The following is a 109,890-nucleotide window of genomic DNA, read 5'->3' as shown; positions in this document are numbered from 1 at the left end:
CACAGGCAGAGGATCTTCAGCACTGCGAAGGCGGCGATCCATGGTTTGCGCGGCCCGGCGCGGTCGGCAATCGAGCCGAGCACCGGCGAAAGAATGGCGATCAGGATGCCGCCCGCCGCGATGCCGTAGCCCCAGGCCGCCTGTCCGGCAGCCGGGTCTGCGACCATGCGCGAGACGAAGTAGGGTCCGAAGACGAAGGTGGTGACCACGGTGAAGAACGGCTGCGCCGCCCAGTCGAACAGCATCCAGCCGATGATCCCGCGACGCGGCACCGGCCCTCTCGCCTCAGCATCCATGCATTTTCCCCCAAAGGCCGCCGCCTATCCCAAATCCGCCATCAGCCCGGAAGCCACCGTCAGGCGCGAGACGGTGAGCTCCCCTGCTTCCGTCAGCGCCTGCAGCTGCTCGCGGGTGCGCGCGACACGCTCGCCGCCGGCCTCAACCCACTTCGTAACAGGCTCCCTGTCCTTCGGATAGGCTACCAGCGCGGCGCGGGCCAGGCCTCTGCGGGCACTGTTCATGGTCTCGATCGCACGCGCCAGCGCCAGCCCATCATAATAGTCGGCTGGCTGGATCGCGCGGGCGGCCTCGTTGATGCGGCCGATTCGGAATTTCTCGGTGACGCAAAAGTACGCGCGCGCCGCGATCCTCAGTTCGGCGGTCGCCTGTTCGGCAAGCAGCGCGATGTCGGGAATGAGCTCCTCGATTGGCAGCCAGGCAAGCCGCGTCGCCAGCTCCTTCGGCGCGCCGGTCTCGGCGATTTCGCGCAACCGCTGTTCGACGAACTCGACAGTCTGCGCCGGCACCTTCGCGGCGAGGTGTGGCTGCAGCGTTTTCCGCGCGCTCCGAAGGGCGGCGATCCGCTCGGCAAGCGGTGCCGCGGCATCGCCATGGCGCAGCTGCCAGAGAGTTGCGGCATGGATCAAACGTCCCACCGCTTGGTAGAGCTCCAGTTGCGCAATCCCGTCGATGCGGTTGTCGAGTGCATCGATCTGCCGGAATAGAGCCGGAAGCTCAAAACCCTCGCTCACGACGACATAGGCCGCAACGACGTCGCTTGCGGTGCGGCCGCTCAGGTCCTGCAGCCGCGTGATGAAGGACGGCCCGCCGCGGTTGATGACGTCATTGGCCAGCACGGTCGCGATGATCTCTCGGCGCAGCGGATGCGCGCGGATTTCTTCGCCGAATTTCTTCGCCATCTTCTCCGGGAAGTAGGAAAAGAGGTCCGCCTCGAGATAGGGCTCGTCCGGCAATGGACCGGAAACGAGATCGTCGAACAGAGCGAGCTTGGCATAGGCAAGCAGCACGCCGAGCTCCGGCCGCGTCAGCCCCTCGCCTCTCGCCGCGCGGTCCGCCACTGCGCCGGTGGAGGGCAGCGACTCGACCGTGCGGTCTAGCAGCCCGCGTGCTTCCAGCGCCTGCATGAAGCGCTCGAGATGGGCAAGGTCGGCTGCGCCACGGGCCCTTGCAAGCGACAGCGCCAGCGTCTGCTCGTAATTGTTGGCGAGCACCAGCGCCGCCACCTCGTCGGTCATCTGCGAGAGCAGCTTGTTGCGGGCGGCGCGCGTCAGCGATCCCTTCCGCATCGCCGGTGCCAGCGCGATCTTGATGTTCACCTCAACGTCCGAGGAGTTGACCCCGGCCGAATTATCGATCGCATCCGAATTGCAGCGTCCTCCTGCAAGCGCATATTCGATGCGTCCGCGCTGGGTCATGCCGAGATTGGCGCCTTCGCCAACCACCTTCGCGCGCACCTCCGCGCCGGTGATGCGGATCGCGTCATTGGCGCGATCGCCGACGTCCGCATTCGTCTCACCCGCGCCCCGCACATAGGTGCCGATGCCGCCGAACCAGAGCAGGTCGACCGGCGCCTTGAGGATCGCGTTCATGATCTCGGTTGGCGTCGCGTCGGTTTTCGCGAGCCCGATGGCTTCGGCGGCCTGCTTGGTGAGGCTCACCGTTTTCAGCGCGCGCGAGACAATCATGCCGCCTTTCGACAGCTTCTTCCGGTCGAAATCCTGCCAGCTGAGCTGCGGGTTTTCGAACAGCCGCCGCCGCTCGGCATAGGTCGCCTCCGGATCGGGGTCCGGATCGATGAAGATGTCGCGGTGGTCGAAGGCCGCGACGAGCCGGATGCAGGACGACAAGAGCATGCCGTTGCCGAACACGTCACCCGACATGTCGCCGACGCCGGCGACGGTAAACGGCTCGGTCTGGATGTCGCGGTTCATCTCGCGGAAATGCCGCTTCACGGCCTCCCAAGCGCCGCGGGCGGTGATGCCCATCTTCTTGTGGTCGTAGCCCGCCGAGCCGCCCGAGGCGAAGGCATCGTCCAGCCAGAAGCCGTGCTCCTGGCTGATCCCGTTGGCGGTATCGGAGAAGGTCGCCGTGCCCTTGTCGGCCGCGACGACGAAATAGGCGTCGTCGCCGTCGTGACGCACCAGCTTCTTCGGCGGGACGACCTTGCCGTCCTCGATGTTGTCGGTGATCGAGATCAGCGTCGAGATGAAGTTGATGTAGGCGCTGCGCCCGACTTCGAACACCTCGGCGCGGCTGCCGCGTGCTGGCAGCCGGCGCGGATAGAAGCCGCCCTTGGCCCCCACCGGCACGATCACCGCGTTCTTGACCTGCTGTGCCTTAACGAGGCCCAGCACCTCGGTGCGGTAGTCCTGCGCGCGGTCCGACCAGCGCAGGCCGCCGCGCGCGACCGGGCCGAAGCGCAGGTGCACGCCCTCGACCTCCGGGCCGTAGACGAACACCTCGCGCCATGGGCGCGGCTCCGGAAGCCCGATGATGGCGCGCGAGTCGAACTTGATCGCGAGCGAGCGCGGCCCCGCCTCGCCCTCGAGGTAGTAGTTGGTGCGCAGCGACGCCTCGATCAGGTTCTGCAGCCTGCGGATGATCGTGTCGTCATCGATCTGCGGCACATCGTCGAGCGCATCCTTGATCGCCGCCTTGAGGTGCATCGCGACCACCTCACCGTCGCTGACGGCGGGATCGAACTTGGCCTCAAAGAGCTGGAACAGCCCGCGGGCGATTTCCGGATAGCGGTTGAGGACGCCGGCGATATAGCCCTGACTCTGCGGAATCCCCGCTTGCTGCAGGTAGCGGCCATAGACGCGCAGCAGCTGGATCTGCCGCGCGCGCAGCCGCGCCGTCTGCACCAGCTCGGCGAACTCGTCATTGTCGCTCTGGCCATCCCAGATCGACCGGAACACCTCTTCGAGAAGCTCGCCCTCGTCTGAAAGGTCGACCTCGCGGCCGCGCGCGCTTGCGAGCTCCATGTCGTGGATGAAGATGCGCCCGTCGCCTGCGATCTCGAAGGTGCGCTCGCTGATGACGCGGAACCCCATGTTCTCGAGAATCGGCACGCGCTTCGACAGTTCGACCGCCTCGCCAAAGTGATAGATCTTGAGCGAGGCCTCCTTCGCGCCCTGGCCGGTGTCGCGGTAGAAGTCGATGGCGATCGGCCCCTCGGCGCTGATCGTTGCCAGCACCTGCGCATCCTGCAGCGCCGTGTGCGGGGTGAAGGCGTTGCGGTAGCTCTCCGGCAGCCGGTTCGCCAGCTTGAGCAGCGCCGGGTCCGCGTCGCTCCCGGCAGCGTCGCGCAGCGCGTCGTCCCAGGTGCGCACGATCCGCCGCACCTCGGCCTCCAGATCCTTCGCGTCAACCTCCGGCGTCTTGCCGCCGGATCGACCGATGATGAAGTGGACGCGCACCAGCGAGCCTTCCGGGAACGCCGGATAGTAGGCCGAGACGCGGCCCTCGAACCTGTCCTTCAGCAGCTGCCCGATCTTTTCGCGGGCGTCGGAATCGTAGCGGTCGCGCGGCACGAACACGATCACCGAGACGAAGCGGTCGAACCGGTCGACGCGGAACAGGACGCGCACGCGCGGCCGCTCGCCGAGCGCGAGGATCGCGTGGGCGTGTGCCTGAAGAAGCGGGGTTTCGATCTGGAAAAGTTCATCGCGCGGAAAGGATTCCAGCACGCTGATGAGTGCCTTGCCGGAATGGTCGTGCGGGTCGAAGCCTGACGCATCCATCACCGCCTTCGCCTTGGAGCGAAGATAGGGAATCTGCATCACGGAACGCGTATAGGCGGTCGAGGTGAACAGGCCGACCATGCGCAGCTCTCCCGCGAGCCTGCCTTCGGCGTCGAACGTCTTCACGCCGATATAGTCGAGATAGATGCGGCGGTGGACGACCGACTTGGCGTTCGCCTTGGTGACGATCAGCGGGTCGGGTCCGTGCAGGAATGCGCGGATTTCGGGGGTGGTAGTCAGGCCTTCGTCCTCGCGCCGCAACACGCGCACGTTGGGGTCGGCAAGAATGCCGAGTCCCTCCTTGCCCGACGGCTCCAGCGCGCCGTCCCTGGTGCCACCGGCATAGATGAACTCGCGCATGCCGAGGAAGATGAAGTTGTCATCGCGCAGCCAGCGCAGGAAGGCGACGGCCTCATCAAGCGCGGGCTTCGCCAGCGGCAGGCCGGGCCGGCTGAAATTCTCGATCGCCTGGTAGAGGCGCGCCAGCATCGGCTTCCAGTCCGCCACTGAGCGCCGCACCTGCCAGAGGACGATTTCGAGGCGCTCGCGCAGCTTTTCCTTCACCGCCTCCGCCAGCTTCGGCACGTGGATGTGGATCAGGCTGACGCGGTGCCAGTCCTTGCCTGCTGCGTGGCTTTGCCCGTCATCGTGGATCTCGCAGATGCCGGTGCCGTCGTGGCGCACATCCATCACCGGATGCAGCACCAGCGTCGGCTCGCCGGTGTGTTCGGCGATCTCGCCCGACACCGAATCGAACAGGAACGGCATGTTGTCGTTGACGACGGTGATGACCGACAGCGGCTTGTCGTCGTGCACGAATTGCGGTCCGTCCTCGATGGAGATGATGCACTCGCCCGGCTCGTGCCGTTTCAGGGCCGCAAAAGCCTGTTCCGCCGCGCTCTTGAGCACGCTGGCATTATAGCTCGCCAGATCCTCCGGCGCCCCCCGCATGCGGAAGACTGCGACCAGCGCGTCCACGCCCCCCAGCCTGGAAGTATCCTTGCTCGACTTCGCGGATTTGGCGGTCATGCCAGCTTCCTTCGTCTGCACCGGGCTTGGGGCATGGTAGCAGACGAGGAGTGTTTGGCGAGGGGTGATCAGCGCGACGCGATCGCCGCGGCAGCCCCGCCCATGATGCTCGCGGAGACGCGGTTGGCGATCCGCATGGCGCGTGGGCTGCGGATGATGCGCCGTGCCTGCACGGCAGCTGCCACCCAGGCGAGGTCGACCGCCATCAGCACGAGCGCCATCGCGGCGGTGAGTTCCAGCCAGCCGACCATGGTGACCGAGGCAAGGTCGATGATGGTCGGCAGCAGCGCCATGTAGAACATCATGATCTTCGGATTGCCAAGAGTGACTGCCAGGCCGGCGGCGAACATCTTCCACGACGACTTGGCGCGCGGCAGGTCGCTTTCCTCGACCGAGACCGGTGCGGTCCACATCCGGTAAGCCAACAGGCAGAGATAAGCGACGCCCGCCCACTTGAGGACGAGGAAGGCGAAGTGGAAGGTTTGTGCGACGATGGCGAGGCCGAACACCGCCATCGACAGCCAGATGCCCTCGCCGATCCACATCGCGGCAAGGAACGGCATCACGTCGCGGCTGCCTTTGGAAACGACTCGGGCAACCAGTGCGGCAACGGACGGGCCGGGCGATCCGGCGGCGACGAACAGCGCGCCGGCGAAGATGACGAGCGATGTCAGGTCCATGAGGCGTATCCTCCAGGCTGCATCATCACCTCCGGCCGGCGCGTGTCAATGACCGCTGATCAGAGGTAGCGGCCGCCGCGCTGCAGGACCTCGATCTCATAGCCGTCCGGATCGGCGATGAAGAAGAAGCGCGCGATCACCTCGCCGCCCGGCGCGAAGTCAACCAGCTTGCGCGGGTTGATGCCGAGTTCGGTCAGGCGCGCATGCTCGGCAGCGACGTCCTCGACGGAGACAGCAAGGTGGCCGTAGCCGTTGCCGCGATCATACGGTTCCTCGCGGCCCTTGTTGATGGTCAGCTCCAGCTCGAAGTCGCTCTCCTTGTTGGAGAGGTAGACCAGCGTGAACGTCTCGAAGTCGAGGCGCTGGGCTACCTCGAGGCCGAAGGCCTTGTTGTAGAAGTCGATCGATCGCTGCTCGTCGAGAACGCGGATCATCGAGTGGATCATCTTGGCCATTTTCAAGCTCCTGGCATCTGGTGCGGAAACGAAAACGGCGACCATTCGGCCGCCGCATTCTGACTAAGCCGGGCCTTCCGGCCCGTGAGCGCTATCAGGCCGCGCTGGCCTTCTGCTTCTCGAACCGCTTGCGGTCGTTCGGGTCGAGATACATCTTGCGCAGGCGGATCGACTTCGGCGTGACCTCGACCAGCTCGTCATCCTGGATCCACGACAAAGCGCGCTCCAGCGTCATGCGGATCGGCGGGGTCAGCTTGACCGCCTCATCCTTGCCCGCGGCGCGGATGTTGGTCAGCTTCTTGCCCTTCAGCACGTTGACCTCGAGGTCGTTGTCGCGCGAGTGAATGCCGATGATCATGCCCTGGTAGACCTTGACGCCCGGATCGATGATCATCGGTCCGCGGTCCTCGAGGTTGAACAGCGCGTAGGCCACGGCCTCGCCCTGGTCGTTCGAGATCAGGACGCCGTTGGTGCGGCCCGGAAGCTCGCCCTTGTAGGGCTGGTAGGAGTGGAACAGGCGATTCATCACCGCCGTGCCGCGCGTGTCGGTGAGCAGCTCCGACTGGTAGCCGATCAGGCCGCGGGTCGGGGCGTGGAAGACAAGACGCTGGCGATCGCCGCCCGACGGGCGCAGCTCGATCATGTCCGCCTTGCGCTCGCTCATCTTCTGCACGACGACGCCGGCATGTTCCTCATCGACGTCGATGACGACTTCTTCGATCGGCTCCAGCGTCTGTCCGTTCTCGTCCTTTTGCATGACGACGCGCGGACGTGACACGGCAAGCTCGAACCCTTCGCGTCGCATCGTCTCGATCAGCACGGCGAGCTGCAGTTCGCCGCGGCCAGAGACGTAGAACGAGTCCTTGTCTTCCGACTCCTCGATCTTCAGAGCGACGTTGCCCTCGGCCTCCTTGAGCAGGCGGTCGCGGATGACGCGGCTCGTCACCTTGTCGCCCTCGGTGCCAGCCAGCGGCGAGTCGTTGACGAGGAAGGACATGGTCACGGTCGGCGGATCGATCGGCTGGGCCTGCAGCGGCTCGGTGACCGCCGGATCGCAGAAGGTATCGGCGACGGTGCCCTTGGAGAGGCCGGCGATCGCGACGATGTCGCCCGCCTGCGCGTCCTCGATCGGCTGGCGCTCGAGACCACGGAAGGCGAGGATCTTGGTGACGCGGCCGGTTTCCAGCAGCGAGCCGTCATGGTGGAGCACCTTCACCGCCTGGTTCGGCTTCAGCGAGCCGGACTCGATGCGGCCGGTGACGATGCGGCCGAGGAACGGGTTGGCCTCGAGGATGGTGCCGATCATGCGGAACGGACCTTCCTTCACGGTCGGCTCCGGCACGTGCTTCAGCACCAGGTCGAACAGCGGCGCGAGACCCTGGTCCTTCGGGCCTTCCGGCGATTCCGACATCCAGCCATCGCGGCCCGAGCCGTAAAGGATCGGGAAGTCGAGCTGCTCGTCGGTCGCGTCAAGCGCGGCGAACAGGTCGAACACCTCGTTGATGACCTCGACGTGGCGTGCGTCCGGACGGTCGATCTTGTTGATGGCGACGATCGGCTTGAGACCGACCTTGAGCGCCTTGCCGACCACGAACTTGGTCTGCGGCATCGGGCCCTCGGCGGCATCGACGAGCACGATCGCGCCGTCCACCATGTTCAGGATGCGCTCGACCTCACCGCCAAAGTCGGCGTGGCCCGGGGTATCGACGATGTTGATGCGCGTGTCCTTCCACTCGACCGAAGTTGCCTTGGCCAGAATGGTGATGCCGCGTTCCTTTTCGATGTCGCCTGAGTCCATTGCGCGCTCGGCGACGCGCTGGTTGTCGCGGACCGAGCCGGACTGTTTCAGGAGCGCATCGACAAGCGTGGTCTTTCCATGGTCGACATGCGCGATGATCGCGATGTTTCGAAGCTTCATATGTCCTCAGGAGGCTTGCGCGGCACAGGGGGCGCGCCGATTTCAATGCGCGGCTCTTATCGTTTTTTTAGGATTTGCGAAAGGGGGACATCAAAATGGGGAGATTGTCTCCCGGCGATGAACGGTCCGTAGTAGGCTGGGCATCTGCCGCAGATGCCGGGAAAGTCTAGAATAACAGCCACATCAACTGCGGACATGCGGGCTCAACTTTCCGTCACCGTTCCGCGACAGGAGGGTGAGATGCGGAAACTTCAGGCTCAAGGCGTTCATCACATCACGCTCGTCGGCGCGGACCGGCAGACCTCGATCGACTTTTGGGAAGGAGTGCTCGGCATGCCCTTCGTGTTCGAACAGCCCAATCTCGACAATCCGAACGAAAGCCACCTTTACTTCGATCCGGGTGACGGGCGCCTGATTACCATTTTCACCAATGAGGAGCGCAAGGGTGACCGCTCGCGCGGGCCAGCCCCGGTCGGGGCCGTCCACCACATCGCCTTCTCGGTGTCGCGGGTCACCTTCCTGCAGGCGGTCGAGCGCCTTGACGAGCGAAAGATCGCCCACAGCGGCGTGAAGGATCGCGGCTTCATGGACTCGATCTACTTCAAGGACCCGCTGGGCCTTTTGATCGAGCTTGCCTCCTACCGCTTCGAGCCGCCGCACGGCTTTACCCCCGCCGATGTTTTGATGGAGGCGCACCACATCCGCGTCGCCGCTGGCGACTACAACATCAATGAGAAGCATCTCGCCGATGCCATCGAGAACCTTGTCCGGCGCGGACGGCCCTCGCTGTCTGAAGATCGCCAGCCACGCGCCCCATATCGCCGGGGATGAATGGTTACCGCGGGCTAAGGTTAATTTTATTGAAACTTTTTTAACCGTTGCGCGTTAGGGGTTCCTTTAGAGGAGACGGAACCCCTGCACATGAACGCGCCCTGGTTGGTCAAGATCGCTGCAGCAGCCACGATCCCTGCCCTGATTGGCATGGGAGCGGCTTTTTCTGCGCCGTCTGCCCGGGACGCTGTCGCCGTGCCGCCGGCTGAGGAAGACACCGGTTCCCTTGATACCTTCAAGCCCGGCGACCATGGCATCGACTATGCGCTGGTGACCGGCCCGCGCGCCGACCGCAGCAAGGCTCCGGCCTGCGCCGATCCCGAGCGCAGGGGCGACCTGCGCCCCTGCCTCTGATTTTTCACTAGAGTTTGAAGGTTTGACGCGCGACCTCAGGCGAGGCCGCGCTTTTCCATCATGGCGTCCGGCGTCGGCATGCGGCCACGGAAGGCCGTGTAGAGCTCTTCCGGATCGCGCGAGCCGCCAGCCGCGTAGATGTAGGTCTTGAGCTTGCGCGCCGTCTCGGCATCGAACGGATTGCCCGTCTCTTCGAAGGCGGAGAATGCGTCGGCATCGAGCACTTCCGACCACATGTAGGAGTAGTATCCGGCTGAGTAACCGTCGCCCGAGAAGACGTGCAGGAAGTGCGGCGTCCGATGACGCATGACGATCTCTTCCGGCATCTCCAGCTTTTCCAGCACCTTTGCCTCGAAAGCTAGCGGATCGGCCGGAGCCTCGCCCTGGCGGTGATACTCCATGTCGACCAGCGCCGAGGAGGTGAACTCGACGGTGGCGAAGCCGGCATTGAAGGTCCGCGCCGTCAGCATCTTGTCGAGCAGCTCCTTCGGCATCGGCTCGCCGGTCTTGTAGTGGCGCGCGTGCTTCTCCAGCACCTCAGGCACCGTCAGCCAGTGCTCGTAAAGCTGCGACGGCAGTTCGACGAAGTCGCGCGACACCGAGGTGCCCGCAACCGAGGGCCACGTGACCTCGGTGAGCATGCCGTGCAGCGCGTGGCCGAACTCGTGGAACAGCGTACGCGCATCGTCCATCGACAGGAGCGCCGGCTGGCCCTTCGGCGGCTTCGCGAAGTTCATCACGTTGTAGATGATCGGTGACGCACCCTTGCCGAGCGAGTAGCCGCTTTCGAGCGAGCTCATCCACGCGCCGGAGCGCTTGGATGGGCGGTTGAAGTAGTCGGCAAGGAAGGTCGCTCGGTGCGAGCCGTCTGGGTTCTTCACCTGGAATACCCGCACTTCCTCGTGCCAGGTGGCAATGCCGGTCTTTTCCTCGAAGGTCACGCCGAACAGCCGTGTCGCCACGTCGAAGCAGGCATCGATGATGTGGTCGAGCTGCAGGTACGGCTTAAGCTCTGCCTCGTCGAACGCGTATTTCTGCGCGCGCAGCTTTTCCTGCCAGTAGCGCCAGTCGGCGGCGGTCAGCTTTTCATTGCTGCCGGCCTCGGCCGCAATCTTCTGGAGCTCGTCGCGGTCGGCCAGCGCCTTCGCGCGCGCCTTCTGCCAGACCGGCTCGAGCAGGTTCATCACCGCATCCGGCGTCTTCGCCATCGTGTCGTCAAGCTTGAATGCCGCAAAGCTCTCGTAGCCGAGGAGCTTTGCCTTCTCGGCGCGCAGCGACAGCGTCTCGCGGACGTTCTCGCGGTTGTCGTGTTCGCCGCCGTTCTCGCCGCGCTTGGTGAAGGCCTCGAAGGCCTTGGCGCGAAGGTCCGCACGATCGGAGAATGTCAGGAACGGCTCGATGATCGAGCGCGACAGCGTCACCGCATAGCGGCCTTCCTCACCACGCGAGGCGGCAGCCTCCGCCATCGCCGACACGAGGAAGTCCGGCAGGCCAGCGAGGTCATCGCCGCCGTCGAGGAACAGCGCCCAGCCGGCTTCGTCGGCGAGCACGTTCTGCCCGAACTGCGCGCCGAGCGAAGCAAGGCGCTCGTTGATCGCGGCAAGACGCTGCTTGTCCTCGGCATTGAGCTTGGCGCCCGCCCGGACGAAGCGCTTCCAGGTCTTTTCGAGCACGCGCCCGGTCTCGGCATCGAGACCGAGCGCGTCGCGCTGCGCATAGAGCTCGTCGATGCGCGCAAACAGCGCTTCGTTCATGTAGATCGCGGAGAAGTGGCGCGACATGCGCGGTGCAATCTCGCGCTCGAGCTTCTGGATCTCGGGATTAGTGTGCGCTCCAGCGCGCATCCAGAAGATCGCGGATACTTTGCCGAGCGCGTCGCCGGCGAGTTCCAGCGCGGCGAGCGTGTTGTCGATGGTCGGCTTGTCGGGGTTCGACGCGATGGCGGCGATCTCGGCTTCGTGCGCGGCAAGAGCTGCATCGAAGACGGGAGCAAACTGGTCGTCGGAAATCTTGTCGAAGGCAGGCAGGCCAAGCGGCCCCGTCCAGTTCGTCAGGGGATGGCTGGCTAGATCGGACATGAATGACTCCGGAGGATTGCAGGAAATGCAGAAGGCGGGTTGCACCTGATGTAGGCGCGGCCCGCCCGCCGTGCAACGCTCCAGACGTCGCGGTTATTTGTAGTCCGGCCGCTCGAAGTCGCCGGTGGCCGGGTTCATCGCCCAAAGCTCTCCGGTCGAAATATCGAACCAGGCGCCGTGCAGCGACAGCTTGCCCTTCCCTTCGAGGATCGAGACACACGGGAAGCTGCGCAGGTTCGCCAGCGAATAGCGGATCGAGATGCGCTCGAGCGCGGTCTGGCGCTCGCCGGGCGTCATCATCGTGTTGTTGGCAACGGCCTCGGCGGCAGGGGCAACGAGGCCCATCCACTTGCCGATGAAGTCACCGGGCGACAGCGGCGGCGCTGACGGGTCGAGTGCCGCCTTGATGCCGCCGCAGCGGCCGTGGCCGAGCACGACGATGTGCTTGACCTTGAGGCTCTGCACCGCGAATTCGAGCGCTGCCGACGTCGCATGGTGCTTGTCGTCCGGCTCATAGGGCGGGACAAGGTTGGCGACGTTGCGCACGACGAAGAGTTCGCCGGGGCCGCAGTCAAAAATGGTTTCGGGGGCCGCGCGCGAGTCGCAGCAGGCGATCACCATCGTCTCGGGTGTCTGGCCTTCTTTTGCGAGCTTGCGGTAACGGTCGCTTTCGGAAGCGTAGCGACCGCTCATGAAGTCGCGGTAGCCACGGAGGAGGTGGGGGGGAAGAGCGTCCATGGCTTGCGGATAAACCTAAAACGGCTATCGCGCAACAATTCCGCTCATGCCCATATGGCAATCGAATTACCGTAACGGTCGGTCGGCGGCGGGTTTGGAAAGGGCCTTGCAAGCCCGCCGCGGCGCCTTTCCGCGACCAAAAGCATCGCGCAGGCGTCGAGAAAATCATCGGCAGCCGAGCGGCGCGGCGGCGGCTGGTCAAGGAAGGCGCGAGGCAGCCCGCTTCTTGCCAGCAGCGCCCGGCGCTCCTCCATTCCGGCCGGATTGACCGCGCCCTTGATCTTCTTCGGCAGGCTCATCGCCTTCTCGCCGTTGAGGCGCCAGAAGGCGACTTCGGGATGAGACTCGATCAACCGTTCCCGTAATTGCGGTTCTGTAATGAGCAACTGGTCGATCTCGCGAATCTTGGAGAAGATGCCGCGTATCTGTCGGCAGGCTGTCGATCAGCGTCTCGAAGTCAGGATAGACCGTAGCGGACGGCGCGCCGCCGTCGTCGCGGAAGACGGCGACCCAGCCTCCCTTGCAGCCATCGACGCCGCAGGCAAGGCTCACGCAGACTTGCCTCCGCGCGGCTCGACCAGCCGCCGCGTCTGCACCATCGCCATCGGGTGGACGATGCTCTGTGCATCCGTCGCGAGCATCAGGTCTTCCGAGCCGCGCTTGACCGCCCGCGCGACCACCTCAAACACGGCGGCCGTTGCCGAACGCAGCGCCTTGTCGGGCGTGAGGCCTTCCATCAGCCGCGCAAGGAAGACCGCCGCAAACAGGTCGCCGGTGCCCTTCGGCGCGTTCTCAACAGCACGGTGCTCGGCAAGCACCGCCTCGCGCTTCGTCACCAGCAGGTTGCCGATCGAGCCCGCCATCATCGCATGCGCGGACGTGACCAGCATCGTCGCGGGGCCGAGCTCGCGCGCGGCGCGGATCGTCGAGGTGTTGTCGTCGAGGCTATGACCGATGATCCATTCGAGCTCGGAGCGGTTCGGCGTCGCAATGTCCGCGAGCGGCAGCAGCTCGTCGCGGATCGCCTCCGCGATCTCCTGCGATACGTAGAGCCCCTTCTCGTCGCCGCAGACCGGATCGCAGAGATAGATCGCGTCGGGGTTCTGCTCTTTTAGCGCCCGCACGAGCCCCGCGACCGCCTTCGCCTGTGCCGCGTCGCCAAAATAGCCGCTGATGATGGCGCCTGCCTCGCCGAGAAGCGGCGAATTGGCAAAATCCTCCATCAGGGAGGCAAACTGGCTCTCATCGGCGACGATGCGTGTGGAGCGGCCCTGATTGGGATGCCACGCGAGCGTGATCGTCGGCACCGCCCAGACGGGAAAACCGAGTTGTTCCAGCGCAAACACCACGGTGCGGTTGCCGACGGAGCCGCGCACGACGTGGCTGGAGATGACGATGATGGGCGGATGGAGCGTGGTTTGGTCGTTGTGCATCTGTCAGCCGGCAGTGAATGCGAAATCGAGGAGCCACCAGATCAGGTAGAGAAGCAGGGCCACGCCACCCCAGCGGCCGATGCGGGTTCCCCACAGCTCCACCCAGTCGGCCTGGTCGGCGTCCCTGCCGGCCATGTGGTCGCGGGCGCGCCCGAGCATGGTCGGCTCGCTTTCCAGTCCGACACGGTCGATGATCCGCCGTGCTTCATCCGTGGCCCTGTCGTCCCGGCTCATCTGATTTTTCCCAGCAAGAGCGCCAGCTTAGTCGCGCGTCTGCCCCCCACACAAGCGATGATTGCGCGCCATTTGCGTCTCGACGGAATGAAGCTAAGGTCAGGCGTCACAACCTGCCGGATTACGTGCCATGTCGCGCAACCTCATCTCCGCATTGTTCCTCGCACTTCTCATGCCGCTGCTCACCGCCTGCGGCTTCAACACCATCCCGACGGCTGAAGAGCGCGCCAAGGCCGCCTGGAGCGAGGTGCTCAACCAGTACCAGCGCCGCGCCGACCTGATTCCGAACCTCGTCGAGACGGTGAAGGGTTATGCTGCGCATGAGCGCGAGGTGCTGGAGTCGGTGGTCGAGGCCCGCGCCAAGGCCACGCAGGTTCAGGTCTCGCCCGAGATGCTGCAGGATCCGGCCGCCTTCCAGGCTTTCCAGGAAAGCCAGTCTCAGCTGACAAGCGCGCTGTCGCGCCTGCTCGCAGTTGTTGAGAATTATCCCGACCTCAAGGCGAACCAGAACTTCCTTGCCCTGCAGGCGCAGCTCGAGGGGACCGAAAACCGCATCGCGGTCGCCCGCCGCGACTACATCGAGGCGGTGCGCGTCTACAACACGACGCTGCGTACCTTCCCGTCGATCATCTGGGCCAAGCTCTGGTTCACCGATGCGGTGCCGTTCCAAAACTTCACCGTGTCGGAGGACAAGATGGAGGTGCCGCAAGTCAACTTCGGCACGAAGTAGTGGATTGCGGGCCGGTCGGGCGATGCGCGTCATGAGCCTTGCGGGCATTCTTCGCGCCCTGCTGATCGTCATCGCGATCGGCGCCGCGCTGCCTGCGCTTGCCCAGCAGCCGCAGCTTACCGGCCGCCTCGTCGACAGCGCCGGCATCATCGATGCCGCGACCGAAGCGGACCTCACCACAAAGCTCGCAGAGTTCGAGAAGAAGTCGTCCGATCAGATTGTCGTCGCCACGGTGCCGAACCTCGGCGGTGAGGCGATCGAGCCCTACGCCAACCGCTTGTTCCGCGCCTGGGGCCTCGGCCAGGCCGGCGAGAACAATGGCATCCTCATCCTCGTCGCGCTTGAAGACCGCAAGATGCGCATCGAGGTTGGCTATGGCCTTGAGGGCACGCTGACCGACCTGCACTCCAAGCTCATCATCGAGAACACGATGGTGCCGGCCTTCCGCGCCGGCGATTATTCCGGCGGCATCTCGCGCGCCGTCGACGACATCATCATGGTGCTCGAGGGCAACGGCGCCGAGCTTGAAGCGCGCGCCGAGCGCAACCGCCACAGCGACAGCGCGTTCGACATCGACACCTGGATCGTCATCATCTTCTTCACGATCTGGTTCTCGATCTTCTTCGGCTCGATCGGCATCAGCCTGCTGGCCCCGATCTTCGGCCGCAAGATCGGCCCGCGCCGCTATCGCTGGCTCGGAATGGACGTCGACCTCAACCCGAAGCCGCGCCGCCGGCGCTCGTCCTCCGGCTGGGTGATCCACACCGGCGGCAGCGACTGGGCGGGCGGAGGTGGTGGCTGGTCCGGCGGCGGCGGATTTTCGGGAGGAGGCGGATCGTCGGGTGGCGGCGGCGCCTCGGGGAGCTGGTAGCGATGCCGATACCATCACTCACGCCTAAAGAGCACGAGCGGCTGGCAAACTGCATCCGCCAGGCCGAGGCAACCACGCGCGGCGAGATCTACTGCGTCATCGCGCGCACCAGCGACAGTTACATCTTCCCCGCCGCCTTCATGCTAACGATCGGCATGCTGATCGCCAGCCTTGCCGTCGCCTTCTGGCTCGACCGCAGCTGGCACGAGGTTTCGCACGTCACCTTCGTGCTGGCGCAGATCGCGGCGATTGCCGCCGCGCTTCTCCTCGCGCGCTTCGTGCCTGCGCTGCGCATTCGCATGGTGCCGCGTCGCCTCGCCTACCGGCGCGCGCACGACAATGCGCTGAAGCAGTTCCTCGCTCACAACGTCCACACGACCAAGCTGCGCACCGGCATCCTGATCTTCGTCTCGCTCGCCGAGCGTTACGCGGCGGTGATCGCCGATTCGGGAATCAATGCCGTCGTGGAGCAGTCGGAGTGGAACGACATCGTCGCGAAGCTGACGGCAGCAGCCAGGGCCGGTCATCTCGTTGACGGACTGGCCGAAGCGATCGGCCGTTCCGGCGAGCTTCTGACCGCGCATTTTCCCGGCGGAACCAACAATCCCAACGAGTTGGAAGACCACGTCGTCGAGATCTGACGGCTGCTTGAGCCTCGCAAAGAAAATTTTCGCGGCGGCCCTTGGACGGCTTGCCGGGCGGAATCCGCGAGGTTAACCTTAACAAATCATGAATACGCTGACGATCGACATCAGGAAGGCTGAGCCGCGCGACGCGGAAGCAGTCGCTTGCGTGCATCACGAAGCCTGGCAGAACGCCTATGCGGGCATCATCCCGCATCGCGCCCTCAATTCCATGATCGGCCGCCGCGGCCGCGCCTGGTGGGAGAACGCGATTCGCCGCGCTGCCAGCGTCCTCGTTGTCGAGATGGGCGGCGACATCGTCGGCTATGCCACGATCGGCCGCAACCGCGCCCGCGAATTGCCGCAGGAAGGCGAGATCTACGAGCTCTACCTGCGCCCTGAATACCAAGGCATCGGCCTTGGCACCCGCCTGTTCAACGCCGCCCGCGAGCGTCTCGCCGCACATGGCCTGTCGGGTCTCGTCGTCTGGGCGCTCGAGGAGAACGACGGCGCGCTGCGCTTCTACGAGGGTGCCGGCGGCCGGGACGTTGCCGAGGGCGTCGAGGTGTTCGACACCAAGGCGCTGCGCAAGGTCGCCTTCGTCTGGAACTGACGCACGCGAAAGCGGTCGTCAGTCACCGATCGCCCTCTTCTCAAACAACAATTGAACTGATCCTGCCTCTCCTGCAGCACGTTGTTGCATTGCAATAGCGAGCCGGTCGGTATATCGGCACGGGCGAGTTGCGCTCACCCGCCTGAGCGCGTTTTCAAGCCTGTCAGGAAAAAGAAAATGCGTATCGAATCCATCTCCATTGGCAAGAATCCGCCAGAAGACGTCAACGTCATCATCGAGGTCCCGGTTGGCGGACAGCCGATCAAGTACGAGATGGACAAGGAATCCGGCACGCTCGTCGTCGACCGCTTCCTCTACACCCCGATGACCTACCCGGGTAATTACGGCTTCGTCCCGCACACCCTGTCGGACGACGGCGACCCGATCGACGTTCTGGTCTGCAACACCCGCCCGCTCATCCCGGGCTGCGTCATCAACGTCCGCCCGATCGGCGTGCTGGTGATGGAAGACGATGGCGGCCAGGACGAGAAGGTCATCGCCGTTCCGGTCCCGAAGCTCACCCGCCGCTATGAGAAGGTGTTCGAGCACACCGATCTGCCGGAGATCACCCTCAAGCAGATCGAGCACTTCTTCGAGCACTACAAGGACCTCGAGCCGGGGAAGTGGGTCAAGATCGGCGGCTGGCACGGTTCCGACTACGCCAAGAAGCTAATCGTCGAGGCGATCGAGCGCGCCAAGAAAGCCAAGTAAAGACCCGGTCCTTTGCTCCCGGGGCGTCAGCCCCGGTTGTCCGTCCAGCGAACGACATCCGGCAGCGGCACGCTGCCGGCATCGACCGACGGCTCATCACCACATCTGAAATGGCGCGCCCTGCCATCGGCAATGCGGCGCGCCTTTTCATTTGCATTGGGATTTCCGGTTGCGACGACATAGGCGACCGCGCAGCCTTCGCCGTCGCTGAGCTGCCCGACCTTTTCGACCACCAGCACCTCGATCTGCTTGCCGTTGTCGTCGACCGGATTGGCGACGAACCAGCGATGGATGGTGGCAAACGGGGTTTCGACGTCACCGTCGCGCTCGATGCGCCATTCGATCTTCGGGCCGGTCGAGTTGAAGACGCCAAAACTCTCCCACGCAATCGCGTCCTCGCCGATCGGCGGAAAGCCGTAGAACACGGATTCGCGCAGGTCGCTGTACTGCAGGATCACCGGATAGCCGCGATAGCCGGCGCAGATCATGCTGACCCAGTCGCCGCCATCATCGCCCGCCTGATCGTAGACGGTGCAGTTCTGCTCGATGTCGATGTCGGTGTATTCGCTGAAGATTTCTTCGGCGACAGCGTCGGGACCAAGCGCGAGCGCGAGCGCCAGCAATGCCGGAAGCCGCATGGTGTCCTCCCCGGGCAAACTCCGCCCCGGCATGGTAGCCGCCGCCTTGCCGCGTGAAAAGCCGGGGTCAGGCCGACAGGCCGCGCACGCTCTCCTCAAGCGATTCCGGATCGCCGCTGACCCGCACCGTCTTCAGCCGCGCCGTATCGCCCGAGACGATCTCGACGTCGCGCGCAGGAACGCCAAGCGTCGAGGCGATCAGCTTGACCAGCGCCTGGTTGGCCTTGCCCTTTTCCGGCACCGCCCGCACCCGCGCCTTGAGATGCGCACGTCCGTCGGACGCGGTCTCGACGCCTTCGACCGCATCGCGCGACGATTTTGGCGTCAGGCGGACGAAAAGCTCGAGCCCGCCCGAAACTCGCCTGTAGAAGGAAGACTGCTCGTTCACACCAACTGAAGCAGCTCGGTACGAATGAGGGTACGGATGAAAAAGATTATGAGGAGGAGAAGAATAGGCGAGATGTCGATGCCGCCGAGATCCGGCATGAAGCGGCGGATCGGTCGCAGCGCCGGTTCCGTGATCCTATGCAGGAAGTAGCCGATATTGGCGACGAACTGGTTGCGCGGATTGACGACGTTGAACGCGTAGAGCCAGGAGAACACGGCCGACGCAATAATCAGCCACCAATAGATGCCGAGAGCGTAATCAACCGTGAGTAGTAGTGCGAGCATGCCGTTTCCCCTAAGAACCCGGAACATGTAAACAAGCCTGCCGGCAGCGGCAAGGGGAGCCGGCAATTCCGCGCTTCCGAAACGTGATGCGAAATGTGCGTCGCAGGCCCTTTTCGTCGCTTGACAGGTCGCTCACCCCGACCCTAAATTCCGCCACCTTCTTGAAGGGGCTGTAGCTCAGCTGGGAGAGCGCGTCGTTCGCAATGACGAGGTCAGGGGTTCGATCCCCCTCAGCTCCACCAAGGATTTCCTTATCTCAAACTCACTGGACGAAGCTTCGAGCCGCGCTGCATCGGAATTTCGTACATCGCCGGGGGCGCGACAAGCTCAGTAATCTTCAGCAGCTCTGGCCACCTCCAGATAAGAAGCGACGCAACGTGATGGAGTTCTGTCTTTTGGTAGCCGGGTGCCAGAATAAAGCCATGGAGCCCCGCACTGCGTAGCGCCGCCCGCTCTGCCGCGTTCTTCAGTAGCCTCCGATCACCTGAAATGAATATCCACCGCTCAGACGACTTCTTCAGAAGTTCGATCCACTCGACATCGGCGGAGTTTCGCCCGCGAGGCAGCCCGGGGACGTCTTTTATATGATACGCGGCATGGCCGTCTTTTTGGAAAGCCATGCAACGTTGTAGCGAGTACTGGCGGCGTGCAATTGTCGAAGAAGACCTTCAAGCTGCCAAACGTTGCTCCAATCTTTCTTCAAATTCGAGCGCGCGACGTACCGCAGAAATTGGAGCTTCGTAGGCTTTCGCCGCGTCAACCTCGCCCATCAGACGCACCGCAGAAGCGAGGACGGCAGTCGGGATGCTCGTTTCCCCGTCAATTGGCGCGCCGAATGACCGCTCCGGATCCACGACGATATTCACCTGTCTTCCCGCGGGCCACCACATCTTCGGCAGTCCGTCCGCCCCGAAATCAACGGTCTTCAGAATGGGCTCCAACACTCCCTTAAACTCATATTGCCGCTTAAAGAGATTTAGAAGCCGCTCTGTCTGATTGCCATCATCATCTTCTTCTATGACATGAAGAAATATTTCCCTGCCCTCCGTCAAGAATCGATTCGTGGACAGCGGGTGACTTTGTTTTATGATTTCGCGTGCGAGTTTTATGGCCGCGCGAACGCGAATGGCAGAAACGCCCTGTCGAATGAAGGCATCAGCGACCCGCGCCTCCATCAAGTCACGAAAGCCCAGAACAAGACGCCCGTCGTCAAGCGTTACCTCAGGGTCCCACAGAGGTTCGTATTGTTTTCCTGCGGCTTCATGCCCGCGAAGCCACCGAAAAATTCTTGATGCAGGTATGTGAAGCAACCGACTTGCTTCGGCCGGAGTATAAAGGCCAACACCGATCAGATCATTCATCAGAGTCACCCTTCTCACCGTCCGAAGCACACCTCTAGTAGATATGAATCGTACCGACGAAATCTGCAAGTAATAGCGGCCGCGGCTAGCGATCCGCGCGCCCCCCGGCCATGCTTTCGCCGACTTCCCCATAGACATCATCGACTCGTGACCGGCTGACGCTTCCCTGCGGCAACAGCGCGCGGGAACGCTTCCGGCTTTTCGATCCTTTGGGCGGGGAAAATGCTAATGGCGCGGCGCGTCTTGCGCGGCGCCGGTTCGACATTGCGCCGACATATCGCGGGCGGGCCGCGACCTCCCGTAGCCCGACCGAAGCGGGACGCCCAACATACCGGATACCGCATGCATATCATCATCATAAGCCGGCAAGAGGAAACGACTCGCCGGGCATTTCAGGCCAGCCAGCTTGCGCGCCTTGGCCTTTCCTTCGAGTTCCTTGACGCCTTCGAGGCCCGCGATCTCTCCGATGCCGAATGCCAGGCGGCCGCCAATGTCTGGCCCGGCCCGACGCTGCCGCAGGACATCGCCTGCTTCCATTCACACCGGATGGCCTGGCACAAGGTCGCCGAAATGGGCGCGCCGGTGCTGATCCTCGAGGACGACGCAGTGCTGGCCGACACGCTGCCGCAGGTGCTCGCCGAGATCGAGAGGTCGCCCATGCCGGCCAACACCGCCTACGACCTAGAATTCACGCCCGAGCCGCACATCCTCGCCGAGCACGAGAGCCTCACCTTCCTTGGCGGGAAGGTTGTCGCGCGGCGCGTCTACAAGAACCGCGTCGGGCTGGCCGCCTATGTGATCGGCCCTCAGGTCGCACGCCGCATGCTGCAGGACACCGAGCGCTACGGACTGGTCGATTCCTATTTCTGGCACCGGCCGTGGCTTTCCGGCCTGCAGATCGAGCCGGCGCAGGCCGTGCAGATGCGCTTCCTCGGCGAGGGCGACAGCGTCCTGGCGTTTCATCGCCCGCCGCAGAAGAAGCCGTTTCGGCCTGCAGGCAAGCTGCGCAAGGTCCTGCTGCAGCTGGAGCTGGAGCTCAACCGCGGCCGTTGCCTCCTGCAGGCTGCCTTCCGCTCGCAGCGGCGCGAGCCGCTGATCGACCGGGCGCAGTTCCACACCTGACGCCAAACGCGGCCCGGGTCGCGGCAGGGACGCTTCGCCCCCGGCCGCGGCACTGGTAATTTCCCGCCATTTCCGCCATATACCGCCCATGAGTGCGCTCGCTTCCTTCGCCAAGATGAACGGCATCGGCAACAAGATCATTGTTGCCGACATGCGCGGCCGCGCCGATCGCATCACGGCCGAGGCCGCGATCGCGCTCGTGGCCGATCCGGCAACCCATTTCGATCAGATCATGGCGATCCATGACCCGCGCATTGCGGGCACGGATTTCTACATCGAGATCATCAATTCCGACGGCACGCTGGCGCAGGCCTGCGGCAACGGCACCCGCTGCGTCGTCTCTGCGCTCGCGTCCGAGACCGGCCGGAAGGTGTTCACGTTCCAGACGCTCGCCGGCATCGTCAACGCGGTCGAGCACGAGGACGGGCTGATCTCAGTCGACATGGGTAAGCCTCGCCTTGGGTGGCAGGACATTCCGCTCGCCGAAGAGTTTGCCGACACCCGCGCCATCGAGCTGCAGGTCGGCCCGATCGATGCGCCGGTGCTGCATTCGCCCTCGGTCGCCTCGATGGGCAACCCGCACGCGATCTTCTGGGTCGACGAGGACGTCTGGTCTTACGACCTCGACAAGTTCGGGCCGCTGCTGGAAAACCACCCGATCTTCCCCGAGCGCGCCAACATCACCATTGCGCAGGTCACCTCGCGCACTTCGATGAACATCCGCACCTGGGAGCGCGGCGCAGGCCTCACGCTCGCCTGCGGCTCGGCTGCATGTGCTGCCGCCGTCTCCGGCGTGCGCACCGGCCGCACCGAGCGCAAGGTGACGATCACGGCGCCCAGCGGCGGCAAGCTCATCATTGAGTGGCGCGAGGACGAGCACGTCATCATGACCGGCCCGGCGGAATGGGAATTCGCTGGCGAGTTCGACCCGCAGACTGGCTCCTGGCAGCGCGTCAGCGAGGACGCGGCATGATGTTTAAGCGTTATGTGGGGATCACCCCCACCCCTAGCCCCTCCCCACAAGGGGGAGGGGAATTGGTGCATTTCGCATCGACGACAGCAACTGTTGCCGGGCTCCACGTCCCAGTATCCCCCTCCCCCTTGTGGGGAGGGGTACGGGGTGGGGGTAGTCTTGCGGAGGTGAAGCCGTGAGCGATCCAAAGGGCATCGACATCCTCACCTTCGGCTGCCGGCTCAATGCCTACGAATCCGAGGTGATGCGGCGCGAGGCGCATACGGCCGGGCTCGACACGCTCGCGGGCGGCGCGGTCATCGTCAACACCTGCGCGGTCACCGCCGAGGCGGTGCGCCAGGCCAAGCAGGCGATCCGCAAGGCCCGCCGCGAGAACCCGGACGCGCGCATCATCGTCACCGGCTGCGCGGCCCAGACCGACCCGGAAGGCTTTGGCTCGATGGACGAGGTCGACCTCGTCCTCGGCAATGAGGAAAAGCTCAAGGCGCACTCCTACCGCGCGTTGCCGGACTTCGGCGTCAACGATTTCGAGAAGGTCCGCGTCAACGACATCATGTCGGTGACCGAGACGGCCTCGCACATGGTGGATTCGCTGGAAGGCCGTGCCCGCGCCTTCGTGCAGGTGCAGAACGGCTGCGACCATCGCTGCACCTTCTGCATCATCCCCTATGGCCGCGGCAATTCCCGCTCGGTGCCGATGGGCTCGGTCGTCGAGCAGGTCAAGCGCCTCGTCGGCAATGGTTTTCGCGAGGTGGTGCTGACCGGCGTCGACCTCACCTCCTACGGCGGGGACCTCCCCGGCACGCCGAAGCTCGGCAAGCTGGTCACGACAATCCTCCGGCAGGTGCCCGACCTTGCACGCCTCCGCCTCTCGTCGATTGACTCGATCGAGGCCGATGAGAGCCTGATGGAGGCGATCGCCGGAGAAAGCCGGTTGATGCCCCACCTGCACTTGTCGCTGCAGGCCGGCGACGACATGATCCTCAAGCGCATGAAGCGGCGCCATCTGCGCGACGATTCCATCCGCTTCTGCGAAGAGGTGCGCCGCCTGCGCCCCGACATCGTCTTCGGCGCCGACATCATCGCCGGCTTCCCGACGGAAACCGACGCGATGTTCGAGAACTCGCTGAAGATCATCGAGGAGTGCGGCCTGACGCATCTTCACGTCTTCCCCTATTCACCGCGCAAGGGAACGCCGGCCGCGCGCATGCCGCAGGTCGACCGACGCATCGTCAAGGAACGCGCAGCCCGCCTGCGTGCCGCAGGCGACGCCGCGCACCTCGCTCATCTCGACCGCCTCGTCGGCTCGACGCAGCGCATCCTCATCGAGAAGGAAGGCATCGGCCGCGCCGAGGGCTTTTTCGTCACCTCGATCGCAGCAGGCGCGCCCGGCGACATCATCGAGGCGAAAATCTCGGGTCACGACGGCGAGAAGCTGATCGCCCAGACTGCCGCCATGCGCGCGGCCTGAAGCAACTGGCAGGAAACATGGCGCTCGGATTCATCAAGAAGATCTTCTCCTTCGGCAAGACGGAAGAGGAAGCGGCAAAGCCCGCGGAAGAGCAGGAAGTCCTGCAGCCCGCAGAGCCCGACGTTCCCGCGCCCCAGCCAGCCGAAGTTCCTGCCGAGCCGGCTCCCGAGCCCATTGCGCCCGAGGTTCCTGCAGAACTCGAGGTCGTGCCGCCGCAGCCCGAGGAAGTGCCCGCAGAGCCGGAGCCTGCTCCGGAAGTGCCACAACCCGAACCGGACGTTGCGCCTGCGCCAGAACCAGCGCGGCCCGAAATTCCGGCCGAGCCGGAACCGGTAATGCCGGAGCCGCAACCGGAGGAAGTCCCGCCGGCACCAGCCGAGCCGGAAATTCCGTCCGGCCCGTCGGAGATTCCGTCCACGCCGCAGCCGGAACTTTCCGCCGTCACCGCTGTCGAGGACCGCGCCCCGGCAAAGGTTATCGTCTCAAAAGCGGTTGAGGCGCGGGTCGAGGACGCGCCGGCGGAGGCAGAGACCCAGCCGCAACCGCGGCTGTCCTGGTACCAGCGCCTGTCTCAGGGCCTGTCACGATCGTCGCGCGAGCTGCGCGACTCGATCGCGGGCGTCTTCACCAAGCGCAAGCTGGACGAAGACACGCTGCAGGACCTTGAGGACGTGCTGCTGCGCGCTGATCTAGGCATGGAGACCGCGATCCGCGTGACGGATTCGCTGGCTTCCGGCCGCTACGGCAAGGACATTTCCGGCGAGGAAGTGCGCAAGGTGATGGCCGAGGAGATCGAGAAGGTGCTGGCGCCCGTGGCGAAGCCCCTCGAACTCGACCTCTCGCACAAGCCGCACGTCGTCCTCGTCGTCGGTGTCAATGGCACCGGCAAGACCACGACCATCGGCAAGCTGGCCGCGAAGCTCACCGCTGGCGGACTGAAGGTCACGCTCGCCGCGGGCGACACCTTCCGCGCCGCCGCGATCGAACAGCTGAAGATCTGGGGCGAGCGCACCGGCTCGGAGGTGGTTTCCTCCAAGCTCGGCGCGGATGCCGCCGGCCTCGCCTACGACGCCTTCGAGAAGGCGAAGGCGAACAATTCCGACGTCCTCATCATCGACACTGCCGGCCGCCTGCAGAACAAGGCCGAGCTGATGGCGGAGCTCGAAAAGATCGTCCGCGTGCTCGGCAAGCACGATCCGGAAGCGCCGCACACCGTGCTGCAGACGGTCGATGCCACCACCGGCCAGAACGCGCTCAACCAGGTCGAGATCTTCCGCAATGTCTCGGGCGTCAACGGTCTGGTGATGACCAAGCTCGACGGCACCGCACGCGGCGGCATCCTGGTCGCCATTGCCGCCAAGCATAAGCTGCCGGTCTATTTCATCGGCGTCGGCGAACAGGTCGACGACCTTGAGCCCTTCTCCGCCCGCGACTTCGCCCGGGCGATTGCTGGAGTAAATTGATGGATCAGCCCGTCTTTGAGCGCGATCCCTCGGACCCGAAGAAGCAGGAGCTCAACCCGCTGCTGAAGCTGGCGCTGGAGCTCGGGCCGCTGCTCGTCTTCTTCTTCGCCAATACGCGGGGCGAATGGCTCATCGATACCTGGCCCGTGCTCGGCGGGCTCGGCGGGCCGATCTTCGTCGCCACCGGCCTCTTCATGATCGCAACCGCGGTCGCGCTGGTTGTGTCGTGGCTGCTGACCCGCACACTGCCGATCATGCCGCTGGTGTCCGGCGTCGTCGTCTTCATCTTCGGCGCGCTGACGCTCTATTTGCAGGACGACGTCTTCATCAAGATGAAGCCGACCATCGTCAATTCGCTGTTCGGCGCGGTGCTGCTCGGCGGCCTCATATTCGGCAAGTCGCTGCTCGGCTATGTCTTCGACTCCGCTTTCAGGCTCGACGCCGAGGGCTGGCGCAAGCTGACGCTGCGCTGGGGCGTCTTCTTCTTCGTCCTCGCGGCGATGAACGAGGTCGTCTGGCGCAATTTCTCGACCGATTTCTGGGTCGCCTTCAAGGTCTGGGCGACGTTGCCGATCACCGTCCTCTTCACATTCAGCCAGATGCCGCTCATCATGCGCCATTCCGTGGAGGAAAAGCCGGCTGAATAGGAGGGGCGCAATGGAGTTCATTACCAGCAAGGAAGAACTCCGGGCCCGTTACGGCGAGACCTCTGAGCGCGCCAGGCTCAAGGAAATGCGCGCGCTCGACCACCACGCGCGCAACTTCATCGTTCACAGTCCCTTTGTGCTGATCGGATCTCAGGACGCCGAAGGACGCGCCGATGTCACGCCCAAGGGCGACAAGCCCGGCTTCGTCGCCGTCCTTGATGACGCGACGATCGCCATTCCCGACCGCCCCGGCAACAACCGACTCGACACCTGGGAGAACCTGCTCGCCAATCCGGCGGCGGGGCTATTGTTCATGATCCCCGGCATGAACGAAACGCTGCGCATCAATGGCAAGGGCCGGCTCACGGCTGATTTGGCCCTGCGCGAGAAATTCGCGGTCGACGGCAAACTGCCGATCACCGTTCTCGTCGTTACGGTCGAGGCTTGCTACATGCACTGCGCCAAGGCCTTCATGCGCTCACAACTCTGGAAGCCGGAGACATGGCCGGACCGTTCGACGCTGCCGACCCTCGGCCAGATCCTGGCCGACCAGATCGCGATGACCCAGAGCGGCGCGGAAGTCGACAAATCGCTTGCGGAGGCCTATGCCCGCACGATGTGGTGACCGCACCGCAAGCAGCAACGAGGGGCAGGCATGCATCAGCACAACGACGACGACCAGCTGGTCGAACTACTTTTCCGCAACGGGACGATCACGGTCATCGGCATCGTCCTGTCGTTCTCGCTTTCATTCGTGACGCAGTGGGCCAACAACCCGGTTCCGTGGGAGCTGGACGATCTGCCGGCGCTCGCCTGCCTGTTCCTGGGCATTGCCGCCCAGCTGCGCTCGCTCCTGGTCATGCTCGGCCACGACTCGCTCAAGCGCCGCGTCTTCGACCGGGCGAGCCGGACCTTCATGATCGGCGTGCTGCTGATTGCAGCCGGCGTGTTGGCAGCAATCATCGCCGATCTCGTCGCGCTCCTGAAATAGGCGCCAACACGACGGCAAAAGAAAAGGCGGGCCGAAGCCCGCCTTTCCTATCTTTAGGTCCCAGACGGCGCGTCAGACGCGGCGCTCGACCATCATCTTCTTGATCTCTGCGATCGCCTTGGCCGGGTTGAGGCCCTTCGGGCAGGCCTGCGTGCAGTTCATGATCGTGTGGCAGCGATAAAGGCGGAACGGGTCCTCGAGGTTGTCGAGGCGCTCACCGGTCGCTTCATCGCGGCTGTCGATCAGCCAGCGATAGGCCTGCAGCAGAATGGCCGGGCCAAGGTAGCGATCGCCGTTCCACCAGTAGCTCGGGCACGAGGTCTGGCAGCAGAAGCAGAGGATGCACTCGTAGAGGCCGTCGAGCTTGGCGCGGTCCTCGTGGCTCTGGCGCCATTCCTTCGCCGGGGTCGGCGATACGGTCTGCAGCCAGGGCTGGATCGAAGAGAGCTGCGCGTACGGCACGGTCAGGTCCGGCACCAGGTCCTTGACCACCGGCATGTGCGGCAGCGGGTAGACCTTGATCGCCCCACTGATGTCGCTCATGCCCTTGGTGCAGGCCAGCGTGTTCGTGCCGTCGATGTTCATCGCACACGAACCGCAGATGCCCTCGCGGCAGGAGCGGCGCAACGTCAGCGTCGGGTCGATCTTGTTCTTGATGTACAGCAGTCCATCGAGAACCATCGGGCCGCAATCGTCCAGATCGACATAGTAGGTGTCGATGCGGGGATTTTCGTCGTCGTCCGGCGACCAGCGGTAGATGCGGAACTCACGAAGGTTGGTCGCGCCTTCCGGCTTCGGCCACACCTTGCCTTCTTGAACCCGGGAGTTCTTGGGTAGGGTGATTTCAACCATTCTCTTTCCCCGCGATCAGTAGACGCGCGCCTTGGGCGCAATCTTGGCCGGGTCGATGCCGCCCTCTTCGAGGGGCAGCATGGTCTCCGTGTGGACCGGGCGGTAGTCGAGCGTGACCTTGCCCTTCTCGTCCACCCACGACAGCGTGTGCTTGCGCCAGTTGACGTCGTCGCGCTGGGTGAAGTCCTCGCGCGCATGCGCACCGCGGCTTTCCTTGCGCGCCTCGGCGCCGTGCACCGTGGTGATGGCGCAGGCCATCAGGTTGTGCAGTTCCAGCGTCTCGACGAGGTCCGAGTTCCAGATCATCGAGCGGTCGTGGACCTTCACGTCCGGCAGCTCCGACCAGATCTGCGACATGCGTCGGCAGCCGCTCTCGAGCGACTCCTGCGTGCGGAACACGGCAGCGTCTTCCTGCATCGCGCGCTGCATCTTTTCGCGCAGCACCGCCGTCGGCGTACCGCCGTTGGCGAAGCGCAGGCCGTCGAAGCGTTCCATGATCTTCTCGCAGGCCTGCTCGTTGATGTCCGGAACAGCCGAGTCGCGGTCGATCACCTGGCCGGCGCGGATCGCGGCGGCGCGGCCGAACACGACGAGGTCGATGAGCGAGTTCGAGCCGAGGCGGTTTGCGCCGTGCACCGATGCGCAGCCTGCTTCGCCGACGGCCATCAGGCCCGGCTGGATGCGCTCGGGATTGGCGGCGTCCGCGTTGAGCACCTCGCCCCAGTAATTCGTCGGAATGCCGCCCATGTTGTAGTGGACGGTTGGCAGGACCGGGATCGGCTCGCGGGTCACATCGACGCCGGCGAAGATCTTGGCGCTCTCCGAGATGCCCGGCAGGCGCTCGTGCAGAACCGCCGGATCGAGGTGGTCGAGGTGCAGGTAGATGTGGTCCTTGTTCTTGCCGACGCCGCGGCCCTCACGGATCTCCAGCGTCATGCAGCGCGAGACGACGTCACGCGAGGCAAGGTCCTTCGCCGACGGGGCATAGCGCTCCATGAAGCGCTCGCCTTCGGAGTTGACGAGATAGCCGCCCTCGCCGCGGGCGCCCTCGGTGATGAGGCAGCCTGCGCCGTAGATGCCGGTCGGGTGGAACTGGACGAATTCCATGTCCTGCAGCGGCAGGCCAGCGCGGGCGACCATGCCGTTGCCGTCGCCGGTGCAGGTGTGCGCGGACGTCGCCGAGAAGTAGGCCCGGCCGTAGCCGCCGGTGGCCAGGACGACCATCTTCGCAGCGAAGCGGTGGATGGTGCCGTCGTCGAGGTTCCAGGCAACGACGCCGGTGCAGACGCCGTCGGTCATGATCAGGTCGAGCGCGAAGTACTCGATGAAGAACTGCGCGTTGTTCTTGACCGACTGGCCGTAGAGCGTGTGCAGGATCGCGTGGCCGGTACGGTCAGCCGCGGCGCAGGTACGCTGCACCGGAGGACCGTCACCGAAGTTCTGCATGTGGCCGCCGAACGGGCGCTGGTAGATGCGACCGTCTTCGGTACGGGAGAACGGAACGCCGTAGTGCTCGAGCTCGTAGACCGCAGCCGGAGCCTCGCGGGCGAGGTACTCCATGGCGTCGGTGTCGCCCAGCCAGTCAGATCCCTTGACGGTGTCGTAGAGGTGCCACTGCCAGTGGTCCGGGCCCATGTTGCGCAGCGAGGCGGCGATGCCGCCCTGTGCCGCTACGGTGTGCGAGCGGGTCGGGAACACCTTGGTGATGCAGGCCGTCTTCAGGCCCTGCTCAGCCATGCCGAGGGTGGCACGCAGGCCCGCCCCGCCGGCACCGACCACGACCACGTCGAACTTGTGGTCGACGAAGGTATACGCTCTTCCGTTTACGGCAGGACGTTCGAGGTTCTTTCTCATCTCGGCCACGTCTTTAGCCTCCGAATGCGATCTTGAGCAGCGCGAACAGGGACGCCGCGCCAAGGATGAGGGTGTAGAAGATGTTGAGCATCAGCAGCGCGATCTTGCAGAGCTCGCCGTGGACGTAGTCCTCGATGATCATCTGCATGCCGAGCTTCATGTGATAGAGCACCGAGAGCAGCGCGAGGATCAGCACGACCGTCACGAACGGATTGCCGAGCGTGGCGCGGACCTCGGCGAACGATGCATCGCTGAGCGCAATGATCAGGCCGATGAAGAACAGCATCAGCGGCAGGTTCGCAACGCCCGTCAGGCGCTGGTACCAGAAGTGGCCGGTGCCTTCGCGGGCGGCGCCGAGGCCGCGCACGCGCGATAGTGGAGTGCGGAAATCGGACATATGCTTATGCTCCCCGCGCCATGTAGCCGATGATCCAGATCACCACGGTGGTCGCAACCGAGATGAACGGCATTGCGACCGCCATGCGGGTGGATGCGTGCTTCTCGAGCCAGTGGCCGGTGTCCATGACGAAGTGGCGGATGCCGCCGATCGCGTGATGGATCAGCGCCCAGGTGAAGCCGAACAGGACCAGCCTGCCGAACCAGGACCCGTAGATCACGCTCAGCGTGTTGAACCAATCCTCGGACGTCGCCGCTGCGAGCAGCCAGGCAACGAACAGGAGGATACCGAAGTAAAGCGCGCCGCCGGTGATGCGGTGTACGATCGACATCACCATCGTCGGGATGGGTTTGTAGATCTGCAGGTGCGGTGAAAGTGGTCTGGCGCGGGTGGCTGTGGTTTTGCTCATGGCTCCCCCAAATCTAAGGGCCTCGCTCCGAGCTTATTCAACGGCGGTGCCGGTACGGATCGCGACCTTTTGGCGTGCGGGTCTTCTAATGCGGATTTCGCAGCGCGTCAAAGCGGTAAAGTGGCGATAATGCGACCGAATTTCCTCGGAAGGCGCTTCAATCGATTAATCGTCGCTTGCCCCATCGGCATTTTCTGCCCGCCGGGACGAGGTTCACCTGCGGCAGGTCAGCGGTTCCTTGCCCGCATGCATCCATAGCGCCTCACCACCCTCGACCACGAGCGCCATTCCGCTCTGGCCGAAACGGGTGTTCTGATTCGGCGGCGCTGCCATCAGTTCGAACACCTCGCCCTCGGTGTTGGTGAGGCGCACGGCGCCGCGGCCGGCTTCGACACGGATGCTGCCGCCGGTCTCGCAGGCGTAGGTGGCGCTGCGTGGCTGGGGGGCGTTGCCGTCACCGATGGTGCCGGTCGTTTCGGACGTCGGGCCGGTCTCGGACACGCAGGCTGCAAGGAAAAGGACGGCGCCTGCTGCCAGGGCCACACGCAGGGCGTCACGGCCCGGATGAAATTTCGTCGTCATGAGCGGCAGGGATGCTTTCAGTCGAATTGAGGATGAAGGGCCCGGAAGAGACTCCGGGCTCGCAGTGTCAGGCGACGTCGTAGCGAATGACGTGCGAGGTCCAGTCGGCGGGGGCTGCGATCTGCTCGTAGAGCCGGCGCCCTTCTTCCGGCTGGCGCGGCGCGTTGAGGATCAGCCGCGACCAGCCGCGCTCCTCTGCCTGATCGCTCAGGACGTCGATCAGCGCCTTGGCGATGCCCTTCTTGCGATGATCGTGGTGCACGTAAAGGTGATCGACCTGCCCGCAACGCAGACCGGAAATTGGGTCCGGCATGTCGGTGAAGATGGCAAAGCCCACGAGATTGTCGTCGATGCGCGCTCCGAGCACTTCCGCCACGCGGTCCTGCAGCAGCGTCTCGGCATAGAACTCGTCCGGTCTGCGCGGCGCGCCGCGCTTCAGGGCCTGCACATAGGCGGCGAGCAGCGGCGCGAACGCCCGGGCGTCCTTGAGGCGCAGAAGGGTGATGTCGATCTGGTGTGGCTGATTCATGCACCGCTCCTTTATCGCAATTGTATCGGCCCAGGCGGATGGGGCTGTCAATCACCGCGCGTTAACCATGTTCGCATGCGCGGGCCTGACCAGGCGCAGAAGCCCTTAACAATGGTTAATAAAAGGTTAATATCCGAGTTAACGTTGCTGTTCTTATCGGCTTGGGAGCAAACCGATGCGCGATATCTTCCTTGCAAGTGCCATCGCTGCGGCGATGCTGGCTTCTGTTTCCGTAGCGGCAGCCGGCGGCGCGGTTCGCGACCGGGTCTATGCCGACTCCTATGGCAACCTCGTGATCCATAGCCCCGCCGGCTACAAGCGCATCATCGTCGGCATGGGCCATACCGCCGACGCCTACAACGAGACCGGCTCCTACTACGAGCCCGAGGTCGTCTACCTCGACGACAAGCCTCAGGCCGAGGAAAAGACTTACACCTTCTGCACCCGCCCGCCGCATGTCTGGACGGGCCGCGCCCACATGTACGGCCTGACCGACGGCGAGATCCCGCAAGCGCCGCTCGTCTGCAGGTAACCGGGTTTTCAACGAACAGAGGGGGCGTCGATGCAGGCAGCGCAGACCTTTCGCCGCTCCCCGCGCGTTGCCTTTCGCCCGAAGTCACGACTGTCGCGCTACATCTCCCGCTTCGACGCGGGCGAGACGCTTCGCTCCGCCATCTACGGCGGGCTGGCGGGGGTGATCGCGCTGGTCGCCCTTGAAGTCCCCGTAGCCTTCGAGAGCGAGGCACCGGCATTGCGGCCGATGGGCACGCCGGCCGCCCCCATCAGCCGCGCGGCACCTCAGCCCCGAGAGGCAACAAGCTATACCGCTCCCCCCGCAGAATCCTCCATTGACCGGCTGCTCCGGCCGATGCAGCTCGACCTTAAGGCCAACGGCGTGGTTGAGCTCACCGGCCTGATCGAGCCAGGCTCGGCCCGACGTATCCGCGAGAAATTCGCGGCCGTTGAGTCAGAGGTGAAGACGGTCTCCCTGAATTCGCCGGGCGGCTCGATTGAAGATGCAATCGCCATTGCGCGGATGTTGCGCGAACGGGGCGTCGCCACCCAGGTCGCCGATGGCGCCATCTGCATTTCCTCCTGTCCATTGCTTTTTGCCGGCGGCGTCACGCGCAAGGCGGCAGAGGGCGCCACTTTCGGCGTCCACCAGTTCTATGCAGAGACGAAGCTTTCGCAGACTGATCCGGCACAGGCGATGTCAGACGCACAACTCACCATCGCGCGCATCGCCCGCTATCTGACGGAAATGGGCGTGGAAGCGGAGTTGTGGCTGCATGCGCTCGATACCCCGCCGCAGTCGCTCTATCACCTGTCGCGCGACGAGCTCGTCCGCTACGCACTGGTGACCGAGACCTCCAACTAGCAGGAGCCCGACTTCTCTTCCGTCGGGCAAACGAACAGGCTCGGCCGCACGCAATCGCGGCCGGCGCGCTTGGCGTCGTAGAGCGCGGCATCAGCACGAGCGAACAGCGACTGCGGTCTTTCTCCCTCGGCCAGTTCCGCAACGCCAAAGCTGGCGCTGATGCGCAGGTCGCGGGCAATGTCCTGCGGCCGGCTGGCGGAATAGACGCTGCGGATGTTTTCCGCGAGGAGTCTCGCCGCGTGCAGGTTGGTCGCGGGCAGGATGACGGCAAATTCCTCGCCGCCGATGCGCGCGGCAACATGATTCGGCCGACCGATGCGGCGCAGAATGTCGGCAAACAACACGATCAGCCGGTCGCCGGCCGCGTGGCCATAGGTGTCGTTGACCGTCTTGAAGTGGTCGAGGTCGCAGGTCACCAGCGTCAGCGGCAAATGCTTCTCGGCACTCTCGCGCGCGAGCTCTGCCAACCGCAGCTCGAAGCCGCGCCGGTTGAGAAGGCCCGACAGCGCGTCAGTCTCGGAGCGCAGCGTGATCTGCTGGATGATGTCGAAGGCAAGGCTGGCGAGGAGCAACAGGCCGGTTGCCACCACCAGCACCGTGCCGAGCGACTGCGATGCCATCGCATAGGTGGTCGTCAGGTAGCTTGCCGGGGACGGTCCCGTGCCACCGAAGGCCACTGCCAGGAAGGGCTTCAGCAGGTAGTGCAGCGAGCTGATGACGAGGAAGCCCGCCAGGACGTTGTCGAGCGTGCGGCGCTTTGGCGCGAGCAGGATGATGTAAACGCCCAGCGCCTGCATCGCGCAGTAAGGCGCCTGGTAGAGCATCAGCCGCGTGAACGAATCGCGCGGCATTCCATGAATGACGCTGCTGATTCCCACCGAAACGATGAAGATGCACGCCAGCGCCGCCATCGGCGTCTTTACATTGTAATGCCAGGTCAGGCCGATATTGAGCAATGTGAGGGCGACCAGGAACAGGACGTGGCCGAGGAAGGCGCCGAGCTGCAGGTTCGAAAAATACGGCAGCAGGAATTCGGAGACGCCGTAGGCGATGCCCATCACATAGGTCGCCGCAAACCACCATGCGGAAATGTAGCGGCGGTCGTAGAGCGCGATTGCCGCAAAGGCAGCGCTGAACAGCCCCGTGATCGACAGGGCTATGATCAGGATGTAGGCCGCACCGGTCATGGAGGTTCCCGTTTGGTAACGGGATAATGGATAGCAACAAAAAGAAGGTTAAGGCCTAAAATAATGAACCGGCCTACCTTGCGGCGGCCGGTCCACTGTAATTTTCTCGTTGATTGAGCCTTACCGGCTGGCAGCGATGCCGAGGATGAGGCCGGTTGCGACGCTGATCAGCAGGTAGTCGTTGTCGACCTTGACCCACTGCTGGCCCTTCGACGGGCGCTTCAGGCCGTGGCGGTGGTAGTCACGAACCGCCGGACGGCGCTTCCACTCCGCCACGCGCTCGCCGCGCTTCCAGTGATGACGCTTCGGCGCCGGAGCGTGCGCCTGCGGCTTCTTGCCGGGAGCCTGGAAATGCGGCTTCGGCGCCGGCTGGTGATGATGCTGCGGGGCCGGGTGCCGCGGATCGTGGCGGGTCTGGGCCTGCGCCATCGGGGCCGCGATGAAGGAGAAGGCAATCGCCGCAAGGATCGTACGCTTGAACATTCTTGGGGGGTCCTCGTTGTTGATGAGGCGAACCTAGCGGCGCGAAACTGAATGGAAAATGAACGGTAAGATTACGGTTTGGTAATTAAATCAAATCTTTACGAAGGTTAACGCGCGCAGGAAACGGCCTGCCGGACTGATTGGCCCGGCAGGCTGGACGCTAAGACCGAGAGATCAGGCGGCTTCGCGCGGCCCGATTGTCGTGGTGACGGAACCGAGCCCTTCGACCTCGACGACACAGACATCCCCCGGCACCAGCGCGCCCACTCCGGCAGGCGTGCCGGTGTAGATCACGTCCCCGGCCTCGAGCCGGATCGACTGCGACAGAATCGCAATCACCTCCGGGATCGACCAGATCAGGTCGGCAATGTCGCCGCGCTGGCGCTCCTTGCCATTGACCGACAGGGTGATGGCGCCGGAGCTGATGTGCCCGACTTCCTCCACCTTCGCGATCGGGCCGCAGACGGCGGAGCGGTCAAATCCCTTGGCGAAATCCCACGGGCGGCCAAGCTCCTTGGCTTCGGCTTGCAGATCGCGGCGCGTAAGATCGTTGCCGATCGCGTAGCCAAACACATGCGACAGCGCGTCGGCCTCGGGAATATTGAAACCAACCTTGCCGATCGCGACCACCAGCTCACCTTCGTGATGCAAGTCTTCGGTCAGCGGCGGGTAAGGGATCGCGGCACCGTCATCAACCACCGCGTCCGCGGGTTTGGTGAAGAAGAACGGCGGTTCACGATCGGGATCCTTTCCCATCTCGCGCGCGTGCGCGGCGTAGTTGCGGCCAACGCAGAAGATGCGGCGGACCGGGAAACGGGCGGTCTCGCCGCGAACGGCAACGCTTGCCTGCGGCGCTGGGGGAAATACGAATGTCACGCTGTGCTCCAATGATGCTGCGGCCTGAGAGGCCGGCTTATAGCTCATCCTCGATGACGGCGCGAATGCGCTTTGCGGCAAGGCCGTCGCCATAGGGATTGATCGCCTGCGCCATGCGCCGGTAGTGCGCCTCGTCGGTCAGGAGCTTCGACGCCTCGCCGACGATCCTGCCACGATTGGTGCCGACAAGGATGACGGTTCCCGCCTCGACGGCTTCCGGGCGCTCGGTCGTGTCGCGCATCACCAGGATCGGCTTGCCAAGCGACGGCGCCTCCTCCTGCACGCCGCCGGAATCGGTGATGATGATGAAGGCGCGATCCATCAGGTGCACGAACGGCTCGTAGTCGAGCGGATCAATCAGGTGGATTGCCGGATTGGATCCGAGCAGCCGCTCGACCGGCTCGCGCACGCTCGGGTTCGGATGCACCGGATAAACGATCTGCACGTCATGCTTCTGCGCAATCTCGTTGAGCGCGTTGCAGATGTTCTCAAAGCCGATGCCGAAATTCTCCCGCCGGTGACCTGTCACCAGCACCAGCCTTTTCTTTGGGTCAAGGAACGAGAAGCGCTGCGCAAACTCAGCCTGCCGTGCCGGCTCGCGCGTCTTCTCCACCGTCTCGAGCAACGCGTCGATCACCGTGTTGCCGGTGATGTGGATGTGGGCTTCCGGAACGCCTTCGCCGAGCAAATTGGCCTTGGACGTCGCCGTCGGTGCGAAATGAAAACGCGTCGCAAGCGTCGTCACGCGCCGGTTCATCTCTTCTGGCCACGGCGCCTGCAGGTTGCCAGAGCGCAACCCCGCCTCGACATGGCCGAGCGGGAGCCGCCGGTAGAAGGTAGCAAGCGATGCTGCCAGCGTCGTCGTCGTGTCGCCGTGGACGAGAACGAGGTCGGGCATTTCCCGGTCTAGCACCTGGCCGATGCCGGTCAGCACGCCGGCGGTAACCGCGTCGAGCGTCTGGTTGGGCTTCATCAGGTCGAGGTCGTGGTCCGGCACGATGTCGAACAGCTCCAGCACCTGGTCGAGCATCTGCCGGTGCTGGGCTGTAACGCAAATGCGCACCCGCAGCCGGTCGGAGCGCTGCAGCTCCTTCACCACCGGGGCCATCTTGATCGCCTCCGGCCGCGTGCCGAAAACGGCAAGCACGGTCTTCGTCGGTCGGTCCCCTCGCGGCATGGCGTCCCCCTCTCCTGACTATGAGAAAGTCATAGCGCAAAACTCGTTCCCGGGCAGTAAAGCCGGGGCGAGACTGACCTCAGACTTACGTAGCATCACCCCCGACACTTGACCGAAGGCGCGGAAAACACGAAAAGACGAATTATCACGAAAGACGCGACATGGACTTCGAAGCCTTTTTCGCCACGAAGCTGAACGTCCTGCGGGACGAAGGGCGCTATCGCGTCTTTGCCGAGCTGGAGCGCCAGGCTGGCGCATTCCCCGCTGCACGCCGCCACGCCAACGGCGAGATTCGCGACGTTACCGTCTGGTGCTCGAACGACTATCTCGGCATGGGCCAGCATCCGAAGGTGATCGCAGCCATGCATGAGGCGCTTGACCGCTACGGTGCGGGCGCCGGCGGCACCCGCAACATTTCCGGCACCAATCACTATCACGTCCTGCTCGAGCAGGAGCTTGCCGACCTGCACGGCAAGGAGGCCGCGCTGCTGTTCACCTCGGGCTACGTCTCCAACTGGACCAGCCTGTCGACGCTCGGGGCGCAGATCCCGGACGTCGTGATCTTGTCCGACGCCGGCAACCACGCCTCGATGATTGAGGGCATTCGCCACTCGAAGGCCGAGCGCCGCATCTGGAAGCACAATGACGTCGAGGATCTCGACCGGCAACTCGCCGAGGTCGGCCCCGACCGGCCGAAGATCGTCGCCTTCGAGAGCGTCTATTCGATGGACGGCGACATCGCCCCTATTGCTGACATCGTCGAGGTCGCCGAAAAGCATGGCGCGATGACCTATCTGGACGAGGTCCATGCCGTCGGCATGTACGGCCCGCGTGGCGGCGGTATTGCCGAGCGCGAAGGGCTGATGAACCGGATCACCCTGATCGAGGGCACTCTCGGCAAGGCTTTCGGCGTTGTCGGCGGCTATATCACCGGCTCCGCGGCGCTGATCGATTTCATCCGCTCCTACGGCTCAGGCTTCATCTTCACGACCGCTCTGCCGCCGCACATCGCGGCTGGCGCGCTCGCCTCGATCCGCCACCTCAAGACCAGCAATGTCGAGCGCGCGGCCCATCGCGACCGCGTCGCAAAAGTGCGCCAGCGTCTCGACAAGCTCGGCATCCCGGTGATGCCGAACCCGAGCCACATCGTGCCGGTGATGGTGGGCGATGCGGCCAAGTGCAAATGGATCTCCGACCTGCTGCTCGACGAGTACGGGGTCTACGTCCAGCCGATCAATTATCCGACGGTGCCGAAGAAGACCGAGCGCCTGCGTATCACGCCGACGCCGCTGCACACCGATGCCGACATCGACGCGCTGGTGCATGCCCTGTCGAGCCTCTGGTCCCGCTGCGCCCTCGCCCGCCAGGTCGCCTGACATTTCGGCAAACGGAACGCGCCTGAATAGGCCTGCGCGGCCGCGGCGAGTTGCGCTATCAGGCGGCCAGCCCGCACAGAGTGTTCCCGCATGCCCTCTTCCGCACGTCCCGACGATCGCTACGCCGCCTTCCGCCACTCGTCATATCTGCGCTTCTTCGGCGCCCGCTTCGCGACGAGCTTTGCGTCGCAGATCGTATCGGTGTCGGTGGGCTGGCAGGTTTATGACCTGACTCGCAATCCGTTCGATCTAGGACTTGTCGGTCTGGTGCAGTTTGCGCCGGCGTTGCTGCTGGTGCTGGTGACGGGCGCCGTTTCCGACCGGTTCGGCCGGCGCCTTATCATGGGCCTCGCCATCACCGTCGAGGCGCTGTGTGCGCTCGCGCTGCTGCTTCTCACGCTTCGGGGTCTCACCAACGTCGTGCACGTCTTCCTCGTGCTGGCGGTGTTCGGCACAGCCCGCGCGTTCTTTTCGCCTGCCTCATCGTCGCTCGTCGCCAATCTCGTGCCGCCGGAGGATTTCGCAAACGCCGTCGCCTGGAACTCGTCTGCCTGGCAGGTCGCCACCATCGTCGGCCCGGTAGCGGGCGGCCTGCTCTACGGCATCTCGCCTGAAGCAGCCTACACCGTCGCCACTGTGATGATGGGCGTTGCCGCGCTGCTGATCTTCTCGATCCCGAAGCCCGCACAGCATTTCGAGCGCGAATCGAGCGGCCTTGGCTCGCTCTTTGCCGGCTTCAGCTACATTCGCAGCGAGAAGGTGGTGCTGGGGGCAATCTCGCTCGACCTCTTCGCCGTGCTGCTGAGCGGCGCGATCGCGCTCCTTCCGGTCTATGCGCGCGATATCCTCGAGCTCGGCCCATGGGGGCTCGGCATGCTGCGCTCGGCGCCGGGCCTTGGCGCGGTCTGTGTTGCCGTCTGGCTTGCGGGCCATCCGATTCGCGACCATGCCGGCCTGCTCATGTTCTTCTTCGTCGCGCTGTTCGGCGTCTTCACCATCGTCTTCGGTGTCTCGACGATCCCGTGGTTGTCGATCACGGCGCTGGCGCTGCTCGGCGGTGCCGACATGGTTAGCGTCTATATCCGCAGCACGCTGATCCAGCTCTGGACGCCGGACCGCGTGCGCGGCCGCGTCAGCGCGGTTAATGGCGTCTTCGTCGGGGCTTCGAACGAGCTTGGCGAATTCCGCGCCGGCACCATGGCGTCACTGATCGGCACCGTCCCCGCCGTGGTCGTCGGCGGCATTGGCGCGATCGGCATCGCAGCGCTATGGGCGTGGCTGTTCCCGGAGCTCAGGAAAGCACGCCGTCTCGACGGCCGTACCTGATCGCCTCGTTGGCCTCGGCGGCCGGAACCACGCGCGCGTCGGACCCATGCTCGAAGATGTGCTGGAGGAATTCCTCCAGCCAGCGTCGCAGCCTGATGTCCCACAAGAACCGGCCGTTGAGGTGCTCGCGGCCCTGCTGCGCGCCGGGCAGCTCGAAGCGGCTTGCGCCGCGCACCACCCAGCTGTGCATCATCGCCCGCGTCAGTTCGGCATGGAACTGGATGGCATAGGCCTTCTTGCCATAGCGGAAGGCCTGATTGGGATAGGTCTGGCCGCCTGCAAGAAGCGCGGCGCCGCAAGGCAGCGAAAAGCCCTCCCGATGGAACTGGTAGACCATGTCCGGCCAGTCCATCATCTGCTTGCCTTCCTGGGTCGCGTGGATCGGGTACCAGCCGATTTCGACTGCACCGTCCTCGCGCGGGCCAACGCGGCCGCCAAGATGATTCACCAGCATCTGCGCGCCAAGGCAGATGCCGAGGAACGGCTTTTCTTCCTTGAGCGGCACGGCGAGCCACTCGGTTTCGCGCCGGATATACTCCTCCGGGTCGTTGGCGCTCATCGGGCCGCCAAACACCACCGCGCCGCGATGCTCGTGCAGCGTCTCCGGCAGCGGATCGCCCAGCGGCGGGCGCCTGATGTCGAGATGGAAGCCCGCCTGAGTGAGAAGCTGGCCGACCCGGCCCGGGCTCGATCGCTCCTGATGCAGCACGATGAGGATCTTTCCCCGCGAGGGTCGATGCGGATCGTGCGGATGCATGTCAGTCCTGTTCGCCTATTCCCGCCGCTTCGCGCGCCTGCTTGCGCAGGAGCACCCGTTCGCGCTGCTCGATTCCGATCAGTTCGGCAACGCGCCAGACGACATTGTCCTCGAGTTCGTGCAGCTCGCCATCGGCGTAGACGACTTCCCAGAGCAGACGCACCAGCTCCGATTTTTGCGGCTGCTGCAGCGTGCGGTTGAGCACGCTGGTGAACTGGTAGAAGTCGATCGCCTCGCGGCTCGCCTGCTCGCCCGCTGACAGCAGCTGGTCGAGCTGCTTGCCCGACACGCCGAACGCTTCTGCCAGTCCCGAGCGCAACTGCGCGCGCTCGGAATCCGCGCGCGTGCCATCCGCGTCCGCAACATAGGTCAGCAGTGCCGCCGCCGCCACGCGCGGATCGTCCGCTTCCGGCAGCTTGTCGCCGGAAGCTGGCTTCAGATTGGCCAGGAAGGTCTTGAGGTGGTCGAGCATACCTTCTTAGTAGCGCGAAGCTTTTGGCTAGAACAGCCTGAAGCCGGCGGGTTTTTCTTCCTTTTCTTCGGGATCGACACCTGGATCATCCGGAAGGCGCGCAATCCGGACTTCTTCCTCTTCCAGATCAACCGGCTCGGCATCGAGCACCGGCGGCGTGATGACGACCGAAGCGGGACCTGCCGCTTCCTCTGGTTTCTTCGCGGCAGCCGGGCGCGCGGGCTGCTCCACCTTCGCCTCCTCGACAGGCTCGGCCGGGGCGGTCGGGGGGGCAGGAGCAGCTATTACGGGCTTCGGCGTGGGCGCCTCCGGCTCGTAGGGCTCGATCAGCTGGCTGATTTTTTCGGCCGGCACCTTCCACTCGAACGCGTCGAGTCTGCCGGTGACGGGCGACAGCGGCGCCCATTTTTCCGAAACGACGCCGTCGGCAACCCAAGCCGGATCGCGCTGCGCGCGCACGGCCTGACCGAGCAGATGACGGATCTTGCCCTGGTCGCCGGTTTCGGCCTCCTCGATGTCGGCAAGCAGCAGGAACACGCTTTCGCGCGGACCGAGCCTTGCCGCAGTCTCCGCCTCGCGCCGCGCAAGTCCGAATTCGCCGGCATCGAGCGCAGCCCGTGCCACCACGAGCGAAGACTCGACATTGTTGCGGCGAAGCGACTGCAGGCGCCTGCCGCGTTCAAGGCGATCATGGGTTGAATCGCCCGGCCGCGCGTGGACATAGGCCTCGGCGATCTCGGGATGCGGCTCGAGTTTCCAAGCAGCCTCGAGGATCTTTGCGCCCTTGCGCACGTCGTTGAGGCGGACGCACGCGCGCGCGGCAATCACCGCAGCCGGAACGAGGTCCGGCGCGAGCTTGTTGGCTTCGGTCGCGGCAGTGCGCGCACCGGCTGGATCGGCATCGAAGATCGCCTGGGCCTTCGCCGTCAGCAGCACCGCGCGGCGGCGGTTGGCTACGGTCCTGTCGATCTGCTTGGTCGCCTTCTGCGTCTCGACCAGCTTCAGCGCGCCGTCCCAGTCGCCCGCCTCGACCTTCTCTTCAAGCGTCGAATCGGTGGCCCAGCCAAGCTGCGGTGCCACCTCCGCAGCCCTTGCCGCATAGTGACGCGCAGCGACACGGTCGCCCAGCCGTTCAGCCTCCAGATAGAGGCCGCGCAGACCAAGCAGGCGCATTTCCGGATCGGCCAGCATCGCCTCAAACTTGGTCCGCGCCGCTTCGTGGTCGCCTTCGAGGAGCGACGCCTGCGCGTCGAGAAGATGAATTAGCGGTTCCTGATCGGCGGCGATCAGCTTCATCGCTTCCTTTTTCTTCTTACGTGCCAGCGCGGCATCGCCCGCACCGGCGGCGACCATGCCGGTCGACAGCGCCTGGTAGCCACGGTCGCGGCGGCGGACGCGGAAATAGCGGGTCACGGTGTAGGGGCTGTACCAGATGCCTTTCAGAACCCACCAGCTCAGCATGGTCAGCGCCACGACCGCCACCATGATGACGGCGGCGACCATCAGGCTCACCTGATACTGGTAGCCGTTGAAGGTCATGACCAGCTCGCCGGGCCGGTCGGCGAGCCACGCGAAGCCAAGACCAATCAGGAAAACGAGGAGCAGGAAGAACAGGATACGGAACATCAGTTAGCTCCTCAGCGCGGCGGCCAAAGCCTGGTCGACAAGCTGGTCGACTTCGCGGCGCGCCCGCACCTTCTCGATGAACGGCTTGCCCGCTTCCTTCGCGGCGTCCGGCAAATTTTCGTATTCGGTCAGCGCACGCTCGAGGTTCCCGGCCTCGACGGCGGCGTCAATGCGCGCCGCGATCTCCGGCACACCGTCGCCCTCAACCATGCCGACGGGACGGACCTGCACCAGCCCCATCGCGCTCTGCCACAGCTTGTCGGCGATGCCCGCATCGGGATCGACCGGACGCTCGGCGGCGATCATGGCATTGGCGGCTGCATCAGCTTCCGCCGCGAGCTGCGCAAGCGTCGCCACGCCGTTCTGCGCGTAGGGGCGGAGGCCGTCTAGTTCGGCCGCATCCGGCGTCAGCGCTGCAATGGTGTCGAGCTCAGCCTTGAACGGCACGCCGCGGTCAACCGCAGCCTTCAGCGCCGAGACGGCGATGACCATCGCGGTCGACGGCGCATCCGCCTGTTCGTCGAGGCGCGAAGCGAACTCGCTGATACGGGTTTCAAGACCTTCGAGGCGTCCGGTCAGCTGCGACTGCGCATTCTGCACATTCGTGACTAGCTCGCGCAGCGAGGCAACATCGTTGCTCATCTCCCCAAGCGCTGCTTCATCGGTTGCCGGGTTTTCCCGCAGTTCCCGGATCGCGTTTTCAAGGTTCGTCAGGCGCTCCTCAACCGGCGTGAGATCGATGGTGCCCGCATCACCGGCCGTCTGCGCCGCAGACGCAACTTCCTGGCGCAGCCCCTCGACCTGCTCGGTGACGGTGGCGAGGCGCTGTTCGGCCTCCTGCAGGCGTGCTTCGAGTGCGGACGTATCGGCCCCGCCCGACGGAGCGGATGCAACTTGCTGGCGCAGCGCGGCCACCTGTTCCTCCAGCGAGGCGATGGCCGGGCTGTGGTCCTCAAGGACGCTGCGGCTGCCGGGGAGCAGTCCCGCGAAGTGCAGGCCGCCGGCAATCGCCAGCGCGATCACGCCGCCTGCGATGCCTGCAAGCAGCGAGCCGCTAGAGCCGCGCTTCGCGGCCCCCGGCGATCGCACCGATTCGCTGCGGCCGAAGGAACTTGAGGATGCCGTGCTGTAGGGTGATTCGCCCTCGGGCAAGTCGCGAACCGGTTTTTCTGTAGTCGCCTCCGGCTCAAAAGGCTCGGCCGGTGTCTCGGACGCGTCGACGGCCTCTGCCGGCTGGGTAGGTGCGTCCGTTTCGGCTGGCTGATCGACGGGAGAAGCTTCTGCTTCTGCTGCCTTCCGCTCCTCGTCCAGACGCGAGACCTCGTCAGGCGAAAGGTCGATCGTCACAGGCTCCCGGCTGGATTTTGAGTGTCGGGTTCGGGGCGTCTTCACCATGCCGGCAGTCCTTCAGCTCATGACGGTTCACGATAACCGTTTCTTCCTGATCTAGGCCGCTCGCTAGATCGTGAAAAGGGCAACGCGGTGGTCACCTTCCCGAATGGGTAAGAAGAAGTTCAAGAACGCTTTCTTCGGAAGGCGCCGCGCTTACGAAGATGCGCTTGGCATCAACGCCGAAAAACGCCGTCGCGACTTTTTGCGAGATGCAGAAGAACGTCGTCTTTTCAAATGCTTGCCATATACCTTCACGGGCTGTTAGCCCGGCAAGCAGCTGGCCAGCACGCTCCGACAGCACCGGCGCGCCCCACACTTCTCCTTGCGCAATCGCATTCAAAACAAAGTCAGTTGGGTAACTGACTTCTTCTGCCGAATACACTTCGGCGACGTCGAGACGAATGCCGCACGCGTCCAGCGCATCGGCAAATCCCTTCGTCCGCTGTACTGCCGCGAGGTGCAGGAGGTGCGAACCGGCGGGCAGCTCCTTGCTAATTAGATCGGCAAGCTGCACGGCTGTTCCGCCTGCTATGCGCACATTCGTGAAGCCAGACTTCCTTGCCTCAGATCCGGTCGCCTCCCCAACCGCATAGAGCGGCCGGGTGTGGAATGCATCGATGAGTTTCGCCGGTATGTGCCGAACGGCATTGGGGCTGGTGACAATGACGGCGTCATAGACACCCGGCGGGGCCGGCAGTTTCGGCTCAACCGGCACGATCCTGGTCAGCGGCAGGACGATGGGCGCGAAGCCCAGCGCCTTGAGCCGCGCGGCGGTGGCGCTCGCGCCGGGTTCGGGGCGGGTTACGAGAACCCGCTTCCTCAAGACCAGCCTTCGAAGAATTTCGCGCCAGCCTTGTCGCGGATCCGCGCGCCGGCGTCCGCGCCAAGTGCGGCGGCTTCCGCCACGCTGCCCTCGGCGCCGATTTCGTACACCTGGCCGCCGTCCGGCGTCAGAATCATGCCGCGGAAGTCGATGCGGTCGCCTTCAACCTGCGCATAGCCGGCAAGCGGCGTGCGGCAGGAGCCGTCGAGCGAGGCAAGGAACGCGCGCTCGCAGGAAAGCGCCGCGCCCGTTGCGGCATGGCTGATTGGCGCAAGCAGTGCCTTCACCCGCTCGTCGCCAATGCGGCTTTCAATGCCGATGGCGCCCTGCCCCGGCGCAGGCGGAAATTTCTCCACCGGCAAGAGTTCGGTGATGATGTCCGAAAGCCCGAGACGGCGAAGACCGGCGTTAGCCAGCAGCGTTCCGGCAACCTGTCCCTCATCCAGCTTGCGCAAGCGCGTCTGCACATTGCCGCGGAACATCACGACCTCGATGTCGGGACGCAGGCGGCGGATCAGCGCCTGGCGCCGCAGCGACGACGAACCGACCACCGCGCCATGCGGCAGCTCCTCCAGCGTCGGGCTATCGCGGCCAATAAAACCGTCGCGGACATCCTCGCGTTCGAGGAAGGCGGAAAGCTCCAGCCCGTCCGGCAGCTGCGTCGGCATGTCCTTCGAGGAATGCACCGCGATGTCGATGCGGTTGTCGAGCAGTGCCTCCTCGATTTCCTTCGTGAACAGCCCCTTGCCGCCGGCCTCGGCGAGCGGACGGTCGAGGATCCGGTCGCCGCTGGTCGAGATCACCACGATCTCGAACGCTTCCTCGGGCAGGTTGTGCGCCGCCATCAGCCGGGCGCGCGTCTCGTGCGCCTGCGCCAGCGCGAGCGCGCTGCCTCGTGTCCCGATCCTCAACTCATAAGTTTGCATGCTGGCTCGTCCATGATACGTGCGTGCCAGTCCTAACGGGGAATAACCGGCACAGCAATGTTACGCATGCTCGGCATCGAGACCAGTTGCGACGAGACGGCTGCCTCGGTGGTCGCGCTTGATGACGCCGGCACGCCCAGAATCCTGTCGAATGTAGTCCTCAGCCAGATCGAGGACCATGCGGCTTTTGGCGGCGTGGTACCCGAAATCGCCGCCCGCGCCCACGTCGAGGCGCTCGACGGCATCGTGGAAGCTGCTCTTAGCGAAGCCGGCGTCGACCTCGGCGAGCTTGACGGCATTGCCGCCACCGCAGGCCCCGGCCTCATCGGGGGGCTGATCGTCGGCCTGATGACGGCCAAGGCAATTGCCGCGGCGTCCGGCAAGCCGCTGTTTCCCGTGAATCATCTGGAAGGCCATGCGCTGACCGCGCGTCTCACCGACGGCGTCGAGTTCCCCTATCTGCTGCTGCTGGTCTCCGGAGGCCACACGCAGGTCATCCTCGTGCGTGGCGTCGGCGACTATGAACGGTGGGCGACCACCATCGATGACGCACTGGGCGAAGCCTTCGACAAAACGGCAAAGCTCGTTGGCCTGCCCTACCCCGGCGGCCCGAATGTCGAAAAGGCGGCGCAGTCGGGTGACGCTGCCCGCTTCAGCTTCCCGCGCCCGCTGCGCGGCGAGGCGCGACTCGACTTCTCCTTCTCCGGCCTGAAGACTGCCGTGCGGCAGGCCGCCACCGCCATCGCGCCTTTGTCCGATCAGGACGTCGCCGACATCTGCGCCTCGTTCCAGCGCGCCATCACCGAGACGCTGGAAGAACGCGTCGGCAAGAGCCTAGCCCGCTTCCGCGAGGTGTACCCCAATGCCGCGACGCCCGCCTTGGTCGTCGCCGGTGGCGTTGCCGCCAACAAGGCGATCCGCGCAACGCTCGACCGCCTCTGCGCGGCGCAAGACATGCGCCTTGTCGCACCACCGATCGCGCTTTGCACCGACAATGCGGCTATGATTGCCTGGGCCGGGCTCGAGCGGATGCGCGCAGGTCTTGCAAGCGGCGAGGAGGGCATGTTGTTCGCCCCGCGCTCGCGCTGGCCGCTCGACGAGAGCGCGAGCCCGATGATCGGTTCCGGCAAGCGGGGAGCCAAGGCATGACGCACAAGTCGCGGATTACGGTTTTGGGCGGCGGTGCGTGGGGGACGGCACTTGCCCTCACCTCGCTCCGCGCCGGCCACGACACCACGCTGTGGGCGCGCGACCGCGAAAGCGTCGCCTCGATCAACGAGCGCCGAGAGAACCCGCGCTACCTTCCCGGCATTCGGCTCGATGAGGGACTGAAGGCAACCACGGACCTTGCCGCTGCGCTTTCCGCCGCCGATTGCGTCCTTGCCGTCGTCCCGGCGCAGACCATGCGCAGTGTGCTGATCGAGATCTCGTCGCTGCTGCCGAAGGGCGTGCCGCTCGTCCTTTGCGCCAAGGGTATCGAGCGCGGCACCGGAAAGCTCCTGTCGGAGATCGCAGCCGAGATCCTGCCGGAAACGCCGATCGCGGCCCTTTCCGGCCCGAGCTTCGCCACCGACGTCGCCCGCGGCCTGCCGACGGCCGTCACCGTTGCCTCCACTGATGCGGCCGTCGCCTCGGGGCTGGCGGCGCTGTTTTCCTCGCGCTCCTTCCGCTGCTATTCGAGCACGGACCTCACCGGCGTCGAGGTTGGCGGCGCGCTCAAAAATGTGCTCGCCATCGCGGCGGGCGCGGTTGCCGGCGCTGGCCTTGGTGCCAGCGCCCAGGCAGCCATGGTCACGCGCGGCTTCGTCGAGCTGCGCCGCGTCGGCGCGGCGTTCGGCGCCGAGCCAGAAACGCTGATGGGCCTGTCCGGCCTCGGCGACCTGATCCTGACTTGCGGCTCCGAGCAGTCGCGCAATTTCGCCTATGGCGTCGCGCTCGGCCGCGGTGGCAGTCGCGACGGCCTTAAGCTCGCCGAAGGCGTGGCGACCGCCGGCATCGCCGCGCGGCTTGCGCGTGAAAAGCACGTCGAGGCGCCGATCATCACCGCCGTCGACGACATTCTTTCCGGCAGGAGCACGATCGGCGAGGCGGTTGCGGCGCTGATGGCGCGGCCGCTGAAGAGCGAAACCGACAACGACACAGGACGAGCGAAATGATCTTTACCTTCATCGGCAGGGACAAGCCCGGACACCTCGACACCCGCCTGTCGAACCGTCCGGCCCACGTGGAATACCTCAACAAGCTGAATGCCTCGGGCAAGCTCAAGTTCGCCGGCCCGCTGCTTGGCGACGACGGCAAGCCGACCGGCAGCCTGGTCGCCTTGGAAGTCGCCAGCCGCGAGGAAGCGGAATCGATCCTCGCCGCCGACCCATACGCAAAGGCCGGGCTGTTCGAGTCGACCGAACTGCACGCCTGGAACTGGCTCTTCAACAATCCGGAGGCCTGACCAGATGGCGTACTGGCTGTTCAAGTCGGAACCCGACGTCTTTTCCTTCGAGATGCTGAAGGCCAAGGGCGAGAAGGGCGAACAGTGGGACGGTGTGCGCAACTACCAGGCGCGCAACAACATGCGCGCCATGAAGATCGGCGACCTCGGCTTCTTCTACCACTCCAACATCGGCCTTGAGGCCGTCGGCATCGTCGAGGTCTGCGCCGAGGCGCATCCCGACTCGACCACCGACGATCCGCGCTGGGAGTGCGTCGACATCCGCGCGGTGCGCGACCTGCCGCGGCCGGTCTCGCTCAAGGAAGTGAAGGCCAACCCGAAGCTCGCCAACATGTCGCTGGTGACTTCGATGCGCTTGTCGGTCCAGCCGGTGACGCCGGAGGAATGGGCCGAGGTCTGCCGCATGGCGGGGCTCGATCCGGCGCCGTGAGGCGTGTGTGTCGAGCAACCGGCGGTGATGGGGCGGCTTGATCTCGGCGCGAGGAAACAGCCTCACGGGAACCGTGTGAATCAAACTACCCCCACCCCTAACCCCTCCCCACAAGGGGGAGGGGGATTTTGGGGAAGCGGGATCTGCTCCGGGTCCGGAGAGGGGAAGTCCAATCCTTTGGGCGCTACTGAGGCTGAACTTCGCACGCAATCTGAACAAGTAATCCGCGGCGGACATCACCGGTCGCTGAAGAAGGCGGGGGCGCCAACGCCTCCCTCCCCCTTGTGGGGAGGGTAAGGGGGGGTAACTCACATCTCACCCGGTAGGCCCCTCAAACGGAAGGAAGCCGCTGCAACGCGCAGACGCGGCACTTCCACCGGGCTTACTTCCGCCCACATTCGCCGACGAAAATGCCTGATGGTCGATCAAAGCTTCATTCTTGATAACACGGCGATCATCGCGCCGCCGCATGTGCCGGAGATCGCGCTTCATCTTGCCGATGAGGCGCATGACCTGTGGCACAGGACCGAGGAAGAACTTGGCGAGATCGGACTGCCGCCGCCGTTCTGGGCGTTTGCCTGGGCAGGCGGGCAGGGACTTGCCCGCTACGTGCTCGACAATCCGCAGGTGGTGCGCGGGCTGCGGGTGCTTGACTTTGCCTCCGGCTCCGGCCTTGTCGCCATCGCCGCAGCAAAATCCGGCGCGCGAAAAGTCGTCGCCGCCGACATCGACCCGATCGCGGCCCACGCGGTCTCGCTCAACGCGAGCGCCAACGGCGTTTCGTTGGTCTTCACTGGCGACGACCTGATTGGCACCGACGGCGACTGGGACGTCGTCCTTGCCGGCGACGTTTTCTACGACAAGCAGTTCGCCGACCGGCTCGTGCCCTGGTTCACGCAGCTGAAGGAGCGGGGCGCGACCGTCCTCGTCGGCGATCCCGGACGCTCCTACCTGCCCAAACAGGGGCTCGAAGCGGTCGCCACCTATCAGGTGCCGGTCACGCGTGTTCTCGAAGATTCCGAGGTCAAGCAGACGACCGTCTGGCGCCTAGCGTAACACCCTGATGACCGTCTGCCGCGACAGGTGCGGCAGCAGCTGCTTCATGACACCCGGATAGACCGCCACACAACCTTCGGTGGGCAAGAAGCCTTCGCGCGCGATGTGGAAGAAGATGGCGCTGCCCATGCCGCGCCGGCGCGGGCGGATATTGTAGTCGAGCACGACGCAACAATCATAGAGCCGGTCGGGCCGCTTCATGCATTCGGCGCTCTTCGGATAGGGCAGCTTCACGGGCCGGTTGTAGTTGCGGTCGAGGGGGTCGTCGCACCAGCCGTCGTTCTGGCGAATCAATTTCAGCGGAAGCTTCGATTTGGTCGTCAGCAGGCGGCCCTTGCGGAAGTATCCGGAGAGCATCCGCATCTCTCCGAGGGGCGTCGCGCCGTCCCCTTCCCGTTTGATCGCGCGAATGCCGCTGCGGCCGAGCGCGCACGGAAAAACCCGGCCATTCCAGTTGAGTAGCCCCTGCGTCGGCCTGCCCGGACGCGCGCGGACGGCAAGAATGGCAGTGGCGGGGCGAAGCTGTTTTTTTGCAGGGGCTTGCACGGGGAACAAATCGTCGTGATACGCTTTCTAGGGCGGGAAGTTCCTCTTAAACCGCATGATGGTCAATAAGGCCGTCGTTCGGCCATAAAATCTGGTCAAGGACACGACATGACGTCACGTACCATCCTTATCGTCGACGATGATGCGGACCTGCGCGACACGCTCGTCGAGCAGCTGTCCCTGTACGAAGAATTTTCCGTTCTGCAGGAAGAGTCGGCGGCCAAGGGCATTCAGACCGCCCGCTCCGGTGTCATTGACCTCCTGATTATGGACGTGGGCCTGCCAGACATGGACGGCCGCGAGGCGGTGAAGCTTCTTCGCAAGGGCGGCTTCAAGCCGCCGATCATCATGCTGACCGGCCACGACACCGACTCCGACACCATCCTCGGACTGGAAGCGGGCGCAAACGACTACGTGACGAAACCGTTCCGCTTCGCGGTACTCCTCGCACGCATCCGCGCCCAGCTGCGTCAGCACGAGCAGAGCGAGGATGCGACCTTCACCGTCGGCCCCTACGTCTTCAAGCCCAGCCAGAAGCTGATGACCGACCCGAAGGGCAACAAGATCCGCCTGACGGAGAAAGAAGCGTCGATCATCAAGTATCTCTACCGCGCCGACCAGAAGGTCGTGACGCGGGACGTGCTGCTGGAAGAGGTGTGGGGCTACAATTCGGGCGTGACGACGCACACGCTCGAAACGCACGTCTACCGCCTACGCCAAAAGATCGAGCGCGATCCTTCAAACGCCGAGATTCTTGTGACGGAGAGCGGCGGCTACAAGCTCGTGCCTTGACTGATTTCCCCACGCAGTCGAAGAACTTGAAACAGTTCCTGCATCGGTGACGGCGTGTTTGGCCCGTCGGGACCTGTTACGAGCGTATTCGGGGGACAACTGGGGACTTCGATTTGGCCCTTGACGACGACATCCGCACCCTGTCCGGAGTGGGTCTGTTTAGCGACCTGAGCCCGGAACAGCTCCGGCTGCTCGCTTTCGGAGCCGAGCAGGTGCGCCTGTCCGCAGGCCAGGAACTCTATCGCGAGAACGCGCCGGCAGACTGCGCCTATGTCGTCGTTACGGGCAAGATTGTGCTCTACCGCGAACACAAGGGCGAGGCGGTCGCGGTTGCCCGGGTGGGTCCAAGCGCCCTTCTCGGCGAACTTGCACTGATCACCCAGACGCGCCGGATGACCTATGCCGCCGCAGAAACCGACGCAGAGCTCATCCGCCTCAACCGCACCCTGTTTCGCCGCATCCTCGAGGAATATCCCGAGACCGCCGTCGAGCTGCACCGGCGCATGCTCGAGGACCTGCAGGTCTTCCTGAAGAAGATCGAGAAGCTGGCGCCAAAATTTTCCGACTGAGCTGACCGCTCCGCCTAGAGGTCGAAGCGCGCGATCACCGGCACGTGGTCGGAGGGGCGATCCCATCCGCGCGCCTCGGTGATGATGTCGATGCCGGCGAGGCGCGGCGACAGGTCGGCCGACGACCAGATGTGGTCGAGACGGCGGCCGCGGTTGGAAGCAACCCAGTCGCGCGAGCGGTAGCTCCACCAAGTGTAGAGCTTCTCGGTTGGCGGTACGACCTGACGCATCAGGTCGACCCAGCCGCCTGCCTCGCGCATCGCCTCGAAGCTGGTGGTCTCGATCGGCGTGTGGCTGACGACGTTGAGGAGCTGCTTATGCGACCACACGTCGTGCTCCAGCGGCGCGATGTTGAGGTCGCCGACCAACACGGAGGAATAATTCTCGCCCGAAACCGCCGTCACGTCGTGCATCTCGGCGACGAAGTCGAGCTTGTGGCGGAATTTCGGATTGATCTCCGGATCAGGCTCATCGCCGCCGGCCGGGACGTAGAAATTGTGCAGCAGGATCTTTCGATCCCCGGCCTCGACGTGAATCGACAGGTGGCGGCAGTCGTCGATGTCGCAGAAGCGGCGGCGGTCAACCACCTCGACAGGCCGCCGCGCCACAGTGGCGACGCCGTGGTAGCCCTTCTGGCCGCTGATCGCGATGTGCTCGTAGCCTGCCTTGCGGAACGCCTTCGACGGGAACAGGTCGTCCGGGCACTTGGTCTCCTGCAGGCACAGCACGTCAGGCTGGTACTCCGCCAGGAACTTCTCGACCAGCGGCATGCGCAGGCGGACGGAGTTGATGTTCCAGGTGGCAATGGAGAAAGACATCGGATGATCCGGAGTTCAGGCGGCAGGACGGGCGGAAACTGCCAGCCGCGGCGCGCGAAGACAACCCCGGCACGCAGACGCATGCGTGCCCTGACCACAGGAAAGCCCGGAAAAAGCGCGATTACCGTGCGTGAGAGGCGTCGATCGCGGCGTAATCGATGCGGAACACCGACGGGTCGAACTGCATGCCCTGCTCGACGTTGAAAATCATCACCGTCGTTTCCTTGCCCTGCGCGTCGGTGATGGTCCACTGGCGCAACTCGTAGCTCGACGGGTCGAACATCATCGTGATCGTCGCGTTGCCGAAGGCGTTGCGGTCGGCGAGCTGGATCGTCGTCAGGTCCGCCTCTTCCTTCACCGCCCGCACGCGGCCACCTGACAGATCGATCTTGTTGTCGAGCAGCAGCTTCAGCGGCGTCTGCGACAGCGGATACGCGTCCATCGTCTTCAGCTTGGTGTTCTGCAGGAGCACGTTGCGGCCGTCTGCCGTGACACGGAAGGTTGCCGGCGCCTCATAGTCGAAGCGGACCTTGCCCGGACGCTCGATGTAGAACTTGCCGCCGGTCTGTTCGCCTTTGGGGCCGAACTGGACGAACTCGCCCATCATCGTCTTCACGGAGGAGAAGTGATCGGCGATCCGCTGCGCGGTTTGCGCACCTTGGGCGTGTGCCTCGGAAAGCAGCGGGCCAGTGAACTGACCGGCTGCGAGCAGGCCGATGCCCAGCGCAGCATTACCGATGAAAGCGCGTCGAGAGATCAGCTTGTTCGCCATGTGGATCGTTGCCTTCCGTCTTCTCGTTCTGAATTTCGACTAGGCCGCCAGTTGGGCCGAAATGCGGCTTGCCGCTTCTTCAACGGCAGGCCGCGGCAAAGGTTTCCGGCCTCAGAACTTGTCTTCTTCCGTCGGCACCAGGATCTCGCGCTTGCCGGCGTGGTTGGCGGGGCCAACGATGCCTTCCTGCTCCATCCGCTCGATGATCGAGGCCGCGCGGTTGTAGCCGATGCCGAGCCTGCGCTGGATATAAGAAGTCGAGGCTTTGCCGTCACGCAGCACGATCGCCACTGCCTGGTCGTACGGGTCGTCCGAATCCTCGAAGCTGCCGCCACCGCCGCCCTTGCCGCCGCTATCGCCGTCGTCGTCATCGTCCTCTGTGATGGCGTCGAGATATTGCGGCACGCCCTGGCGCTTGAGGTGGGCCACCACCTTTTCGACCTCCTCGTCCGAGACGAACGGGCCGTGGACGCGCTGGATGCGGCCGCCGCCGGCCATGTAGAGCATGTCGCCCATGCCGAGAAGCTGCTCGGCGCCCATCTCGCCAAGAATGGTGCGGCTGTCGATCTTCGACGTGACCTGGAAGGAGATGCGGGTCGGGAAGTTTGCCTTGATGGTACCGGTGATGACGTCCACGGACGGTCGCTGCGTCGCCATGATGACGTGGATGCCGGCCGCGCGTGCCATTTGGGCGAGGCGCTGCACCGCGCCCTCGATGTCCTTGCCCGCCACCATCATCAGGTCGGCCATCTCGTCGATGATGACGACGATGTACGGCATCGGCTCGAGGTCGAGGTGCTCGGTCTCGTAGATTGCTTCGCCGGTCTGCCGGTCGAAGCCGGTCTGCACCGTGCGAGTGATCTGCTCGCCGCTCTGCTGTGCCTGGCTGACGCGCTGGTTGAAGCTGTCGATGTTGCGGACGCCCACCTTCGACATCTTGCGGTAGCGCTCTTCCATCTCGCGAACGGTCCACTTGAGCGCGACCACCGCCTTCTTCGGATCGGTGACGACCGGGGTCAGCAGGTGCGGAATACCGTCGTAGACCGAGAGCTCCAGCATCTTGGGGTCGATCATGATCAGGCGGCACTCTTCCGGCCGCATCCGGTAGACGAGCGACAGGATCATGGTGTTGATCGCTACCGACTTGCCCGAGCCGGTGGTACCGGCGACCAGCAGGTGCGGCATCTTGGTGATGTCGGCGATCACCGCCTCGCCGCCAATGGTCTTGCCGAGCGCCAGCGCCAGCTTGGCCTTCGCCTGCTCGAACTCGCGGCTGGCGAGCAGCTCGCGCAGATACACCGTCTCGCGGCGGGCATTCGGCAGCTCGATGCCGATTGCGTTGCGGCCGGGCACGACAGCGACGCGGCAGGCAATCGCGCTCATCGAACGGGCAATGTCGTCGGCAAGGCCGATCACGCGTGAGGACTTGATGCCGGGCGCGGGCTCGAGCTCGTAGAGCGTAACGACCGGACCGGGGCGCACGTGAATGATCTCGCCCTTGACGCCGAAGTCTTCGAGGACGCCCTCGAGCACGCGGGCGTTCTGCTCCAATGCGTCGTGCGAGAGTGAGGGATCGCGAGCGACGTTGCGCGTCTCCGACAGGAAATTCAGCGACGGCAGCTCGAAGGAATGCGAGCCACCCGGGCCAACCCTTGCTTCGCGCTGGGCACGCGGGCTTGGCTGCGGACGCGGCGCCGGCATGTCGACGCGGGTTGCGGCGTCGGATCGGTAGTGGCGGACCTGCGCCGGCGCACCGGCCGGAGTCGGCCGGATGATGACGTCGTCATCAAAGTCATCATCATCCTCGTCGTCAAAATCAACCTGGGAGCGGCTGCCGCGATCATCGTCGAGGTCGAACGGCGGCTCATCAAAGTCTCGCGGGCGCGGTGTCTCGAAACCCGGCTCGACGCGCGCGCCACGGCGGGCGGCCGGAACGCGCGGCAGGTCGAAATCATCATCGTCGTCGTCATGCGCGCGGCGCGGCAGCGGCAGCGCGCCGAGATGCAGCTTGCGGCGGACGAACGCCTTGGACGACAGCCACCAGTGGGTGACGGCGCCAAAGGCTGCAAGGATGCGGCCGCCTTCGTCCTCCTCGTCGTCATAAACCTCCATCTCCTCTTCCTCGCGGCGCACCACGACTTTGCGAGGTGCAGCCTTGGCAGAAGCAGGAGCCTCCTCCTCAACGCGGCGGCCAAGGATCGCGCAGGCGAAGGCGAACAGCCACAGCGTCGGCAGCGAGAGAACGGATGCAGTAACGATCGCGGCAGCACCGCTGGGATAACCACCGGCGAGGCGGGATGGGATTGCGAGCACGAGGTCGCCGATCACGCCGCCGAGGCCGGACGGCAGCGGCCAGGTGGGCGGGGCCTCGACGCAGCCGATCATGCCGGCGGCAAGCGCGGCACCGGCGAGCCAGGCGGCAAGCCGCACAGGAATGCGCCGCACCTGGCGCGCGGAGGCAAGCCAGATGCCCCAGGCGACACCCGGCAACAGCGCCGCGACGCTCGCAAGCCCGAAGAACTGCATCAGGATGTCCGAGATCACCGCGCCGGGATAGCCCATCGCGTTCTGGATCGGATTGTCGGTGGCGTGGCTGAAGCTCGGGTCCGCCACGTTCCAGGTCCCCAGCGCCGCCAGGCAGAAGGCGACCATCATGAACGCCCCGAGCCCCGAAGCGCGCGTCACCATCCGGCGGAGAAAGCCCCTGAGGCCATACCCGTCGTCGATCGCCATTTGCGCGGCCGCACTCGAACGCATGTGAGATCCCCGTATCGTCTGGTCTGGCGCCGAAGGGCGCACGGATTCGCGCCAAACCTACGAAGGCGATGGTTAAGACGGCTTTAACCATGACAGGCGAAGGCGACGCCCAATGAAAAAGGAGCCCGGATTGCTCCAGGCTCCCTTCGTGTTCCCCTCTTGCCGGCCCTCTTTTGGGGCCAGTCTTTGTCTTACGAGTGGTAGGCGACTTCGCCGTGCGACGCGAGGTCGAGACCGAGGGTCTCTTCTTCACGGGTCGGGCGCAGGCCGATGATCGCGTCGACGACCTTGTAGAGGATCGCGGAGACGACACCGCACCAGACGATCGTAATCACGACTGCAACGATCTGGGTCCAGATCTGGCTTCCCATCGACATGCCGTCGGCGTAGCCGACGCCACCGAGGCTCGGCGAGGCGAAGACAGCGGTGCCGATAGCGCCAACGATACCGGCAACGCCGTGGATGCCGAAGACGTCGAGCGAGTCGTCGTAGCCGAGCTTGTGCTTCACGACGGCGACGAAGTAGTAGGCGACGACGCTGCCAAGAGCACCGAGGACAATCGCGCCGACCGGGCCAACGAAGCCGGCGGCGGGGGTGACGGCGACGAGACCGGCGACCACACCCGAAGCGCCACCGAGCAGCGAGGACTTGCCGCGAGCGAGCTTCTCAACCAGCGACCAGGCAATGACGGCGCCGGCGGTTGCGGTGAAGGTGTTGATCATGGCGAGACCTGCGCCACCGCCAGCCGACAGAGCCGAACCGGCGTTGAAGCCGAACCAGCCCACCCACAGGACCGCAGCGCCGGTCAGGGTCAGCGGCAGGTTGTGCGGAGCCATGTTGTCACGGCCGTAGCCGTCACGCTTGCCGATCAGGATTGCGCCGACGAGGGCAGCGATACCGGCATTGATGTGAACGACCGTGCCGCCAGCGAAGTCCATGGTGTCCCAGCCAAAGAACAGGCCGTTGGCGTCCCAGGCCATGTGGGCGATCGGGAAGTAGACGATCGAGACCCAGAGCACGACGAACAGGATCACCGCGCCGAACTTCACGCGCTCGGCGAAGCCGCCGATGATGAGCGCGGAGGTGATGCAGGCGAAGGTCATCTGGAAGCAGACGAACACCAGCTCCGGAATGGTGCCGGATTCAGTGTCCGGCGTGATGCCGGCGAGGAACAGCTTGCCGAAGCCGCCGAAATAGGCGCTCTCGCTGCCGCCGAAGGCGAAGGAGTAGCCCCATAGGACGTAGACGACGATCACTGCGGCGGTGATCATGGTGGTCTGCATCAGGACCGACAGCATGTTCTTGGCACGGACGAGGCCGCCGTAGAACAGCGCGACGCCCGGCAGGATCATGAACAGGACCAGAAGGGTCGAGACGAGCATCCAGGCGGTGTCGCCCGAGTCGATCGCCGATGCCGGTGCTGCTTCAGCAGCTTCCGCCGCGGCCTCCTGGGCCCAGGCAGGCAGGGCCGAAACAGCGCTCAGCGCGGAAGCGCCGAGGGCCGCGCGGCCGAGCGAGAAAAGGTTTGCAATCTTCATATTTGCAATCTCCATGGGATGAACGTGCCGCTCAGAGCGCGTCGGTGTCGGTTTCGCCGGTGCGGATGCGGACTGCCTGGTCGATGCCGTAGACAAAGATCTTGCCGTCGCCGATCTGGCCGGTCTTCGCCGCGCCAGAGATCGCCTCGACGGCCTTGTCGACCAGCTCGCTGGCGACGGCGACTTCGATCTTGATCTTCGGGAGGAACGACACGGCGTACTCGGCACCGCGATAGATTTCTGTGTGTCCCTTCTGTCGACCGTAACCCTTCACTTCGGTCACAGTCAGGCCCTGGATCCCGACAGCGGTGAGCGCTTCGCGCACCTCGTCGAGCTTGAACGGCTTGATGATGGCCATCACGATTTTCATCAAGTTCACCCTTTGCTGAATGCGGGTCCCCGCGTTGCCGTACTTCTCCGGCTGCGGCGGCAACCGGGAGGTGCAAAGGGTGAATCAAGACGCGTGCCAATTCGGATGATACCGGTAACACGCTGAATTTGTGGGCAAAAAACAAATGGCGGCCCGAAAGCCGCCACTTTCCCGCCACGTTCACAGACGCCAAAATATGCAAAAAGCCGGTTTTGCCTATTTTTTGTGCATATCGCGGACGCGGATCAGCCCTTCCTGTGCCGTCGAAGCGATCAGGCGCCCATCACGACTGTAGAGAAAGCCGCGGGCAAGGCCGCGCGAGCCGATCGCATTGGGGCTATCCTGCGTATAGAGCACCCAGTCATCCAGCTTGTGCGGCCGGTGGAACCACATAGCATGGTCGAGGCTCGCCATCTGGATTGCGGGGTCAAAACCGGTGCGGCCGTGCGGATAGGTTGCCGTGTCGATCAGCGTCATGTCCGACAAATAGGCGAGAATTGCCGATTGCAGCTGGCGGTTGTCCGGCACTTCGCCCGTGACCCGCATCCATACGTTCTGGCGCGGTTCGAGCTTCTTGTTGCTGGTGTAGTGCTCAACATTGACCGGCCGGATTTCGAGCGGTCGCTCACGTGCCCAAAATTTGCGCACAGCCTCTGGGATGGCATGGCCGCTTTCCTCAAGCAGCTCAAAATAGGAGCGCAGATCCTCCGGCTGCGGCACGTCGAGCGGCATCGGCATCTGGTGCTCAAAGCCCTTCTCCTCGAGGTGGAACGAGCACTCGAGCGAGAAGATCGCATGGCCGTGCTGGATCGCCGTTACCCGGCGGGTCGAGAAGGAGCCGCCGTCGCGCAGCCGGTCGACCTGGTAGACGATCGGCAAGGACGGGTCACCCGCGCGCATGAAATAGCAGTGCAGCGAGTGGACAAAACGGTCCTCTGCCACCGTGCGCTGCGCCGCGACCAGCGACTGGCTGATCACCTGACCGCCGAAGACGCGCTGCCAGCCCACCTGCGGACTGCGACCACGATAGAGGTTGTGTTCCAGCTGCTCGAGGTTGAGTATGTCCAGGAGTTCGTCAAAGGACTGCGTCATTACGGCCATTCCCGCTGTGCGAAACCTCTCGGGTTTCTGCTAGATGGGAGGGGCAAGTCAAGTTCGCAGGGTCGGCAGCAGGGCCAGGCTGCAGGCAAGGAGAAGGAAATCGGGCGATGGCAGAACACGCGGACCGTTTCGACATGATCGTCGCAGGTGCGGGCTATGTGGGCCTCGCAATAGCGACAGCCGTCGCGCAGGCCCGCCCGAGCATGGCGATTGCCGTCGTCGATGCCGCCCCCGCCGGGGTCTGGCAGAAGGATGGCCGCTCGGTCGCCGTCGCCGCTGCTGCCGTGCGCATGCTCGACGCGATTGGCTGCTGGCAGGAGATCGAGCCGAAGGCGCACGCGATGACGGAGATGATCATCACCGACTCGCGCGCCGCCGATCCGGTCCGTCCGGTCTTCCTTACCTTCGACGGCGAGGTCGAGCCGGGCGAACCCTTTGCCTACATGATCTTCAACCGTGATCTCGCCGCATCGCTGCGCCGGCGCGCGGATGAGCTCGGCATCACCATGATCGACGGCGTCGGCGTCGAAGGTTTTGAGACGAAGCCTGCCGAGACGCTGGTCAATCTCAGCGACGGCCGCACTGTCTCGACCAGGCTTCTGGTCGCCGCCGACGGCGTGCGCTCGCGCCTGCGTGAGATGGCTGGCATCCGCACCGTGCACTGGGAATACGGCCAGTCCGGCATTGTCTGCACCGTCGCGCACGAGCGCCCGCATGGCGGCCGCGCCGAGGAGCATTTTCTCCCGGCAGGTCCATTCGCGATCCTGCCGCTCGCGGACGACGAGCAGGGCCGCCACCGCTCGTCGATCGTCTGGAACGAACGGACGGAAGCTGCCCAGCGCCTTGTTGAGGAAGACGAGATTGTTTTCGAGGCCGAGCTAGAAACCCGCTTTGGCTACAAGCTCGGCGAGATCCGCATCCTCGATAAGCCGCGTTCCTTCCCGTTCGGGCTGACGCTCGCCCGCGACTTCGTCAAGCCGCGCTTTGCGCTCGCCGGCGATGCCGCACACGGCATCCATCCGATTGCCGGCCAGGGCCTCAATCTCGGCTTCCGCGATGCAGCAGCCCTTGCCGAAGTGATCGTCGAGGCGGATCGTCTCGGCCAGGACATCGGCGCGATCGACGTGCTGGAGCGCTACCAGCTCTGGCGCCGCTTCGATACCTTCCAGATGGGCGCGACCACCGACATCCTGAACCGCCTGTTCTCTAACGATTTCGGGCCGCTCCGCGCCGCGCGCGATTTCGGCCTCGGTATCGTAGATCGCCTGCCCAAGCTGAAGAACTTCTTCATCAGGCAGGCCTCCGGCCTGTCTGAACAGGCTCCGCGCCTGCTTCGCGGAGAGCAGATCTAGACCTTCCTTCCACTTTTCATTTCGATCTCAGGTGCAACACATGAGCCTTGATTCCGTACGCGCGTTTTTTGCCGAGAAGGCCCCGGACGTCGAAGTCATCGTCACCGAAAAAAGCTCCGCCACCGTGGAACTTGCCGCCGAGGCGCATGGCGTAGAGCCCGACCAGATCGCCAAGACGATCTGTCTGCGCGCGGGCGAGCAAGTGATGCTGGTGGTCGCCAAGGGCACCGCCCGCCTCGACAACCGCAAGTTCAAGGACGCCTTTTCCGCCAAGCCTCGCATGCTGGCCGGGGAAGAGGTGGTTGAGCTCACCAGCCATCCGATCGGCGGCGTGTGCCCGTTTGGCCTGCCACAGCCGCTGCCCGTCTATTGCGACGTCTCGCTGAAGCAGTTCGACATCGTCGTCCCTGCCGCCGGCGCCACCAACTCGGCCGTGCGCATCGCGCCCGAGCGCATCGTGGAGCTCACCGGCGCGCAATGGGTTGACGTCTGCCAGTAGACGCCGCGCCGCCATCCCCTATCTTGTTGCCACGGGCGCTGTGCCCCGCAACCTGATGGGAGGTATGGAATGGACAGACACGCAACGGCCGTCTGGCAGGGCAATCTCAAGGAAGGCTCCGGCACGATCGACACCCAGAGCGGAGCCCTGTCGCAGAAGCCGTATTCGTTCAAGGCCCGCTTCGAGGACGAGCGGGGCGAGACCGGCACCAACCCGGAAGAGCTGATCGCGGCGGCACATGCCGGCTGCTTTGCCATGCAGCTGTCGCACTTCCTCGCCGAGAACGGCACGCCGGCCGAGAAGCTTGAGGCGAAAGCAACCGTCACGCTCATCCCCGGCACCGGCATCACCCGCAGCGCCATCGATCTTGTCGGCACCGTGCCGGGGATCGACCAGGGGAAGTTCACCGAGCTCGCCAACAAGGCCAAGGAAGGTTGCCCGGTTTCCAAGGCTTTGGGGGCGATCGAAGTCACGCTGAACGCACGTCTCGCCTGACCTTCGGATATGAGGCACCCGCGCATCACGTTGACTATGGAGCCAAAATGCGCCATAGGCACCCGCGGAACTGGAACCAACGCGATGCGCGGCATTCTTTCGGCATATCTGGCGCTTTACTTCCCCGGCGGGATTTCTTCCGTTTCCGGCGAAGCTCCGGTTCGTGCGCGTTCCACCAAAACTACGGCCAAAACGACCGCAAAAACGGTCTGACTCTCCTTTTGGCCCGCTCGTTCTCTCCCCGGGTCCGGCCAAGGGGGTGAAGAGTCGGGAGGCGGGATCCGATGGCCGGGATTCCTCTCCAGACGCAGCAAGCGGAGAGATTGGGCATGCAAGCCGCACCTTGGGCATCGGGCTTCATGCTCTGAAAAGGAGCACGGGAATGGGTTTCAAGATTGCAGTCGCCGGCGCCACGGGCAATGTCGGGCGCGAAATGCTCAACATCCTCGAAGAGCGCGGTTTTCCGGCAGATGAAGTCATCGCGCTGGCTTCGCGCCGCTCGGTCGGCACCGAGGTGTCGTATGGCGACAAGACCCTGAAGGTCAAGGATCTCGCAACCTACGACTTCTCCGACACCGACATCTGCCTGATGTCGGCTGGCGGCAACGTCTCCAAGGAATACGCCCCGAAGATCGGCGCGCAGGGCTGCGTTGTCATCGATAACTCGTCGGCCTGGCGCTATGACCAGGATGTTCCGCTGATTGTGCCTGAAGTGAACCCGGACGCTGTCGACGGCTTTACCAAGAAGAATATCATCGCCAACCCGAACTGCTCCACCGCGCAGCTCGTCGTCGCGCTCAAGCCGCTGCACGAGAAAGCCAACATCAAGCGCGTTGTCGTTTCGACCTACCAGTCGGTTTCGGGCGCTGGCAAGGAAGGCATGGACGAGCTGTTCACGCAGACCCGCGCGGTCTTCGTCGCCGATCCGGTCGAGCGCAAGAAGTTCACCAAGCGCATCGCTTTCAACGTTATTCCGCACATCGACGTCTTCATGGAAGACGGCTCGACCAAGGAAGAGTGGAAGGTGACGGCCGAGACCAAGAAGATGCTTGACCCGAAGATCAAGGTCACCTGCACCGCCGTGCGCGTGCCGGTCTTCATCGGTCACTCAGAAGCCGTCAACATCGAGTTCGAGAACCCGATCACGGCTGACGAGGCCCGCGAGATCCTGCGTGAGGCGCCGGGCTGCCTGGTCATCGACAAGCGCGAGGATGGCGGCTACATCACCCCGGTCGAGGCGGCCGGTGACGACGCCACCTACATCTCGCGCATTCGCGAGGACTCGACGATCGAGAACGGCCTCAACATGTGGGTCGTCTCGGACAACCTGCGCAAGGGCGCTGCCCTCAACGCTGTCCAGATCGCCGAGCTGCTGATCGCACGCGGCCTGATCACGCCGAAGAAGCAGGCGGCCTAATTTTCTCATCGTATGCGCGGGGTGATACGCCCCGCGCATCGTCCTGCGCGGAACCTTCTACTTACTCGTGCATTGCACGCGAGCCTTCAAATTGTGAGGGAGTGAAGGAGAGGATCATGGACGACGCAGGAATTGGCTGGATTGCAGCCATCATCATTGGCGGCCTCGCAGGATGGATCGCCTCGAGTTTCATGAAGTCCGACACCGGCATCTTCATGAACATCGTTCTCGGCATTATCGGCGCAGCTGTCGCGAGCTTCCTCTTCGGACTGCTCGGCGTCAGCTTTGGCGGCTGGCTCGGCTACCTGATCGCCGGCTTCATTGGCGCCTGCATACTCATTGCGCTGGCGCGAGCGGTACGAAGGTGACGACGACCCTGTTTTGACAATCAAAGGCCGGACGCTTCTCCGGCCTTTTTTATTCGCCTTCGCAGAAAGCGCGAAAACCTTCGGCTGAGTTCTCGAACCCCTGCGACTGGGCAAGTTCCCACGGCCGCTCGCACTGGCCGGTCTTCGCGCACCAGGCATAGCCGGCCGATCCCTTGCAGCCATGCTCGTCGCTGTCGCCGCCGACGAGCGGCGCTGGTTCCACCTTCTCGACCGCATAGCCCGCCTCGCGCAGCAGTGCGACGACGCCGTCCTCGCCCGGCAGGTGCATCGCGCCCACCGCAATGAACGCCGCTCCGCGGTCGATGAAGTTCCTGGCATTCTCGGCCATGGTGTGGTTGCGCGCGCGGATCAGCCGCTCCTCGAAATCGGCAAAGCCGCCCTCGGGCCCGCTCTGCTCGGGGAGCGCCACGCGAAAGAACGGCCAGAAGGCGGAGGTTTCGCCGTTGAGATAGAGCTGCACCATCGTCTCGAGGACATCATTGATGCGGTCGCCGAGCTCCAGCGTCTCGACAAGGCCGCGCATGTGAAAGTCCATCGGCAGCGACGCCATCGCCTCGAGTTGGTCGATCGCCGATTCCAGTCCACCCACTTCCTTGCCGGCGGCTATCGCGTCCTGCGCGAGCTTGGCATCCAGCACCGGGGCGCCGGCCCTTTTGCGGGCAAGCTCGCAAGCGGGCGTCGCCACCATCGTCGCGAGCATCCACGGCTTCATCTTCGCAACGCTCGCCGGCGGGATCTTGCGCGCCTTCAACGCTTCCTCGACCGCGGTGCGCTCCTCGTCCGAAAGCAGCGAGAACAGCGTCGTGCCGTCGGTGAACATCATCAACTCCGGCTTCTGCGCCATCGCCGCCGTCATTTTCGACTGGTCGAGGACGTCGGTCGTCTCGATCACGACGATTTTTGCCGCCTCATAGGCAGCTTCCGCCGCCGGCGGCAACTGCGTTACTCGCGGGTCGGAAAGATGCATGGTGCCGAAGAGATAAGAGGGCTCGACGCCTTCTTTCCCGATGCGCCAGAGCAGCGCGCCGCCATTCTCGACCGCGGCTGCCTCCTTCCGGATTTCCTTCAGCTGCGCCGGGTTGTCCCGCTCCATCGCGGCAAGCATGTTCTCGCCGCGGCAGCTGTCGGCCTCCTCGGCCTGCGCCTGCGCCGCTGCAAACAGCAGCGCGAAGTAGAAGAGAGCAAGAAAGAAGAGGTGAAGTGAGCCGATCAGCAGCAGAAGCCGGTCGGCTATCCTGTCGGCAATGGTGCGCGCGCGTGTCATCGCCCGAAGATAGGGTCGCGAAAGGTGAAAAACCGTTAAGCGCTGGCTCACATCTTCTCGCCGGGAAGCTTCGCGGCCTGCGCCACCCAGTCGGCGAACTGCTTCTCGTCGATTTGCTGGTCCTCGATGATGTGCAGGTAGCGCACTTCAGGATGCTTCGAGCCCACGGGAGGGACCGGATCGAGCGAAGTGCCGCGGAAGAACGCGACCTTGATGTACTTGTTGAGGCAATGAAAATTGAGGAACCAGATATCCTTCTCCATCCCGTAGAAGGGCGAGTTCCATTTCACCGCCTTGACGACATCGGGCACAGTGCAGGCGATGATCTCGTCGAGCCTGCGCCCGACAGCCTGCTTCCAGCCAGGCATCGCCTCGATATAGGCCTGGACCGGTTCGCTGCCGTGGCCTTTCGGGATCTGCGGGTTGCCACCGGAAAGCAGCACCGGCGGTCCGGCCGGCTTTTGCCATTTCTCGTCGTTCATGCGCTGTCCTCCTGCCGCAAGGGCAACAGGCAAGCGCGGCGACAATACGGCGAGTTCAGGCGCGCGGGTGCGCGGCGTCGTAGATGTCGAGCAGGCGCGCGGTATCGACGCCGGTATAGACCTGCGTGGTCGACAGGCTCGCGTGGCCGAGCAGTTCCTGGATCGTGCGCAGGTCGCCGCCCTTGGCCAGCAGATGCGTCGCGAAGGAATGGCGCAGCGCATGCGGGGTCGCCGTGTCCCGCAGGTTGAGCGCCGAGCGCAGCTTCTGCATCTCGCGCTGGATGATCGCCGGCTGCAGCGGCCCTCCCCTCGCCCCGCGAAACAGCGGTGCGTCGCCGTCAAGATCGTAGGGACAGAGTTTTCGATATTCGCTGACGGCGCGGATCGCGGCAGGCAGCACCGGCACCAGCCGCGTCTTGCCGCCTTTGCCGGTGATGCGCAGCACCGACTGCGTCTCGTCCTTCAGTTCGTCTCCCGCAAGCCCCAGCGCCTCGGAAATGCGCAAGCCGCAGCCGTAGAGCAGCGTCAGCACCGCAGCGTTGCGCGCCGCGATCCACGGCTCCTCGGCAAGCTGTTCGCCGGCGTTGACCACCTTCTTCGCATCGGCTGCCGTGAGCGGCTTTGGCAGCGACTTCGGCTGCTTCGGCGCGCGCATCGCGTTTGCGCCAGCCGCATTGGCCAGTCCCTTGCGTTCGAGAAAGCGCAGGAACGAGCGGATGCCGGCGAGGCCCCTTCCGAGCGAGCGGGCCCCTGCCCCGTCATTGCGCCGTTGAGCCAGGAAGGCGCGCAGGTCCGCGGGCTTGAGCGCAGCAATGTCGCTGATCCCCGGCGCATCGCCATGATATCCGGTCAGGAACTGCAGGAACTGGCGCGTGTCGCGCTCATAGGCTTCGACGGTGAGCGGAGACAACCGCCGCTCGGAGGCAAGCGCGTTCAGCCACTCCAGGCGTGCCTGCTGCAGGTCCGGCTTTGCAGGAATCAGAAAATTCTCCATGGCCTGATCTTGCAGCACGCATGGTTAGCGGGAAATGAAGAGCACGCGAAACACCGGCCGGCGTTGAAACCGGCCGAGCGCAAAGGTAGAGACGCCTGATGAAGAAACTCGACAAACCGGTCCAGATGGCCGTCATCGGCGCCCCCCACGGCGTGAAGGGCGAACTGCGGGTGAAAACCTTTACTGCCGATCCGCTGGCGCTGGGGGACTATGGCCCCCTCACCTCCGAAGACGGCCGCACATTTACCGTCGCAGCGATCCGCCCGGCGAAAAACATCGTCGTCGTCCGCTTCAAGGAAGTGACGACCCGCGAACAGGCCGAGGCGGTTAACGGCGTTGCCCTCTATGTCGACCGCTCCGTGCTGCCAGACGAGGAGCTCGACGAGGAAGAATTCTTCCACGCCGACCTGATAGGCCTCGAAATCCGCGACGAGACCGGGGCGAAGATCGGCAAGGTCATCGCGATCCAGAACTTTGGCGGCGGCGACATCCTCGAGGCGAACTTGTCCGGCCGCCGTTCGGTGATGATCCCCTTCACGCTCGCCGCGATCCCGGAAGTGTCCGTGTCCGGCGGCTACATCCGCATCGACAGCGTTGCTGCGGGCCTCGTCGATGACGAGGATGAAGAGGAAGGCGAGGCGGAATGACCTTCGCGGCAACGGTCCTCACCCTTTATCCAGAAATGTTCCCCGGCGCGCTTGGCATGTCGCTTGCGGGCCGCGCGCTCGAAGCCGGCACCTGGTCGCTGCAGACGGTGCAGATCCGTGACTTCGCCATCGACAAGCACCGCTCGGTCGATGACACGCCGGCCGGCGGCGGCGCCGGCATGGTGATGCGTGCCGATGTCATGGCCCGCGCCATTGACGCGGCCGCCCCTGCCGATGATCCGCGCCCAAGGCTGCTGATGAGCCCACGTGGCAAGCCGCTCAACCAGGCGCGCGTGCGCGAACTGGCGGCGGGACCTGGCGTCGTCATCGTCTGTGGCCGCTTCGAGGGCGTCGATCAGCGCGTCATCGACGCTCGCCAGCTCGAGGAAGTCTCGATCGGCGACTACATCCTTTCAGGCGGCGAGCCGGCTGCGCACATTGTTCTTGATGCGATCGTCCGCCTCCTGCCCGGCGTCATGGGCAACGAAGCCTCGGGCGACGAAGAGAGCCATGAGAGCGGAATGCTGGAGCACCCGCACTACACCCGCCCGCAGGTCTTCGAGGACATGCCGATCCCGGAAGTGCTTACCTCGGGCAACCACGCCAGGATCGCCGCATGGCGGCGCGAACAGGCGCTGAAGCTCACGCGCGAGCGCCGTCCCGATCTTCTTGCCGACAAGGACATCAAGTGAAAATTGTGCTTCGCCTGGAGCAGCTGGCGCTGCTGGTGCTGTTCGTCGCGCTCTACGCGCAGTCGGGTGCGAGCTGGTGGCTTTTCGCCATCCTCTTCTTCGCGCCTGACCTGAGCTTTGCCGCCTATCTCGCCGGCGCGCGCATCGGCGCCGTCGTCTACAACGCAATGCATAGCTGGATCGGCGTGGTGCTGCTCGCCGGCGCAAGCTGGCTCATCGACTGGCAGCTCGGCTATTCGGTCGCGATCATCTGGGCGGCGCACATCGCGTTCGACCGCGCGCAGGGCTACGGCCTCAAATACGAAACTGGTTTCAAGGATACGCATCTTGGCCGCATCGGCGGCAGTTGATCTTTCCACCGAAATTGTGTATCGCCGCCGCAGTTCCGGGTAAGTGCCGGACTTCCGCCAACCAAAGAATGGTGCACCGCTCCTGCCCTAGGGCATAGCCACACGGCAAAGACTGATGTGGCAAGTGTCGAGCGCTCTGGCTGTTTGAGAAGAATGAAGGATCAGGACGATGGACATCATTCGTCAGCTCGAGGCCGAACAGGCCGCCAAGATCGAAGCCAAGCGTAAGCTTCCGGAATTCCAGCCGGGCGACACCGTCCGCGTTCTGGTTCGCGTGACCGAAGGTTCGCGTACCCGCGTCCAGGCCTACGAAGGCGTTTGCATCGCGCGTTCGGGTTCGGGCTTCCAGGAGAACTTCACCGTCCGCAAGATCTCATACGGCGAAGGCGTCGAGCGCGTGTTCCCGGTCTACTCGCCGCTGGTCGAGGGCGTCGAAGTCGTTCGCCGCGGTAAGGTCCGCCGCGCCAAGCTCTACTACCTGCGCGACCGTCGCGGTAAGTCGGCTCGTATCGTCGAGAACACCGGCACCCGTGCTCGCAAGCTGAACGAGGCTGAGCGTGAGGCGCTGCAGGCCGAGCGCGCCCGCATCGAGGCTGAGAAGATCGCTGCTGCCGAGGCTCTGGCTGCCGAGAAGGCCGCTGCTGAGGCTGCCGGCGAATAAGAATTTCCCCGCAAGGGTCAGAAATGGCGGCTTCGGCCGCCATTTTGGTTTGTGGCAAGGCCTTCATCTTCTTCCTGCGGAACCGCCCAACAGCCACCGCGTTTCCTCCCCGCCGCTCTTGCTGCTGAGGGGAGCATATGCAGGACATTCTGGACGATATCGGTCACGCGACCTGGCTGCCCTTCACCGTCATCGCCGCGAGGCTTGCCATTGCAACCCTGCTGGGCGCCGTCATCGGCTTCGAGCGCGAGTGGCGCAACCACCCGGCCGGTCTCCGCACCCACATCCTCGTCGCGCTCGCGGCGGCTTCCTTCACCATCATCGGCATTGAGATCGTCCACTCGCCGCAGTTCGAAGACGACGGCGCGCGTCAGGACCCGCTGCGGCTCATCGAGGCGGTCACAGCAGGTGTTGCGTTCCTAGCTGCCGGAACGATCATTGTCGCGCGCGGCCAGGTGAAAGGCCTCACCACCGGCGCCGGCCTCTGGCTCGCGGGATCAGTGGGGCTGGCAGCCGGCCTCGGTTTCTGGCAGGTCGCGTCATTCGTCACGGTTCTGGCCGTGATCGTGCTGGGATTGCTGCATCCGTTCGAGAAGATGATCTCTCCGGAACGTCCCTCTTCGTCACATCAGAGCGATCGGGCCGATCGCGCCAATTGAACTCATTGTCGGGGATGCCAAACGCTGGTATTAGGCTCCCCATGGAAGAACTTTTCGGACATCCGGGCTACAAGCATTTTGTGCTGCAGGACGTGAAGCGCCTGCCGGCGCGTTTCTATGCCCGCATTTCCGCCGCGCTACTTGGCGCCCTAGCCTGAGCGTATTTGCTTTTTTTCCGGCCACACCCGGCCTCTTCCAGCTTCCATATCGACGGATTGACGCAAAATGACCGCACCGCGCACCCTCTATGACAAGATTTTCGACGATCACGTTGTCGATCGTCAGGACGACGGCACCTGCCTGCTCTACATCGACCGCCACCTCGTCCACGAGGTGACCAGCCCGCAGGCCTTCGAAGGCCTCCGCCTGACGGGCCGCAAGGTGCGCCAGCCGGAGAAGACGCTTGCGGTCGTTGACCACAACGTTCCGACCTCGCCGGACCGCAAGAACGGTATCAAGAACGAGGAAAGCCGCATTCAGGTCGAGGCGCTTGCGCAGAACGCCCACGACTTCGGCATCGAGTACTACTCCGAGAACGACATCCGTCAGGGCATCGTTCACATCGTCGGCCCCGAGCAGGGTTTCACCCTCCCCGGCATGACCATCGTCTGCGGTGACTCGCACACCTCGACGCACGGCGCGTTCGGCGCGCTGGCACACGGCATCGGCACCTCCGAGGTCGAGCACGTTCTCGCGACCCAGACGCTGATCCAGAAGAAGGCGAAGAACATGCTGGTCCGCGTTGACGGCCAGCTGCCGGAAGGCGTCACCGCTAAGGACATCGTGCTCGCCATCATCGGCGAGATCGGCACCGCAGGCGGCACCGGCTACGTTATCGAGTACGCGGGCGAGGCCATCCGCTCGCTGTCGATGGAAGGCCGCATGACGATCTGCAACATGTCGATCGAGGGCGGTGCCCGCGCAGGCCTGATCGCGCCGGACGAGACCACCTTCGCCTACATCAAGGACAAGCCGCGCGCGCCGCACGGCAAGGCCTGGGACATGGCGCTCGAATACTGGAAGACGCTGAAGTCCGACGAAGGCGCGCACTTCGACAAGGTCGTGGTGCTGGATGCCGCCAAGCTGCCGCCGATCGTCACCTGGGGCTCCTCGCCCGAGGATGTCGTCTCCGTCACCGGCGTCGTGCCGAACCCGGACGACATCGAGGACGAGAACAAGCGCAACTCCAAGAAGCGCGCGCTCGAGTACATGGGCCTGACGCCCGGAACCAAGATGACGGACATCGCCATCGACCGCGTCTTCATTGGCTCGTGCACCAACGGCCGCATCGAGGACCTGCGCGCCGTTGCCAAGGTCGTCGAGGGCAAGAAGGTCGCCCCGACCGTCAACGCAATGATCGTTCCGGGCTCGGGTTTAGTGAAGGCACAGGCCGAGGCCGAGGGTCTCGACAAGATCTTCATCGAGGCTGGCTTTGACTGGCGCGAGCCGGGCTGCTCGATGTGCCTTGCCATGAACGATGACCGCCTGAAGCCGTACGAGCGTTGCGCGTCGACCTCGAACCGCAACTTCGAGGGCCGTCAGGGCTTCAAGGGCCGCACCCATCTGGTGTCGCCGGCCATGGCAGCAGCGGCAGCGATTGCCGGCCACTTCGTCGACATTCGCGAGTGGCAGTAAGCTTTTTTCGCGCGGGCGGGGTCACCCGGCTTCGCCCGCGCGACTTCTCGAGATTTCCATCGCATCTATCCACCCGGCTTAACCGGTTATTGGCGCTTCTCTGCTAACCGGTGAACCTGACTGGAACTAAGGGGGAGTCGCCTCGGGGGTGGATACAGGCGCTTTCACAGCACTGATCAATCCGGGCATGTCGCTTGTCTTCGCCGCAGCATTCTTCATGCTGTGGTGGAACCAGCGTGACCGGCATTTTATTGCCGTGATGGCCGCGTCCTTCCTGGCCCTGTCTTTCGGCTTCCTGCTTCAATACTTCACCCTCTTCAATCTCACCCTGACGAAGCTTTTGTCCAACCTGCTGTTGCTGGCGGGTGGTACCGGGCTTGCCACGGGCTCTCTGGCGCGCTTCGGTTGCCGGACCCCGGTTGCAAGGACCGGGATCTTCGGCGCAGCGGGCTTCATCGCCTTCCTCTGGTACCTGGTCGTCGATCCGGACATCACCGGACGCGTCTACGCGATCAACTTCGCAGTGGGAGCCATTTCGCTGGTCATCGCCGTCGAAATAAGGAGCTCGTCGCGCACCTTCCGCTTCGTCGACAAACTGCTCGTTGCGCTGACGACCTTCTTCGGTCTGTCCTACTTCGTCAGGCCGGTCGTCGCGGTGTACATCGAGGGACCCTACACGAGCTACGAAGGGTTCCATAACTCAATCTACTGGACGACGATGTCCGTCTCGTCGTCGATGTTCCTGCTGCTCTTTTCGCTGCTGCTGATCACCGCGATCGCGCTCGACCTGATGGACGAACTGCGCCAGGAGTCGCAGACCGACCCGCTTTCGGGCCTGCTCAACCGCCGCGGGCTTGAGGAACGTGCAACAGAGATGTTGCGCAACGCCACCCGCCGCAAGTCGCCGCTCGCGGTCGTCGTTTGCGACATCGACCACTTCAAGGCGATCAACGACACCTTCGGGCACGCCACCGGCGACGCGGTGATTGCTGCCTTTGCCACTTGCCTGCGCGACTGCGTCGGGCCCCACAACCTCGTCGCCCGTCTTGGCGGCGAGGAATTTGCCGTGCTGCTCCAGGGTGCCAACAGCGCCGTGGGACGGCTGTTCGCCGAAAGCACCCGCACCACGCTAAGCGTGCTCAAGCTGCCGTGCCTGCCGCCGGAGCACCGGCTTACGGCAAGCTTTGGCGTCGCCGAGTGGACCGGCAGCGAGAGCCTGCAGAACCTGGTCTCGCGCGCGGATGCCGCGCTCTATGAAGCGAAGAAGGCCGGACGCGATTGCGTCCGCGTTGCCCCCGACGGCGACAATGTCGGGCTCTATCCTATGAACGAAACAGCGGCGTAGGCGCGCGGCTAATTCCGGCGTCCGCATCTGTTGCAAAAACGCCTCACGAACCCTTCTTTAACCACAATTGTTGGATTGTAGCGGTGATCGCCATTATCTTGGCGATTCAAAGAATTTAGATGCCTGCCGGGCGACAGTGGCCCCGACGGAGGAATTCATGAATTTCAGGACGAGCGGCGTAGTCTTCACTTCCCTTCTCGCACTTTCGCTGGCGGGCTGCCAGAGTGAACGTTTTTCGCCGTACAGCGCCCGTCCCGCGGGTCCGGCTCCTCTTGCAGCTGCCCCTGCCGGACAGGTGACCTCGGGTGAGCTTCCGCCGCCGGCACAGCCGGGCATGACCGATCCCTCGCAGTTCCCCGCCGCTCCGGGCGCAGAGAACATGCCGTCGGGTCAAAACACCCAAGTCGCTGCTCTCGAGCAGGGCGCAGCCGAGATCTCATCCGGTTCCGTCGCAGGCGTCTGGAACGCCAGCGTCGCCGGCCAGAGCTGCCGTATCGCCACCCCGCAGACCCGCTTCGGCCAGGGTTACCGCGCCGGCCCGCTGCGCTGCCCTGCCCCGCTCGACGGCGTGAAGTCGTGGAACGTAGAAGGCAAGCAGCTCGCGCTCTACGACGCCAATGGCAGCGTCCTTGCCCGTCTCTACTCCTCGGGCGGCAGCCGCTTCGACGGCCAGACCACGAGCGGCCAGCCCGTCTCGCTGTCGCGTTAGGCCGGCGCTTGGCCCATCAACCTGCATCGATGAATTTCCCCGTCACCGCGCACCTGCTGCGCGGTGATTTGCAAATCGGATAAGGGTAACCGCATGTCCTCGTTCGACGGTCTGTCGGACTTTCGCAGCGTGCGTGAAGAATACGATCACCGCGAAAGCACCGGTGTGTTGAAGAGCGATCCAAGGCAGATCGCCGTCATCGAGGCGCTCGACAAGCTCATCGAGGAAATCGCGACCAAGCGGCTGGCAAAGAAGTCCAGCGCCCTCGGCTGGCTGTTCGGCAAGCGCCGTCCGGCAATGGAGCCGGTAAAGGGCCTCTACGTCTACGGCGAGGTCGGCCGCGGCAAGACCATGCTGATGGACCTGTTCTATGAACTGGTCCCCGTGCGACGCAAACGCCGCGCCCACTTCAACGACTTCATGGCCGACGTCCACGACCGGATCCAGAAGCACCGCGAGAAACTCAAGCGCGGCGAGACCAAGGAAAAGGACCCGATCCCGCCCGTCGCAAGGCAACTTGCCGAGGAGGCCTGGGTGCTTTGCTTCGACGAGTTCACCGTCACCGACATTGCCGACGCCATGGTGCTGTCGCGCCTGTTCTCGAGCCTGTTCGAGGAAGGCGTCGTTCTCGTCGCCACCTCGAACGTCGCCCCGCACGATCTCTACCGCGACGGCCTCAATCGCGCGCTCTTCGTGCCGTTCATCGGCATTCTCGAGCAGAACGCCCGCATCATGAGCCTCGACGGCGACACTGACTATCGCCGCCGCAAGCTCGACCGCATGCAGGTTTACCTGACCCCGCTTGGACCCGAGAGCGATCGGCGGATGGACGAGGTCTGGGAAGCCGTCACCGCCGGCCGCAAGGTCGAACCGGCAACGATCGAGCTTAAGGGCCGCGAAATCCACGTTCCGCGCGCAGCCGGCACCGCCGCGCGCTTTTCTTTCAGCGATCTCTGCGCCAAGCCGCTGGGTGCGCGCGACTACCTCGCCATTGCCGCCCGCTACGACACCCTGTTCGTCGACCATATTCCGGTGATGTCGCAGGCCCAGCGCAATGAGGCCAAGCGCTTCATCCTCCTCGTCGACACGCTCTACGACCAGCACATGCGTCTCGTCGCCAGCGCCGAGGCTGTCCCGGAGAAGCTTTATACCGGCACCATCGGTACGGAGAGCTTCGAGTTCGCCCGCACAGCCTCCCGCCTCACCGAGATGCAGAGCCGGGAGTGGCTGGACGCCGTGCGCAGCCGCAATGCTGCCGCCATCTTGGACGAGGCTGAGGAAGTTTGACGGAATGGGACCAAAAATTCTTACTTTTACGTAAGATATTTTGGTTCTAAACGATTGAAAAAACTGGTGTCGTAAGATCCGGTTGAGTTTTTCCGCTTATAGCTGTATGCGGAAACCGGATTTCGGACGGCCTCCCGTGTCCGAGGATCAGTTTCGGCATTTCCGTTTCAGCCGGCGCTGCCGGCGGCACACAGGGGAAACCATCACATGGCTCGCAATAAGATTGCCCTCATCGGCTCTGGCATGATCGGCGGAACTCTCGCCCACCTGATCGGCCTCAAGGAACTCGGCGACGTCGTCCTGTTCGACATCGCGGAAGGTATCCCGCAGGGCAAAGGCCTCGACATCGCACAGTCTTCCCCGGTTGACGGCTTTGACGCCAGCTACGTCGGCGCGAACGACTACTCGGCAATCGAAGGCGCGGACGTCTGCATCGTCACCGCCGGTGTTCCGCGCAAGCCGGGCATGAGCCGCGACGACCTTCTCGGCATCAACCTGAAGGTCATGGAGCAGGTCGGCGCCGGCATCAAGAAGTACGCACCGAACGCCTTCGTCATCTGCATCACCAATCCGCTCGACGCGATGGTCTGGGCGCTGCAGAAGTTCTCGGGCCTGCCGAAGACCCACGTGGTCGGCATGGCCGGTGTTCTCGACTCCGCCCGCTTCCGCCTGTTCCTGGCGCAGGAGTTCAACGTCTCGGTCGAGGACGTCACCGCTTTCGTTCTCGGCGGCCACGGCGACACCATGGTTCCGCTGGCTCGCTACTCGACCGTCGCCGGCATTCCGCTGCCGGACCTCGTCAAGATGGGCTGGACCTCGCAGGAGAAGCTCGACCAGATCATTCAGCGCACCCGTGACGGCGGCGCCGAGATCGTCAGCCTGCTCAAGACCGGTTCGGCCTACTACGCTCCGGCTTCCTCGGCGATCGCCATGGCCGAAGCTTACCTCAAGGACAAGAAGCGCGTTCTTCCTTGCGCTGCCCACCTGTCGGGTCAGTATGGCCTCGACGACATCTATGTCGGCGTTCCGACCGTGATCGGTGCCGGCGGTGTCGAGCGCGTCATCGAGATCGACCTGAACAAGGAAGAGCAGAAGATGTTCGAAAACTCGGTGAATTCGGTGCGCGGCCTCTGCGAAGCCTGCATCGGTATCGCGCCGAACCTTGGCGAGAAGTGAGGCTTACGCATGAACATTCATGAATACCAGGCCAAGCAGCTGCTGAAGGGATACGGCGCGCCGGTTGCCAACGGCGTCGTGATCTTCAGCGCGGACGAGGCGGAAGCTGCGGCAAAGCAGCTTCCAGGACCGCTCTATGTGGTGAAGAGCCAGATCCATGCTGGCGGCCGCGGCAAGGGCAAGTTCAAGGAACTCCCGGCTGACGCAAAGGGCGGTGTCCGCCTCGCCAAGTCGATCGAGGACGTTGTTGCCAACGCGAAGGAAATGCTGGGCAACACGCTGGTCACCAAGCAGACCGGCCCGGCCGGCAAGCAGGTGAACCGCCTCTACATCGAGGACGGCGCCGACATTTCCCGCGAGCTCTACTGCTCGCTGCTGGTTGACCGCACCGTCGGCCGCGTTGCCTTCGTCGTCTCGACCGAAGGTGGCATGGACATCGAAGCAGTCGCCGAGGAAACCCCGGAGAAGATCCTCACCGTCGCGATCGACCCGGAGACGGGTGTTACCGACGCTGACCTCGAGAAGCTCAACAGCGCGCTTCAGCTGACCGGCGAGGCTGCCGAGGACGGCAAGAAGCTCTTCCCGCTCCTCTACAAGGCCTTCGTCGAGAAGGACATGAGCCTCCTCGAGATCAACCCGCTGATCGTCATGGAAAATGGCCGCCTGCGCGTCCTCGACGCGAAGGTGTCGTTCGACGGGAACGCGCTGTTCCGCCACGAGGACATCAAGGCGCTGCGCGACGAGACCGAAGAGGACGTCAAGGAAATCGAGGCTTCCAAGTGGGACCTCGCCTATGTCGCGCTCGACGGCAACATCGGCTGCATGGTCAACGGCGCAGGCCTTGCCATGGCAACCATGGACATCATCAAGCTCTACGGCGCTGAGCCGGCCAACTTCTGCGACGTCGGCGGCGGCGCTGGCAAGGAGAAGGTCGCAGCTGCGTTCAAGATCATCACCGCCGATCCGCGCGTCGAGGGCATCCTCGTCAACATCTTCGGCGGCATCATGAAGTGTGACGTCATCGCCGAAGGCGTGGTTGCAGCCGTCAAGGAAGTCGGTCTGAAGGTTCCGCTGGTCGTCCGCCTCGAGGGCACCAATGTGGAGCTGGGCAAGAAGATCATCAACGAGAGCGGCCTGAACGTGATTTCGGCCGACGATCTCGACGATGCCGCCCAGAAGATCGTCAAGGCCGTGAAGGGAAACTGATCCGCGATGTCTATTCTGATCAACAAGGACACCAAGGTTCTGGTTCAGGGCCTTACCGGCAAGACCGGCACCTTCCACACCGAACAGGCTCTCGCCTACTTCGGGACCAAGATGGTCGGCGGCATCCACCCGAAGAAGGGCGGCGAGAACTGGACCGGCTCGAAGGGCGAAACCCTGCCGATCTTCGCCTCGGTCGCCGAGGGTCGTGACCGCACCGGCGCAACCGCTTCGGTCGTCTACGTTCCGCCGGCAGGCGCTGCCGACGCGATCATCGAGGCCATCGAGGCCGAGATGGAGCTGATCGTCTGCATCACCGAAGGCATTCCGGTGATGGACATGGTCCGCGTCAAGGCGAAGCTCGAGAAGTCGAAGTCGCGCCTGATCGGCCCGAACTGCCCCGGCATCGTCACCCCGGAAGAGTGCAAGATCGGCATCATGCCGGGCAACATCTTCCGCAAGGGTTCGGTCGGCGTCGTCTCGCGTTCCGGCACACTGACCTATGAGGCAGTGTTCCAGACCTCGAACGAGGGCCTCGGCCAGACCACCGCTGTCGGTATCGGCGGCGACCCGGTCAAGGGCACCGAGTTTATCGACGTCCTCGAGATGTTCCTGGCCGACCCGGCAACCGAGTCCATCATCATGATCGGCGAGATCGGCGGCTCGGCTGAGGAAGACGCTGCCCAGTTCCTGATCGACGAGGCCAAGCGCGGCCGTAAGAAGCCGATGGCCGGCTTCATCGCTGGCCGTACGGCTCCGGCCGGCCGCACCATGGGCCACGCCGGCGCGGTTATCTCGGGCGGCAAGGGCGGCGCCGAGGACAAGATCGCCGCGATGGAAGCTGCGGGCATCCGCGTTTCCCCGTCGCCGGCACGCCTCGGCAAGACGCTCGTTGAAGCTATCAAGGGCTAATCATTCGGCGCCGGGCTGCCATCAGCCCGGCGCATTACATGTGACAGATGGGGCAACAGCGGCCCGAGGGGAATTGGCTACGCGGACCTGGGCACCATTCAGGCCGTCGGATACGGAGAAGGAGCGCGAGCTCCCAAAGGATTGACAATGGCGCGGCAAGACCAAGCGAACGATCAATTTTCGCTTACATCGTTCCTGTACGGCGGCAACGCCGACTACATCGAGACGCTCTACGCGGCGTGGCAGAAGGACCCTTCGTCGGTTGACCCCGAATGGCGTGATTTCTTTGCCGCGTTGAAGGATGATGCCAACGACGTCATCAAGAGCGCGGAAGGTGCCTCCTGGACCAGGGAGAACTGGCCGGTCGAGGCCCGCAACGAACTCGTCTCGGCGCTCGACGGCGACTGGGGCCAGGTCGAGAAGCACTTCGAGAAGAAGGTGAAGGAAAAGGCAGCCGCCAACGGCGCCACCCTTTCTGATTCCGACCTGCTGCGCGCGACCCGCGATTCCGTCCGCGCCATCATGATGATCCGCGCCTATCGCATGCGCGGTCACCTGCACGCGAACCTCGACCCGCTCGGCCTCGCCGAAGCGAAGGAAGACTACAACGAGCTTTCGCCGGAGACCTACGGCTTCACTGAAGCCGACTACGACCGGCCGATTTTCATCGACCATGTGCTGGGCCTGGAATACGCCACCGTTCGGCAGATGCTCGACATCCTCAAGCGCACCTACTGCTCGACCCTGGGCGTCGAGTTCATGCACATCTCCAACCCGGAAGAGAAGGCATGGATCCAGGAGCGCATCGAGGGCCCGGACAAGGGCGTGACCTTCACCCCGGAAGGCAAGAAGGCGATCCTCTCCAAGCTGATTGAGGCCGAGGGCTTCGAGCAGTTCATCGACGTCAAGTACAAGGGCACCAAGCGCTTCGGCCTTGACGGCGGCGAGTCGCTGATCCCGGCGCTCGAGCAGATCATCAAGCGCGGCGGCCATCTCGGCATGAAGGAAATCGTGCTCGGCATGGCTCACCGCGGCCGCCTCAACGTTCTGACGAACGTCATGGGCAAGCCGCACCGCGCCGTGTTCCACGAGTTCAAGGGCGGCTCGTTCGCTCCGGACGACGTGGAAGGCTCGGGCGACGTGAAGTACCACCTCGGTGCTTCGTCCGACCGCGAGTTCGACAACAACAAGGTGCACCTGTCGCTGACGGCGAATCCGTCGCACCTTGAGATCGTCAACCCGGTGGTGATGGGCAAGGCCCGCGCCAAGCAGGACCAGATCTTCGGCCGCACCCGCGAGGAAGTCATTCCGATCGAGGAGCGCGCCAAGGTCCTGCCGCTGCTGATCCACGGCGACGCCGCGTTCGCGGGGCAGGGCGTCGTAGCCGAGTGCCTTGGTCTGTCGGGCCTGCGCGGTCATCGCGTTGCCGGCACGATCCACTTCATCATCAACAACCAGATCGGTTTCACCACCAATCCGCGCTTCTCGCGCTCGTCGCCCTACCCGTCCGACGTCGCGAAGATGATCGAGGCGCCGATCTTCCATGTGAATGGAGACGATCCGGAAGCAGTCGTCTACGCTGCGAAGATCGCGACCGAATTCCGGATGAAGTTCCAGAAGCCGGTCGTCATCGACATGTTCTGCTACCGTCGCTTCGGCCACAACGAAGGCGACGAGCCGGCATTCACCCAGCCGATGATGTACCGCGCGATCCGCGCGCACCGCACGACCGTCCAGCTCTACGGCGACAAGCTGATCGCCGAGGGTCTGGTCACCCAGGCCGAAATCGACAAGATGAAGGCCGACTGGCGCGCGCATCTTGAGGCCGAGTTCGAGGCCGGTCAGGCTTATAAGCCGAACAAGGCCGACTGGCTGGACGGCGCCTGGACGGGTCTGCGTGCTGCCGACAACCAGGACGAGCAGCGCCGCGGCAAGACCGCCGTACCGCTCAAGACGCTCAAGGAACTCGGCAAGAAGCTGACCGAAGTCCCAGGCGACTTCGAGGTGCACCGCACGATTGCGCGCTTCCTCGAGAACCGTCGCAAGGCGATCGAGACGGGCGAGGGCATCGACTGGGCAACCGCCGAGTCGCTCGCATTCGCCTCGATCCTGATGGAAGGCCACCCGATCCGCCTGTCCGGCCAGGACTCGGAGCGCGGCACCTTCTCGCAGCGCCATTCGGTTCTCTACGATCAGCGCGACGAGCGCCGCTACATCCCGCTGAACCACCTCGGACCGCAGCAGGCGAACTACGAAGTCATCAACTCGATGCTTTCGGAAGAGGCAGTGCTCGGCTTCGAATACGGCTACTCGCTGGCGGAGCCGCGTGCTCTGACTCTGTGGGAAGCCCAGTTCGGCGACTTCGCCAACGGTGCGCAAGTCGTGTTCGACCAGTTCATCTCGTCGGGCGAGCGCAAGTGGCTGCGCATGTCGGGCCTCGTCTGCCTGCTGCCGCATGGCTATGAGGGTCAGGGTCCGGAGCACTCCTCCGCCCGCCTCGAGCGCTATCTGCAGCTCTGCGCCGAAGACAACATGCAGGTCGCCAACGTCACGACGCCGGCGAACTACTTCCACATCCTGCGCCGTCAGCTGAAGCGCGACTTCCGCAAGCCGCTGATCCTGATGACGCCGAAGTCGCTGCTGCGCCACAAGCGTGCAGTGTCGACGCTCGCAGAGATGGCTGGTGAGTCGACCTTCCACCGCCTGCTGTGGGACGATGCGGAGTATCTGAAGGACCAGCCGATCAAGCTGGTGAAAGATTCGAAGATCCGTCGCGTCGTGCTCTGCTGCGGCAAGGTCTACTACGACCTCTACGAGGAGCGCGAGAAGCGCGGCATCGACGACATCTACCTGCTGCGCGTCGAGCAGCTCTATCCGTTCCCGGCCAAGGCGCTCATCAACGAGCTGTCGCGGTTCAAGAACGCGGAGATGGTCTGGTGCCAGGAAGAGCCCAAGAACATGGGTGCCTGGTCGTTCATCGAGCCCTATCTGGAATGGGTGCTCGGTCACATCGACGCCAAGCACAAGCGTGCTCGCTACACCGGACGTCCTGCCGCCGCCTCGCCGGCGACCGGCCTCATGTCCAAGCACCTGGCGCAGCTCGAGGCTTTCCTCGAAGATGCTCTGGGCAATTAACCAACGGAACCACTGAAGCGAAGAAGGCAACGGAACAGAACAATGGCTACCGAAATTCGCGTGCCCACTCTCGGTGAATCGGTCTCCGAGGCGACCATTGGCAAGTGGTTCAAGAAGGTCGGCGATACCATCGCTGCCGACGAGCCGCTGGTGGAACTGGAAACCGACAAGGTGACGATCGAGGTCCCGGCGCCTGCCGCCGGCACCCTGTCGGAAATCACCGCCAACGAAGGCGACTCGGTCGAGCCGGGCGCTCTGCTCGGCATGATCGGTAGTGCCGGCGCTGCCGCGTCCGCCCCGGCTGCTGCGCCGCAGGCTGAAGCACCGAAGGCCGAGCCGGCCAAGGCCGCCGCTCCGGCTGCTGCCGCTGCCGCAACCTCCATGCCGGCCGCTCCGTCGGCTGCCAAGGCTGCCGCCGAGGCTGGCATCTCGACGGACCAGATCGCCGGCTCCGGCAAGCGCGGCCAGGTGCTCAAGGGCGACGTCCTCGACGCGATCGCCAAGGGTGTCACCGCTCCGGCAGCTCCGGCCGCTGCCCCGGTCGCGGCTCGTGCCCCGTCGAACGAGGCTGACGCGGTCCGCGAGGAGCGCGTCCGCATGACCAAGTTGCGCCAGACCATCGCGCGCCGCCTGAAGGACGCCCAGAACACCGCAGCCATGCTCACCACCTTCAACGAGGTGGACATGAAGCCGGTGATGGACCTGCGCGCTAAGTACAAGGACCTGTTCGAGAAGAAGCACGGCGTGAAGCTCGGCTTCATGGGCTTCTTCACCAAGGCCGTGACGCATGCGCTGAAGGAAATCCCGGCGGTCAACGCCGAGATCGACGGCACCGACATCATCTACAAGAACTTCTGCCACATCGGCGTTGCCGTCGGCACGGACAAGGGCCTCGTCGTCCCGGTCGTCCGCGATGCCGACCAGATGTCGATCTCCGAGATCGAGAAGGAAATCGGCCGCCTCGGCGCTGCTGCGCGTGACGGCAAGCTCTCGGTCGCCGACATGCAGGGCGGCACCTTCACCATCTCGAACGGCGGTGTCTACGGTTCGCTGATGTCGACGCCGATCCTGAATGCGCCGCAGTCGGGCATCCTCGGCATGCACAAGATCCAGGAGCGTCCGGTTGTCGTCGGCGGCCAGATCGTCATCCGTCCGATGATGTACCTGGCCCTCAGCTACGATCACCGCATCGTCGACGGCAAGGAAGCCGTGACCTTCCTCGTTCGCGTCAAGGAGACGCTGGAGGATCCGGAGCGTCTCGTTCTCGACCTCTAAGGTCGAGCGAAAGCTTGAAAGGCGGCGATGCCGGGCAAGCCCCAGCTGAGAGTCGGCGAAAGCCGGTTGATTGGCGAGGACCTGCCCTTCACGCCGCCTTTTTCATACGTTCCGGCTGGGTCGGAATGATGAGTTGAGTGCACGGCGGGGCTTGCCCCGCCGTTCGGATGAACGGGCATTGGCGCTGCCGCCACGCAATGCTTGATCTTGGTGCGGTTTGCCTCGATCTCTAAGGCAGGCCCCTCAGGGGAATGTAGCAGCGAGCGCGAGGCTCGCGTGAAGGAAGGAATTTGTCATGAGCTATGATGTCGTTGTCATCGGTGCAGGTCCTGGCGGCTATGTGTGCGCCATCAAGGCAGCCCAGCTTGGCCTGAAGACCGCCATTGTCGAGAAGCGCGACACCTATGGCGGCACCTGCGTGAATGTCGGCTGCATTCCCTCCAAGGCGCTGCTGCACGCCACCGAGATGCTGCTTGAGGCGCGCCATTCTTTCGATTCCCTCGGCATCGAGATCTCCGAGCCGAAGGTAAACCTCGAGAAACTGATGGCGCACCGCGTCAGCACCGTCGAGTCCAACACCAAGGGTCTCGTCTTCCTGATGAAGAAGAACAAGATCGACACGTTCCATGGAACGGGTTCGATCGCCGCCGCCGGCAAGGTCGTCGTCACTGACGCCGAGGGCAAGACGCAGGAGATCGAGGCAAAGAACATCGTCATCGCCACCGGCTCCGACGTTGCCGGCATTCCGGGCGTTCCGGTCGAGTTTGACGAGAAGGTCATCGTCACTTCGACGGGCGCGCTGCAGTTCGAGAAGGTTCCGGGTCACCTGGTCGTCGTCGGCGGCGGCGTGATCGGCCTCGAGCTCGGCTCGGTCTGGGCACGTCTCGGCGCCAAGGTCACGGTGGTCGAGTATCTCGACACCATCCTCGGCGGCATGGACGGCGAGGTTTCGAAGCAGTTCCAGCGCATGCTTGCCAAGCAGGGCATGGACTTCAAGCTCGGCGCCAAGGTTACGGCTGTGAAGAAGGAAGGCGAGGGCGCTTCGGTCACCTTCGAGCCTGTAAAGGGCGGTGACGCCGTTACGCTCACGGCCGATGCAGTTCTCGTCGCGACCGGCCGCAAGCCGTACACGGACGGCCTTGGCCTCGACAAGGTGGGTGTGGAGCTCGACCCGCGCGGCCGAGTCGTCGTCGATGCGCACCTGCAGACCAACGTGGCGGGTATCTTCGCGATCGGCGACGTCATCGCCGGCCCCATGCTGGCGCACAAGGCAGAGGAAGAGGGTGTTGCCCTCGCCGAACGCCTTGCTGGCCAGGCTGGCCATGTGAACTACGACGTCATCCCAGGCGTGGTCTACACCAGCCCCGAGGTTGCCGCTGTCGGCAAGACCGAGGAAGAGCTCAAGGCTGCGGGGGTTGCCTACAATGTCGGCAAGTTCCCGTTCTCGGCGAACGGCCGTGCTCGCGCGATGCTGCAGACGGAAGGTTTTGTGAAGGTTCTGGCTGACAAGGCTACCGACCGCATTATCGGCGTTCACATCGTCGGCTTCGGCGCCGGCGAGATGATCCATGAAGCCGCGGTCCTGATGGAGTTCGGCGGTTCGTCGGAGGACCTGGCCCGTACCTGCCATGCCCACCCGACGATGTCCGAGGCGGTGAAGGAGGCCGCTCTCGCGACCTTCTTCAAGCCGATCCACATGTAATAATTACTGCGCCGGTGCGGGTGCCGGGGCGGCAGGTTCCGAAGGAGCCGGAGCTGCCTCTGGTGCCGGTGCCGGCGTTGCCGGGGCAGGGGCCGTTGCATCCGGCGTGGTCGGAGCCGCGCTCGGCGCATCATTGGCCGGTGCCTGCTCACTCTGCTCCGGGATTACCGCAGTCGTGCCCGGGTCAGTGGAAGGGCCGGTGTTGAATGCGATCAGCGCAATCACCAGGAGGACTGCTATAACGCCGGCAGCGATAAGGCCGCCACGTCCGCGATCAGCAGGGATCGGCCGATCATTGATCAGCGGATCAGCAGCGGGATCGCTGTAAGGCGCGCCGGGGCGCGGAACGTTTGGGTCCAGGCGGGGGTCGGTGCTTCTCGGATCAGTCATCATACTCTCCGTCGTTCGTTGCCCCCATCTCGCCACCCTAACGCGCTGACTTCGAAGGCGGTTCCCATTCAGGTTGCGACTGCCGATTGAGGGGCTTTCCCAAACCTCGTTCTGTGGTAGCCAGAAGCTCATGGCACAGAAGAAAGCTCACGAAGTCGATTCCTGGCTGAGGCGGCCCGATCCGGAAGTCCGCATCGTCCTGATCTACGGGCCCGACCGCGGCCTTGTCTCCGAACGCGCGACGGCGTTTGTCAAGACGCTCGGGCTTGATCCCGAGGATCCCTTCTCGTCCGTTCGCCTTGACGCATCGGAAGTCGAAGCCTCACCCGGGCGCCTCACCGACGAGGCCGGCACCGTGCCGATGTTTTCCGACCGCCGCCTCATCTGGATCAAGGGCGCTGGGGCACAAAAGCAGCTCGCCGATGAGGTGAAGGGTCTCGCCTCCGCGCCGCCGCAGGACGCAATCATCCTGATCGAGGCAAGTGACCTTAAGAAGGGTGCAGGCCTGCGCGGCACCATCGAGGCAGCCGACCGCTGCATGGCGCTTCCGTGCTACGCGGACGAGGGCCGATCGCTCGACACCGTCATCGACGAAGTCCTATCCCGCGAAGGCCTCACCATCTCCATGGAAGCCCGACAAGCTTTGAAGGCGGGCCTTGGGGGCGACCGCCTCGCCTCGCGTGGCGAGGTCGAGAAAATCGCCCTCTATTGCCACGGGCAACGTGAAGTCACCGTCGCGGACATCGAAGCTATCAGCGGCAATGTCGCGGGCATCAGCGCCGACGACGCCGTGGACGCAGTTCTCATCGGCAATGCGCAGACTTTCGACACCAGCTTCACCCGCCTGGTCGGCTCAGGCTCTCCGGCTTTTCTGGTGCTTTCGGGCGCAATGCGCCAGTTCCAGTCGCTGCAGCTGATGCGGGCGGAAATGGAAGCAAGCAACAAGCCTGCCGGGGCCGTGGTCGCATCCGCCCGGCCGCCGGTGTTCTTTGCCAGGCGCAAGCTGGTGGAAATGGCGCTGCAGAAATGGACGAGCGCGGCAATCGCCCGGGCACTTGAGCGGCTGCAGGCTGCCGTGCTGCTGACACGCCAACGGCCCGACCTCACGGTTGCGACCGCGAGGCAGGCGCTGATGGCGCTTGTAGTGGAAGCAGCAAGAAGCAGGCGCTGAGCGCCTGCCCAAGATCTAGCTGCGCAAGCGGTGGCAGATCTCGTCGAGCTGCTCGAGCGTCTTGTAGGCAATCCGGAGTTCGCCGCCGCGCTTGCCGTGGTTAATCGCAACCTTGAGGCCAATAATGTCCGACAGCGTCTTTTCCAGCGCTATCGTGTCGGCGTCCTTTTCGGCCGGCACCGCTTTCGGCTTCGCCGCTTGCTCGGCGGGCATCTGCGCCAGCGCCTCGGCCTGACGAACCGAAAGGCCTTCCTCGACGATCAGCTTGGCCAGCGCGACCGGGTCCTCGGCTGTCACCAGCGTACGCGCATGGCCGGCCGACAGCACACCGTCGACCAGCATCTGCCGCACTTCGTCCGGCAGCTTCAATAGCCGCAGCGTGTTCGCCACATGACTGCGGCTCTTGCCGATGACCTGGCCAAGATCGGCCTGAGTATAGTTGTGCTCGTCGATAAGCTGTTGATATCCAAGCGCTTCTTCGACCGGATTGAGATCGGAGCGCTGCACGTTCTCGATGATCGCGAGCTCGAGCGCGACGCGGTCATCGACTTCGCGGATGATCACCGGAATTTCGGCCAGGCCTGCTAGCTGTGCGGCACGCCAGCGGCGCTCACCGGCGATAATCTCATAACGCCCGCCCGTTGCCGTGCGCACCACGACCGGCTGCACGACTCCATGCTCGCGGATCGATTGAGCAAGGTCGGAAAGCTCTTCCTCGGCAAAACTGCGGCGCGGGTTGCGCGGGTTAGGGTGCACGAACTCGATCGGCACCTTGTTGTCGGCGCCGATCCGCGGTGCAGTCACTTGCTCAACAGGCTTGTCCATCTCGCCGATAAGCGCCGCGAGGCCGCGTCCCAGTCTGCGCCTTGATGGATCTTCGCTCATAGCCGCTCCCGCTTCATTTCGTTACCGAATCGACTTTGCTTCAGGCAGCGCGAAGCTGCCGTTCACGGCGGATGACTTCGGAAGCCAGCTGCAGGTACGCCTGGCTGCCGGTGCACTTGAGGTCGTAGAGGATCGCCGGTTTGCCGTGCGACGGCGCCTCCGACACTCGCACGTTGCGCGGGATCACCGTATCGTAAACCTTCTCGCCCATATGCGCGCGAACATCCTCAACAACCTGATTGGCCAGATTGTTACGGCCATCAAACATTGTCAGGACAATACCCTGGATATTCAGCGAAGGATTGATCGTGCTGCGGATCTGCTCGACAGTCTGCAAGAGCTGGCTCAGACCCTCGAGCGCAAAGAACTCGCACTGCAGCGGGACTAGAACCGAATCCGCCGCGGCCATGGAGTTTAGCGTCAGCAGGTTGAGCGAAGGCGGGCAGTCAATCAGGACATAAGAATAACCGGCGCCCTCGGTGGCCGAGCGACGCAGCGCATTGCGCAGACGCAGCACACGGTCCGGCGCCGCGGCGATTTCCATTTCGATGCCGAGCAGATCAAGCGTCGACGCAATGATCGACAAGCCAGGCACAGCAGTCGGGATCGCAGCTTCGATGACGGTCGCCTGGCCGGTTAGCAGGTCGTACGACGAAACCTCGCGATCCTGACGGTCGATGCCAAGGCCGGTCGAGGCGTTACCCTGCGGATCGAGATCGACGATCAGGACTTTTTCGCCAATCGCCGCGAGAGCAGTCGCCAGATTGATCGTCGTCGTCGTCTTGCCCACGCCGCCCTTCTGATTGGCGACGGTGATAATGCGCGGGAACGGGGTCATGTCTTTATCAGCCATGTGTCGATCAGGTGTCAGACGAAACTTTCGCGTCCTTCAACTGCCAAATTTCGAGGATCCGACTCTCGGAATCGATCCTGCTCACATGTTGTACCAGATCGAATCCGTAGCTGGTACGGCTTTCATGAACCTCCATAGCGTAATCCCGTCCTTTGTGAAACAGCGCGCTAGCACCGTCGAGCAGCCACGGCGAGGCAAGTTTCAACAGCAGGGGCAGGGGAGCGAGAGCCCGGGCGGTGACGATTTCCGGCTGCTCTACCTTTCCTACCGCTTGCTCGATTCGCGATACATGAACCGTCGCAGGGGCGCCAAGAGAACCCAGGACGGATTTCAGGAAGGCTGCCTTCTTGTTGTTGCTCTCGACGAGCTCGATGTGTGCACCCGGGCGTTCGCGCAGGATGATCGCCATGATCGCGCCGGGAAAGCCGCCGCCCGAGCCAAGGTCCAGCCAACGTAAGGCGGTTGGGGCGAGGGGAGCGATCTGTGCGCTGTCGAGGATGTGCCGCTCCCAAAGTTGGTTCAGTGTCGACGGCGCAGCCAGATTGATACGGCTGTTCCACCGCTTGAATTCAGCCTCGAAGTGTTCAAGCCGCTCAAAAGTTTCACGTGAAACGTCTCCCGCGACGTCACGTAGAAGCTCGTACTTGTCCATTAGGCAGCGCCCCGCTCCGCACGCGCGTGCTGCTGCAGCACTGATATGATGATCGCAAGAGCCGCAGGCGTCATTCCGTCTATCCGCTGTGCCTCCGCCAGCGATCGAGGGCGCCGTGTTGAAAGCTTTTGCTGCAGCTCCTTAGACAGACCAGGCAGCAGCGTGTAGTCCATGTCGGCCGGAACCTCACGTTCCTGCTCCCGGCGGAGAACTGCAACGTCGGCATTCTGGCGCTCGAGATAAACTGCATAACGAGCCTCGGTCTCCAGACGCTCAGCTGTCTTTGGACTGATCGCGCCAAGCTGCGGCCACACGCTGAGTAGACGCTGGAAGTCGATGTCGGGGTATGACATCAGCTCGTAAGCCGAGCGACGCTGCCCATCCCGGTTGAGCGCAAGGCCATATTTGCTTGCCTCGTTCGGGGTGAGATTCAGCGACTTGGCGAGCTCGCGGGCGTCCGCCAGCTCCTGTTCCAGCGCCTCGAATTTCGCCTGACGTGCTCGCCCGACGATCCCCAGCTCTACCCCAAGCGGCGTCAACCTTTCGTCGGCATTGTCCGCGCGCAGCGATAGGCGGAACTCGGCGCGCGATGTGAACATGCGATAAGGCTCGGAAACGCCACGGCTCACCAGGTCATCGATCATTACCCCGATGTACGCATCGCCACGGCCGAGGATGACGGGATCTTCCCCCGCCGCCTTACGCGCCGCGTTCAGACCCGCGATGATGCCTTGCGCCGCCGCTTCTTCGTAACCGGTCGTACCGTTGATCTGTCCGGCTAGAAACAGCCCGGGCACGCGCCGGGTCTCCAGTGACATCTCCAGTTCGCGCGGATCGACGTGGTCATACTCGATCGCGTAGCCGTGCTGCAGGATCGTCGCTCGCTCCAGTCCGGGAATGGAGGCAATCAGGGCATCCTGCGCGTCGCGGGGCAGGGAGGTCGAAATGCCGTTGGGGTAGACGGTGTGATCATCCAAGCCTTCCGGCTCCAGGAAGATCTGATGGCCGTCCCGGTCACCGAACTTGACGATCTTGTCCTCGATCGACGGGCAGTAGCGCGGGCCGATACCTTCAATGTTCCCCGAGTACATCGCCGAACGATGCAGATTCTCGCGAATGATCTCGTGTGTGCGTTGCGTCGTGCGGGTAATGCCGCACTCGATCTGAGGCGTCGTGATCTTCTCCGTCATCAGCGAGAAGGGCACGAGCTCATCGTCCGCAGCCTGCATCTCCAACGAAGCCCAGTCGATGGTGCGGCCGTCGAGGCGGGCAGGGGTGCCGGTCTTGAGGCGTGCGAGTTTGAAGCCGGCTCGGTTCATGGTGGCCGACAGACCGGTTGATGCCTTTTCGCCGATACGCCCGGCGGGGAAACGCTCGTCACCAATATGGATCAAACCGCGCAGGAAGGTCCCTGTGGTCAGGACCACCGAAGTCGTGGCAAGCTCCCTGCCATCAAGCAGAACGACCCCGCAAACACGGCGGTCTTGTAGCAAAAGGTCTTCGGCCTCCCCCTCTATGACTTCGAGATTCGGTTGCTCAGCGATCGCCGCCTGCATCGCCAGCGTGTAGAGCTTGCGATCGGCTTGGGTGCGCGGCCCGCGGACAGCCGGTCCCTTGCGGCGGTTGAGCATTCGGAATTGGATGCCGGCCGCATCTGCGACACGTCCCATCAGGCCGTCGAGGGCATCGATCTCGCGGACGAGATGTCCTTTGCCCAATCCGCCAATGGCAGGATTGCAGGACATCACGCCGATCGTATCGCGCTTCATCGTCAGCAGCGCGGTTTTCGCGCCAGCACGTGCAGCCGCGGCTGCAGCTTCACATCCGGCGTGGCCGCCGCCGATGACGATCACATCATAATGCATGGACATGGCATTACCTCTTCTACCGAAGGCAATGGGTGCGCCGAGGTTGTGAGTCAAGCTTTTTAGAGTCGTTTCACGTGAAACAATGCGCCTGCTTCAATGGGGTGTTTCGGACCGTGTTTCACGTGAATCACACGAACGCGGCATGAGCTAGGTGTTTCACGTGAATCACTTGCCGATACAGAACTCGGAGAAGATAACTCCAAGCAGCTCTTCCGCGTCGACGGAACCCACGATCTTTCCAAGCGCGTATTCGGCCAGCCGCAACTCTTCAGCCCGCAACTCGAGGTCGAGTTGTGTGGCTTGCACCGCATTATCGAGATGCTGCGCCGCCCGGTTCAGGAGCTCAACCTGGCGCGCGCGCGTGGGGACCACACCGGCGGCGGCAGAAGATGCTGCTTCTGCCATAGCGCGAACGCGAGCCTCGAGCTCCAACATGCCTCGTCCTGATGGCGCGGCGATTGCCACATCATGTCCGTCGGTGGGAGCAAGCGCCCTGACATCTGCCTTCGTCGCGACCTTCAGAACCGGAACGCCCGGCAGCTTGATCTCGGGAACATCTCCTGATCCATCGTCGAGCTCCAGGATCAGATCCGCGCGCTCAGTGGCTTGCCTTGCCCGCTCAACGCCAATGCGCTCGACCACGTCTTCTGTCTCCCGAATGCCAGCCGTGTCCGTCACGATGACTTTCAGTCCGCCGAGATCAAGAGAGACTTCGACAAGGTCCCGGGTAGTGCCGGGAATGTCCGTGACGATCGCCACGTCGCGTTTTGCGAGTGCATTTAGAAGACTGGACTTGCCGACGTTCGGCCGGCCAACCAGCACGACGCGAAAGCCTTCGCGCACAATTTCACCCGCATGAAAGCCAGCGGCATGGTTAAGAATGTCTTGCCGCAGTTGCTCCACACTCGCCCATACCTGATCAGAAACTGATCCCGGAACGTCCGCCTCGTCAGCGAAGTCGAGCTCGGCCTCGATCAGTGCACGGGCGCGAAGAAGAGCCTTGCGCCAACCTTCGTAGAGCTCGCGTTGACGGCCATCCGCGTTTGCGACCGCCATGCGGCGCTGTTGTTCAGTCTCGGCGGAGATGAGATCGGAGAGGGCTTCGGCTGCGGTCAGATCCATCTTACCGTTGAGGAAGGCGCGGCGACTGAACTCGCCGGCCTCGGCCTGCCGCGTATCGGGATAGGTTGCAAGTTCTTCCAGGATTGCTGCCACCGTCGCGCGGCCACCATGAACATGGAGTTCCGCCACATCCTCCCCCGTAAAGCTCCCGGGAGAAGAAAAGAAGAGAACGAGGGCATGGTCGAGCAGCCGGCCATCCTGTGCACGCAGCTCGCGAAGGTGTGCCTTGCGAGGAGCAGGCACCCCGGAGATCTTTTCCAGAATGCTCTTCACCGCCGGCCCCGAAATGCGGATCACCGCCACGCCCGAAGGAAGCGCGCCGGAGGACAGCGCGAAGATCGTTTCCCGGAATAGTGTTTGCCCATTCATGGCCGCCGCCCTACCTTCCGCAAAAATTCTGGTGAGACATGACGATCCTTCCCGCAAAGAACCTGCTGGCCAGCGAAAGCAGCCCCTATCTGCGCCAGCATGCACACAATCCGGTTCACTGGCGACCGTGGTCCGCCGAGGCGCTTGCCGAAGCAAAGGCCACCCAACGGCCCATCCTCCTCTCCGTCGGCTATGCGGCATGTCACTGGTGTCATGTCATGGCCCATGAGAGTTTTGAAGACGAGCAAGTTGCGGCCGTCATGAACCGTCTGTTCGTCAACATCAAGGTCGATCGTGAGGAACGGCCGGATGTCGACCAGATCTACATGGCCGCATTGACGGCCATGGGCGAACAGGGTGGCTGGCCACTCACCATGTTCCTGACCCCGGACGCGAAACCTTTTTGGGGCGGTACCTACTTTCCCAAGGAACCGCGCTATGGCCGTCCGGACTTCATCCAGATCATGGAGGCGATCGGGCAAACCTGGCTGGAAAAACGTGCCGATCTTGAAGCCGGGTCAGAAGCTCTTTCAGATCACATCAGCCAGCGTCTCGCCGGCACCAACATCCATTCAAATCTCGACGCGCGGCTTCTGCCGGCATTTGCCGACGCGATTTATTCGTCGCTCGATATGGAAAGAGGCGGGCTTCGCGGGGGACCAAAGTTTCCGAATGCTCCGTTCATGGAAGCGCTCTGGATGAACGGCGTGCGCAACGGCCATGACGATCATGCTGCGGCCGTCGCCTTCAGCCTGCAGTGCATGCTGTCCGGCGGCATTTACGATCATGTTGGCGGGGGCTTGTGCCGCTACTCCACTGATGCCGAGTGGATGGTGCCGCACTTTGAAAAGATGCTCTACGACAACGCGCAGCTCATTGCTCTTGGCAGCGCCGTCTACGCGCGAACTGGGGGACCGGCATTCAAGCGCGCGATTGAGGAAACCATCGCCTGGCTGCAGCGCGAGATGATGGCCGAAGGAGGCGGTTTTGCATCCAGCCTCGATGCCGACAGTGAAGGCGAGGAAGGACGCTTCTATCTCTGGACGCGCGAGGAGATCGAAACGGCCCTGGATGATGATGCCGACCGATTCTTGGTGCACTACGCTCTCGCGCGACCTGACGGATGGGAGGGGGAACCCATTCTCTATCTGCGCGATGAACCCCGCGAGCTCGCCCGCGACGAACTAGCCGGATTGAAGTCTCGGCTCCTTCAAGCGCGTGCACGGAGGGTGCGCCCTGGCCGCGACGACAAGGTGCTCACCGACTGGAACGGTCTGATGATTTCTGCGCTCGCCAATGCCTCGCGCGTGTTCGATCGTTCCGACTGGCTGGAGCTGGCCACCAGCGCCTATGACTCGATCGTTGCTTCCGCGCGCGACGGCCGGCTGCCGCATTCGCGGCTCGGTGATGTGCGGTTGTTCCCTGCCATGGCGAGCGACTACGCTGCGATGATCAATGCGGCGATTTCGCTTTATCAAGCATCGGGTTCATCGCGATATATCAGCGACGCATCAGCGTTTTTGTCGACGCTTGATCGCTGGTATATCGATGAAGACGGTTTCGGCTATTTCCTCACCGCGTCGGATGCGGATGACGTGCCGCTCAGAATTCGCGGTGATGTCGATGAGGCGATTCCATCGGCCACGGCACAAATCATCAAAGCGGTGTTGAGGCTGTCGCTCGTTACTTCGGACAGCGAACTCTACGACCGTGCAGTCGACCTCGCCGAACATGCGCTCGGTCGAACCGAGCAGCAGCGCTACGGCCGCGCCGGAATCATCGCCGCCGCGGAATTAGTGCGGGAGCCACGCAAGCTGATGCTCGTCGACGAACAAAACGGGCGTCTCGTTTCGGAGGCGAATCGAAATTTCGATCTCTCGCGCACCGACGTCATCATCCCGCGGAGCGCTGAAGGCCAGGTCACCCTGCCGGACGGCTCGTTCATCAATGCGTCAGAGCCCGGCGCGTACCTCTGCATCGGCCAGTCCTGCCGTCCACCCGTGCGCGACGCGGAAAGCCTAGCGGAGCTGTTGCGCAGCCAGGGCTGATACTCGGTACAACAAAAAAGCGCGCCACAAGGGCGCGCTTATCAAATTCGTCTGCCTGCTCGGTTACGTGTTCATCGAGTCGAAGAACTCGGCGTTGTTCTTCGTCTGCTTCAGCTTGTCGATGAGGAACTCGATCGCATCGGTGGTGCCCATCGGCGCGAGGATGCGGCGCAGGACGAAGATCTTCTGCAGGTCCTGGCGCTTGACCAGCAGGTCCTCCTTGCGGGTACCGGACTTGAGAATGTCCATCGCCGGGAAGATGCGCTTGTCGGCCACTTTGCGGTCGAGGACGATTTCCGAGTTACCGGTGCCCTTGAACTCTTCGAAGATGACTTCGTCCATGCGGCTGCCGGTATCGATCAGCGCGGTTGCGATAATGGTCAGCGAGCCGCCTTCCTCGATGTTGCGTGCCGCACCGAAGAAGCGCTTCGGACGCTGCAGTGCGTTTGCGTCGACACCGCCGGTAAGCACCTTGCCCGAGGACGGCACAACGGTGTTGTAGGCGCGGCCGAGGCGCGTGATCGAGTCGAGCAGAATGACAACGTCGCGGCCATGCTCGACCAAACGCTTCGCCTTCTCGATCACCATCTCGGCGACCTGGACGTGGCGGGCGGCCGGCTCGTCGAAGGTCGAGGAAACGACCTCGCCCTTCACCGAGCGCTGCATGTCGGTCACTTCTTCCGGACGCTCATCGATCAGGAGAACGATGAGATAGGCTTCCGGGTGATTGGTCGAGATCGAGTGGGCGATGTTCTGCAGCAGAACCGTCTTACCGGTACGCGGCGGCGCCACGATCAGCCCGCGCTGGCCCTTGCCGAGCGGAGCCACCAGGTCGATCACGCGGGCCGACAGGTCCTTGCCCGTCGGATTGTCGGTCTCCATCCGCAGGCGCTCATTCGGGTAGAGCGGCGTCAGGTTGTCGAAATGGATCTTGTGGCGGATCTTCTCAGGATCCTCGAAGTTGATCGTATTGACCTTCAGCAGCGCGAAGTAGCGCTCGCCTTCCTTCGGGCTGCGGATCGGACCTTCGACCGTATCGCCAGTCTTCAGCGAGAAGCGGCGGATCTGCGACGGGGAGATGTAGATGTCGTCCGGACCCGGCAGATAGTTCGCATTGGCCGAACGCAGGAAGCCGAAGCCGTCCTGCAGAATCTCGACAACGCCTTCGCCAATGATCTCGACATCCTGCGCTGCGAGCTTTTTCAGAATCGCGAACATCAGCTCCTGCTTGCGCAGGACGCTGGCGTTCTCGACCTCAAGCGATTCGGCAAACGCGATGAGGTCGGTCGGACTCTTGCTCTTGAGCTCTTGAAGTTTCATTTCCTGCATGATGCGGACTCTGATGGCGAGTATGAAGATGCGGGGCGTCTGTGCGCTGTAGAAGCGTCTGTTGGGACAGAAAGCACTACGCCATGCGGGGAGAGAGGGAACCGACTCATACCGTTCCTAACGTCAAAGCGCAACAAGCGATTTCAGTGGAGTTAGTGCCACCAAGTCATGAGGCGCTGTGGCGGGGCGACGCAGGGCCGAAATGCGCGGTTCCCGAAAGGCCTAAAACGGCTTCACGATCACGAGAATGACGATCAGGATCATCAGGACCGTCGGTACTTCATTGACGATCCGCCAGTGGCGCGACGGCTTCGTGTTGCGGTCCTCCGCGAAGCGGCGGACGGACGCGGCGAGGTAGCCGTGCACGCCGGAAAGGGCGATTACCAGCGCAATCTTGCCGTGCAGCCAGCCGCCCTTGAAGCCATAAATGCTCCACGCCATCCAGAGGCCCAGCACCCACGACACCATCATCGCCGGATTGATGATGGCGCGCAGCAAACGGCGCTCCATCACCTTGAAGGTCTCGGACTTTGCCGAGCCTACTTCGGATTCGGCGTGGTAGACGAACAGGCGCGGCAGATAGAGCATGCCGGCCATCCAGGAAATCACGGCAATCACGTGGAACGCCTTGATCCAGGGATAGGCCCCGACAGGGTTCAGCCAGAACAGCAGAGCCGTCAGGATCACCAGAACGGCGATCGCAACGACTGCGCGGGTAGCCGGGTTGCCGGATGCCTGTGCCAAGGTTCAGCCTTTCCTGACGAGTTCGATCATGCGCTCGACATGCACAATCGGGGTTTGCGGCGTGATACCATGGCCGAGGTTGAAGACCAATGGTCCCTGGCCGAGCTCGCGCAGGATGGCTGTCACGCCCTCGTCGAGAGCCTTGCCGCCGGCAACAAGTCGCATCGGGTCGAGATTGCCCTGCACGGCGCCCTCGCGCTGCAGCGCCCTTGCCTGGCTCCAGGGAACCGACCAGTCGAGGCCAAGCGCCGTGACGCCGGTCTTCTGGCGATAGTCCTGGTAGAGCGCCCCGGCACCCTTCGGAAAGCCGATGATCGGAGTGTCGGGATGAACCTCACGCACACGCCGGACGATCTCGGCGACCGGCTCGACGCAGCACATCTTGAAAGTGGCTTCGTCCAGCACGCCGGACCACGAGTCGAAGATCTGCACGGCGTCGGCGCCGGCATCGATCTGGCGGATGAGATATTCGGCCGACTTCTCGGCGAGCAGCTGCAGCAGCGCACGCATCGCCTCCGGGTTGGCATAGGTGAAGAGGCGGGCCGGCGCTTGGTCGGGCGTTCCGTGCCCGGCAATCATGTAGGTCGCAACGGTCCAGGGCGCGCCGCAGAAACCAAGCAGCGCCGTTTCTTCCGGCAGTTCGCGGCGTAGCCGCCTGACCGTCTCGTAAACCGGTTCAAGATTCACGTGAAACGCTGACGTGTCGATCTCGGCGATTTCCTCTGCCTTGATCGGCGTCATCAGCGGACCGCGTCCTTCCTCGAAGTGAAGATCACGCCCGAGCGCATGCGGGACGACGAGGATGTCGGAGAACAGGATCGAGGCGTCAAAGCCGAAGCGGCGGATCGGCTGAAGGGTGACCTCAACCGCGAAATCGGGGTTGTAGCAGAGGTCGAGGAAACTTCCGGCCTTTGCGCGCGTTTCCCGGTACTCGGGCAGATAACGGCCTGCCTGGCGCATCATCCAGATCGGTGGCGGGAAGACTGGCTCTCCCTTCAAAACGTCAACGACAATCCGCTTGGGCGCCATGCTCTGTCCTCACCGGCTATCTGCCAACCAAACAAATAGATTCTTTGAAAAGAGGAATCTTTTGATTCTTAGACTCTGTTGGAATCCGCAATTACGGCTTGTTCCACGTTTGGGGCAAAAACCGCAACACGCAAAGCGCCGCAAGGCCGCGTGACAGGGATTGCAGAATTTCGGGGATAACCCGGATTCCATCTTTTAAAACAGCAGCTTGTGCCTGAGCGAAATATGGTGTCTTTGGAGCCGCTGTGCAAAGGCTTCAGCTTTCCCCACATTCGTCCACATGGCCGGAACGCTCGGCACACTGGGCAAGTTTGTGGACAACTCGACCTTTGATACAGTCGCTTTCCCCAGCGATGCGGAAACCCTCAGGTTTTCCACATTTGCCAACAGGAGCGCGGGCAAGCCTGTGAACAAGCCGCAGAGCTTCTTTCATCTGCATCTGATTTCGGATGCGACCGGCGAGACGCTGATGGCCGCCGGACGGGCAGCCGCGGCGCAGTACAAGAACGCGCGCGCGATCGAGCACATCTACCCACTGGTGCGCACTGAAAAGCAGCTCTTGAAGGTGCTTGAGGAGATCGACGAGACTCCGGGAATCGTTCTCTACACGGTGGTCGACCAGCAGCTTGCCTCGATCATCGACCGGCGCTGCTCGGAAATGGGCCTGCCCTGCGTATCGGTGCTCGAACCCGTGCTGTCGGTGTTTCAGTCCTATCTCGGCGCTCCGGCCGGAAGGCGCGTCGGTGCCCAGCACGTTCTCGACGCCGATTATTTCCGCCGCATCGAGGCGCTCAACTTCACCATGGAGCATGATGACGGCCAGCTGGTGCATGAGGTCGGCGACGCCGACGTCGTGCTCATCGGAATTTCCCGCACCTCGAAGACGCCGACCAGCATCTATCTCGCCAATCGCGGCATCAAGACGGCCAACATTCCAATCGTGCCCGGCGTGCCGGTGCCGGAAAGCGTCGTCCACGCGGAGAAGCCGCTGATCGTCGGGCTGATCGCCACCGCTGAGCGAATTTCCCAGGTTCGCCAGAACCGCATTCTCGGCAGCTCCCCTGGATTTGACGTGCAGAGCTATGTCGACCGCACTGTGATCGCGCAGGAGCTCGCCTATATGCGCCAGATCTGCGCCCGCCATGGCTGGCCGGTAATCGATGTCAGCCGCCGCTCGATCGAGGAAACGGCTGCCGCGATCGTTGCATTGCGCGGCAAGTCACGCTAACGGCGCGTCAACAAGGAGAGGCCGACATGTCTGACGCAATCGTACTGGCTTCGGGCAGCCCGTTCAGGAAAAAGATGCTGGCCGACGCCGGCCTCGACTTCATCCAGGACCGGCCGCAGATCGACGAACGTGCTGTCGAAAAGGCAGTCGAGGGCTCGGGTCTGACACCGGAAGATCTCGCCTCCATTCTCGCGGAAGCCAAGGCGCTCGATGTCTCGCAGCGCCAACCGGGCAAGATTGTCATCGGCACCGACCAGACGCTCTCGCTGGGCGACGAGGTGCTGCACAAGCCGAAGGACATGGAAGAGGCGCGCCGTCGTCTTCTTGCCCTCTCGGGCAAGACGCACCAGCTCAACAGCGCCATCGTGCTCGTCCGAGACGGCGAGGTGCTGTGGCGCCATGTCGGCATTGCGCGGCTGACGATGCGCCAGCTCGACCCCGGCTTCATCGGCCGTCATCTTTCCCGTGTCGGCGACAAGGCGCTTTCCAGCGTCGGCGCCTACCAGATCGAAGGTGAGGGAATCCAGCTCTTCGAGAGCATCAAGGGCGATCACTTCACAATCGTCGGTCTTCCGCTTCTTCCGCTTCTCGACCAACTCAGGCATCTCGGAGCCATTGATGGCTGATCAGGGTAAAAAGGCATTCGTCATCGGTCACCCAGTGGCGCATTCGCGCTCACCGATGATCCACGGTTACTGGCTGAAGCAGTACGGCCTCCCCGGCAGCTATGAGCGCATCGAAGTTCATCCGATGCAGGTTGAGGCATTCCTGAGCTCGCTTCCCGCCAGCGGCTATGCCGGCGGCAATGTGACCATCCCGCACAAGGAAGCAGCCTTCGGCGCTGCCGACGTGGTCGATGAGGCGGCGGAGCTGATCGGCGCGGCCAATACGCTGTGGCTCGAGGACGGCAGGCTGTACGCCAGCAATACTGATGCTTTCGGCTTCATGTCGGATCTCGACCAGCGCGCCGATGGCTGGCGCAATGCAGGCACGGCGCTCATTTTAGGCGCAGGCGGGGCCTCGCGTGCGATCCTGTTTGCGCTCGAAGAAGCGGGCATCCGCGACATCCGCGTTGTCAACCGCACGGTCGCCCGCGCGCAGGAACTCGCCGACCGCTTTGGCGAGCGCGTCTCGGCGCACAGCTTCGAAGCGGTGAATGAGCTGGCCAAAGATGCGCAGCTCGTCGTCAACACCACAGCGCTCGGCATGGGCGGACAAGGCGAGTTGCCCCTGGACGCGTCGCTGCTGCCGTCCTCGGCAATTGCCGTCGATATCGTCTATACGCCGCTTGAGACGCCGTTCCTTGCCGCTGCGGCGCGCCACGGCATCCGCACCATCGACGGGCTCGGCATGCTGCTGCACCAGGCGATCCCCGGCTTCGAAAAATGGTTCGGCGTGCGCCCGCAAGTAACGGAAGACCTTCGCGCCGTTATCGTCGCCGATCTGCAGGGCGGGCATTGATGATCGTCCTTGGCCTGACCGGTTCTATCGGCATGGGCAAGTCGACGACCGCCCGCATGTTCGAGGAAGAGGGCGTTCCGGTCCACGATTCCGACGCTACCGTCCACGCGCTCTATCGCGGCGCAGCCGTCGAACCCATCCGCGCACGCTTTCCGGCGGCTGTCGTCGACGGAGCGGTTGATCGTGAAAAGCTTGCAGCTGAAGTGCTCGGCAAGCCGGATGCCCTGCGCGAACTCGAAAAAATCGTCCATCCGCTGGTTCGCGCCGAAACAGAAGCCTTTGTTCGGAAGCACCGCGAGGACGGCACGGAGATCGTCGTGCTCGATATTCCGCTTTTGTTCGAAACCCATGGCGAGGGCCGCGTAGATCGCATCGTCGTCGTCTCGGCTCCGGCCGAAGTGCAGCGCGAGCGGGTGCTTGCCCGTCCCGGTATGACGGTCGAGAAATTCGAGGCGATCCTGAAGCGCCAGGTGCCGGACGCCGAAAAGCGCGCCCGCGCCGACTTCGTCGTCGACACCGGCAAGGGGATGGATGCTGCCAGGGCGCAGGTCAGAGATATCATTGGGCAACTTGCCGCGGCCGCTGCCTGATCCTTGCCTTTGCCCGGCATGTTGGCGATTCTGCGCCGCAAGGAGCATCCCCAATGCGTGAGATCATTTTCGACACCGAAACCACCGGGCTTGATTCCCGTGAAGACAGGATCATCGAGTTCGGCGGCATCGAGATGGTCAACAAGTTCCCGACCGGCCGCACCTTCCACCAGTACATCAATCCCGAGGGCCGCCCGGTCCATCCCGATGCACTCGCGGTTCACGGCATCAGCGACGAACAGCTCGCCGACAAGCCCACCTTCAAGGAAATCGCATCACAGCTGCTCGACTTCCTCGACGGCGCGGTGCTGATCGCGCACAACGCGAACTTCGATATCGGCTTCCTTAACGCCGAGTTCGCGCGGCTGGGCGTGCCTCCTATCGATCCGTCGCGCGTCATCGACACGCTGGCGCTTGCCAAGCGCAAGCACCCGATGGGGCCGAATTCGCTCGACGCCCTCTGCCGCCGTTATGGCATCGACAACAGCCACCGCACCAAGCACGGCGCGCTGCTCGACTCCGAACTCCTCGCAGAAGTCTACATCGAGCTGATGGGCGGCAAGCAGGCGACCTTCAGCCTGGACACAAAGGTCGAGGTCACCGTCACCACGACCGAGATCGAGACCGTCACGGTCGTGCGCCAGCGCGAGCGGCCACTTGCTCCGCGCCTGACGGATGCCGACATCGCTGCCCACCGCAAGCTGGTTGACACCCTCGGCTCTTCCGCGATTTGGAAGGAAGTCGAGCCCGACTATCGCGAGCAGATCGCCGCGGAATAGCGGGTGATCGCAAAGTCAGGCAGTCATGAAAAAGGCCCGGGAAGACCGGGCCTTTTCAATACTGGTCTGCTTGCGCGGCAGCCTTATGCGGTGCCGGTCGGAGCCTGGGCCTTCGCCTGCTCCTGGGCAAGGCGCTGCTGGAACATCTGCGCGAAGTCGATCGGGTCGATCATCAGCGGCGGGAAGCCGCCATTGCGCGTGCAGTCGGCCACGATCTGGCGCGCGAACGGGAACAGCAGGCGCGGGCACTCGATGAACAGGATGGGCAGCACGTGCTCCTGCGGGAAACCGGCCACGCGGAAGACACCGCCATAGACCAGCTCGACGTTGAACAGCACCTTGTCGCCTTCCGAAGCCTTCGCATTCAGCGTCAGCTGCACATCAAACTCGGTCTCGCCGACCGGGTTGGCGGTTACGTTCACGTTGATGTTGATGCCCGGGGCCTTGTCGCGGGCGCGGAGCGTGTTCGGAGCGCCGGGGCTCTCGAACGACAGGTCCTTCACATACTGCACGAGGACGTTGAGCGAGGGTGCAGCGCCGTTGCCTGCGCTCGGAGCGGCGGCAGGCTTGGTGTCGTCGTCTTGATTGGCCATCAGCCGGAATCCTTTTTTGTCTTCAGCCGTTCCCGGCCGTGAAGAGAATGCGAGGTTGGCTAACATGGTCAACCCCTGCATGACAAGCTGGACTTGCCTAATGGTCGGTTCTGAGCTGCGGGCGGGGCCGCTCCTCCGGATCGTCGGTATCGTAGCGGGTGTATTCGTCCTCATCGAGATCGATCGTCCGCGAGGAGCGGCGCGTGTATGCGCTGGCAAAGCCGCTGGCCGTCTCGACCACGACGATGCGGCTGGAGATGAAGCGCCACACGACCTCGCGTACCGGCGGGATGAACAAGAGGATGCCGAGAGCGTCGGTGATGAAGCCGGGCAGGATGAGCAGGATGCCCGCCAGCATGATCATCACGGCATGCACCATGTCGCGGCCGGGCGATACGCCCGTCTGCATCGCCTCGCGCATGCGCGACATCGCGCCGAGGCCCTGGATGCGCAGCAGGATCGCGCCCAGCACTGTCGTCGCCAGGATCAGCCCGATCGTCGCCAGCACGCCGATCTCGCTGCCGACGATGACGAAGCCCGCGATCTCCGCGAGCGGAAGGACGAGGAAAATCAACGGCAGGAAGGGAAGCCTCAAGTGTTCATCTTTCCGTGTTCGCGCCCGAAAGGGCATTCCCAATACAGATAGGGAGACGCCGCTTTGGTTTGAATGATGGTATGATGCGTTCTATATGCAAAAAACGAGCTGGCGATAGCGGCACCTCGCCCGATCCAGGATATTGGCGGACGTCATGGAATTTTTCGATTTCGGTACGATTTTCTTCATGATCGCGGCGATCGTGATCTTTTTCCAGCTGCGCAGTGTGCTTGGCCGCCGGACGGGGCATGAGCGGCCGCCTTTTGATCCCTATTCCAGCGCGCGCAAGGATGCGGGCACTGAAGCGACTGCCGGGGAAAATGTCGTCTCGCTGCCGCGCCGCAAGGGAGCGCCGGAATCTGCAACCAGCTATGCCGCCATTGATGCGGTGGCGGCGCCCGGCACCGACCTCAACCGCGGCCTGCGAGCTATTCGCGACGCCGATCCCAACTTTGAGCCGAACAGCTTCGTTGAAGGTGCCAAGCTCGCCTACGAGATGATCGTCATGGCCTATGCGGATGGCGACCGCCGTGCGCTCAAGAACCTCCTGTCGCGCGAGGTCTACGATGGCTTTGTCGCAGCCATCGCCGACCGCGAGAGCCGCAACGAAAAGATCCAGTCCTCCTTCGTCGGCATCAACCGCGCCGAGATCGTCAATGCGGAGATGAAGGGCTCTGAGGCGCACATCACCCTGCGCATCGTCAGCGAGCTCATCTCTGCCACGCGCAACGCCGCCGGCGAGGTGATCGATGGCGATCCGGAGACGGTGGCCGAGGTCAAGGACGTGTGGACCTTCGCCCGCGACACCCGCTCGAAGGACCCGAACTGGAAGCTCGTGGCCACCGAGGCTGACGACTGAGCCCGAGCCCTTCAAATGCTTCCATGTCTGCTGCGCTGATCCCCGCCGGTTTTGCCGATCTCGCCGGCTGGGCAGAGGATGCGCATGCCGCGGCCTTCGCCGCCTTCCGCCGCTCGGCGATTTACGGCCTCGAGAATGGCTACAAGACCGGCGCGCTGGGCATCGGCCCCGAGCACCTTGCGCCTGCCTGGCAGGAAGCTGCCAGCATTGAAGCCGATCTTTCCGACGCCGAGGCCCGTTCCTTCTTCGAGCGCCATTTCGCACCGCGTCTCATCCGTCCCAATAATACAGCGACCGGCTTCGTTACCGGCTTCTACGAGCCGGAAGTTGAGGCTTCGCCCGCACGGAGCGAGCATTTCACGGTCCCGCTGCTCAGCGCTCCCGATGATCTGGTCAAGGTCGATGACAGCAACCGGCCGGAAGGCATGGACCCTTATCTTGCCTTCGGTCGCAGGACGCCGGACGGCATCGTCGAGTATTTTGACCGCGCCGCGATCGAGCAGGGCGCGCTGGGCGATAAGGCAAGAGCCATCGCTTGGGTCGCCGATCCGGTCGATGCCTTCTTCATTCACGTGCAGGGTGCGGCACGCCTGAAAATGCCGGACGGCTCCGTCCGCCGCATCACCTATGCCGCGAAATCCGGCCAGCGTTTCGCCGGCCCCGGCCGGGTGCTAATCGAACTCGGCGAGATTGCCGAGGCCGATGTGACCATGCAGTCGATCCGTAAATGGTTCGCCGACCATCCCGACCGCATCAACGAAATCCTCTGGCGCAACCGCTCCTACATCTTTTTCCGCGAGGCTGACGTTTCCGATCCTTCGCTTGGCCCCGTTGCTGCGGCCAAAGTGCCGCTGACGGCGGGCCGCTCGCTCGCGGTCGACCGGCTGATCCACACTTTCGGCACGCCGTTTTTCATCGACGCGCCGACGCTGCTTGCCTTCGACGAACAACCGTTCCGGCGGCTGATGATCGCGCAGGACACCGGCTCGGCCATCGTCGGTCCCGCACGCGGCGATCTGTTTGCCGGCTCGGGCGATGCCGCCGGCGAGATCGCGGGCGTGGTCCGCCATCCGGCGGACTTTTACATTCTCGTGCCGCGCCCATATGGAGCGGCGGCATGAAGACGAAGTATCTTACCACCGAGGACCGCATCCTCTGGGGGCGCGTCGCGCGTTCGACGCGACCGATGCCTGGCAAGTCTGTCGAGGATATCGAGCGGGAGATGGAAGATTTCGCGGCCCTTCTCGAACCACCTGCGCCGAAGCCGAAGCCGCGCAAGGCTCGTTCGGCAGGGGATCTGGTTGAAGAGAAGCCGGAGCAGAAGCGCCAGCCGCCAGCGCCCAACGTCATCGACCGGCCAACGCACCAGAAGATAGCCCGCGGCCGCCTGCCGATCGAAGGCAAGGTCGATCTGCATGGCATGACGCAAAGCGAAGCCCATTCCCTGCTGTTGTCGTTCCTGCAGCATGCCTATGCGGACGGCCGCCGCCATGTCCTCGTCGTTACCGGCAAGGGCTCGCCCTCGCGCGGCACGGGAGTGCTGCGTCAGGCCGTGCCCGGCTGGCTGTCGACGCCGCCGTTTCGGGCTCTCGTCAGCGGTCATCAGGAGGCGGCGCGCCACCACGGCGGCGAGGGCGCGCTCTACATCCGCCTGCGCAAGCGGGAGGCGCCATGACGCCGTTTGGGCTGAAGATGCGCGAGCTTCGCGCCGCCAAGGGCGTCTCGCAAAAGGAGATGGCCGACGCGCTCGGCGTCAGCGCGGCGTATCTTTCGGCGCTGGAGCACGGCAAGCGCGGCGTGCCCAACTGGGCGCTGGTGCAAAAGATCGTCGGCTACTTCAACGTGATCTGGGATGAGGCGGAGGAGCTTCAGCATCTTGCCGCTTCCTCGCATCCGCGCGTGGTGGTGGACACCACCGGTCTCTCGCCCAAGGCAACTGCCTTTGCCAACCGCCTGGCCGAGGAGATCGGGCAGCTGGACGACACCGCGCTCGATGCGCTGATGCGCACGCTCGACGAACGCGGTCGAAAATAGCCGTCAGAACAGCTTCTTCAGCTCGTTCAGCCGTTCGTTGACCAGCCATCCGTAATAGTTTTCCTGCGGATATCGCGGCGACAGCCCCTCGGCCTGGCGCTTCAGGTTCTCCGCGCGCAGCGCACGCGCACGCTGATCGGGGTTGCCGAGATTGTAGAGCGTCGCGGTGATGCCGGGGTTCTTCGAGATGTCGAAACCCGCGATGTCACGATAAGCCTCGATCGACTTCTTTAGCGTCGCCGCCACATAGGCCAGCGTCAGGTCGGGATCCATGATGGTCTTGTAGACCTGCTGCGCGTTGTTGTGGTCGAGCTTCGGCAGCTTCGACACCTGCGCGACGATGTCGCTCATCTGCAGGGCGGTGAGCGGATTGAGCTGGCCGATGCCAAAGGTCTGGCCAGCGTAAAAGGGCTGGAAGAACACGGCGCTGAAACGGTCGCGGGGATAGGACTTGCCGTCGACCTTCTTTCCGCGGAACGAACGGTCCCAGACCGTCTCGCGGCAGGTCCACTGCTCGTAGCTTCCCTTCAAATTCTCGCAGCGGGCAAATTCCGGCCGCTTGATGAAGTCGGAGATCGACTCGCCGTCATAGGCGAACTTGAAGCTGGTCTGAAAATACGAGACAGCCTTCACATAATAGGTCTGAAGCCGGTCGTAGGCGTCGACATTGTAGGTGTGCTCGCCGACGATGGCGCCCACCATGTGCATCGGATCGAGGCCATACTGGGCAGAGACCGTCTTGATTTTATTGCGCAGGGCAGCGTCGTTTTCGAGCAGCGCATAGACCTTGCGGTACTTTGCCTCGTAGGTGGAATTCGCCGCGCGGGTACGATTAGCCGACGCATTCGGGATCGGCGGCTGCTCCTTCGACCGGTTTCCAGGCGGCACGACAGTGGCAGCGCTGGCAATCGCTGGAAGTACGAGCAAGCACAGACAGGCGAGAAACCGGATCGCAGAGTTCATAAAGGGCCCGAGACTGGGTCAGGAACGACCGCGCGGCAAGCTACCGCCCGGCCGGGTCAGCGTCGAGTGCCTGACGTTCAAACATTCGTCAAGACCTGCGAAAGGTCGCACCTCGCATTTCGAAGAACAGCGCGTCGTTACCTCGGCGCGCTGCTCTTGATGGTTATCAAAGAATGAACTTCGACAGGTCCGTGTTGCGGGCAAGGTCGCCGACGAACTTCTCGACATATTCAGCGTCGATCACGATCTCCGAGCCCGAGCGGTCAGGCGCGTTGAACGAGATGTCATCGAGCACCCGCTCCATCACCGTCTGCAGGCGCCGCGCGCCGATGTTCTCGACAGTGGCGTTGAGGTCGACGGCTATGCCGGCCAGGCGGTCGATGGCGTCGTCGGTGAAGGTGAGATTGACGCCTTCGGTCTCCATCAGCGCGATGTACTGCTTGATCAGGCTCGCCTCGGTCTCGGTCAGGATGCGGCGGAAGTCTTCCTTCTCCAGCGCACGCAGCTCGACGCGGATCGGCAGGCGGCCCTGCAGCTCAGGCAGCAGGTCCGACGGCTTGGCGACGTGGAACGCCCCGGAGGCGATGAAGAGGATATGGTCCGTCTTCACCGGGCCGTACTTGGTGGCAACGGTGGTGCCCTCGACCAGCGGCAGCAGGTCGCGCTGCACGCCTTCGCGCGAAGGACCGCCGGCGATGTCCGAGCGTGCCGCGACCTTGTCGATTTCGTCGAGGAAGACGATGCCGTCGTTCTCGGTCGAGGCAATCGCGCGGCGCACCACCTCTTCCTGGTCGAGCAGCTTGTCCGACTCGTCGTTGATCAGCAGCTCGTAGGATTCCTTGACGGTGGTTTTGCGCAGCTTGGTCCGCTGGCCGCCCATTGCCTTCTGCAGCATGTCACTGATGTTGAGGACGCCGATGCCGGCGCCGGGCATCCCCGGAATATCGAAAGTAGGCATCCCGCCACCGCTGTTGTCGGCAACCTCGATCTCGATTTCCTTGTCGTCGAGTTCCCCGTCGCGCAGCTTCTTGCGGAAGGAGTCGCGGGTAGCCGGGCTCGCGGTCTTGCCGACCAGCGCCTCGAGCACGCGCTCCTCGGCGGCAAGATGGGCCCGCGCCTTCACGTCCTCGCGCATCTTCTCGCGGGTCAGGCCAATCGCAACCTCGACGAGATCGCGGATGATCTGCTCGACGTCCCGGCCGACATAGCCGACCTCGGTGAACTTGGTGGCTTCGACCTTGATGAACGGAGCCCCTGCGAGCTTGGCGAGACGGCGCGAAATCTCCGTCTTGCCGACGCCGGTCGGCCCGATCATCAGGATGTTCTTCGGCATCACCTCTTCGCGCATCGGGCTGGACAGCTGCTGCCGCCGCCAGCGGTTGCGCAGGGCGATTGCCACGGCGCGCTTCGCCTCCTTCTGGCCGATGATGTAGCGGTCGAGTTCGGAAACGATCTCGCGAGGAGAAAAAGTGCTCATCACTATAACCCACTTTGCCACTGCTTAATGAACTCGAACGGATGCAGCAGCATAATCACGTTGAGCGTCAGATTATCCCGGATGACGTAGCCGGTGCCGATCTCGAAAATGAGCGCGATGGCTACGGTCACAGATATAGGTAGCCGCCAGGCGAGCGCAAAGCCCACGATCATGGCGAGCGTGTCCGCCACCGAGTTGACGATGGAATCGCCGAAATAGTCGAGCGAGATCGTCGCCTCGCGGTAGCGGTTGATGATGAAGTCGCTGTTCTCGACGATCTCCCACGCGACCTCGATGCCCGTCGCGATGGCGAGCCGCATCAGGATCGGCGCGCGCGGGAACAGGAACCAGGTCAGCGCGTAGAACAGGAAGCCGTGGATGATGTGCGAGGGTGTGTACCAGTCGGAAAGGTGCTGCGAGTTCTCCGAGCTGATCACCACGCCATGCCACAACTTGACGTAGCCGCACTCGCAAATCGGCACCCGGCCCATCAGGTAGAGCGTCACCGCCTGCGCGGCGATGAATGCGAGAACAAGAAGCAGACCGATCGTCTGCCAGCGGCTGGTTGAAGACCGGTCGGTTTCTAATGTCATGCGCAGCTTTCGTCGCCAGGGTGATGATGTGCGGCACGAGAAACGATCACCTCAGCGTCACTCCCCAGCCACGTGCTGCATGAGCAGTACATCGCTTCCGGTTCGCCCGACAAGCGAGGGGATCGGCCGGAAGCCTGCCTTTTCATAGGCGCGCACGGCGCGAAGATTAGCCGGGTCCGGATCGATGATGATGGTCTGGTGCCCTTCGCTCCTCAGCTTCGCGACGAAGGCTGCGAGGGCGGCAGAGCCGATGCCTTGCGAAAGCTGTTCTGCCACCCCGATGGAAAGGTCCACGCCGACGGCATCAGCGGGAAGTTCGGCGAGCCACGGATGCTCCTCGATCCACTCCCGGTTCTGGTGGTGGCCGACGAACCAGTACTGGATGTAGCCGAGCGGCTCACCATCAAGCCGGATCAGGAAGGGACGGGTCGTGTCCGTCCCCTCGACCATGTTCCTGATGTGCTCCAGCTCTTCGTCCGGATCGCCCCACCATTCCCGCATATGCGGCTCCCCGAGCCACGCCGCGAGCAGCGGGTAATGTTCCCGCTGCACCGAAGTGAAGTCGATGGCGCGGTCGCTATTCGGCATCCAGCGTTTCGATGACGAAGTTGTTGTTGGTGTAGACGCAGATCTCCGACGCGATCTCCATCGCCTTGCGGGCGATTTCTTCGGCCGACTTGTCGGTGTCCATCAGCGCGCGGGCGGCCGCGAGCGCATAGTTGCCTCCAGAGCCGATCGCCATCACGCCATGCTCGGGTTCGAGCACGTCGCCGTTGCCGGTCAGCGCCAGTGTCACCGACTTGTCGGCTACCAGCATCATCGCTTCCAGCCGGCGCAGGTACCGGTCGGTGCGCCAGTCCTTGGCCAGCTCGACCGCCGCGCGGGTCAGCTGGTCCGGATACTGCTCGAGCTTGGTCTCGAGCCGTTCGAGCAGCGTGAAGGCGTCGGCGGTCGCACCCGCGAAACCCGCGATCACGTTGCCCTTGCCGATGCGGCGCACCTTGCGCGCATTTCCCTTCATGATTGTCTGGCCAAGGCTTACCTGGCCGTCGCCTGCGATGACGACCTTGCCGTCCTTTCGCACGGTCACGATCGTTGTCGCGTGCATCGTCAGTTCGTTCGACATAATTGCTCCGATCTTCTGCGCCGAAGCGCTTGTCGCTTATGTATGCGCGCCTTACGCGAATGCAATCATGCTTCGCAGCAGCGCTTTCCATTAAACGGCCATGCTGGTAAGACGCAGGCGCTTTTCTTCTTTACTGGAAGGTGATGATCATGTCCGGGCGCACAGCCAGCGTTTCCCGCAGCACCAAGGAGACCCAGATCTCGGTTTCCGTGGATCTCGACGGCAAGGGCCGTTCCGAGATTTCCACGGGGGTGGGCTTCTTCGATCATATGCTGGACCAGCTGTCGCGCCATTCGCTGATCGACATGAAGATCGAGGCCAAGGGCGACCTGCACATCGACGATCACCACACCGTCGAGGACACCGGCATTGCGATCGGCCAGGCCATCTCGAAGGCGCTGGGCGAGCGTCGCGGCATCTGCCGTTACGCCTCGATCGACCTTGCCATGGACGAGACGCTGACGAGCGCAGCCATCGATGTCTCCGGCCGACCGTTCCTTGTCTGGCACGTCGATTTCTCCGCGCCGAAGATCGGCACCTTCGACACCGAGCTGGTGCGCGAGTTCTTCCAGGCGCTGGCGCAGAACGCCGGCATCACGCTGCACGTGCGCAACCAGTACGGCGCCAATAACCATCATATCGCCGAGACCTGCTTCAAGGCGGTGGCACGGGCCCTGCGCGCCGCGATCGAGTTCGATCCGCGCCAGGAAGGCGCCATTCCCTCGACCAAGGGAACGCTGAACGGATAGGAGCGGCGATGGCCAGCTATGTGGTGATGGAGCCGCCTGTACGCGATGGCGCCGAGCGCGCCGTCCTCGTGCGGGACGGCTTCCACTTTCTCGCCTTCGTCTTTCCGGTGTTCTGGCTGCTGTTCCACCGTCTGTGGCTGGAGGCGCTTGCCGTCTTCGCCGTCGGCCTCGCGATCGGTGCCGTGGCTTCCTATCTCGGCTACGACTGGCTGGCGCTGGTTGCCGGGCTGGCTGTCGGCATCTTCATCGGGCTGGAAGGCCCGGCGCTGAAGGTCGCCGCGCTACTGCGTCGCGGCTGGCGCGAGTGGGGCGTCGTCGAGGCGGACAATTCCGGGGACGCCGAAGTGCGCTATCTCGAGGCGAAGGACTTTAACGGGCAGGACGACACCGTGCCTGCCCTTCAAACCAACAGGCCCGCACGGGCCGCTGCCACGGCGGTGCCGGCTCTCGGCATGCTGGGTTATCCCGGAAGAGGATGACGATGCGCGTTGCGATCATAGATTACGGATCGGGTAACCTCCGCTCCGCCACCAAGGCATTTGAACGTGCCTCCCGCGAATCTGGCATTGCCGCCGAGATCGAGCTGACGGCCGACGCGGAGCGCGTCCGCACCGCTGACCGGGTCGTCCTGCCGGGCGTCGGCGCCTATGCCGACTGCCGCGCCGGTCTCGACGCCGTACCCGGCATGGTCGAGGCGCTGCGCGAAGTGGTTGAGCACAAGGCCCATCCGTTCTTCGGCATCTGCGTCGGCATGCAGCTGATGTCCTCGCGCGGTCTCGAGAAGACCGTGACCGAGGGGCTCGGCTGGATCGAGGGCGACGTCCGCCTCATGCAGCCGGACGACGCAAACCTGAAGATTCCGCAGATCGGCTGGAACACGATTCACGTGAAACAGGACCATCCCCTGTTCGCCGGCATCCCCACCGGCGACACCGGCCTGCACGCGTATTTCGTCCATTCTTATTTTCTCGATGCGAAGCGCCAGCAGGATGTGATCGCCACCACCAATTATGGCGGTGTGGTCACGGCTGCGGTCGCGCGCGACAACATGGCTGGAACCCAGTTCCATCCAGAAAAGAGCCAGAAGCTGGGCCTTGCCCTGATTGCCAATTTCCTGAGGTGGAAGCCGTGATCCTTTTCCCCGCCATTGATCTCAAGGAAGGTCGCTGCGTCCGCCTGAAGCTGGGCGAGATGTCGAGCGCGACGGTCTACAACGAGGATCCGGGCGCGCAGGCCGCCCAGTTCGAGGCGCAGGGCTTCGAATGGCTGCATGTGGTCGACCTCGACGGCGCCTTCGCTGGCGAGAGCCGCAACGGCGATGCCGTCGAGTCGATCCTGAAGTCGACGAAGAACCCGGTGCAGCTCGGCGGCGGCATCCGCAACATGAACCACATCGAGGCCTGGCTCTCGAAGGGTCTCGCCCGTGTCATCCTTGGCACCGTCGCGGTACGGAACCCGCAGCTCGTCATCGAGGCCTGCAAGGCATTTCCGGGCAAGATTGCGGTGGGCATTGACGCGCGCGGCGGCAAGGTCGCGGTCGAGGGCTGGGCGGAAGCGTCCGAACTCGGCGCGATTGAACTCGCCAAGAAGTTCGAGGGCGCTGGCGTTGCCGCCATCATCTACACCGACATTGACCGCGACGGCGTGCTTGCCGGCATCAACTGGGACGCCACCATCGAGATGGCGAGGGAGGTTTCGATCCCGGTGATCGCTTCCGGCGGCCTCGCTTCCATGGCCGACATCGAGCGCATGACCCAGCCGGATGCCGCGATCCTCGAAGGCGCGATTTCCGGCCGTGCGCTTTATG

General features: G+C 63.8%; 118 protein-coding genes and 1 tRNA gene (2 of these 119 only partly in view). 62 read left to right on the top strand and 57 right to left on the bottom strand.

Annotation, left to right across the window (positions count from 1 at the left end):
* The 5 genes from L630_RS0105275 to typA form a co-directional block, all read right to left on the bottom strand.
* Window positions 1-296, bottom strand: the 5' portion of a protein-coding gene (locus tag L630_RS0105275; RefSeq protein ID WP_024847236.1) for an MFS transporter. 1,078 nt of this gene lie to the left of the window's left edge; only the first 296 of its 1,374 coding nucleotides appear in the window; its start codon is at window positions 294-296; its stop codon lies off the left edge, out of view.
* A 24-nt stretch (window positions 297-320) separates the two neighbouring features.
* Window positions 321-5,072, bottom strand: a complete 4,752-nt coding sequence (locus L630_RS0105270; protein WP_024847235.1) for an NAD-glutamate dehydrogenase — start codon at window positions 5,070-5,072, stop codon at window positions 321-323.
* A 68-nt stretch (window positions 5,073-5,140) separates the two neighbouring features.
* Window positions 5,141-5,752: a LysE family translocator gene (locus L630_RS0105265; RefSeq protein ID WP_024847234.1), complete on the bottom strand. Its 612-nt coding sequence runs from the start codon at window positions 5,750-5,752 to the stop codon at window positions 5,141-5,143.
* Between the two features lie 59 nt (window positions 5,753-5,811).
* Window positions 5,812-6,207: a VOC family protein gene (locus L630_RS0105260; protein ID WP_024847233.1), complete on the bottom strand. Its 396-nt coding sequence runs from the start codon at window positions 6,205-6,207 to the stop codon at window positions 5,812-5,814.
* Between the two features lie 94 nt (window positions 6,208-6,301).
* Window positions 6,302-8,125 (bottom strand): translational GTPase TypA, encoded by a 1,824-nt coding sequence (gene typA, locus L630_RS0105255; RefSeq protein ID WP_024847232.1) that lies wholly within the window; start codon window positions 8,123-8,125, stop codon window positions 6,302-6,304.
* 240 nt (window positions 8,126-8,365) lie between these two features.
* Here typA and L630_RS0105250 point away from each other — a divergent pair, with 240 nt between their 5' ends.
* Both L630_RS0105250 and L630_RS0105245 read left to right on the top strand, forming a co-directional pair.
* Entirely contained in the window at window positions 8,366-8,956 is a 591-nt protein-coding gene (locus L630_RS0105250) for a VOC family protein (protein ID WP_024847231.1), read from the top strand.
* 90 nt (window positions 8,957-9,046) lie between these two features.
* Entirely contained in the window at window positions 9,047-9,310 is a 264-nt protein-coding gene (locus L630_RS0105245; protein ID WP_024847230.1) for a hypothetical protein, read from the top strand.
* 35 nt (window positions 9,311-9,345) lie between these two features.
* On the opposite strand, the gene L630_RS0105240 is transcribed toward L630_RS0105245, so the two are convergent.
* The 5 genes from L630_RS0105240 to L630_RS0105220 all read right to left on the bottom strand — a co-directional run bounded on the left by L630_RS0105240 (window position 9,346) and on the right by L630_RS0105220 (window position 13,793).
* Window positions 9,346-11,388 (bottom strand): M3 family metallopeptidase, encoded by a 2,043-nt coding sequence (locus L630_RS0105240; protein ID WP_024847229.1) that lies wholly within the window; start codon window positions 11,386-11,388, stop codon window positions 9,346-9,348.
* Window positions 11,389-11,481: 93 nt separating this feature from the next.
* A complete protein-coding gene (locus L630_RS0105235; protein ID WP_024847228.1) occupies window positions 11,482-12,126 on the bottom strand; it encodes a carbonic anhydrase in 645 nt (214 codons plus the stop codon).
* Between the two features lie 44 nt (window positions 12,127-12,170).
* The gene (locus L630_RS21020; RefSeq protein ID WP_245263658.1) at window positions 12,171-12,512 is read right to left on the bottom strand and encodes a DUF429 domain-containing protein; all 342 of its coding nucleotides are present in this window, start codon (window positions 12,510-12,512) and stop codon (window positions 12,171-12,173) included.
* Window positions 12,513-12,674: 162 nt separating this feature from the next.
* Window positions 12,675-13,559 (bottom strand): pyridoxal kinase PdxY, encoded by an 885-nt coding sequence (gene pdxY / locus L630_RS0105225; protein WP_024847227.1) that lies wholly within the window; start codon window positions 13,557-13,559, stop codon window positions 12,675-12,677.
* A 3-nt stretch (window positions 13,560-13,562) separates the two neighbouring features.
* Window positions 13,563-13,793 carry a hypothetical protein gene (locus L630_RS0105220; protein WP_024847226.1) on the bottom strand — a complete coding sequence of 77 codons (231 nt, stop codon included), beginning with the start codon at window positions 13,791-13,793 and terminating at the stop codon, window positions 13,563-13,565.
* Window positions 13,794-13,923: 130 nt separating this feature from the next.
* Here L630_RS0105220 and L630_RS0105215 point away from each other — a divergent pair, with 130 nt between their 5' ends.
* The 5 genes from L630_RS0105215 to ppa all read left to right on the top strand — a co-directional run bounded on the left by L630_RS0105215 (window position 13,924) and on the right by ppa (window position 17,341).
* Window positions 13,924-14,523 (top strand): LemA family protein, encoded by a 600-nt coding sequence (locus L630_RS0105215; RefSeq protein ID WP_024847225.1) that lies wholly within the window; start codon window positions 13,924-13,926, stop codon window positions 14,521-14,523.
* A 31-nt stretch (window positions 14,524-14,554) separates the two neighbouring features.
* On the top strand, window positions 14,555-15,394 hold the full coding sequence (locus L630_RS0105210; protein ID WP_245263657.1) for a YgcG family protein: 840 nt from the start codon (window positions 14,555-14,557) through the stop codon (window positions 15,392-15,394).
* A 2-nt stretch (window positions 15,395-15,396) separates the two neighbouring features.
* Entirely contained in the window at window positions 15,397-16,035 is a 639-nt protein-coding gene (locus L630_RS0105205; RefSeq protein WP_024847223.1) for a TPM domain-containing protein, read from the top strand.
* Window positions 16,036-16,123: 88 nt separating this feature from the next.
* Window positions 16,124-16,630 (top strand): GNAT family N-acetyltransferase, encoded by a 507-nt coding sequence (locus tag L630_RS0105200; RefSeq protein ID WP_024847222.1) that lies wholly within the window; start codon window positions 16,124-16,126, stop codon window positions 16,628-16,630.
* A 177-nt stretch (window positions 16,631-16,807) separates the two neighbouring features.
* The gene (ppa, locus tag L630_RS0105195) at window positions 16,808-17,341 is read left to right on the top strand and encodes an inorganic diphosphatase (protein WP_024847221.1); all 534 of its coding nucleotides are present in this window, start codon (window positions 16,808-16,810) and stop codon (window positions 17,339-17,341) included.
* A 26-nt stretch (window positions 17,342-17,367) separates the two neighbouring features.
* Here ppa and L630_RS0105190 read toward each other — a convergent pair whose 3' ends face one another.
* From L630_RS0105190 to L630_RS0105180, 3 genes are all read right to left on the bottom strand, one after another.
* The gene (locus L630_RS0105190) at window positions 17,368-17,979 is read right to left on the bottom strand and encodes a hypothetical protein (protein ID WP_024847220.1); all 612 of its coding nucleotides are present in this window, start codon (window positions 17,977-17,979) and stop codon (window positions 17,368-17,370) included.
* 67 nt (window positions 17,980-18,046) lie between these two features.
* Window positions 18,047-18,367, bottom strand: coding sequence for a DUF167 domain-containing protein (locus L630_RS0105185; RefSeq protein WP_024847219.1), 321 nt, complete (start codon window positions 18,365-18,367; stop codon window positions 18,047-18,049).
* Window positions 18,364-18,651, bottom strand: a complete 288-nt coding sequence (locus L630_RS0105180; RefSeq protein WP_024847218.1) for a YggT family protein — start codon at window positions 18,649-18,651, stop codon at window positions 18,364-18,366. The genes L630_RS0105185 and L630_RS0105180 overlap by 4 nt, the downstream gene beginning before the upstream one ends.
* A gap of 166 nt (window positions 18,652-18,817) precedes the next feature.
* Here L630_RS0105180 and L630_RS0105175 point away from each other — a divergent pair.
* Window positions 18,818-18,893 (top strand) — tRNA-Ala (locus tag L630_RS0105175).
* A 9-nt stretch (window positions 18,894-18,902) separates the two neighbouring features.
* Here the strand turns inward: L630_RS0105175 and L630_RS23130 are convergent.
* Complete coding sequence (locus L630_RS23130) at window positions 18,903-19,271, bottom strand: hypothetical protein (protein WP_024847217.1); 369 nt, start codon at window positions 19,269-19,271, stop codon at window positions 18,903-18,905.
* 48 nt (window positions 19,272-19,319) lie between these two features.
* Complete coding sequence (locus tag L630_RS0105165) at window positions 19,320-20,012, bottom strand: hypothetical protein (RefSeq protein ID WP_144706405.1); 693 nt, start codon at window positions 20,010-20,012, stop codon at window positions 19,320-19,322.
* A 342-nt stretch (window positions 20,013-20,354) separates the two neighbouring features.
* Here L630_RS0105165 and L630_RS0105160 point away from each other — a divergent pair, with 342 nt between their 5' ends.
* The 7 genes from L630_RS0105160 to L630_RS0105130 all read left to right on the top strand — a co-directional run bounded on the left by L630_RS0105160 (window position 20,355) and on the right by L630_RS0105130 (window position 26,679).
* Entirely contained in the window at window positions 20,355-21,134 is a 780-nt protein-coding gene (locus tag L630_RS0105160; protein ID WP_024847215.1) for a glycosyltransferase family 25 protein, read from the top strand.
* Window positions 21,135-21,222: 88 nt separating this feature from the next.
* Window positions 21,223-22,107, top strand: a complete 885-nt coding sequence (dapF, locus tag L630_RS0105155; RefSeq protein ID WP_024847214.1) for a diaminopimelate epimerase — start codon at window positions 21,223-21,225, stop codon at window positions 22,105-22,107.
* 175 nt (window positions 22,108-22,282) lie between these two features.
* Window positions 22,283-23,578: a tRNA (N(6)-L-threonylcarbamoyladenosine(37)-C(2))-methylthiotransferase MtaB gene (gene mtaB, locus L630_RS0105150; protein WP_034329358.1), complete on the top strand. Its 1,296-nt coding sequence runs from the start codon at window positions 22,283-22,285 to the stop codon at window positions 23,576-23,578.
* 17 nt (window positions 23,579-23,595) lie between these two features.
* Window positions 23,596-25,041: a signal recognition particle-docking protein FtsY gene (gene ftsY / locus L630_RS0105145; RefSeq protein ID WP_024847212.1), complete on the top strand. Its 1,446-nt coding sequence runs from the start codon at window positions 23,596-23,598 to the stop codon at window positions 25,039-25,041.
* Entirely contained in the window at window positions 25,041-25,688 is a 648-nt protein-coding gene (locus tag L630_RS0105140; protein WP_024847211.1) for a septation protein A, read from the top strand. The genes ftsY and L630_RS0105140 overlap by 1 nt, the downstream gene beginning before the upstream one ends.
* 10 nt (window positions 25,689-25,698) lie before the next feature.
* Window positions 25,699-26,313, top strand: a complete 615-nt coding sequence (locus L630_RS0105135) for a pyridoxamine 5'-phosphate oxidase family protein (protein ID WP_024847210.1) — start codon at window positions 25,699-25,701, stop codon at window positions 26,311-26,313.
* 30 nt (window positions 26,314-26,343) lie between these two features.
* Entirely contained in the window at window positions 26,344-26,679 is a 336-nt protein-coding gene (locus L630_RS0105130; protein ID WP_024847209.1) for a hypothetical protein, read from the top strand.
* A gap of 72 nt (window positions 26,680-26,751) precedes the next feature.
* On the opposite strand, the gene L630_RS0105125 is transcribed toward L630_RS0105130, so the two are convergent.
* From L630_RS0105125 to L630_RS0105100, 6 genes are all read right to left on the bottom strand, one after another.
* On the bottom strand, window positions 26,752-27,531 hold the full coding sequence (locus L630_RS0105125) for a succinate dehydrogenase iron-sulfur subunit (RefSeq protein WP_024847208.1): 780 nt from the start codon (window positions 27,529-27,531) through the stop codon (window positions 26,752-26,754).
* A gap of 15 nt (window positions 27,532-27,546) precedes the next feature.
* The gene (sdhA, locus tag L630_RS0105120; RefSeq protein ID WP_024847207.1) at window positions 27,547-29,385 is read right to left on the bottom strand and encodes a succinate dehydrogenase flavoprotein subunit; all 1,839 of its coding nucleotides are present in this window, start codon (window positions 29,383-29,385) and stop codon (window positions 27,547-27,549) included.
* Between the two features lie 13 nt (window positions 29,386-29,398).
* Window positions 29,399-29,782 (bottom strand): succinate dehydrogenase, hydrophobic membrane anchor protein, encoded by a 384-nt coding sequence (gene sdhD, locus L630_RS0105115; RefSeq protein ID WP_024847206.1) that lies wholly within the window; start codon window positions 29,780-29,782, stop codon window positions 29,399-29,401.
* Window positions 29,783-29,786: 4 nt separating this feature from the next.
* On the bottom strand, window positions 29,787-30,191 hold the full coding sequence (gene sdhC / locus L630_RS0105110; protein ID WP_024847205.1) for a succinate dehydrogenase, cytochrome b556 subunit: 405 nt from the start codon (window positions 30,189-30,191) through the stop codon (window positions 29,787-29,789).
* A gap of 213 nt (window positions 30,192-30,404) precedes the next feature.
* Window positions 30,405-30,773 (bottom strand): hypothetical protein, encoded by a 369-nt coding sequence (locus L630_RS0105105; protein ID WP_024847204.1) that lies wholly within the window; start codon window positions 30,771-30,773, stop codon window positions 30,405-30,407.
* 67 nt (window positions 30,774-30,840) lie between these two features.
* Window positions 30,841-31,302, bottom strand: coding sequence for a GNAT family N-acetyltransferase (locus L630_RS0105100; RefSeq protein WP_024847203.1), 462 nt, complete (start codon window positions 31,300-31,302; stop codon window positions 30,841-30,843).
* A 175-nt stretch (window positions 31,303-31,477) separates the two neighbouring features.
* Between L630_RS0105100 and L630_RS0105095 the strand changes: the two genes are divergently transcribed.
* A complete protein-coding gene (locus L630_RS0105095; RefSeq protein ID WP_024847202.1) occupies window positions 31,478-31,834 on the top strand; it encodes a hypothetical protein in 357 nt (118 codons plus the stop codon).
* Window positions 31,835-31,864: 30 nt separating this feature from the next.
* Window positions 31,865-32,680: an ATP-dependent Clp protease proteolytic subunit gene (locus L630_RS0105090; protein ID WP_024847201.1), complete on the top strand. Its 816-nt coding sequence runs from the start codon at window positions 31,865-31,867 to the stop codon at window positions 32,678-32,680.
* Here the strand turns inward: L630_RS0105090 and L630_RS0105085 are convergent.
* From L630_RS0105085 to wecB, 4 genes are all read right to left on the bottom strand, one after another.
* Complete coding sequence (locus tag L630_RS0105085) at window positions 32,677-33,867, bottom strand: GGDEF domain-containing protein (protein ID WP_024847200.1); 1,191 nt, start codon at window positions 33,865-33,867, stop codon at window positions 32,677-32,679. The two genes, L630_RS0105090 and L630_RS0105085, sit on opposite strands and share 4 nt — an antisense overlap.
* Before the next feature lie 120 nt (window positions 33,868-33,987).
* Window positions 33,988-34,350, bottom strand: coding sequence for an RcnB family protein (locus L630_RS0105080; RefSeq protein ID WP_024847199.1), 363 nt, complete (start codon window positions 34,348-34,350; stop codon window positions 33,988-33,990).
* 174 nt (window positions 34,351-34,524) lie between these two features.
* Window positions 34,525-35,226, bottom strand: coding sequence for a fumarylacetoacetate hydrolase family protein (locus L630_RS0105075; protein WP_024847198.1), 702 nt, complete (start codon window positions 35,224-35,226; stop codon window positions 34,525-34,527).
* A 37-nt stretch (window positions 35,227-35,263) separates the two neighbouring features.
* Entirely contained in the window at window positions 35,264-36,403 is a 1,140-nt protein-coding gene (wecB, locus tag L630_RS0105070) for a UDP-N-acetylglucosamine 2-epimerase (non-hydrolyzing) (RefSeq protein WP_024847197.1), read from the bottom strand.
* A 161-nt stretch (window positions 36,404-36,564) separates the two neighbouring features.
* Here wecB and hemA point away from each other — a divergent pair, with 161 nt between their 5' ends.
* Window positions 36,565-37,779, top strand: a complete 1,215-nt coding sequence (gene hemA / locus L630_RS0105065; protein ID WP_024847196.1) for a 5-aminolevulinate synthase — start codon at window positions 36,565-36,567, stop codon at window positions 37,777-37,779.
* A gap of 90 nt (window positions 37,780-37,869) precedes the next feature.
* Complete coding sequence (locus L630_RS0105060) at window positions 37,870-39,105, top strand: MFS transporter (protein WP_024847195.1); 1,236 nt, start codon at window positions 37,870-37,872, stop codon at window positions 39,103-39,105.
* On the opposite strand, the gene L630_RS0105055 is transcribed toward L630_RS0105060, so the two are convergent.
* The 6 genes from L630_RS0105055 to hemC all read right to left on the bottom strand — a co-directional run bounded on the left by L630_RS0105055 (window position 39,071) and on the right by hemC (window position 45,101).
* Window positions 39,071-39,862, bottom strand: coding sequence for a glutamine amidotransferase (locus L630_RS0105055; RefSeq protein ID WP_024847194.1), 792 nt, complete (start codon window positions 39,860-39,862; stop codon window positions 39,071-39,073). The genes L630_RS0105060 and L630_RS0105055 overlap by 35 nt on opposite strands.
* A 1-nt stretch (window position 39,863) precedes the next feature.
* Complete coding sequence (locus tag L630_RS0105050) at window positions 39,864-40,334, bottom strand: TerB family tellurite resistance protein (RefSeq protein WP_024847193.1); 471 nt, start codon at window positions 40,332-40,334, stop codon at window positions 39,864-39,866.
* A gap of 27 nt (window positions 40,335-40,361) precedes the next feature.
* A complete protein-coding gene (locus tag L630_RS0105045; RefSeq protein WP_024847192.1) occupies window positions 40,362-41,960 on the bottom strand; it encodes a heme biosynthesis protein HemY in 1,599 nt (532 codons plus the stop codon).
* 3 nt (window positions 41,961-41,963) lie between these two features.
* A complete protein-coding gene (locus L630_RS21015; protein WP_024847191.1) occupies window positions 41,964-43,307 on the bottom strand; it encodes a mitofilin family membrane protein in 1,344 nt (447 codons plus the stop codon).
* Window positions 43,308-43,446: 139 nt separating this feature from the next.
* On the bottom strand, window positions 43,447-44,175 hold the full coding sequence (locus L630_RS0105035) for a uroporphyrinogen-III synthase (protein ID WP_024847190.1): 729 nt from the start codon (window positions 44,173-44,175) through the stop codon (window positions 43,447-43,449).
* On the bottom strand, window positions 44,172-45,101 hold the full coding sequence (hemC, locus tag L630_RS0105030; protein ID WP_024847189.1) for a hydroxymethylbilane synthase: 930 nt from the start codon (window positions 45,099-45,101) through the stop codon (window positions 44,172-44,174). The genes L630_RS0105035 and hemC overlap by 4 nt, the downstream gene beginning before the upstream one ends.
* Before the next feature lie 57 nt (window positions 45,102-45,158).
* On the opposite strand from hemC, the gene tsaD reads away from it, so the two are divergent.
* The 5 genes from tsaD to L630_RS0105005 all read left to right on the top strand — a co-directional run bounded on the left by tsaD (window position 45,159) and on the right by L630_RS0105005 (window position 49,033).
* The gene (tsaD, locus tag L630_RS0105025; RefSeq protein ID WP_024847188.1) at window positions 45,159-46,250 is read left to right on the top strand and encodes a tRNA (adenosine(37)-N6)-threonylcarbamoyltransferase complex transferase subunit TsaD; all 1,092 of its coding nucleotides are present in this window, start codon (window positions 45,159-45,161) and stop codon (window positions 46,248-46,250) included.
* The gene (locus L630_RS0105020; RefSeq protein WP_024847187.1) at window positions 46,247-47,257 is read left to right on the top strand and encodes an NAD(P)H-dependent glycerol-3-phosphate dehydrogenase; all 1,011 of its coding nucleotides are present in this window, start codon (window positions 46,247-46,249) and stop codon (window positions 47,255-47,257) included. The genes tsaD and L630_RS0105020 overlap by 4 nt, the downstream gene beginning before the upstream one ends.
* A complete protein-coding gene (locus L630_RS0105015) occupies window positions 47,254-47,547 on the top strand; it encodes a YciI family protein (RefSeq protein WP_024847186.1) in 294 nt (97 codons plus the stop codon). Before L630_RS0105020 ends, L630_RS0105015 begins: the two co-directional genes overlap by 4 nt.
* Before the next feature lie 4 nt (window positions 47,548-47,551).
* Complete coding sequence (locus L630_RS0105010) at window positions 47,552-47,977, top strand: EVE domain-containing protein (protein WP_024847185.1); 426 nt, start codon at window positions 47,552-47,554, stop codon at window positions 47,975-47,977.
* A 417-nt stretch (window positions 47,978-48,394) separates the two neighbouring features.
* Window positions 48,395-49,033: a methyltransferase gene (locus L630_RS0105005; protein ID WP_024847184.1), complete on the top strand. Its 639-nt coding sequence runs from the start codon at window positions 48,395-48,397 to the stop codon at window positions 49,031-49,033.
* Here the strand turns inward: L630_RS0105005 and L630_RS0105000 are convergent.
* Window positions 49,025-49,579 carry a L,D-transpeptidase family protein gene (locus L630_RS0105000; RefSeq protein WP_245263656.1) on the bottom strand — a complete coding sequence of 185 codons (555 nt, stop codon included), beginning with the start codon at window positions 49,577-49,579 and terminating at the stop codon, window positions 49,025-49,027. The two genes, L630_RS0105005 and L630_RS0105000, sit on opposite strands and share 9 nt — an antisense overlap.
* A 108-nt stretch (window positions 49,580-49,687) precedes the next feature.
* Here L630_RS0105000 and L630_RS0104995 point away from each other — a divergent pair, with 108 nt between their 5' ends.
* Window positions 49,688-50,371 (top strand): response regulator transcription factor, encoded by a 684-nt coding sequence (locus L630_RS0104995; protein ID WP_024847182.1) that lies wholly within the window; start codon window positions 49,688-49,690, stop codon window positions 50,369-50,371.
* A gap of 113 nt (window positions 50,372-50,484) precedes the next feature.
* The gene (locus L630_RS0104990) at window positions 50,485-50,940 is read left to right on the top strand and encodes a cyclic nucleotide-binding domain-containing protein (RefSeq protein ID WP_024847181.1); all 456 of its coding nucleotides are present in this window, start codon (window positions 50,485-50,487) and stop codon (window positions 50,938-50,940) included.
* 14 nt (window positions 50,941-50,954) lie between these two features.
* Here the strand turns inward: L630_RS0104990 and L630_RS0104985 are convergent, their stop codons facing one another.
* The 6 genes from L630_RS0104985 to tesB all read right to left on the bottom strand — a co-directional run bounded on the left by L630_RS0104985 (window position 50,955) and on the right by tesB (window position 58,287).
* Window positions 50,955-51,758 carry an exodeoxyribonuclease III gene (locus L630_RS0104985; RefSeq protein ID WP_024847180.1) on the bottom strand — a complete coding sequence of 268 codons (804 nt, stop codon included), beginning with the start codon at window positions 51,756-51,758 and terminating at the stop codon, window positions 50,955-50,957.
* Window positions 51,759-51,879: 121 nt separating this feature from the next.
* Window positions 51,880-52,530 (bottom strand): outer membrane lipoprotein carrier protein LolA, encoded by a 651-nt coding sequence (locus tag L630_RS0104980; protein ID WP_051473097.1) that lies wholly within the window; start codon window positions 52,528-52,530, stop codon window positions 51,880-51,882.
* A gap of 111 nt (window positions 52,531-52,641) precedes the next feature.
* The gene (locus L630_RS0104975; RefSeq protein WP_024847178.1) at window positions 52,642-55,287 is read right to left on the bottom strand and encodes a DNA translocase FtsK; all 2,646 of its coding nucleotides are present in this window, start codon (window positions 55,285-55,287) and stop codon (window positions 52,642-52,644) included.
* Between the two features lie 191 nt (window positions 55,288-55,478).
* A complete protein-coding gene (locus L630_RS0104970) occupies window positions 55,479-56,825 on the bottom strand; it encodes an ammonium transporter (RefSeq protein WP_024847177.1) in 1,347 nt (448 codons plus the stop codon).
* 31 nt (window positions 56,826-56,856) lie between these two features.
* A complete protein-coding gene (locus tag L630_RS0104965) occupies window positions 56,857-57,195 on the bottom strand; it encodes a P-II family nitrogen regulator (RefSeq protein ID WP_024847176.1) in 339 nt (112 codons plus the stop codon).
* Window positions 57,196-57,411: 216 nt separating this feature from the next.
* On the bottom strand, window positions 57,412-58,287 hold the full coding sequence (gene tesB, locus L630_RS0104960) for an acyl-CoA thioesterase II (protein ID WP_024847175.1): 876 nt from the start codon (window positions 58,285-58,287) through the stop codon (window positions 57,412-57,414).
* A gap of 116 nt (window positions 58,288-58,403) precedes the next feature.
* Between tesB and L630_RS0104955 the strand changes: the two genes are divergently transcribed.
* The 6 genes from L630_RS0104955 to L630_RS0104935 all read left to right on the top strand — a co-directional run bounded on the left by L630_RS0104955 (window position 58,404) and on the right by L630_RS0104935 (window position 62,427).
* Entirely contained in the window at window positions 58,404-59,648 is a 1,245-nt protein-coding gene (locus L630_RS0104955) for a ubiquinone biosynthesis hydroxylase (protein WP_024847174.1), read from the top strand.
* 40 nt (window positions 59,649-59,688) lie between these two features.
* Window positions 59,689-60,147 (top strand): YbaK/EbsC family protein, encoded by a 459-nt coding sequence (locus tag L630_RS0104950; RefSeq protein WP_024847173.1) that lies wholly within the window; start codon window positions 59,689-59,691, stop codon window positions 60,145-60,147.
* Window positions 60,148-60,216: 69 nt separating this feature from the next.
* Window positions 60,217-60,642: an OsmC family protein gene (locus tag L630_RS0104945; RefSeq protein ID WP_024847172.1), complete on the top strand. Its 426-nt coding sequence runs from the start codon at window positions 60,217-60,219 to the stop codon at window positions 60,640-60,642.
* 84 nt (window positions 60,643-60,726) lie between these two features.
* Entirely contained in the window at window positions 60,727-60,855 is a 129-nt protein-coding gene (locus L630_RS23540; RefSeq protein ID WP_256366561.1) for a hypothetical protein, read from the top strand.
* A gap of 169 nt (window positions 60,856-61,024) precedes the next feature.
* Complete coding sequence (locus tag L630_RS0104940; protein WP_024847171.1) at window positions 61,025-62,059, top strand: aspartate-semialdehyde dehydrogenase; 1,035 nt, start codon at window positions 61,025-61,027, stop codon at window positions 62,057-62,059.
* Between the two features lie 116 nt (window positions 62,060-62,175).
* The gene (locus L630_RS0104935; protein ID WP_024847170.1) at window positions 62,176-62,427 is read left to right on the top strand and encodes a GlsB/YeaQ/YmgE family stress response membrane protein; all 252 of its coding nucleotides are present in this window, start codon (window positions 62,176-62,178) and stop codon (window positions 62,425-62,427) included.
* A gap of 49 nt (window positions 62,428-62,476) precedes the next feature.
* Here L630_RS0104935 and L630_RS0104930 read toward each other — a convergent pair whose 3' ends face one another.
* From L630_RS0104930 to L630_RS0104920, 3 genes are read right to left on the bottom strand one after another with little or no spacing between them, the layout of a single operon-like run.
* Complete coding sequence (locus L630_RS0104930; RefSeq protein WP_245263655.1) at window positions 62,477-63,763, bottom strand: TraB/GumN family protein; 1,287 nt, start codon at window positions 63,761-63,763, stop codon at window positions 62,477-62,479.
* Complete coding sequence (locus tag L630_RS0104925) at window positions 63,760-64,194, bottom strand: DUF1801 domain-containing protein (RefSeq protein ID WP_024847168.1); 435 nt, start codon at window positions 64,192-64,194, stop codon at window positions 63,760-63,762. The genes L630_RS0104930 and L630_RS0104925 overlap by 4 nt, the downstream gene beginning before the upstream one ends.
* 55 nt (window positions 64,195-64,249) lie before the next feature.
* Window positions 64,250-65,188 (bottom strand): tyrosine recombinase XerC, encoded by a 939-nt coding sequence (locus tag L630_RS0104920; RefSeq protein WP_024847167.1) that lies wholly within the window; start codon window positions 65,186-65,188, stop codon window positions 64,250-64,252.
* Window positions 65,189-65,286: 98 nt separating this feature from the next.
* Between L630_RS0104920 and rimM the strand changes: the two genes are divergently transcribed.
* The 15 genes from rimM (at window position 65,287) to lpdA (ending at window position 82,576) form a co-directional block, all read left to right on the top strand.
* Window positions 65,287-65,835 carry a ribosome maturation factor RimM gene (rimM, locus tag L630_RS0104915; protein ID WP_024847166.1) on the top strand — a complete coding sequence of 183 codons (549 nt, stop codon included), beginning with the start codon at window positions 65,287-65,289 and terminating at the stop codon, window positions 65,833-65,835.
* The gene (gene trmD, locus L630_RS0104910; RefSeq protein ID WP_024847165.1) at window positions 65,832-66,527 is read left to right on the top strand and encodes a tRNA (guanosine(37)-N1)-methyltransferase TrmD; all 696 of its coding nucleotides are present in this window, start codon (window positions 65,832-65,834) and stop codon (window positions 66,525-66,527) included. The genes rimM and trmD overlap by 4 nt, the downstream gene beginning before the upstream one ends.
* Window positions 66,524-66,877 carry a DUF4260 domain-containing protein gene (locus L630_RS0104905; protein ID WP_024847164.1) on the top strand — a complete coding sequence of 118 codons (354 nt, stop codon included), beginning with the start codon at window positions 66,524-66,526 and terminating at the stop codon, window positions 66,875-66,877. Before trmD ends, L630_RS0104905 begins: the two co-directional genes overlap by 4 nt.
* Before the next feature lie 169 nt (window positions 66,878-67,046).
* Window positions 67,047-67,538 (top strand): 50S ribosomal protein L19, encoded by a 492-nt coding sequence (gene rplS / locus L630_RS0104900; protein WP_024847163.1) that lies wholly within the window; start codon window positions 67,047-67,049, stop codon window positions 67,536-67,538.
* Between the two features lie 137 nt (window positions 67,539-67,675).
* A complete protein-coding gene (locus L630_RS0104895) occupies window positions 67,676-68,197 on the top strand; it encodes an MgtC/SapB family protein (protein WP_024847162.1) in 522 nt (173 codons plus the stop codon).
* Between the two features lie 225 nt (window positions 68,198-68,422).
* Window positions 68,423-69,832, top strand: a complete 1,410-nt coding sequence (gene leuC, locus L630_RS0104885) for a 3-isopropylmalate dehydratase large subunit (protein WP_024847161.1) — start codon at window positions 68,423-68,425, stop codon at window positions 69,830-69,832.
* 148 nt (window positions 69,833-69,980) lie between these two features.
* Window positions 69,981-71,177 carry a GGDEF domain-containing protein gene (locus L630_RS0104880; protein ID WP_024847160.1) on the top strand — a complete coding sequence of 399 codons (1,197 nt, stop codon included), beginning with the start codon at window positions 69,981-69,983 and terminating at the stop codon, window positions 71,175-71,177.
* Between the two features lie 157 nt (window positions 71,178-71,334).
* A complete protein-coding gene (locus tag L630_RS0104875) occupies window positions 71,335-71,886 on the top strand; it encodes a protease inhibitor Inh/omp19 family protein (RefSeq protein ID WP_024847159.1) in 552 nt (183 codons plus the stop codon).
* 93 nt (window positions 71,887-71,979) lie between these two features.
* The gene (zapE, locus tag L630_RS0104870; RefSeq protein WP_024847158.1) at window positions 71,980-73,173 is read left to right on the top strand and encodes a cell division protein ZapE; all 1,194 of its coding nucleotides are present in this window, start codon (window positions 71,980-71,982) and stop codon (window positions 73,171-73,173) included.
* Window positions 73,174-73,380: 207 nt separating this feature from the next.
* A complete protein-coding gene (gene mdh / locus L630_RS0104865; RefSeq protein ID WP_024847157.1) occupies window positions 73,381-74,349 on the top strand; it encodes a malate dehydrogenase in 969 nt (322 codons plus the stop codon).
* Window positions 74,350-74,358: 9 nt separating this feature from the next.
* Entirely contained in the window at window positions 74,359-75,555 is a 1,197-nt protein-coding gene (gene sucC, locus L630_RS0104860; RefSeq protein WP_024847156.1) for an ADP-forming succinate--CoA ligase subunit beta, read from the top strand.
* Window positions 75,556-75,561: 6 nt separating this feature from the next.
* Window positions 75,562-76,464 carry a succinate--CoA ligase subunit alpha gene (gene sucD, locus L630_RS0104855; protein ID WP_024847155.1) on the top strand — a complete coding sequence of 301 codons (903 nt, stop codon included), beginning with the start codon at window positions 75,562-75,564 and terminating at the stop codon, window positions 76,462-76,464.
* Between the two features lie 147 nt (window positions 76,465-76,611).
* Window positions 76,612-79,599: a 2-oxoglutarate dehydrogenase E1 component gene (locus tag L630_RS0104850; protein ID WP_024847154.1), complete on the top strand. Its 2,988-nt coding sequence runs from the start codon at window positions 76,612-76,614 to the stop codon at window positions 79,597-79,599.
* A gap of 42 nt (window positions 79,600-79,641) precedes the next feature.
* Window positions 79,642-80,874: a 2-oxoglutarate dehydrogenase complex dihydrolipoyllysine-residue succinyltransferase gene (gene odhB, locus L630_RS0104845; RefSeq protein ID WP_024847153.1), complete on the top strand. Its 1,233-nt coding sequence runs from the start codon at window positions 79,642-79,644 to the stop codon at window positions 80,872-80,874.
* A gap of 295 nt (window positions 80,875-81,169) precedes the next feature.
* The gene (lpdA, locus tag L630_RS0104840) at window positions 81,170-82,576 is read left to right on the top strand and encodes a dihydrolipoyl dehydrogenase (RefSeq protein ID WP_024847152.1); all 1,407 of its coding nucleotides are present in this window, start codon (window positions 81,170-81,172) and stop codon (window positions 82,574-82,576) included.
* A gap of 3 nt (window positions 82,577-82,579) precedes the next feature.
* Here lpdA and L630_RS0104835 read toward each other — a convergent pair whose 3' ends face one another.
* On the bottom strand, window positions 82,580-82,966 hold the full coding sequence (locus tag L630_RS0104835) for a hypothetical protein (protein WP_024847151.1): 387 nt from the start codon (window positions 82,964-82,966) through the stop codon (window positions 82,580-82,582).
* A 130-nt stretch (window positions 82,967-83,096) separates the two neighbouring features.
* On the opposite strand from L630_RS0104835, the gene holA reads away from it, so the two are divergent.
* Window positions 83,097-84,137, top strand: coding sequence for a DNA polymerase III subunit delta (holA, locus tag L630_RS0104830; RefSeq protein ID WP_024847150.1), 1,041 nt, complete (start codon window positions 83,097-83,099; stop codon window positions 84,135-84,137).
* Between the two features lie 15 nt (window positions 84,138-84,152).
* Here holA and L630_RS0104825 read toward each other — a convergent pair whose 3' ends face one another.
* From L630_RS0104825 to mnmE, 5 genes are all read right to left on the bottom strand, one after another.
* Window positions 84,153-85,022, bottom strand: coding sequence for a ParB/RepB/Spo0J family partition protein (locus L630_RS0104825; protein ID WP_024847149.1), 870 nt, complete (start codon window positions 85,020-85,022; stop codon window positions 84,153-84,155).
* Window positions 85,023-85,062: 40 nt separating this feature from the next.
* Complete coding sequence (locus L630_RS0104820; RefSeq protein ID WP_024847148.1) at window positions 85,063-85,860, bottom strand: ParA family protein; 798 nt, start codon at window positions 85,858-85,860, stop codon at window positions 85,063-85,065.
* Window positions 85,861-85,882: 22 nt separating this feature from the next.
* A complete protein-coding gene (gene rsmG / locus L630_RS0104815; protein WP_024847147.1) occupies window positions 85,883-86,527 on the bottom strand; it encodes a 16S rRNA (guanine(527)-N(7))-methyltransferase RsmG in 645 nt (214 codons plus the stop codon).
* The gene (gene mnmG / locus L630_RS0104810) at window positions 86,527-88,398 is read right to left on the bottom strand and encodes a tRNA uridine-5-carboxymethylaminomethyl(34) synthesis enzyme MnmG (protein WP_024847146.1); all 1,872 of its coding nucleotides are present in this window, start codon (window positions 88,396-88,398) and stop codon (window positions 86,527-86,529) included. The genes rsmG and mnmG overlap by 1 nt, the downstream gene beginning before the upstream one ends.
* Before the next feature lie 162 nt (window positions 88,399-88,560).
* Window positions 88,561-89,886 (bottom strand): tRNA uridine-5-carboxymethylaminomethyl(34) synthesis GTPase MnmE, encoded by a 1,326-nt coding sequence (mnmE, locus tag L630_RS0104805; RefSeq protein WP_024847145.1) that lies wholly within the window; start codon window positions 89,884-89,886, stop codon window positions 88,561-88,563.
* A gap of 38 nt (window positions 89,887-89,924) precedes the next feature.
* On the opposite strand from mnmE, the gene L630_RS0104800 reads away from it, so the two are divergent.
* Entirely contained in the window at window positions 89,925-91,934 is a 2,010-nt protein-coding gene (locus L630_RS0104800; RefSeq protein WP_024847144.1) for a thioredoxin domain-containing protein, read from the top strand.
* Between the two features lie 63 nt (window positions 91,935-91,997).
* Here the strand turns inward: L630_RS0104800 and rho are convergent, their stop codons facing one another.
* The 3 genes from rho to hemE form a co-directional block, all read right to left on the bottom strand.
* Window positions 91,998-93,263 carry a transcription termination factor Rho gene (rho, locus tag L630_RS0104795; RefSeq protein WP_024847143.1) on the bottom strand — a complete coding sequence of 422 codons (1,266 nt, stop codon included), beginning with the start codon at window positions 93,261-93,263 and terminating at the stop codon, window positions 91,998-92,000.
* Between the two features lie 222 nt (window positions 93,264-93,485).
* Window positions 93,486-94,007 (bottom strand): protoporphyrinogen oxidase HemJ, encoded by a 522-nt coding sequence (hemJ, locus tag L630_RS0104790; RefSeq protein ID WP_024847142.1) that lies wholly within the window; start codon window positions 94,005-94,007, stop codon window positions 93,486-93,488.
* 3 nt (window positions 94,008-94,010) lie between these two features.
* Window positions 94,011-95,036, bottom strand: a complete 1,026-nt coding sequence (hemE, locus tag L630_RS0104785) for a uroporphyrinogen decarboxylase (RefSeq protein ID WP_024847141.1) — start codon at window positions 95,034-95,036, stop codon at window positions 94,011-94,013.
* A 406-nt stretch (window positions 95,037-95,442) separates the two neighbouring features.
* Here hemE and L630_RS0104780 point away from each other — a divergent pair, with 406 nt between their 5' ends.
* From L630_RS0104780 to dnaQ, 5 genes are read left to right on the top strand one after another with little or no spacing between them, the layout of a single operon-like run.
* Window positions 95,443-96,264, top strand: a complete 822-nt coding sequence (locus L630_RS0104780; RefSeq protein WP_024847140.1) for a pyruvate, water dikinase regulatory protein — start codon at window positions 95,443-95,445, stop codon at window positions 96,262-96,264.
* Window positions 96,265-96,290: 26 nt separating this feature from the next.
* Entirely contained in the window at window positions 96,291-96,890 is a 600-nt protein-coding gene (locus L630_RS0104775) for a Maf-like protein (protein ID WP_024847139.1), read from the top strand.
* Window positions 96,883-97,725, top strand: coding sequence for a shikimate dehydrogenase (locus L630_RS0104770; protein ID WP_024847138.1), 843 nt, complete (start codon window positions 96,883-96,885; stop codon window positions 97,723-97,725). The genes L630_RS0104775 and L630_RS0104770 overlap by 8 nt, the downstream gene beginning before the upstream one ends.
* Window positions 97,725-98,315 (top strand): dephospho-CoA kinase, encoded by a 591-nt coding sequence (gene coaE / locus L630_RS0104765; RefSeq protein ID WP_024847137.1) that lies wholly within the window; start codon window positions 97,725-97,727, stop codon window positions 98,313-98,315. Before L630_RS0104770 ends, coaE begins: the two co-directional genes overlap by 1 nt.
* 53 nt (window positions 98,316-98,368) lie before the next feature.
* A complete protein-coding gene (gene dnaQ / locus L630_RS0104760) occupies window positions 98,369-99,094 on the top strand; it encodes a DNA polymerase III subunit epsilon (protein ID WP_024847136.1) in 726 nt (241 codons plus the stop codon).
* An 83-nt stretch (window positions 99,095-99,177) separates the two neighbouring features.
* On the opposite strand, the gene secB is transcribed toward dnaQ, so the two are convergent.
* The gene (gene secB, locus L630_RS0104755; RefSeq protein WP_024847135.1) at window positions 99,178-99,687 is read right to left on the bottom strand and encodes a protein-export chaperone SecB; all 510 of its coding nucleotides are present in this window, start codon (window positions 99,685-99,687) and stop codon (window positions 99,178-99,180) included.
* A 97-nt stretch (window positions 99,688-99,784) separates the two neighbouring features.
* A complete protein-coding gene (locus L630_RS0104750; RefSeq protein WP_024847134.1) occupies window positions 99,785-100,282 on the bottom strand; it encodes an FxsA family protein in 498 nt (165 codons plus the stop codon).
* 154 nt (window positions 100,283-100,436) lie between these two features.
* On the opposite strand from L630_RS0104750, the gene L630_RS0104745 reads away from it, so the two are divergent.
* The 4 genes from L630_RS0104745 to L630_RS0104730 are packed head-to-tail and all read left to right on the top strand — an operon-like array spanning window position 100,437 to window position 103,175.
* Window positions 100,437-101,141: a Tim44/TimA family putative adaptor protein gene (locus L630_RS0104745; RefSeq protein WP_024847133.1), complete on the top strand. Its 705-nt coding sequence runs from the start codon at window positions 100,437-100,439 to the stop codon at window positions 101,139-101,141.
* 23 nt (window positions 101,142-101,164) lie between these two features.
* Window positions 101,165-102,262, top strand: coding sequence for a murein transglycosylase A (locus L630_RS0104740; protein ID WP_024847132.1), 1,098 nt, complete (start codon window positions 101,165-101,167; stop codon window positions 102,260-102,262).
* Window positions 102,259-102,816: a Smr/MutS family protein gene (locus tag L630_RS0104735; protein WP_024847131.1), complete on the top strand. Its 558-nt coding sequence runs from the start codon at window positions 102,259-102,261 to the stop codon at window positions 102,814-102,816. Before L630_RS0104740 ends, L630_RS0104735 begins: the two co-directional genes overlap by 4 nt.
* Window positions 102,813-103,175, top strand: coding sequence for a helix-turn-helix domain-containing protein (locus L630_RS0104730; RefSeq protein WP_024847130.1), 363 nt, complete (start codon window positions 102,813-102,815; stop codon window positions 103,173-103,175). Before L630_RS0104735 ends, L630_RS0104730 begins: the two co-directional genes overlap by 4 nt.
* A 3-nt stretch (window positions 103,176-103,178) precedes the next feature.
* On the opposite strand, the gene L630_RS0104725 is transcribed toward L630_RS0104730, so the two are convergent.
* From L630_RS0104725 to hslV, 5 genes are all read right to left on the bottom strand, one after another.
* Window positions 103,179-104,138: a DUF1402 family protein gene (locus tag L630_RS0104725; RefSeq protein WP_024847129.1), complete on the bottom strand. Its 960-nt coding sequence runs from the start codon at window positions 104,136-104,138 to the stop codon at window positions 103,179-103,181.
* A 166-nt stretch (window positions 104,139-104,304) separates the two neighbouring features.
* Window positions 104,305-105,615, bottom strand: coding sequence for an ATP-dependent protease ATPase subunit HslU (hslU, locus tag L630_RS0104720; protein ID WP_024847128.1), 1,311 nt, complete (start codon window positions 105,613-105,615; stop codon window positions 104,305-104,307).
* Window positions 105,616-105,617: 2 nt separating this feature from the next.
* A complete protein-coding gene (locus L630_RS0104715) occupies window positions 105,618-106,208 on the bottom strand; it encodes a DUF2585 domain-containing protein (RefSeq protein WP_024847127.1) in 591 nt (196 codons plus the stop codon).
* Between the two features lie 57 nt (window positions 106,209-106,265).
* Window positions 106,266-106,796: a GNAT family N-acetyltransferase gene (locus L630_RS0104710; RefSeq protein WP_024847126.1), complete on the bottom strand. Its 531-nt coding sequence runs from the start codon at window positions 106,794-106,796 to the stop codon at window positions 106,266-106,268.
* Window positions 106,786-107,334: an ATP-dependent protease subunit HslV gene (hslV, locus tag L630_RS0104705; protein WP_024847125.1), complete on the bottom strand. Its 549-nt coding sequence runs from the start codon at window positions 107,332-107,334 to the stop codon at window positions 106,786-106,788. Before hslV ends, L630_RS0104710 begins: the two co-directional genes overlap by 11 nt.
* Before the next feature lie 149 nt (window positions 107,335-107,483).
* Between hslV and hisB the strand changes: the two genes are divergently transcribed.
* The 4 genes in view from hisB to hisA are tightly spaced (at most 8 nt apart) and all read left to right on the top strand, a layout consistent with a single transcriptional unit that may run on beyond the window.
* Window positions 107,484-108,083 carry an imidazoleglycerol-phosphate dehydratase HisB gene (gene hisB, locus L630_RS0104700; RefSeq protein ID WP_024847124.1) on the top strand — a complete coding sequence of 200 codons (600 nt, stop codon included), beginning with the start codon at window positions 107,484-107,486 and terminating at the stop codon, window positions 108,081-108,083.
* 8 nt (window positions 108,084-108,091) lie between these two features.
* Window positions 108,092-108,562: a DUF2628 domain-containing protein gene (locus L630_RS0104695; RefSeq protein ID WP_024847123.1), complete on the top strand. Its 471-nt coding sequence runs from the start codon at window positions 108,092-108,094 to the stop codon at window positions 108,560-108,562.
* Between the two features lie 2 nt (window positions 108,563-108,564).
* Entirely contained in the window at window positions 108,565-109,215 is a 651-nt protein-coding gene (hisH, locus tag L630_RS0104690) for an imidazole glycerol phosphate synthase subunit HisH (RefSeq protein WP_024847122.1), read from the top strand.
* Window positions 109,212-109,890, top strand: the 5' portion of a protein-coding gene (hisA, locus tag L630_RS0104685; protein ID WP_024847121.1) for a 1-(5-phosphoribosyl)-5-[(5-phosphoribosylamino)methylideneamino]imidazole-4-carboxamide isomerase. Its footprint extends 56 nt past the window's final position; 679 of the gene's 735 nt are visible here — the first part of the coding sequence; it begins with the start codon at window positions 109,212-109,214; the stop codon falls past the right edge of the window. Before hisH ends, hisA begins: the two co-directional genes overlap by 4 nt.

This window comes from Aminobacter sp. J41, assembly GCF_000526635.1.
Classification (GTDB): Bacteria; Pseudomonadota; Alphaproteobacteria; order Rhizobiales; family Rhizobiaceae; genus Aerobium.
Note: the sequence above shows the minus strand (reverse complement) of the source record. Positions and strands in the feature narration are given on the sequence as shown.

Bases quoted from the DNA above. Each gene is read 5' to 3' on its own strand.
- L630_RS0105045 (WP_024847192.1), bottom strand. From the start codon at position 41,960: ATGTTCCGTATCCTGTTCTTCCTGCTCCTCGTTTTCCTGATTGGTCTT.
- mnmG (WP_024847146.1), bottom strand. From the start codon at position 88,398: ATGTCCATGCATTATGATGTGATCGTCATCGGCGGCGGCCACGCCGGA.
- L630_RS0104770 (WP_024847138.1), top strand. From the start codon at position 96,883: ATGGCTGATCAGGGTAAAAAGGCATTCGTCATCGGTCACCCAGTGGCG.
- pdxY (WP_024847227.1), bottom strand. From the start codon at position 13,559: ATGCACAACGACCAAACCACGCTCCATCCGCCCATCATCGTCATCTCC.
- L630_RS0105095 (WP_024847202.1), top strand. From the start codon at position 31,478: ATGCGCGATATCTTCCTTGCAAGTGCCATCGCTGCGGCGATGCTGGCT.
- L630_RS0105215 (WP_024847225.1), top strand. From the start codon at position 13,924: ATGTCGCGCAACCTCATCTCCGCATTGTTCCTCGCACTTCTCATGCCG.
- L630_RS0104895 (WP_024847162.1), top strand. From the start codon at position 67,676: ATGCAGGACATTCTGGACGATATCGGTCACGCGACCTGGCTGCCCTTC.
- L630_RS0105080 (WP_024847199.1), bottom strand. From the start codon at position 34,350: ATGTTCAAGCGTACGATCCTTGCGGCGATTGCCTTCTCCTTCATCGCG.
- coaE (WP_024847137.1), top strand. From the start codon at position 97,725: ATGATCGTCCTTGGCCTGACCGGTTCTATCGGCATGGGCAAGTCGACG.
- L630_RS0104950 (WP_024847173.1), top strand. From the start codon at position 59,689: ATGAGCCTTGATTCCGTACGCGCGTTTTTTGCCGAGAAGGCCCCGGAC.
- hemE (WP_024847141.1), bottom strand. From the start codon at position 95,036: ATGGCGCCCAAGCGGATTGTCGTTGACGTTTTGAAGGGAGAGCCAGTC.
- L630_RS0105130 (WP_024847209.1), top strand. From the start codon at position 26,344: ATGCATCAGCACAACGACGACGACCAGCTGGTCGAACTACTTTTCCGC.
- L630_RS0105085 (WP_024847200.1), bottom strand. From the start codon at position 33,867: ATGACCGGTGCGGCCTACATCCTGATCATAGCCCTGTCGATCACGGGG.
- L630_RS0104970 (WP_024847177.1), bottom strand. From the start codon at position 56,825: ATGAAGATTGCAAACCTTTTCTCGCTCGGCCGCGCGGCCCTCGGCGCT.
- L630_RS0105240 (WP_024847229.1), bottom strand. From the start codon at position 11,388: ATGTCCGATCTAGCCAGCCATCCCCTGACGAACTGGACGGGGCCGCTT.
- L630_RS0105260 (WP_024847233.1), bottom strand. From the start codon at position 6,207: ATGGCCAAGATGATCCACTCGATGATCCGCGTTCTCGACGAGCAGCGA.
- rimM (WP_024847166.1), top strand. From the start codon at position 65,287: ATGAAGAAACTCGACAAACCGGTCCAGATGGCCGTCATCGGCGCCCCC.
- L630_RS0104820 (WP_024847148.1), bottom strand. From the start codon at position 85,860: ATGACCCCGTTCCCGCGCATTATCACCGTCGCCAATCAGAAGGGCGGC.
- L630_RS0104715 (WP_024847127.1), bottom strand. From the start codon at position 106,208: ATGACATTAGAAACCGACCGGTCTTCAACCAGCCGCTGGCAGACGATC.
- L630_RS0105245 (WP_024847230.1), top strand. From the start codon at position 9,047: ATGAACGCGCCCTGGTTGGTCAAGATCGCTGCAGCAGCCACGATCCCT.
- L630_RS0105090 (WP_024847201.1), top strand. From the start codon at position 31,865: ATGCAGGCAGCGCAGACCTTTCGCCGCTCCCCGCGCGTTGCCTTTCGC.
- L630_RS0105205 (WP_024847223.1), top strand. From the start codon at position 15,397: ATGCCGATACCATCACTCACGCCTAAAGAGCACGAGCGGCTGGCAAAC.
- holA (WP_024847150.1), top strand. From the start codon at position 83,097: ATGGCACAGAAGAAAGCTCACGAAGTCGATTCCTGGCTGAGGCGGCCC.
- L630_RS23130 (WP_024847217.1), bottom strand. From the start codon at position 19,271: ATGGCTTTCCAAAAAGACGGCCATGCCGCGTATCATATAAAAGACGTC.
- L630_RS0104955 (WP_024847174.1), top strand. From the start codon at position 58,404: ATGGCAGAACACGCGGACCGTTTCGACATGATCGTCGCAGGTGCGGGC.
- sdhC (WP_024847205.1), bottom strand. From the start codon at position 30,191: ATGAGCAAAACCACAGCCACCCGCGCCAGACCACTTTCACCGCACCTG.
- L630_RS0105020 (WP_024847187.1), top strand. From the start codon at position 46,247: ATGACGCACAAGTCGCGGATTACGGTTTTGGGCGGCGGTGCGTGGGGG.
- rho (WP_024847143.1), bottom strand. From the start codon at position 93,263: ATGCAGGAAATGAAACTTCAAGAGCTCAAGAGCAAGAGTCCGACCGAC.
- mdh (WP_024847157.1), top strand. From the start codon at position 73,381: ATGGCTCGCAATAAGATTGCCCTCATCGGCTCTGGCATGATCGGCGGA.
- trmD (WP_024847165.1), top strand. From the start codon at position 65,832: ATGACCTTCGCGGCAACGGTCCTCACCCTTTATCCAGAAATGTTCCCC.
- L630_RS0105235 (WP_024847228.1), bottom strand. From the start codon at position 12,126: ATGGACGCTCTTCCCCCCCACCTCCTCCGTGGCTACCGCGACTTCATG.
- L630_RS0105165 (WP_144706405.1), bottom strand. From the start codon at position 20,012: ATGAATGATCTGATCGGTGTTGGCCTTTATACTCCGGCCGAAGCAAGT.
- L630_RS0104945 (WP_024847172.1), top strand. From the start codon at position 60,217: ATGGACAGACACGCAACGGCCGTCTGGCAGGGCAATCTCAAGGAAGGC.
- L630_RS0104735 (WP_024847131.1), top strand. From the start codon at position 102,259: ATGAAGACGAAGTATCTTACCACCGAGGACCGCATCCTCTGGGGGCGC.
- L630_RS0104925 (WP_024847168.1), bottom strand. From the start codon at position 64,194: ATGAACGACGAGAAATGGCAAAAGCCGGCCGGACCGCCGGTGCTGCTT.
- L630_RS0104725 (WP_024847129.1), bottom strand. From the start codon at position 104,138: ATGAACTCTGCGATCCGGTTTCTCGCCTGTCTGTGCTTGCTCGTACTT.
- L630_RS0104980 (WP_051473097.1), bottom strand. From the start codon at position 52,530: ATGGCGAACAAGCTGATCTCTCGACGCGCTTTCATCGGTAATGCTGCG.
- ftsY (WP_024847212.1), top strand. From the start codon at position 23,596: ATGGCGCTCGGATTCATCAAGAAGATCTTCTCCTTCGGCAAGACGGAA.
- wecB (WP_024847197.1), bottom strand. From the start codon at position 36,403: ATGCCGCGAGGGGACCGACCGACGAAGACCGTGCTTGCCGTTTTCGGC.
- L630_RS0104850 (WP_024847154.1), top strand. From the start codon at position 76,612: ATGGCGCGGCAAGACCAAGCGAACGATCAATTTTCGCTTACATCGTTC.
- L630_RS0104965 (WP_024847176.1), bottom strand. From the start codon at position 57,195: ATGAAAATCGTGATGGCCATCATCAAGCCGTTCAAGCTCGACGAGGTG.
- L630_RS0104920 (WP_024847167.1), bottom strand. From the start codon at position 65,188: ATGGAGAATTTTCTGATTCCTGCAAAGCCGGACCTGCAGCAGGCACGC.
- L630_RS0105140 (WP_024847211.1), top strand. From the start codon at position 25,041: ATGGATCAGCCCGTCTTTGAGCGCGATCCCTCGGACCCGAAGAAGCAG.
- L630_RS0105210 (WP_245263657.1), top strand. From the start codon at position 14,555: ATGAGCCTTGCGGGCATTCTTCGCGCCCTGCTGATCGTCATCGCGATC.
- L630_RS0104730 (WP_024847130.1), top strand. From the start codon at position 102,813: ATGACGCCGTTTGGGCTGAAGATGCGCGAGCTTCGCGCCGCCAAGGGC.
- L630_RS0105010 (WP_024847185.1), top strand. From the start codon at position 47,552: ATGGCGTACTGGCTGTTCAAGTCGGAACCCGACGTCTTTTCCTTCGAG.
- tsaD (WP_024847188.1), top strand. From the start codon at position 45,159: ATGTTACGCATGCTCGGCATCGAGACCAGTTGCGACGAGACGGCTGCC.
- dapF (WP_024847214.1), top strand. From the start codon at position 21,223: ATGAGTGCGCTCGCTTCCTTCGCCAAGATGAACGGCATCGGCAACAAG.
- ppa (WP_024847221.1), top strand. From the start codon at position 16,808: ATGCGTATCGAATCCATCTCCATTGGCAAGAATCCGCCAGAAGACGTC.
- L630_RS0105050 (WP_024847193.1), bottom strand. From the start codon at position 40,334: ATGCTCGACCACCTCAAGACCTTCCTGGCCAATCTGAAGCCAGCTTCC.
- rsmG (WP_024847147.1), bottom strand. From the start codon at position 86,527: ATGGACAAGTACGAGCTTCTACGTGACGTCGCGGGAGACGTTTCACGT.
- L630_RS0105060 (WP_024847195.1), top strand. From the start codon at position 37,870: ATGCCCTCTTCCGCACGTCCCGACGATCGCTACGCCGCCTTCCGCCAC.
- L630_RS0104875 (WP_024847159.1), top strand. From the start codon at position 71,335: ATGAATTTCAGGACGAGCGGCGTAGTCTTCACTTCCCTTCTCGCACTT.
- L630_RS0105220 (WP_024847226.1), bottom strand. From the start codon at position 13,793: ATGAGCCGGGACGACAGGGCCACGGATGAAGCACGGCGGATCATCGAC.
- L630_RS0104740 (WP_024847132.1), top strand. From the start codon at position 101,165: ATGTCTGCTGCGCTGATCCCCGCCGGTTTTGCCGATCTCGCCGGCTGG.
- L630_RS0104975 (WP_024847178.1), bottom strand. From the start codon at position 55,287: ATGCGTTCGAGTGCGGCCGCGCAAATGGCGATCGACGACGGGTATGGC.
- typA (WP_024847232.1), bottom strand. From the start codon at position 8,125: ATGAAGCTTCGAAACATCGCGATCATCGCGCATGTCGACCATGGAAAG.
- hemA (WP_024847196.1), top strand. From the start codon at position 36,565: ATGGACTTCGAAGCCTTTTTCGCCACGAAGCTGAACGTCCTGCGGGAC.
- L630_RS0105055 (WP_024847194.1), bottom strand. From the start codon at position 39,862: ATGCATCCGCACGATCCGCATCGACCCTCGCGGGGAAAGATCCTCATC.
- L630_RS0104985 (WP_024847180.1), bottom strand. From the start codon at position 51,758: ATGTCTTTCTCCATTGCCACCTGGAACATCAACTCCGTCCGCCTGCGC.
- hslV (WP_024847125.1), bottom strand. From the start codon at position 107,334: ATGTCGAACGAACTGACGATGCACGCGACAACGATCGTGACCGTGCGA.
- hisH (WP_024847122.1), top strand. From the start codon at position 108,565: ATGCGCGTTGCGATCATAGATTACGGATCGGGTAACCTCCGCTCCGCC.
- L630_RS0104825 (WP_024847149.1), bottom strand. From the start codon at position 85,022: ATGAGCGAAGATCCATCAAGGCGCAGACTGGGACGCGGCCTCGCGGCG.
- tesB (WP_024847175.1), bottom strand. From the start codon at position 58,287: ATGACGCAGTCCTTTGACGAACTCCTGGACATACTCAACCTCGAGCAG.
- L630_RS0104940 (WP_024847171.1), top strand. From the start codon at position 61,025: ATGGGTTTCAAGATTGCAGTCGCCGGCGCCACGGGCAATGTCGGGCGC.
- L630_RS0105135 (WP_024847210.1), top strand. From the start codon at position 25,699: ATGGAGTTCATTACCAGCAAGGAAGAACTCCGGGCCCGTTACGGCGAG.
- L630_RS0105250 (WP_024847231.1), top strand. From the start codon at position 8,366: ATGCGGAAACTTCAGGCTCAAGGCGTTCATCACATCACGCTCGTCGGC.
- sdhA (WP_024847207.1), bottom strand. From the start codon at position 29,385: ATGAGAAAGAACCTCGAACGTCCTGCCGTAAACGGAAGAGCGTATACC.
- lpdA (WP_024847152.1), top strand. From the start codon at position 81,170: ATGAGCTATGATGTCGTTGTCATCGGTGCAGGTCCTGGCGGCTATGTG.
- rplS (WP_024847163.1), top strand. From the start codon at position 67,047: ATGGACATCATTCGTCAGCTCGAGGCCGAACAGGCCGCCAAGATCGAA.
- L630_RS0105015 (WP_024847186.1), top strand. From the start codon at position 47,254: ATGATCTTTACCTTCATCGGCAGGGACAAGCCCGGACACCTCGACACC.
- sdhD (WP_024847206.1), bottom strand. From the start codon at position 29,782: ATGTCCGATTTCCGCACTCCACTATCGCGCGTGCGCGGCCTCGGCGCC.
- odhB (WP_024847153.1), top strand. From the start codon at position 79,642: ATGGCTACCGAAATTCGCGTGCCCACTCTCGGTGAATCGGTCTCCGAG.
- L630_RS0104695 (WP_024847123.1), top strand. From the start codon at position 108,092: ATGGCCAGCTATGTGGTGATGGAGCCGCCTGTACGCGATGGCGCCGAG.
- zapE (WP_024847158.1), top strand. From the start codon at position 71,980: ATGTCCTCGTTCGACGGTCTGTCGGACTTTCGCAGCGTGCGTGAAGAA.
- L630_RS0104775 (WP_024847139.1), top strand. From the start codon at position 96,291: ATGTCTGACGCAATCGTACTGGCTTCGGGCAGCCCGTTCAGGAAAAAG.
- secB (WP_024847135.1), bottom strand. From the start codon at position 99,687: ATGGCCAATCAAGACGACGACACCAAGCCTGCCGCCGCTCCGAGCGCA.
- L630_RS0105100 (WP_024847203.1), bottom strand. From the start codon at position 31,302: ATGAATCAGCCACACCAGATCGACATCACCCTTCTGCGCCTCAAGGAC.
- L630_RS0105005 (WP_024847184.1), top strand. From the start codon at position 48,395: ATGGTCGATCAAAGCTTCATTCTTGATAACACGGCGATCATCGCGCCG.
- L630_RS0105200 (WP_024847222.1), top strand. From the start codon at position 16,124: ATGAATACGCTGACGATCGACATCAGGAAGGCTGAGCCGCGCGACGCG.
- L630_RS0104800 (WP_024847144.1), top strand. From the start codon at position 89,925: ATGACGATCCTTCCCGCAAAGAACCTGCTGGCCAGCGAAAGCAGCCCC.
- L630_RS0104835 (WP_024847151.1), bottom strand. From the start codon at position 82,966: ATGACTGATCCGAGAAGCACCGACCCCCGCCTGGACCCAAACGTTCCG.
- mnmE (WP_024847145.1), bottom strand. From the start codon at position 89,886: ATGAATGGGCAAACACTATTCCGGGAAACGATCTTCGCGCTGTCCTCC.
- L630_RS0105270 (WP_024847235.1), bottom strand. From the start codon at position 5,072: ATGACCGCCAAATCCGCGAAGTCGAGCAAGGATACTTCCAGGCTGGGG.
- hisB (WP_024847124.1), top strand. From the start codon at position 107,484: ATGTCCGGGCGCACAGCCAGCGTTTCCCGCAGCACCAAGGAGACCCAG.
- hemC (WP_024847189.1), bottom strand. From the start codon at position 45,101: ATGCAAACTTATGAGTTGAGGATCGGGACACGAGGCAGCGCGCTCGCG.
- hslU (WP_024847128.1), bottom strand. From the start codon at position 105,615: ATGAGCACTTTTTCTCCTCGCGAGATCGTTTCCGAACTCGACCGCTAC.
- L630_RS0104935 (WP_024847170.1), top strand. From the start codon at position 62,176: ATGGACGACGCAGGAATTGGCTGGATTGCAGCCATCATCATTGGCGGC.
- sucC (WP_024847156.1), top strand. From the start codon at position 74,359: ATGAACATTCATGAATACCAGGCCAAGCAGCTGCTGAAGGGATACGGC.
- L630_RS0105160 (WP_024847215.1), top strand. From the start codon at position 20,355: ATGCATATCATCATCATAAGCCGGCAAGAGGAAACGACTCGCCGGGCA.
- L630_RS0105180 (WP_024847218.1), bottom strand. From the start codon at position 18,651: ATGCTCGCACTACTACTCACGGTTGATTACGCTCTCGGCATCTATTGG.
- dnaQ (WP_024847136.1), top strand. From the start codon at position 98,369: ATGCGTGAGATCATTTTCGACACCGAAACCACCGGGCTTGATTCCCGT.
- leuC (WP_024847161.1), top strand. From the start codon at position 68,423: ATGACCGCACCGCGCACCCTCTATGACAAGATTTTCGACGATCACGTT.
- L630_RS0104995 (WP_024847182.1), top strand. From the start codon at position 49,688: ATGACGTCACGTACCATCCTTATCGTCGACGATGATGCGGACCTGCGC.
- L630_RS23540 (WP_256366561.1), top strand. From the start codon at position 60,727: ATGCGCGGCATTCTTTCGGCATATCTGGCGCTTTACTTCCCCGGCGGG.
- sucD (WP_024847155.1), top strand. From the start codon at position 75,562: ATGTCTATTCTGATCAACAAGGACACCAAGGTTCTGGTTCAGGGCCTT.
- L630_RS0105125 (WP_024847208.1), bottom strand. From the start codon at position 27,531: ATGGTTGAAATCACCCTACCCAAGAACTCCCGGGTTCAAGAAGGCAAG.
- L630_RS0105265 (WP_024847234.1), bottom strand. From the start codon at position 5,752: ATGGACCTGACATCGCTCGTCATCTTCGCCGGCGCGCTGTTCGTCGCC.
- L630_RS0105190 (WP_024847220.1), bottom strand. From the start codon at position 17,979: ATGCGGCTTCCGGCATTGCTGGCGCTCGCGCTCGCGCTTGGTCCCGAC.
- L630_RS0104745 (WP_024847133.1), top strand. From the start codon at position 100,437: ATGGAATTTTTCGATTTCGGTACGATTTTCTTCATGATCGCGGCGATC.
- L630_RS0104710 (WP_024847126.1), bottom strand. From the start codon at position 106,796: ATGCCGAATAGCGACCGCGCCATCGACTTCACTTCGGTGCAGCGGGAA.
- L630_RS0105105 (WP_024847204.1), bottom strand. From the start codon at position 30,773: ATGACGACGAAATTTCATCCGGGCCGTGACGCCCTGCGTGTGGCCCTG.